Here is an 87,464-nt window from a genome sequence, read left to right as displayed (position 1 = left end):
GCGAAAAGCTACGCCGCCATGGTTTCACTGGCGTGTTCCATGCGGTGTTTGCGACATCTCTTTTCGTACAGAGCCTAGAAGTCGCACATCTTCACGGTGAGTTTGTCATCGGACCTGCTACTGAGGCCTCAACTCTTCCATTAGTTGCAATAGCTAGGAATTATCCGCTGCATACCACCGGTCCTTGATTGAGCCTTTTGCAATACCAAAAAGCGGGTTTAGCACTAGTGAAGACTGATTGATTTGGGTTTTATAGATACCCTCTAAACTCACAGCGTACAGTTCTAAAGCCCTGCCGGTGACTGAATTGCCACTGTTTCGAAGAAAAGCGGAATGACCGCATTTGGCCGAAAGCCGCCCCTTGAGCATGCGGCTTCTGACCGAAAGCAGCAGACCTAGCTCAATCAAGCCGATTTTCATCCAACACTCAAAAAAATAACTGAATTCACGAGCGCAAACCTCACCCCCTCTTCCTAAACACCTTACTAACGTAATACCCCAAACTCCACCGATCCTTCGGCCGCGGCTTATAGTGCGTTTTATTCCTCTGCCTCGGCTCCGCACTCACCCCACTCGCCGTGTAGTAATAAAGCGCAATCGACCGCCGCGTGATGCCTTCCGGCGTAGTCAACGGCTCCGGATGCCCGTGGTTACTGTCCTTGTCCGTATTAAAAATCACACACCGGTTGTAAACCGGCAGCACCTTCTTCAGGCATTTCTTCATCCCCACATCCCAAAGCTCTAGGTTGCCGCCGTACGCCTCCTGCCAGTCCTCGGTCAGGTAAATAATCACGTTCAGCCGTCGCTCAACGTTGAGCTTTTTGTTCAGCCGAAAATCCGAGTGCACGCCCAGGAAGCCGCCGGTTTTGGTTTCGTGTAAGCCGCCGCCGGCGAAATAAGGGTCTGGAATCAGCCCTTGAATGCCGGTGAGTTTTTCGAGGAATTCCAGCATGGGTGCGGAGTTGAAGGTGTTGAACACGTTCTTCAGGTACGGGCTGCAGGCGTTGGGGCTGATCTGGCGTTTGAGTTGGCCTTTGTAGCCGCGCTCGTAGATTTGTTCGTTGCTGGTCGGTTCGACCGGGAAGTGTTCGCGGATGCTGGCGATGACGTCGGCGTGCAGGAAGTTGTCGATGACGATGTGCGGGAATGGCGTGGCTTGGGTGTATTCGGTGGTCAGCGATTCGCCGAAAGCGCTGGCGGCGGTTTGGTCGAAGTCGAGTTCCGGGGTCAGGGTGATGGGGAGTGTTTGCGTGTTGGCTTGCATTGCCGCTCCAATGTTTTTTGGGCTTTCAGGGCGGGTCAAACAGGGCCTGGGGCTTGGCGCGGGGCCCTTGTTTGTTCGCTGAGTACAGTGGCGAGCAGGTTGCCATGTCGGCAATGGCCTGCCGAGTGTCCTTTGCTTAAACGTGGCGCGGCGGTGTTACGGCATGTTTCAGGCTGTCACAAACTCGTCATATTTCCTCTGCTAGTCTTCTCGGCGCCCTGCCCCACACCCCTGTCCTAGAGCCCCCAACCGAAGGTGCCGCCAAGGTGTTTCCGTCTCCCGTTCGCCAGCAAATCATCCTGCGCTCCGACAACCTCCGTTCGGACGACTTCGGTGCACTTTTTTCGAAGTTGTTTGGTAATCGCTATGCGGACAATCCGCCGCTGCCGGCGAACATCATCATTGGTGGGGTTTATGGGCGGCATGAGGGGGTGAGTTTTCGGCGGATGCATTATCGTGGGGATTTCACCGTTGCCTTCCCCGACCCACAGGATGAGATCACGTTCGTCATCCCCACGGCCGGCCAGATTGTGTTCAACCACGCGACCGAGTCCATTGGCGTTTGCCAGGTTGGTTTGGCGATCGATAAGGCTGACATCCGCTCGATGCGCTTTTTTGATGGTCACGCGCATCACGGGATGTCGATCAATCGGCATCAGCTCACTGAGCGGTTGGCGGCGCTGTTGGGTAAACCGATTCTGGAGAGGATTGTGTTTGAGCCGAGTGTGAATCTGGATTCAGCGGCGTTTCAGGGAATCAAGGCGTTGATTGATCTGGCGACGGGGACGGAGTTTGATTTGTTGATCAACAGCGGGACGTTGATGCCGTCGCGGTTGCGGGAGATGTTGATTGATGCGGTGCTGGAGGCGTGGCCGCATAACTTTTCCGAGGCGTTGAGGAGGCCGACGGCGATGGTTGCGCCGCGACATGTGAAGTTGGCGGTGGAGTTTATTCAGGCGCATCCGGAGCAATTGATCAGTGGCGTGGATCTGGCGCGCTTGAGCAATGTCAGTCAGCGGGCGTTGCAGGAGGGGTTTCGGCGGTTTGTCGGGATGTCGATTGTGGGGTATCAGCGGCAGGTGCGGCTGGAGCGGGCTTATGAGGTGTTGAAGCAGCGGGATGCGGGGTCGGTGACCGAGGTGGCGTTGCGGTTTGGGTTTAGTAATGTGGGGCGGTTTTGTCAGTATTTTCAGGGGGCTTATGGGGTGAGTCCGGCGGAGTTTCGGGCTCGGGGGTGAGCTTGTTGGATGTTTGGAATGCAGTTTTTGGTGAGGGGATTTATCCGATAGCCATCACCATTCACTGAAAACGTCCATCTTGGTGAGCAGCCAGAAACAGCCAGTCCTGCGTGGCTGAACATTCCTTAATCTGAGGCGGCTAGCGCGGCTGTAGAGTTTGTTAATATCCGTCGCTTTCTGATAATCGAGCACACCGAAATGCTAGCCAGGCTTGCTGGGCAGGAAGAAGCCAGAGCCGTTTCACTTCCTCGTCGATCGCGTTTGCAGGCATCTAAATATCAGCTTCCTTCCTAACGCCGAGACGGCAGCATCGCACTTCGATCGCATTAATGAAGATCACTCTGCTGGCAGCGCGAGACTTGCACAGGAAATTTGTCGTTCAAGGAGAGACCTTATGAAGAGTGCAGTTCTAGCTCTGACTTTCACGAGTTGCATGACGCTGTTGGTTGGCTGCACGACCACGGCGCCCGACAAGTCGAACACCTTCACTTTCACCGCAGATCTGCCGAAGAATTTCGCATACGTCGCGACGGTATGGTACGTGCCTGCTAAAGGCCAAAAGTGCGACTTGGCTAAGCGCGACAATCTGAATCCGCAATTCAACCGTGAGTGGCGAAAGGCATATAAACCGGATTCGCAGATTGAAATACGCCGAGTCAGTAAAGGCTGTGAGTTGGTGATCTATCAGATAGACCTCGAAATCAACGCTACCTATGGTGATGATTTCGGAGACATGGGGAGAGACTCGGCGGGAATTTCCGTGCGCGAGGATCTCTTGAGCATGGACAAAGGCGTCTTCAACACTAACGGCGAGAGCGAGTTTGCTGGCCAATGCCAGTGGATGTTCCGTACGGTGGGTGGTTTGCGTCGACTGACAAAAATTCTCGACTGTAAAACATACGATCAGGCTGGAAAGCCAATACCCGGTAAGCCTTCTGCCGCGTTTACTCTGGATCAACTGTCAGGTAAGACCGTACGGTTGAAAATCAATCTCGCCGAAGAAGAGCGACCTTACATGAAGGACACTTGGGTCAAAGTGCCTAATGGCTGGAAACGCTGTATGGGTAAAGGGTGCAAGGATCCGTACGCATTTTGCTATGGCAACGACAAGGACTTCAGCAGCTTCATCATGCCGGATGGGAAGAGCTGCACCATTTATCCTGGTTGTACTGAAAACAAAGAAAGCACTCGTTGACGGTATAGCCTATAGAAGCGTGGGAAAAGGCAGTATTCGACTCTATCGCTGAGATCTTAGTTGGCCTTCAGGAAGCTTATGGGGTAAGTCCGGCGGGGTTCTGGGCTTGGAGTGATCTCGTTGGTTGCCAGGAACACCGTTGTGGCGAGGGGATTCATCCCCGATGGACTGCGTAGCAGGCCTGATTTGTTGGGGCCGCTGCGCGGCCCATCGGGGATGAATCCCCTCGCCACAGGGTTGGTGTCGGGTTGATGGATTTTGCGGTGAGTCTGGCGGAGTTTGGGGTTCAAGTGACTGCTCAGTTGCTTGGAACGCCGTTGTGGCGAGGGGATTCATCCCCGATGGACTGCGTAGCAGGCCTGAATCTTTTGGGGCCGCTGCGCGGCCCATCGGGGCGGTGCGACGTTTCGCTAAATCCCCTCGCCACAGGGTTGGGGTCAGGTTGATGTATTTGCGGTGAGTCTGGCGGAGTTTGGGATTCGGGTGACCGGTCAGTTGCTTGGAACGCCGTTGTGGCGAGGGGATTCATCCCCGATGGACTGCGTAGCAGGCCTGAATCCTTTGGGGCCGCTGCGCGGCCCATCGGGGATGAATCCCCTCGCCACAGGGTTAGTGTCGGGTTGATGGATTTTGCGGTGCGTCTGGCGGAGTTTGGGGTTCAAGTGACTGGTCAGTTGCTTGGAACACCGTTGTGGCGAGGGGATTCATCCCCGATGGACTGCGTAGCAGGCCTGATTTGTTGGGGCTGCTGCGCAGCCCATCGGGGCGGTGCGACGTTTCGCTGAATCCCCTCGCCACAGGGGTTTGCGGTGTTTTTTCGATTTGGGTTGTCCTTGACCTGTTGTGTTATCCCTTCTTTCAGAACGCGTAGCTGGCCTTCAGCCCGCCGCTGAAACCGTGGCTGTCGCCGCCGCCATTGGCGCCCACTTCTGCGCCCAGGCTGAGGGCGCCGAGGCTGGCCATGAGGTTTACCCCGCCGCTGAATTGGTCGCGATTGTCGAAAGCGGCGCGTTGTTCGATGTCGAGCCCCAGCAGGTGGCTTTGGCTGTCGACTTCGTTATCGCCCAGTGTGCGCTCGTAGCCCACTTGTACGCCCGGCACCAGTTGCCAGCTGCCCATCGCCACGGGCGCGAAACCTACGTTTAGGTTAGCGACGGCGCTGCGGCGGGTGGCGGTGTTGTCGTCGACGTCGAGCGAGAGTTCGCTGCCCTTCTCTTTGAAGCCGTTGAGGTCGAGGTGGCTGACGCGCAAGCCCAAGCTTGGTTCGAAGGTCATGCCGTTGACCGGGGCGCGGTAGCCGAGGGCCAACGTGGCGCCGGTGAGGTTGCCGTGGGTGTTGCCCTTCGCGGTGCCGAGGCCGCCGCCGAGGTCGCGTTTGCTGTCGTAGTCGATGTAGCCGGCGCTGGCGTTGGCGTCGAGGAACAGGCCTTGTTCCAGGCTGGTGAAGCCGTAGCGGGCGCCGACGTTGAGGAAGGTGAAGTCGGTGTCGGCTTCGCCACCTGCACCGCCGACGGTGCCTTTGCTGTAGCCGAAACCGCCGCGTGCGCTGAGTTGTTCGCTGAAGCGTTGGGTGATGCCGACCATCAGGCCTTGGCTGTGTTCGTTGCTGCTTTCGGCATGGGCCGAGCCGTCGGTGCCGAGGTAGCCGGCGAGCGCGGTGGTCCAGAGGCGATATTGGCCGACTTTGAGGTCGCTGCCGCTGGCGAACGGTGCGGCGGCTTGTTCGATCATCGCGTTTTGGCGCAGCAGGTAGCTGGCGGCGTCGGCGTGTACCTGGCCGCCGACCTGGGATTCGACTCCGCCGAGGGTGCCGGCGTCGATCGCCGATTGCAGGTAGTAGTTGTAGGCGCTGTAGGTGCCGGACAGCTCGGTGTTCTGCAATTGGCGGAGCAGTTCGGCACCGGCAGCGGCGTTGCCGATCAGCCCGGCCTGACCCGGCAGGCTGTTGTATTCGACGAGTTTGCCGCGCAGGACGTAAATGGTTTCCTGCGACAAACCGAGGCCTTGTTTGAGGTAGTTGTCCATCGTGCCGTATTGCGCGGTGACTTCGTCGAGGCCGGCTTGCAGGTAGCTGGCCTGCACGCCGAGCAGTGGGCCGTAGACGGCAGCCATGCTCGGCGGCATTGCCTTCAACGTGGCGGCGACGCGGGCGGCCGTGTAGTCGTTGGTCGCCAGGTAGTTGGCCATGATGGTCGCGTTATCGACGCCGGCGATGCTTTGCAACACGGCGGCGGTCCAGCCGGTGCGGTCTTTGCCGGCGGTGCAGTGGAACAGTTGCGCGGCGTCGACGCTGGCGAGTGCGTTGAACAGGTTGCCGAACTGGCTGCGCATGCCGGCGTCGCTGACGAAGGCGCGGTTGGTCTGCTCCATCTTGGCGATGGCGTCGGCGGCGCTTTTGAAGGAAATGTTGGTGATGTTCGAGCCAGAGGTGGTGCTGCCGATGATGTCGATGTTCTGGTAGGTGGCGCCGCTGATCAGGGTGTCGGGGGTGGCGGCGATTTCGCTGGGGGTGCGCAGGTCGTAGATGGCTTTGATGCCGAGGCTGTTGAGGGTCGCCAAGTCGGATGCCGTCGGGGTCAGCGCGTTGGAGCGGTAGAACACGCCGCTGCGCATCGTGCCGTCGTGGGCCGTGGTGTACGCGGTGCTGATGCCGGCGATGTCACGGAAGTTGTCGATGCCTTGCAAGCGCGGCGTGTCGAGCGGCACGGACTCGGCAGCATGGGCGGCGGCGATGGACAGGCTCAGTACGGACAGCGAACACAGAAGACGTTGAAACACAGTGCAGCCTCATTGAATAAGCGTTGGGCTGGTCACTATGGGTAAGCAAGTGATACTGAATATGACAGTTTTGCTTTGAAGCGAAATGGCTGCGCGATTGGGCCGTGGGGTGCGTGATTTGTCCATGTTGGAGGTGGGATGGCTGTGCGCCAGGGATGGCGGAGCCATGGGCACACGCTATTTGTAGGAGCAAGGCTTGCCCGCGAAGGCGGTGAATCAGGCAATGGCGATGCTGGCTGATTAAACGCCTTCGCGGGCAAGCCTTGCTCCTACCGGATGAGGTGTTTGGGATTGTTCTCGTCCATAATCGCGCCTCAATTTTGATAACACAGGGAGTGCAGAATGAACACCACCCAATGGCTCGACTTATTCGGACGAGCCTTTCACGACATGGAAAAAAGCCTTGAGCAGGTCCTGCAACTCAGCAGCTGTCGGGAACACTGGATTCAAGCCCAGATCAGCCTTCATGCCTGGTTCAACCATGAGTTGGAAATCTGGACGGACCTGCCAATCGGCGATCGGCGCAAAGCGGATCTCTATGCATTGGGTGAAGACGGCAAGCCGTCGATGGTCGCGGAAGTCAAATGCCTGGGTGACATTTCATACGCCAAGTGCCTGGACGGCGACTGGTCGGTGCGGGCGGATGTTGAACGGCTGAATGCGTTTGAGTGCCCTACCCGGCTGTTTATTCTGGTGATCGCCAAAGGTGAGCGCGAGACCAATACCGGCCGGCGCCTTCGCGAGGACGAATGGGTCGCTGGCCGCGAGTGCATCACTGTCGACTTGGAGTTTGCGCTGGTGCGAATGTGGGCGCTGTGAGTGCCTGAAGGGCTCAAGCAAAAAACCGCGTCTAGCGAGTAGGCGCGGTTTTTTTATGCCTCGGCTGGCAGTCTTGGCGATTGCAGCTCGCCTGACGGTTTACTTGCGCAGGCGCTTTATGATTTCATCTCGCGAAGGCACAAGTAGCCTCCCTGCTGCGATGGGAAATACGAAAAATCCAAGTGAACTTACCCACTTGTTTAGCCACTGCAAGCAGCATGCTGGTCGAGGCACGTCTTCGATTTGGCTAAAGGAGTGATGCTATGAACCGTTCGAATGCCGCGCAGTGCCTGGATGATTTGAAGTTGCTTGCCAAAGTTTCTGTGATCGGCGAGTACACGTATTGCCAGCGACTGACCCATCTCAGCAAAGAATTCGGCTTTAACAATCTCCATCATTTTCAGAAGGTGGTTAACCACCTTTCTGATGACATGATCGCCAATATTTCTACGACGCTGATGCGCCGTTATTGCGAAATCGCCCAACCCAAGCCGGGCATTGCCTACTACGAATTTCTCTCGGTCAACAACGACACGCGCTTGCGCTTCTACAGCCAGTGGGCCGGGTGGGACGTGTTTGGCCAAGAGGTTCGTGTGCCAAGGTCGCTCAAAGGCGACTCGGCCCCTCGCCTGCGCAAGTCACTGAGCAAAACGGTGTACATCGTTGAAAATGATGCGCAGTTGCTGGCCTGGCGTCATCGTTGGCATGGCCTGTGTTATGTGCCGAAAGACCTTTGCCAAAAGCACATGAGCGAAGCCTTCGAGCGCAAGAACGCCGTCGTAGAGGGTGATCGCAACGAAGCATTCCCCTTGCTGAACGCCTTCAATGACAACTACGCAACGTGGTATCCCGTCATTGAATAAACGCCCCCGAGGCGGTGCCGGGGCACGTTGATCCTGAACAGAAAAGGCGCGTGCCAAACCCAAAACCCTGTAGGAGCTGTCGAGTGCAACGAGGCTGCGATCTTTTGATTTTTCACATCAAGATCAAAAGATCGCAGCGTGCCGCAGCTCCTACAGGTCGGGGTTTTGGTTAGTCCACGATGAATAATGTTGCCCCGGTGGCGGTGGACGAACGATGGCCTTCGGCATCATTGCCTACTTGGTAGCTCATGCCCGCCGTCAGAGTGAACTGTCGGCCGTCTTCCAGTTCTGTCAGCAACTGCCCTTCAAGACACAACAGAATGTGCCCTCGCCAACACCAGTGATCGGCCAGGTAACCGGGGCTGTATTCGACCATCCGCACTCGCGTCGAGCCGAACTGACAGGTGCGCCAATAGGCTGTGCCGGTCTCGCCGGCGTGCGCCACGGGCTCGATGGTTGACCAATCGGTGGTACCAAAAGGGATGGCGGTGAGATCCATGGTTGCCTCATCGAAATTCAGGGAATGCGACCGTAGCAACCTGGAAAAAGCACCGATAGACACAGATCACCCGCATTTACGCGATACAGGGCAGCGCTTTGCGCATCAATACCGGGCAAAACCATCCTCGGTGATGCGATGGTTTTCTGATACCCGAGCTTTTGTAGAGGGCGATGCTCTCGACCCTCAACTCATGCGTGTACAAACGCCCGCCTCGCACCGTTCGTGCGTGACGCCGCAAACCAACGACGGCTTGCGGCAAGGCCTCACACCGTTTGCTTGACCACCCGAACCTGCGTGATCCCGACGACCTCCGCCTGCTGCACAATCTGCTCCGGCGTGGCGTCCGCCGGGGGCATGATCAGGCCGTTTTCGGCGTCGCCGACGTGCAGTTCCAGCAGGTGCAGCGCGGCCTCGTGTTCGGCGAGGTGCGTCTGTTTGACTTCGAGCACGTGGCGGCGCGGCTCGCCGTTGAACAGGTATTCGAGCAGAAAATTGTGCATGGGGTCACCCGTGTGTGATGGCGTTAATATCCTGACGAGCCAGTCAGCTTTTAGTTCAACTGCAACGCCCGGCGTAAAAACAGTCGTCGCTCACGGCAAAACTTTTTGCGTCACGGGGCGTCATCTGTTTAACGGCCGACACGGCTTGGCTTCCCCCAACAGCTGACTTCAGCTAAGGACTGGCGATGACCTTTTTCATTTTCCTTCTGGCCTGCGCCGCCGCGGCGACCACCGGTGTCATGTTCAAACCGGGCGCCTGGTACGAGGGCCTCGTCAAACCGCGCTTCACCCCGCCGAACTGGGCGTTTCCCGTGGCCTGGACGCTGATTTACCTGCTGCTGGCCTGGGCCGGTTACCGCTTGACCCTGATCCCGGGGAGCCAGGTGGTGCTGGCGTTATGGGCCGCGCAGATTGCGCTGAACACCTTGTGGACGCCGGTGTTTTTTGGCGCCCACCAAGTCTTGGCCGCGATGGTCATTCTGGCGTTGTTGTGGCTGGTGGTGGCGGCCATGGTGGTCATGGCGTTGCAACTTGACGTGATTACAGGCTTGATCCTGTTTCCCTATCTGGCGTGGTTGTGTGTGGCCGCCGCGTTGAATTTTTCCATTTTGCTCAAGAACCGCTGATGACCGACTTTACAGGGAGCAACCCGGCACCTTGGCCGCAGGGCGAACGGGAGTTGGCACAGGTGCGCGAGTTCAACAAGAAGCTCGCCTGGTTGCCGCGTTTTCGCATCCGCAATCGCACCACGCCACGGCTGATTCAGGCGCTGTTGCGCGCCAGTCAGTTGGTTAGCCCCAGCCCCCTGCCCAAGCATGGCCTGAGCGCTGAACGAAAGATGATCGAGGGCGGCGCCGTTCCCGTCGCCGTGCGGATCATCCGGCCCAAGGGCAAAGCCAAAGGCGTTGTGCTGGATTTTCATGGCGGCGGCTGGGTGATCGGCAACGCGCAGATGAACGACAACTTCAACCTTGCCATCGTCGACAGCTGCGAGGTCGTGGTGGTCTCGGTCGATTACCGGCTCGCCGTGTCGACACCGATTGAAGGCCTGCTGGAAGATTGCCTGCACGCCACGCGCGGGTTGCTGCGTGACCCTGCGTTTGCCGATTTGCCTGTGGTGGTGGTCGGCGAATCGGCCGGGGCGCATCTGGCGGCCGCGACGTTGTTGGCGCTGCAAACATCGCCCGAACTGCTGCAACGCATCAGCGGCGCGCTGCTCTATTACGGCCTCTACGATCTGACCGGCACGCCAAGCGTGCGCACGGCACCTCCCGAAACCTTGCTGCTCGATGGCCCAGGCATCGTGCCAGCGCTGCGCCTGCTGACGCCGGGGCTGAGTGACGAAGAGCGTCGCCAGCCGCCGCTGTCACCGTTGTATGGCGATTTCAGCGGTTTCCCGCCGGCGTTGTTGTTTGCCGGTGAACTGGATCCACTGCGGGACGACACCCTAGAGATCGCCAAACGCTGGGCAGTATCGGCACCCGTCGAGATGCACATGCTGCCGTCCTGCCCCCACGGTTTTATCCACTTCCCGACGGCCATCGCGCAGAGCGTGTTGGCCTACAGCCGTCAATGGATCTCCGCGCGCTGCTTGCCCTGAGGCAAGCAGTTTTTTCCCGCGGGCTCAGGTGCCGCTTTTGACTTTGCTCCAGACCCGCGTACGAATGCGCTCAATCTTCAGCGGCAATGGCTGCGCAGGAAACAGCGTCGCCAGGGTCGCAGCCGGCGGGTAGACGTCCGGGTTGTTGCGCAAACTTTCCTCGACGTAGGTCAGCGAACTTTTGTTGCCGTTGGGGTAGCCCAGGTAGTTCGAGCTTTTGGCGATGACCTCGGGGCGCATCATGTAGTTGATGAAGTTCAGGCCCTGCTGCGGGTGCGGCGCGTCCTTGAGCAGTACCAGCGTTTCCATCCACACCGAGGAGCCTTCACGCGGGATGCGATAGGCCAGGTTCCGACCGTTTTTGGCGCGCTCGGCGTTGGTCTTGGCGTCGAACACGCCGCCGGACCACGCCACCACTGCGCAGATATTGCCGTTGGCCAGATCGGTGATGAACCGCGACGAGTCGAAATAGGTGATGTAGGGGCGGATTTTCAGCAGCAGCGCTTCAGCTTTGGCGTAGTCATCGGGGTTGCTGCTGTCGGGCGGCAAGCCGAGGTAGTGCAAGGCGATCGGAATGATTTCGCCGGGCGAATCGAGCATGGCGACGCCGCACTGGCTGAGCTTCTTGATGTTTTCTTCCTTGAAGATCAAGTCCCAGGAGTCCGCTGGTGTCTCGTCGCCGAAGATTTTTTTCATCTGGTCAACGTCGTAGCCGATCCCCGTGGTGCCCCACAAATAAGGAATCGAATAGCGATTGCCGGGGTCGTTCTGCGCCACTTTGGCGAGGATGTCGGGGTCAAGATTTGAGCGGTTGCTCAACTGGCTGTTATCGAGTTCTGCCAGCACGCCAGCCTTGATCAGGTTGGGCAGCGCACTGTTGGTAACCACGACAACATCGTAGCCGCTGCGCCCGACCATCAATTTGCTTTGCATGACTTCAGCGCTGTCGAAGGTGTCGAGCAGCACCGGTGTGCTGGTTTCCTTCTCGTAGTCTTTGGGGGCTTCGGGGGCGATGAAGTCGTACCAGTTGTAGAAGTTGACCGTGGGGCCCTGGGCCCAACTGACTGCTGCGCCCAACCCGCAGACAGTGAACAAGCCAAGGTGCAGCAAACGCTTGAGTTTCATGGGGAGCTCCTGGCGAATCGGCCATCGATTGGCAGTCCGCCGCGATGTTGTTTTTATTTGGAAAGCGAGACCGGTTTCAGCGCTCAGGGAATCAACAGCTCGCGGCGACCGTCCGGGTGTTCAGTGACCGCAGCGGCCAGCTTCAAGCGCTTTTCTGCGCGGTAGTCATAGAGCGCGCGCGACGGTGCGATCTGTGTCAGGTCCAGGTCCACAACGTGCCGGGATTCTTGCGCGCCAGCTTCAAACAGGCGTCTGCCGAACGGGTCGACGACGCTGCTACCGCCCGCGAACACTTCGCCAACGCCTTCGCCCACGCGGTTGACCATGGCGGCAAACACCTGGTTTTCCTGGGCGCGGGCGGCGACGGCGGTGTGGTGCAGGTGGCCGTAAGGGTCCATGTTGCCGTCGGTGATCAGGATCAACTGCGCGCCGAGCGCCGCCAGCGCGCAAGCGCTTTCCGGGAACTCAATGTCGTAGCAGATCAACAGACCGATGCGCACTCCGCGCCACTGCACCGTGGTAAAACGATCGCCGGGGTACACCAGCCCGGGCTCGCCGACCCACAGGTGGGTCTTGCGGTAAGTCAGCGCCACGCCCTCGGGGGTGATCAGCAACGTGGTGTTGTAGAAGCGCTCGCCCTCGCGCTCGATCAACCCGACAACCACCGCGACATCGTGCTGCCGCGCGGCGGCGCAAATCGTCTGGACACTCGCGCCGTCCACCGGCTCGGCGAGTCGGGCAATGTTGTCGTGGTCGAGAAAACCGGTGATGGACGACTCGGGGAACATCACGATATCGCAGCCCGGCGCGCTGTCGGCGACCGCTCGCAGAATGCGCTCCAGGTTGTAAGCGGTATCGCCATCGCGCGCCGCCATTTGTACAAGTTCTAATCGCATCGTCAGACCTTCAGGTGAATAACGCCGTGTCTGACCAGTATGCGGATCGTGGCAAAACTTCCTATCACTCAGAGTGAGTACCCCCAAAGGGGTAGTCCCCATCCCACCGCTCCCCTGTAGGAGCTGACGAGTGCAACGAGGCTGCGATCTTTTGCCCCCAACATCAAAAGATCGCAGCGTTCCGCAGCTCCTACAGGGTGGGAGCTTTTGGGCTCCCCCCCTTTGCCTGTCGATCCGGAACCTGCACAATTGCCGACTTTTTGCGACAGGATGTCTTCATGCAACGGATTGTCAGTGCCCGCCATCTGCGTCGGGAAAAATCCATCCTCGCGGCGTTGCTGTTCTGCGTCACCTCGTGGGGTGCGTTGTGGATGGCGTCGCAATGGTGGGAAAAAGCCCTTGCCGAGCCGTCCCATGAACCGCAGTTCAGCCCCAACGGTTGCTATTGGCTCCAGCAATTCAGGCCGTACTGGGTATTGCCCGGCTTTTTTCATTCCAACACCCACCCCGACGATACGGTGTCTGAGACTTGGCCTGGCTCTTGGGAATTCCCGGCGTTCTTCCGCTTGTATGATCGCCGCACTTACAAAGTGTTGGGCGAAAGCAACATCTACGATCTGGTGAGTGTGGGGGGTCCGGTGAGTTGGGATTACGACGGAGGCCCTTCCGCTTCTGTCGGCATGATCCAAATTGAATCCGATTCGCCAGGCTGCGTCGCTAAAAAAACCGACTCACACTGAACACATCCTCAACATTGTCGCGCCAACACCACAAAGGACTGTATCGAATGAGCGAAAACCACACCCCCGACTACACCAAAATCCCCGAAGGCCTGCTGCCGTTCCCCAACGCCGAAGACGTGTTTGTCGCGGATCAATCGGAGCTGGCGCACCACTTGCACGCCCTGTTCAGCATTGACCTGAGCAAGGTCAATCCACAGTGGTCGGGGGTGGCGCACATGCTCAGCCCGCTGGAACCCTACGAGTGCTTTGTCGGCGAACTGACCGAGTGGAATGGCTATCACGGCGACCTGCTGAAAACCAACTGGATCGGCTTTCAGATCGAACAAGGGCGCTATCGTCTGTGTGGCGATCCGCGCTACTTTTTCCTGCACGAAGGCAACGCCGAGCTGGCCGATCCGCATCCCGGTGCCAGGGCGGATCTGCAGCAACATTACGCCGAACAGCACAGCGCTTTCGCCGCCGCTGCTGAGGGTTTCAAACGCAGCGGCAGATTGGCGCGCATGGACTGGGACAGCACTCACCCGATCGAGTTTGTGCAGCAGTTGGGCGGCGACGTGGATGGTCGGGCGAACTGGGTGGAATCGGTGGAATTCCCCATGGACATCGTCGACACCAACGTCGATGAGGGCGACTCGAACGTCTATCCGCTGAGCCCGGCCGGCCATCGTTTCTATCACGTGGCCAGTGTGCCGGGCTGGCACTACCGTTCGGCCGGTGCCGACTTGATCGTGATGTTCTATGAACCGGTCGAAGGGTTGGTGTTGTTCACATTCGACTACAGTTGAAGACGGTCGGTTATGATCGCGAATAACCCGTCTCATCTGGACCCACACTGATGCCAGCCTCGCAAACCCGCCCTGCCCCTGCGCCACTGCTCAAACCGGGCGAGACGGTCGTGCTGTTCGATGGCGTGTGCAAGCTGTGCAATGGCTGGGCGCGGTTTCTGATCCGGCATGACCGCCAGCGCCGCGTGCGCCTCGCGACCGTGCAGTCGCCCGAGGGTCAGGCGCTGCTGGCGTGGGCCGGTTTGCCGGTGGATCAGTTCGACACCATGGCGGTGATCCGCGACCGGCATTACTGGGAGCGTTCGGATGCGTTTTTCGAAGTCATCGGCCAATTGCCTGGCCGCTGGCGACCCATCCGGTGGCTGCGCATCGTGCCGCGCACGCTGCGCGATTGGGCGTACGACCGGATTGCGCGCAATCGCTATCGGTTGTTCGGCCGGAACGACACCTGCCTCTTGCCGAGTCCTGATCATGAGCAGCGCTTCTTGAAAATGGCCGCGCCACCCAGCGCTACCCCAGCAGACTGAGCCACTGCGCCGGCGACAGTTTCGTCACCATCATCAGCACAATCACAAACATCCCGGCAAACCCGACAACGCCCATCCAGAACCATTTCTGGTACACGGCGCGGAAGTCGTCATTCAGCCCCTCGCCAGCCGCGTCAGCAGTCAACGCCATCCCGCACAGCCTCTTTTGCAGCACCAGGACCGGCAGCCACAGCGAGCCCACGCTGAAGAAGATGATCAGCGAGGTGAGCACCCATTCCGTGCTCATCGGCAGCCCCGACACCCTCAGCAATAGGTAACCCGTGATGATCTGGGCAAACCCTGCCGGCGTGGTAATCCAGGTATCGAAACGCACGACCATTCTCGCGACGTGCGCGATGACTGCCGGGTTGGCTGTGCGACTGGCGGCGATCAGGTAGAGGAACGAGCCCATGCCGAAGCCGAACAAAAATATCGCGGCGATCACGTGCAGGTACTTCAAGCACAGATACAGCATGCTCAGCGCTGCCCGTCAGAGAACTGCACGGACAGGCTCAGGTTGTCCGGATCGTTGATGGCGGCCATGTATTCGTCGACGGTGATTTCGCCCACGCACGGTCGTGCGCCAGCCTGTGGCTCATATCCCAGAGCCATTTTCGCGGCCAGGGCGACAGCGGCGCAGCTGGGGATCTCCGGGCCCTTGTCATTCAGGGCGGTCAGTTGCACGGTCATCGACAACGGTTGTGCCTCAAGACCGACGCCGTGCACATCGATGTACATCGCGCTTTTGCCATCGCCGAACCGTTCGAAGCGCGTGCCCAGACGGTGCAACCGCGCCGCCCACAGGGCATGGTCACGCACCAGCCCCAGCCGCAAGGCCTGCGCCAGCAGATAGCTGGCGAGGCTGCCCATTTTCAGCCCGGCGCCAGCCTTGAAGCACAGGGTTTGCGCGCCATAGCGGCCGGCGAAAATGTCCATGTCCGGGACATCGACGTTGGCTAACAGACGCGTGCCCATCTGCGGCATCTTGCGCAAAGTCAGGTCCTGCCAGCCCAACACCTCATGCACTTGACCGTTTTTAAGTTGCTTGATCGGTTTGCCGGCGTAGGCGAACACCCCTTCAATCGTCGACAGGCCGGGCATTTTCGCCGACGACGAAATGCCGTGTTCGATCACGTCGATGCGCGAGAAACGCGAGCGCTGCTGATCAATGATCGCCGACGACAGCGTCGGCACCGAACTGCAGCCGCTGAGAATCGCCACGCCCGCCTGTTTCGCCTGGGCATCGAGCACGCCAATGCCATTGACGAATGTGCGGCAGTCAGACAGATCGCAGTAGCTCACGCCCGCCGCAATGCAGCTCTCGGCAACCGCATAGGATTGCCCCTGAAACGGCCCGCCGGTGTGGATGACCAACTGAATGTTCATCGCGCGCAACGCCGCTCTGAACTCGTCGCCCATGGCATCGCCACACCAGCCTTCGGCGACCGTGCTGGCGTGGCTGTTGAGTTCATCGACCTTGCGCTGCAACTTCAGCCGGTCACGGCCCGAGAGCAGCAATTGCACACCCGGCATCTGCGCCAAATGCCTGCAGACGATGCTGCCGAAATTTCCATATCCACCGACAACCATGACCCTGAACGGCATGCAATGCTTCCCTAAACAATTCGATTACACGCCGGAAGAATATAGGGCCGCGCGCCAGCAAGCCATTCCGATCACGCCGACCGCGCGGTCAGTGTTTTACCGTGTTGCCCAGTTTTGTCTACACCCGAGAAACCTGTAGGAGTGAGCCTGCTCGCGATAGCGGATTACCTGTACCGACGATATTGGCTGACCCACCGCATCGCGAGCAGGCTCACTCCTACAGGGTTTTGCTGTGCTGCGCTGGGTTATGCGCACCAGAGATCCCTGTGGGAGCCGGGCTTGCCCGCGATAGCGGGTTACCTGTGCCGACGATACCGGCTGACCCACCGCACCGCGAGCAGGCTCACTCCTACAGGATTTTGCAGTGCTGCGCAGGGTTGTGCGCACCAGAGATCCCTGTGGGAGCCGGGCTTGCCCGCGATAGCGGATTACCTGTGCCGACGATACCGGCTGACCCACCGCATCGCGAGCAGGCTCACTCCTACAGGGTTTTGCAGTGCTGCGCTGGTCTATGCGCACCCGAGAATCCTGTGGGAGCCGGGCTTGCCCGCGATAGCGGATTACCTGTGCCAATGCTCCCGACTGACCCACCGCATCGCAAACAGGCCCATCCTCGCAGTGTTTTGCAGTGCTGCGCGGAGTTGTCGGGGGTACCTAAAAATTGATCTTGAACCCCAGCATCGCGTCATACCCGTGGCTGTCGCCATCAAAGCCCTGGCGATATCCCGCCGACGCGGTAAACGTGGTGCGTCGATTGGCCTGGTAATCCACGCCCACGTTGACCTCGCCCCACGTGCCCTGAATGTCCGACTCGAACGGGATGTAACCCGACTCGGAGGAAAACTCAGTCTTCGGCTGGCCCTTGAATTCGTGCCAGACACTCGGCCGTATCCACGCGTTGGTGCGCCGTGCGCTTTTGTCGACGCCTTCGGTGTCCCAGTCCTTGGCGATGCGCACGCCGGCCCGGCCGATCAGTGAGTCGACGTCGCGAAAACGGATTTTCGCGCCGACGTCATCGCTGCTGTCGAGGTCGACGTAGCTGTAGATCGCCTGCAATTGCGGTTCGACGTACCAGTCCTTGTCGACCTCGAACGGGTAGCCGTTTTCCAGCGACGCGGTGTAGCCCCAGCCACGGGTTTTCAGTTTGCCGAGGTCGTTGGGTTTGGCCTCGATGTCGAAACGGTTGACCTGCAGCACACCGTCCAGGTACCAGCCGGACGGGCCGAAGTGCGTCCAGTAGGCGCCCACGCCGTAAGCCCGCAAGGTGTCTTCGCCGGCGGCGCGACGGGTGTAGTGGCTGACGCCGGCGTCGATCGTGCCGGCCGACAGGGAAATCCCGGCCTGCTCGTGACTGCCATCGGTTCTGACCTTGCGATAAAGGTCAGTGCCGACCTGAAAAGCCGTCAGGTCGTAGTTGTATTCGGGCGTGTTGCCCAAGGCGTTTTTAGTGTCGCCATCCTGTTTGCCACTGCGATAGATAACCCGGCCCCAGCCCATGGACGGCGCCAGCGTGGATTCATCGTCCTTGGGCAACGGATCGCCGGCATTCAGGCGTTCTTCGCCGACGCGCTCGTGCAGGGTGTCGACCATCGTCCGGCCGTAGACCAGCGCCAGCGCCGGAACCGCGCCGTACAACGACACTTCCGGCCGGTAATTGGGCACGTGCGCAGGCGTTGGCTCGGGATCAGGACCTGGCGGATCATCCGGGATCGGCGCATCCGAGCGCAGGTACCAGGTGTCCTTGGCGCTACCGTCCTCGGCACCTTGTTGCAGGCGATACTCATACGGCCCGGCGACCACCCGGCGGGCCAGGCGGAACGCGTTGGGGTCACTGGCCGCCTCGGTTTTATTGAGCAGTTCGACGACAGCGATACCGTTGCCCTGGGTCAATTCACCCTGCCCACCGACATTGCTCACTGCCAATCCGGTGGCGCCGCCGCTGCCGGTGGCGGTCGAGTCGACGACCAGCATGTCGGAGCGACTGTTCACCCCGCCGCCGTTCAATGTGGTGTTGAGCAACAGGCTGCCGCCGTTGGACACGAAGACCCCGCCACCGTCGGTGCCGGCCGTGTTCGCACCGCTGATCAGCAAGACATTGCCGACCGTGTTCCCGCCAGCGGCCAGGTCGAGTGTGCCGCTGTGGGTGAAACGGCTCACCCCGAGCAATTGCCCCTGCACCGCACCGCCCGGTGTCGGCGTGTTGGCCGCCTGGCCCAAGGGCAAATAGGCACCGCTGGCACTGAAGCTGGCGATGCCCGGCGCCGGTTGCGCCGCCAAGCGAATGACCCCGCTGTTATCAATGCTGTTGTTGCCGGCCGAACCGAGATCACTGGTGGCGACACCCCAGGTATCACGCGTGCCGCTACCGCTACTGTCGACAAAGTTGCGCAGCGTCCAGGTGCCGCTGTTGCTGACGTTACTGCTGGCGCTCACCGCATTCACCGAACCGGTCATCTGCCCGGTGTTGTTCAGCGAAAACGCCGTGCCCGGCGTGGTCGCATCGGCGCGCACCGCGACATCGCTGAGCGCGCCGATCGTGCCGGCGTTGTTCAACGTTTGCGTCGCACCGCCGAGGGCCACGCCGCTGCTGTCTGCGCGCCCACCTTGCAGGGTCGCGGTGTTGCTGACACTGACCGTGCCGCCCTCGGTCAGCGCGTCGATGGCTGACGAGCCGCTGCCCTTGCTGGTAATCGCCCCGCTGTTGGTCAGCGAAAGGCTCGCCGCGCCTGAAGCCTGCGCAAGAATCCCCTGACTGTTGCTGACGCCAAGCGTCTGGATTGCCCCGCTGTTGACGATGGTTTGGCTGCCGCTGACCGACAAGGTGCGAATGCCACGCTGCTGATCGCCACGCGCGATCAGCTCACCGCTGTTATTGACGTTCAGCGTGCCGACGCCGCTGCCGGCGTTGAACGCATTGCCCGCCAGGATCGCCGCGCCAGCGCCGTTGACATCGATCAGTGGCCCGGTAAACGTGACGCCGACATTGCCCCCCAAAGTCAGCGCCTGTATGCCAAACGAACCGATGCCGGTGCCGTCGCCTGAGCCGGCATCGGAATGGGTAATAATCGTACCGCCAGCGTTGACGTCGACCGTGCCTGTCGGCGCCTGGGTCGAGACATAAATACCGTTGGCATTGCTGTGCAGTGTTTCGATGCGGTCGCCGGAATAGTTGACCCGCACGTTGCCACCGGTCGAGTCGACCCGAATGCCGCCCGCACCAAAACCACTGGCAAAAATGTCGCCGGAATAATCGATCAGCACGTTGTTGTTTTCAGCGCTGACGATGATGCCGTAAGCCCGCGTGGTGTTGGGGCTGCCCAGTACGGTGAGATTGCCGCTGCCGGTGACCGTCGCATCGCCGGTACCGCGTTTGATGATGTAGATCGCCCTTGAACCGGCGGCATTCGCGGTGCTGCCCACCGTGATCGGCGCGTTGTTGTCGATACTGATCGACCCGCTGCCACCGACGTTGTCGTTGGCGTAGATACCGTGGGCGGCACCGCCGGTGGTGGTGATTGCACCGTTGTTGACGATGGCGATACTGCCGACTGTGGAAAAGGAACGAATGCCGAAACCGTTGAGGCCATTGGTGCTGAGGGTGCCGTTATTGGTCAGGCGGGTATTGCCGGCGCCGCCTTCGGTGAAGAGGCCGAAGGCGTTCATGCCGATAGCCTGGACGCTGGCGGCGCTCACCACGGTGGTGTTGCCGTTGACCGCTCGGGTGTGAACCCCGGCGTGGTTGCCGATGCCGGCAGTCGGCAAGGTATCGTCGATGATCGGCAGCCCGGCAGACAGCGCATCGTCGTTGTTCACCAGAATACTCACCCCGGCACCCACATTGACGTTGCTCTCGCCACTGCCGGTGGCCTTGGTCCAGATGCCGTTACCGCCAAGCAAGGTGATTTGACCGCTGCCTTGATGGCTGAGATTGATCGCACCGCCGCCGCTGGCGTTGATGTCGATGCCATCGTGCTCGTTGCCGACCACGCTGTTGAGAATATTCAGCGTGGTGCCTGAACTGACCGAAAACGTCGACGCCCCGCTGCCGGCGTTGGTGATTGCCAGGGCGTCGAGCCCACTCCCGCCGACGTTGACCGTGTTGGTACCGCCATTGACGGACAGGTCAGCGTTGCCGGTGCTGCCAATCACGTTGGCAAACACCGCGTTCGCGGCCGTGGGCGGAGTGCTGTCGATGGTCGTGCCGCTGAGGGTCAGCGTGGTGTTGGCGTTGTTGCCGCGGCTGAGCAGTGACGACCCCGCCGTGGTGGTAATGCTCGTCCCCGCTTGAGTGCTGATCGCCGCATCGACAGTCACAGCGGGCATACAGGTTTGCGAGACGTTATAGGCACCCGCCGCCAGCGGTCCGCAGGCGGCCTGCGCGTCTGTCAGCATCAGCGCATTGGCCATGGCGACCACCACGGCACTGCGCAGCAAATGCGGGGCAAACCCGCCGATGGAGTGCTCGCAAACACGTTGCATGAAAACCTCCTTGTCCGGTGTTATCCACGGCGAACGGGCCACGCTCGGCGCCACTTGAATGTTGCCTGCTGATCACAGCTATAGACCTTAGTAGTTATTTCCAAAGAAGGAGCAAAACCGCGCCGAGGCTCAGTCCATTCATCACCGACATTGATCTGCAGCAATATCGGTAAACCGCTGCCGCCGTACTCTGTCTTTGCTGGATACAGCCGTGCTGTGCGCACGTCACAGGCCTGTGGCCAAGGTGGCGACAAATGAACAAAAAACGCATCGTCTGGGGGAGCATTCTCCTGGGGTTTCCGTGTGTCTTGCTGCCAGTAATTCTGATGGGTTACCTCGCCTGGATGCTCAATCTGGCGTCTGCTCAGCAGCGTCTGGAAACCCTCGCCGCCGTGGCCTCCAGCCGCGCCAATGGCACGTTCAACGAAGCCGCCGGGGCGCTGAAAGCCATCGCCGGTTCCCACCTGGTACCGTGCACGCCCGAGAGCATCGATGAGATGCGCCTGCTGACCATCAACACGTTCTCGGTGAAGTCAGTCGGCTATGTCGAAGAAGAGATTTACGCCTGCGGTTCCTGGGGGCCGGTCGGTCATCACGCCGTCCCTTGGCGCGAAGACTTCACCAGCGCCGATGGCGTGCGCGTGTCGCTCGGTGTGCAGTCACGCATCGTCCCGGCCAAACCGATGATGGCCCTGCAATATGCAGCGTTCAATGTGCTGGTCGACCCTGAGCAATTCCTCCAGGTGATGCTCGAAGACGATCTGCATCTGGCGGTCGCGACCGCGACCGGCCAACTGGTCAGCGCCTCGCGCCCGGGAGCCGAGCATTTTCTGAGTCGAGTGCACTCCGGCCCGCACGCAGGCCTTGAAGACGGTTACCTGTACACCCTCGTGCACAACGGCGACTGGGTGGCCATTGCCACGCTGTCGCGCCATGAATTGATGCAGGGGCTGGTCCGCCGGGAAATGCTGCTGTTGCCGATTGGCGGCTTGCTCGCCGGCGTGTTGGTGCTGCTGATCATCCGCCGCACCCGGCAGCGCTTGTCGCCGCTGGCCGAGCTGAAACTGGCGGTGCGCAATCGGGAGTTCATCGTGCACTACCAACCGATCGTCAACCTCAGCGATGGCGCCTGTGTCGGCGCCGAAGCACTGGTGCGCTGGCGACATCCGGACGGCACGCTGGTGCGCCCCGATGCGTTCATTCCGCTGGCCGAGGACAGTGGCCTGATTTTGCCGATCACCGATCAGGTGATCGATGCGGTGATGCGCGACCTCGGTCCGCTGCTGGTCAAGGAACGGCAACTGCACGTGGCCATCAATCTGGCGGCCAGGGATGTCAGCAGCGGTCGCTTCCTGCCCGGTCTGGAAGCGGCTGCCCGCAACGCCGGCGTGCAGCAGAAGCAGATCTGGCTGGAAGCCACTGAACGCGGTTTTGTCGATATCGACGCCGCCCGCGCCACCGTCAATCAGGCGCGCTCGCTCGGTTATCTGGCGGCCATCGACGACTTCGGCACCGGGTTTTCCAGCCTTCAGCATGTGCAGCAGTTGCCGCTGGACGTGCTGAAGATCGACAAGTCGTTCGTCGACAACATCGATCAGGATGCGGCGACCGGTTCCGTGACCGGGCACATCATCGAAATGGCCAAGAGTTTGCGCCTGAAGATCGTCGCAGAAGGCATCGAAACCGAGGCGCAACGCGATTACCTGCGCGACCACGGCGTGCATTACGGCCAGGGCTGGCTGTTCGGCAAACCGATGCCGGCCGAGGAGTTTCTGCGCTTTTATCGAACGCGCGCCAACGTGGTCATCGACCACGCGGCGCTGGAGGGTGTGGCCTGAGGTTAGAAGCTGGCCTTGACCGAGACCATGAAGTTGCGTGGATCACCGTAGTAGTTGCCGAAGGTGCGCAGAAGTTGACGAACGGTCTTTCGAATGTTCAGATGCCGCCCTGTTTCAGGTGTCCCATGCCGCCGTGCATGGGGTGAAACGGGAAACCGGTACGTTCGAATCGAACAAGTCCGGTGCTGCCCCCGCAACGGTAGGCGCGTGATGCTTTCAACAAACCACTGTGGCCAGACGGCCATGGGAAGGTGAAAGCCTCGATACGCGCGAGCCCGGAGACCGGCCCGAAATGTCTGTTTGGCAAAATCCTGCGGTGGGCGGGCATGGGCCGGTATTGGCTGTGCGCGATGCCTTCTCCTGCATGCTCTTCTGCGAAGATCCTTTTCGAGAAGACAATGATTCGACCTTTCAACACCTCTGCTCCAACCCTTCTGTTTGGCTGCCTGTTCAGCCCTCTGTTGCTGGCCGACGACACGGCGCTGGAACTCAATCAGCAAATCGTTTCCGCCCCGTCGGTGGAGTCCACCACCGTCGCCGACATGGCGCATTACGGCAGCAAAGTCGAAATCGTCAGCCGCGAACAGATCGAACGCGCCGGGCCGAGTGCCGACGTCAGCCGGGTCATGCAGATGTTCATTCCCGGCCTCTACGTCGCGCCGAAAAACGGCCCGTTCGACTACGGCACTTATTCGCTGCTGGGCGGGCGCAATGACGACACGCTGATCCTGCTCGACGGCGTGCGCCTGAACAATCGCCTGTACGGCGGCCTCTATCTCGACACCCTGCCGGCCAACGCGATCGAGCGCATCGAAGTGCTCAAGGGTGGGCAGAGCCTGTTGTTCGGCACACAAGCGGTGTCGGGGGTGATCAACATCGTCACCCGCAGCCCGCAGTCGCGCCAAGCCATGGGCGAAGTGAACCTGGGCGTCGATACCTTCGGCGGCACCACCGAAGACGCGCGAGTGGAGAACATTTTCACCAACGGTTTTGGCGATCTGGGTTTGCTGGCGTACGTCAGCCACAACGTCTCCGACGGTTATCAACCGTATCGCAACCGCGACCTGAAAAACGTCACCGAGAAAAACCGTGCCTACGAAGTCACCACGTTCGGTGGCAAGGCGATCCAGTCGTTCGGCGACGATTCGCGGCTGGAGCTGTTTTATCAATACGCCAACGCCAACCTCGATTTCGCCCGCCCGGTCGGAAATCACAACACCACCAACGACCGTGTGCAGCAGATCGCTACCGCGACGTTCGAACAGAGCCTCAACGAGCGCTTCAGCTACTTCGTCAAAGGCCACATCAACGATTGGGATACGCGTTACACCCGCGTCAACAATGTCGCGGGCGGCGCCACCAAAGTCATCAATCACAACGACTACTGGGGTTTCACTGACTGGGGCGTGCAGGCCGAAGGCAAGGCTGAACTGCCCGGCGGCCATGTGCTGGTGTTCGGCAGCGACAACCAATGGTTCAAGGGTCAGGACGATGTGCTGATCATTGACAACGACAAGGCCGAAGCCCACGCGATCTATACGCAATTGCGCCCGCAGATCGACGCCCTGCCCGACTGGCATCCCAGCATCGGCGTCCGTCACGAAGCCATGGGCGGCGGCGACAGCGCCACGGTCGGCATGCTCACTTCGCTGTATGACCTCAGCGACAACTGGTCGCTGCGCGGTCAATACGGCAGCGCCTACAAGCTGCCGAATGCCGAGCAACTGTTCGTCAACGAACCGGGCGACGAGCTTGGCAACCGCAATCTCAAACCGGAAAAAAGCCGCAACGCCGAGCTGGGCCTCGACTACAAAGGTTTTTTGCTCGACCGCGAATTCAGCGCCAGCGTGACCCTGTTCAAACGCAAGATCGACGACCTGATTACCCTCGACGACATTCAGTGGGTCAACGGTGAAGGGCAGATCCGCATGCGCGGTTTCGAGGCCGACGCCAAACTGGCGCTCAATGACCAATGGAGTGTGCAGGCGGACATGACCCGCAACCTCACCGAGTCGCGCACGGGCGTGACCATCAATGACATTCCGAGCTTCTTCGCCCGCTCGCGCGTGGGTTATGAGTCGGAAAATCGCCTGTGGGGCGCTGGCGGGGCGATCCGTTATATCCGCGACATCACCAGTTCGAAGCAGGTCGAGTACGGTCATTATTCGGTGGTGGATGCCGACGCCTATCGCTACCTCGACAGCGCCCACCAGCACCGCGTCAGCCTGTTGGTGGAAAACCTGTTCGACCGCGATTACGTCACCAGCCGTTCGAGCAACGTCGACAACCTCGGGCGGCCGTTCACCTCCGAAGTGCGCTACACGTACCGCTTCTGATGAGTGAGATCAAAACCATCGACGGCGTCGACACCCACCCGGACTGGTCGCACGTGCCGCCGCATGCCCGCCACGTGTTCATCTGCACCGGCCCGCGCTGCACCCAGCGCGGTGCCCAGCAGTTATGGAAAACCCTGCGCCGGCACTTGCTGGAACATGACCGCATCGAGACGCCGGGCGGCGTGTTGCTGACCCGCACGCATTGTCAGTTTCCGTGCAATTTGGGGCCGGTGCTGACGGTGTACCCGGAGACGTGCTGGTATGGCGTGCACAGCAAGGCTGACGTGCAGCGGTTGGTCGAGGTGCATCTGGTCGGCGGTGAGGTGGTCGAGGATTTGCTGATCAGGGCGCAGCCATGAAAACGCTTGGGTTATGCCTGGCAGCCCTGCTCGGCACAGCACCGGTATTGGCCGACAGTTACCGCAACTGCGGCGAAACCTGGAACGCCGCGCCGCCGTCACGGATCGTCGCGCTCAATCAGCACGCGGCGGACATCGTTCTGGCGCTGGGGGCCGGCCCTGCGCTGGTTGGCGTGGCGTATCTGGACGACACCGATGCCGGCCAGCGTCCGGCTGAGTACTTCGGCGTGCCGGTGATCGCCCGTCAGTACCCGGCCAGCGAGGTGCTGTACGCGCAGCGGCCGGACCTGGTGATCGGCGGCTTCGCCAGCGCGTTTGGTGACGGCGTGACATCGCGCTCGGGGCTGGCGCGCAACGGCGTCGGCTCGTACTTGCTGGAGTCGGCCTGCGCCGGGCATTCACTGGATTACTTCGGGCATGTGCGCAACGACCTGCTGACCTTGGGCCAGTTACTCGACAAACAGCAGCAGGCTCGGCAACTGATCGACGCCATGGACGCGGACCTCGTCAGCGTGCGCGCGCTGGTCGGCACGGAAAAACCGCTGTCGGTGTTCTATCTCGACAGCGAAGTCAAAGGCCTCGACAGCGAAGGCCAGCGCGGTTTCGTCACCCCGCTGTTGGCCGCTGCCGGCGCCCGCAATGTCTTCGCCGAGATTAATTTGTACCGGGTGACGGTGAGCCGCGAAACCCTCCTCGCCAGCGACCCGGACGTGATCCTGCTGGCCGACGCCGAATGGTCACCGGCCCGCCGCAAACGCTATCTGCTGAGCCACGATCCGGTACTGTCGCAACTGCGTGCCGTGCGCGAGAACCGCCTGATCGACATCCCCTTCACCCACTTGCTGCCCACGCTGAACAGCGGGCGGGTTGCGCTCGATCTGGCGCGCAAACTCGCGGCGCTCGATAAAAATAAATGAACCCGCCCCGCCACACGCCACCTAACGCATAGACCATCAGGAGGTAGCCAATGCATATCGAAACCGTGTGGATCGTACTGGCGGCAGTTCTTCTGCTTATCGAGCTTTGGGCCATCAATCGGGTGCGCAAGAGCGAGGGAAAATCGAGTAACAAGGGCGTGTGGATCGTATTGATCGTGTTTGTACCGCTGTTCGGCTTGATTGCGTGGGCATTGGCCGGGCCCAAGCATGTCAGCCACACTTCTGCCTGATATTGCCAACCACCCTGAACTCCGGTTGTAGTACCGTCATCGGTCGACAACACGGAGGTGGCGGGCATGGGCAAGGGAGCAAACAAGCGCATCGTGGTGATTGGCGCCGGCATCGTCGGCGCCTCGCTGGCGTATCAACTGGCGGCGAAAGGCGCGCAGGTTACGGTGATCGAGGCCGGTGAGATCGCGAGCGGTGTCACCGGGCGTTCATTTGCATGGATCAACACCACCCACCTCGGGCACGACCCGATCGCATTGCTGCGTGGCACGGCGATCGACGCGTACCACCGTCTCGAAACACAGCTGCCAGCGCTGAACATTCGCTGGACCGGTGCGCTGTCTTATTCTGCAGACGTGATAAAGGCTTGCGGCGCCTCGGCGTCAGTATCGCTATTGTCGCGCGCCGAGATTCAGCGGCTTGAGCCCAACCTCAAATATCCTCCGCAGCAGGCTTTGTACAAAGCTGAAGAAGGTGCGCTGGACGCGGTACAGGCGACCCACGTGCTGATCGCCGCCGCTCAGGCGCTTGGCGCGAAATTACTGACGCAGACCCCGGTGTCGGGTTTCACAACGCACAATGCCACCGTGACCGGCGTCGAGACCGCAACGGGCAGCATCGCTGCCGATACGGTGATTCTCGCAGCGGGCACCGGCACCCTCCCCCTGGCAGCCATGCTCAACATCAGCCTGCCACTGGCAGCCTCCCCGGCGCTGTTCATCCGCTACAAGGCTCAGGCGGATCGGGTCAACGGCATCATCTCCAACCCTGCCATGGAAGTGCGTCAGGGCGCCGATGGAACATTGCTCGCCGCAGAAGATTACGTGAGCGATGCGCCCGAGCATCAACCCATGGCCATCGCGCTGCAAACCGCCAAAGCCATTCAGCACGAACTTGGCGCGATCACCGCCATCGAGCCGGACATCGCGTGCATCGGACTCAGGCCCATGCCTGAAGATGGCGTGCCCATTGTCGGTTATCTGCCCGGCATCGACGGCGCCTACGTCTGCGTCATGCATCCCGGCGTTACTTTGGCGGCGACGGTGGGTCGTCTGGTCAGCGAAGAGATCGTCGATGGAGTGCTCGCAGCGGCGCTGGTACCGTGCCGTCCGCAACGATTCCTGGAAAAATCGACAAGTGTTTGATTTACACTTGCGCACTTTTAAAGAGAATGCACATGGACGTCATCAAGCCAATCCCCCCCGCCGACTGCGCCAACATGCAGGACATTCGCCGAGAAATCGATCGACTGGATCACCAGGTCATCGAGTTGCTGGGCCAGCGGTTTCAGTACGTGCTGGCGGCCTCGAAATTCAAGACTTCTGCATCGTCGGTGCGTGCGCCGGAGCGCTTCAACGCCATGCTGGCGACCCGTCGTGAATGGGCTGAGGCCGAGGGCTTGAACCCGGATGCCATCGAGAAAATGTACAGCGATCTGGTCAACCATTTCATTGCTGAAGAGATGAAGCATTGGGCGGCGCTTCAATCGGACTCCCCGCAGTAACCCGAGTGTTCGACGATGAAAATCTACTGCCCGATGTTCTGGTCTCTCGACCAAGGCATTGACTACAGCGCGCCGATTATCCACCTCGCGGACATTGTGCCGCGCGCGGGTCAAACAACCTTCGCGTATTTCGACCACCACGACACGCTGCACATCGGTGAAACCCTGCAGCTCATCTGGTGCCCGCCCGTTTCGGACTTGAATGGCTGGAGTGAACAACCCTCGGAAATCGCCCATAGCTACTTGTTGCAAGCCCGCGTCGTCAGGCCGGTGCCATCTTCAGCGTCCTCGATGCATCTGAGCATGGGCAAACATCGCTTTGAACTCAGTGTTCTGTCCTGCGAGAACCTGCTCTCGGCGCTGCGCGCACTGCCGGAGGACTCAGGCGCATGGCATTTGCAGCACAATGCGCTGGCGTGGGAGGAGCTGACCGCGTGTGGCAGTGCTGTCGTCGACGGCTTGACCTACCTGAACGCGAGCGCCAGGCACGAAGCGTTTATGGAGTTGATTCTTGAGGTCACCGAGGAGCAGATTGTCGGTTTTTTCTCCTTGCACAGCGACCCCGGCGGCATGTATCAGCAAATCGGCAGAAAACGCTTCACGGGCGAAGAACTGCGCATCGTCCGCCACGCACTCGACACGGCACGCGTACTGCATGACACCCAGGACGCGTACCTCGCGACGGGCGATTAACATTGAAACGGAAGTCTATTCATGCTCGAACGCAACACACTGGTTCCGGAACTGATGGTCAGCGACCTGCAAGCCAGCCTGGCATTCTGGGTGGCTTGCCTGGGATTCAACATCGCCTACCAACGCGCCGAAGACGGCTTTGCCTACCTCGACCTGAATGGCGCGCAAGTGATGCTTGAACAGGTTGATCCGAGCGCCGGGCAGTGGTTGACTGCAGCGCTGAGCAAGCCGTTTGGGCGAGGCATCAACCTGCAGATCGACGTGGTGGCAGTTGCTCCCATCCTCAAAATCTGGAGCAGGCAGGGTTCGGCCTTTTCCGTGCCTGCAAGGACACCTGGTATCGGGCTGACAGTGTCGAGGTCGGCCAGCGCGAATTCATCGTCCAGGACCCGGATGGCTATCTCGTCCGATTGGTTGAACGCCTGGGCGAACGAACCATTTGTCCTGGCTGAGACACCGCTCGACGATCACCCCAACTTCAAGGAGCGTTATCCGCCATGGAAGCCACCATCTTTTACCGAATCGCCACGGCGCAAGATGCACTGACGATGTGTGAGTTGGGCCAACTGCTCAATTCGGTGCACCACGACGCCCGCCCCGACATCTACGCAGCCGCCACCGAAGACTATTCGCGTGACTTGCCGCACTGGTCCGGTATTTTCGAGAAACCCGGTCAAGTGGTGTTTCTCGCCACTGTCGACGGTCAGGCCGCCGCGTTCATTACCGCCAACCTGTCGGCCAGCGCCGGGCCGCTGATGCAGCCGCAGAATGTCGTGCGCATTGGCTCGGTGTGTGTCGCCGAGCCGTTCTGGGGCAAAGGCATCGGTCGCGGGCTGATGCAACGCGTCAAGGACTGGGCCATCGAACATGACGCCCAGGATTTGCGGCTGACAGTCTGGCCGTTCAACGAACGCGCCATACGGATTTACGCGGAGTTCGGCTTCGAGCAGCGCGCCATCGAGATGGGCCTGCGCTTGTCATGACCCGCAGAAGCCGAATCGTGTGGGTCATCCTCGGACTGCTGGTCTTCTACGCCGGACTCTGGGGCATGTCCCAATGGTGGGATGATCGAGATTGGCACCATGACAGCTGACTGCTCGTTCAATCGGCAAGGCGTGCAGGTGGCACAATCACTGATTGGCAGCTCGGCGCTGGCCTCCCGTGCAGCCCTTCCCTACCGGACATTGAAACAATGGATCGACGCGAATCTTCCCCCGCCACCGACTGGGTCATCCGCAATGCCCAGCCCGGTCAGGTAGAGCGAATCGAGGCCTGGTTCGGTGGGCATGGCTATGACCCGCACCGGCACGACACCTACTCCATCGGCCGCACGCTGGCGGGGGTGCAAAGCTTTCATTACAAGGGCTCGCTGCGTCACGGCGTACCCGGCAACACGCTGATCCTGCACCCCGATGAACTGCACGACGGCAGCGCCGGCACAGCGGCAGGCTTTCGCTATCGCATGGCCTACATCGATCCGGCCCTGATTCAACAGGTACTCGGCGGCGAGCCACTGCCCTACATTGCCGGCGGTTTGTCGAGCGATCCGCGCCTGTACCGGGCCAGCGCAACGTTTGTCCAGGCCATGGACCATCCGCTCGACGCGCTGGAAGAACAGGACGCGCTGTTTGATCTGGCCACCGCCATGAGAGCCGTCGCCGGCAAACCGCGCGGGCGCAAACTGCTGGATTACCGCGCGGCCGAGCGGGCCCGGGAATTCATCCTGGCGCACCTCGACCTGGGGATTACCCTGGAGATGCTTGAACACGCCAGCGGCCGCGAGCGCTGGAGTCTGTCGCGCGACTTCCGGGTACTGTTTGGCACCAGCCCCTATCGATTCGTGACCTTGCGCCGTCTGGATCAAGTCCGCGCCCTGGCGCTCGACGGCTTCAGCCTGGTCGACGCCGCGCTGGCCGCAGGCTTCCATGATCAAAGCCACATGACCCGCCACTTCACCCGTTGTTACGGCGTATCGCCGTCGCGCTGGCTGGAGCGCATGCGCGCGCACCGTCCACTTGCAGGATCGTACAAGCCACGCAACCCACCCCTTCGCTAGGCTGACGACTCCCGACTCTTAGAGGATTCGTCATGCACTTCACTAGCGCCAAACCCAACCTGCAACCCGTCAACCTGGCGCACAAGGCCGCGCTGATCGATCGACAGTGGAGCCCGCGCGTCGTCGCCGAAATGAACGACTACCAGTTCAAGGTCGTGCGCATCGAAGGTGAATTCATCTGGCACACCCACGCCGACACCGACGAGGCGTTTCTGGTGATCGAGGGCACGCTGCGCATTGACCTGCGCGAAGGCTGTGTCTACGTAAAACCGGGTGAGTTGTATGTCGTGCCGCGAGGCGTTGAGCACCGGACGGCCGCCGAAGGTGAGGCCCGCGTGATGATGATCGAGCCTCGGGGCGTGTTGAACACGGGCGATGAGGGGGGCGAACGCACCGCCGATAATGACGTGTGGATCTGACAGCCCTGTCGGAATTCGCGCAGGCGTCTACGCTCATTCCACCGCCCCCCGCCCTGGAACCATCGACATGACGCGCCCACTGCTTGCCGCTCTCACCTTGCTCGCCCTGAGCCTGCCGGCCCACGCCGACGTGACGCCGTTCCCCGCGACCTTCCACACCCAGGAAATCAAGGCCGAAGGCGCGACGATGCATGTGCGTGTCGGCGGCAAAGGCCCGGCCGTGGTGCTGTTGCATGGTTTTGGCGATACCGGTGATATGTGGGCGCCGCTCGCGGCGGATCTGGCGCGTGATCACACGGTGGTGGTGCCCGACCTGCGGGGCATGGGGTTGTCGTCGATCCCGCAAGACGGTTACGACAAAAAGACTCAGGCGGCGGACATTCGCGCCGTTTTGGCCGCGCTGAAGATCGAACATTCGGTGGTCATCGGCCATGACATCGGCACCATGGTCGCCTTCGCCTATGCAGCGCGCTATCCGCAGCTCACCGATCGGCTGGTGGTGATGGATGCGCCCGTTCCCGGCATCACGCCGTGGAACGACATTGTTCGCTCGCCGATGCTCTGGCATTTCGATTTCGGCGGTGCGGACATGGAGCGTCTGGTGGCCGGACGCGAGCGGATCTACCTCGACCGTTTCTGGAACGAGTTCGCCGGCACCCCCGCTAAAATCGACGAGGGCACCCGCCAACACTACGCCAGACTCTATGCCCGGCCCGGTGCCATGCATGCAGCGTTTGCGCAGTTCCGCAGCATCCGCCAGGACGCAATCGACAATGCACCTGTGCTGCAGCAAAAATTGCCCATGCCGGTGCTGGCCATCGGCGGTGAAAAGTCCTTCGGCAATAACGAAGCGATCGTGATGCGTAACGCTGCGGACAACGTCACGGAGGTGGTGATTCCGGCAGCGGGACACTGGCTGATGGAGGAAGCGCCGGCGCCGACGATCAAGGCCGTTCGAGACTTTATCGAGATGTGAGGATTTGCCGTTGCCGCGCCCCGCGCCATGCGTCAGGATTCCACTCTTTTGATCGCAAGGAACTAACGTGGAGCGTCTATTCGTTTATGGAACCCTGGGCCCGGGGCGGCCGAATGAGCATGTCATGCAGAACATCGGTGGCACCTGGCAGCCGGCCTCGCTCAGAGGTCGACTGACGCAGGCGGGCTGGGGCGCCGAGATGGGCTTTCCGGGGCTGGTGATTGCGGATGATGGCGACGTAATCGAGGGTTTCGTATTTTCATCGCAGAACTTCCCTGCCCATTGGGCCGACCTCGATGCGTTTGAAGGCGCCGAGTACCAGCGGGTTGTGACCGCCGTGACGCTGGCCGACGGCACGCTGATCGAAGCCAACGTGTACGCCTTGCGCTGATCAATATTCGCCATCGCCGCCTAGCCACTGCACCGATTCACGCTTACCATAGCCACAACTCGTATTACCGCGGCTGCTGAACCCGGTATTCACGAGGAAATGACCATGAACAGAACCCGCGCCTGGCGACGTCAGCAGGCCCGTAAACACGGCAATGGCAAAGCGGCCGATCCGCTGAAGTTCAAGCCGCCCAAGAACTGGAAGCTGATGTACACCCGTGGCGACAAGTTGATCAGGGCACGCCAACTCGGCATGAGCTATCCCATTCGCTCCACTCGCCAATTGTTGGATCAAGCGTGACCAATCTTCTGTTTGTCTGCAGCCGCAACCAGTGGCGCAGCCCCACGGCAGAGGCCATCTGGCGCCGCCGTGAGGGCTTCAATGCCCGCTCCGCCGGCACAAGCCCGAACGCACGCAAAACGATCGGCCCGGCGGATATTCGCTGGGCCGATTTCATCTTCGTCATGGAACGCAAACACCTCAATCGCCTGCAGGCCGAATACGCCCGTCTGCTTGAGCACAAGCGCATCTACTCGCTGGACATCCCCGACGATTACCCGTTCATGGACCCGGCGCTGGTGGACCTGCTCGAAGACACCGTCAAGCCCTACCTCAACCCGTAGGCTTCATGCGCAAATCGCAGCCTTAATTCAACAATTTCAAACCGAGCAGAACCCATGAATCGTCAAAAAAAGCTGAAGCAGTTGTTCAAGGAAAAGGCCAAAAAGGCCAGCGCCAAACTGGCACCGAAAAAACCTAAATACATCAGCAAGGCTGACCGGGCGAAACTGGCGACTGAAGAAACGCCCGAGTCGCAGGATTCTGCGCAGAGCTGATCACCCCTGCTGCGTCATACCGGGCGGACTTCAGCCATCCGCTCAGCCCGCTGATAAGGACTTTCCGGCGCCTGCCAGCCCCGCATAATTTTTATGCCCGCAAAGCATTGCACGCGCAGGCTTTGCCCCACCGCTTATATTCCGCAATCGAATAAAGCGCATATTTTTAAGTATTTTATTTCTCCAACCACACGCCGCTATATCTGCGCCTTCGATCCGGCACCTCGCTGGAATTTGCAGGAGCATCCGCGTGATTCGAACGACGTCGTCAAGCACAATCTCCCTCACCACAGCGGCGCTTTCCCTCGCTGCCGTCCTGGTCAGCGGTGCCGTCATGGCCGATGCGGTCAAGGAAATCCGTATCGCCGTGCCGGACATCAGCGCGGGGCCGACGCCCAGCGGCGCCGGGATTGTCGATGTGCTGCGCGATCGCCAGGCACTGGAAAAGGAGTTTGAGAAAGACGGCATCAAGGTCCGCTGGGACTTCTTCAAAGGCGCGGGGCCGGCGATCAACGAAGCACTGGCCAACAATCAGGAAGACTTCGCGTACCTCGGCGATTTGCCGGCGATCATCGGCAAGGCCGGCGGCCTCGACACGCGCCTGCTCAGTGCAACCGCGCGTGACGTCAAACTCTACCTCGCGGTGCAGCCGGGCTCGGGCATCACCACACTCGAAGCATTGAAAGGCAAACGCGTGGCGATCTTTCGCGGGACTGCCACGCAGCTTTCGTTTGCCTCGGCACTGGCGCATCAGGGCTTGAAAGAAAGCGACTACAAAGTGGTCAACCTCGATTACAACGCCGCCAACGCGGCACTGGCCGCCAAGCAGATTGACGCCACCTGGTCCGGCGCCGGGGTGATTGCGCTGAAGGCGCGCGGCCTCGCCGAACTGCCGCTGACCACCGTCGACCTTGATGGCGCCGGTAGCATGCAAGCCGTGCTGTTGGGGCGTGGGGCTTTCGTCGATGCGCACCCGGAACTGGTCGCGCGCCTGATCAAGGCGCAACAACCCGCCATCACCTGGTTGCGCAACGACGAGCATAAACAGGACTACATCAACCTCGTTTCCAAGCTCGCCAGCTTCCCGGCAGACATCCTCACCACCGATGCCAAAGATCAATCGCTGGTGAAAATTTTCGCCCCGCAACTCGACGCACCCTTCCTCGACAACTTGCAGCGCAGCGTCGATCTGGCGCTCAACGCGAAGCTGATCCGCAAAGGGTTCGACGTGAAGAGCTGGGCCGAACCGCGCTTCATCGAGGCCGCATTGCAACAGACCGACACCGCTTCGCAAACCCCACAAGCCAGCCGCTAAAACAAGGAATGCCCATGACCACCCTGTTCATTTTTCCCGGTGCCTGCTCGTTCGCCGCCCATGTCGTGATTCACGAACTGCAACTGCCGATCAGCGTCGAGCGCGTGACCTTCGGCGACCCGAACTCGCCGTATCGCCAGATCAACCCGACCGGCCGCGTGCCGGCGCTGTTGCTGGATAACCAGACGCTCCTCACCGAGAACACCGCAATCCTGCCGTACCTCGCCGATCTCAAACCCGGCACAGAATTGTTCGCCCCGGCAGGTTCGGTCGAGCGCGCGCAGATTCAGGGCTGGCTCGGTTACGTCGCGACCGAAGTACACGTCGCCGCGTTTCGTCCGATCAATCGGCCCGAGCGTTACAGCGCCGATGAAACAGCATTCCCCGGCATTCGCCAGCGAGCACTGGAGCAACTGACCAACGCCCTGAAACCAATCGAAGCGCGACTGGCGCAAACCGAGTATCTGGTCGGCGATCGTTTCACCGTGGCGGACGCCTACCTCGGCGTGTTCCTCGGCTGGAGCGCCCGCGTCGGTGTGCTCAACGATTTCCCTGCGCTGCAAGCTGCGCTCGGTCGCTTCCGCGCCCGTGAATCGGTGGTGCACACACTGAGCGCCGAAGGCCTCGCCTGAGTCACCCCGAGGACGGATAACCGAGCACGCCGGAGAATCACCATGCCAAGCACCGATACCATTGCCACCTGGGCCCAAGTCATCGCCCGCACGCTGGAAGCACAGGGCATCGACGCCGCCCCGCTGCTGCACGAGGCCGGTATCAGTCGCTGTCATCTGCATGACCCTGATCAGCGCATTGCCCTCCCCGCCATGAGTGCGTTCTGGCGGGCGGCGCGGCGTATCAGTGCTGACGAATGCTTCGGCCTGCAAGTGGCGCAGTACAGTTATCCGACCGACTTTCACGGGTTGTTTTTCGCCGCGCAAAGCAGCTCGACGGTGATTGAAGCGTTGCAACGGGGCGTGCGTTACGCCCCGGTGATCACCACGTCGGCGGCAATGAGCCTGGTGCGCGGGCCGCACACCACGCGCATGGTTTACGGCGTGGCCGACGGCGCGGAAGTGGAGCAAATCGCCACCGAAGCGTCGATTGCCTGCGCGGTGCGCTTCACCCGGCAAACCTGGGTGGATCTGCCCATCGTGGACGGTGTGCGATTGGCGCGCCCTGCTCCAGAAGATCCGCAGCGCTGGACGCGTTTGCTCGGTTGCCCGATCCGCTTCGACGCCGGCGAAAACGCCATTGAGTACAGCAACCGCTGGCTGGATGCACCGCTGAACACAGCCAATCACGCCGTGGCTCAGGGACTCGACGGCGTGCTCAACGACTATCTCGAACGGCAACGACGCCTGAATCTGCCAGAACGGGTTCGCGCGGCGATTATCCGTTCCCTGCCGTTAGGCGAGGTTCAGCAAAGTCGGGTTGCCGATGAACTCGGCATGAGCGTACGCAATCTGCATCGGCACTTGCTCAAGCACGACAGCAGCTTCAAGGCGTTGCTCGACGATTGCCGGCGGCAACTGGCGTTCAGCTACCTGCGCCAGACCGACTGTTCGATCAACGAAATCTGTTATCGACTGGGCTTCAATGAGCCGAGCAGTTTCAATCGCGCGTTCCGTCGCTGGACCGGCGAAAGTCCCGGTAAATGGCGCCGTGATGATCTGCCGTTGCAGCCTGAACGCTACGTGCCTCGGCCCGCTGCTTTCGCGGCTGAGCGAGCACTGTCGATCGCGGTTTGATTCACTTGTCTGCGGCGGACCACAGGTTGTCCGCGCAGGCCCCTTTTTCCTTCATCACACGCTCTAGCATGGCACGCCTACCGAGCCCGACCGATAGCGTCGCGCGGCAATAAAAGGAGCTCTGCGTCCATGCTTTTACGTTATTCGGCCACCACGGCCCATCGCCTCAAGCCCCTGAGCTTTTCCTTATGGCTGGCGCTGCCCGGTGTCCTCTGTTCGACCCAGAGCTTCGCCGCTGAAGAAAGTGAATCGTCAGCAGCGACGTCAGCCCAGGCCGACAAATCGGCACCCAGACTTGGACAGGTCACCGTGACCGCGTGCCGTCGCGAAGAACAGTCGCAAGACGTGCCGACGCCGATCACCACCCTCAGCGGCGCCAACCTGGAAAGCCAGCGCATCTACAAGATTCAGGATCTGCAACAGGCCTTGCCCAGCGTCAACGTCGCCTATGTTCATGCCCGCGTTTCCAGCCTTGCGGTACGCGGCATTGGTAACAACCCGGCCAGCGATGGCCTCGAAGGCAGTGCCGGGATTTATCTGGACAACGTCTATCTCGGTCGCCCCGGCATGGCCGCGTTTGACATGCTCGATGTCGAGCAACTGGAACTGCTGCGCGGGCCGCAAGGCACGTTGTTCGGCAAGAACACCACGGCCGGCGTGCTCAACATCACCACCCGTGGCCCGACGTTCACCCCCGAGCGCAGCCTCGAAGTGTCCGGCGGGCAGGACGGCTACTTTCAGGGCAAAGGCACGGTCTCCGGGCCGCTGACCGATACCCTCGCCGGGCGCTTGTCGTTCTATCGCACACGCGATGACGGCTATCTGAACAATCACCATGACGACCGCACACTGCTCGGCGGTGAGCGCGAAGGCTTGCGCGGGCAATTGCTGTTCAAACCCAACGACGATTTCAGCCTGCGCTGGATCAACGAATACAACACGGAAAACTCCAGCAGCGGCAGCAGCGTGATCTATGGCGCCGGGCCCGTGTTCTGGCGCCGCGCGGCACTGGTCGGGGCCAATCCACAGGTAGGCGAAAGCAACATCGACGGCCGGCAGAACGTCAGCGTGCACCAGAATGCGAGCTCCGTTGAAGCCAACTGGAACCTTGCCGGCGGCTACACGCTGACCTCGATCAGTGCTTATCGCAGCTGGCACTTCAACCCGGCCAACGACGCCGACCAATTGGAAGTCCCGGTGATCAACGACTTCGGCTACGAAGTCCACGACCGGCAGTTCTCCCAAGAGGTGCGACTGGCCTCACCCAAGGGCGAATTCTTCGACTATGTGGTCGGTGCCTATGCGTTCAAGCAAGACCTCGGCAACCGCATCTTCACCGACCTCGGGCCGCTGGCGGATCTCAACCTGATCGGCACCAATCTCAATGCGCTGAACAACGTCAACAGCAAGGTCAACGGCAAGATCGACACCGAGAGCTACGCGCTGTTTGCCCAAGGTACCTGGCACCTGACCCAGCGCCTGGATTTCAGCGCCGGCATACGCGGCACCTATGAAGAAAAAGAAGCCAACGTGAAGCGCTTCGCCCCCGTCGGCGGTGGTACGCCGGTCGTCATTCCGGGGGTGGTCGATGGCAACGCCGTGCGCGCCAGCCAGGTCGGCGCCTACGACACCGGTGACCTGCACCTGTACAACGCGGCGCCGTCGTTTCTCGCCAGTTTGAGTTATCACTTCAGCGATGACGTGCTCGGTTACACGTCGCTGTCACACGGTGAAAAATCCGGCGGCGTCAACCTTGCGGTCGGCTCGGCGCCAAGCGCTGGCGCCGAGTCATTATTGGTCGGCCCGGAGCGGGCGAACGATGCAGAACTGGGCATCAAAAGTCAGCTGTTCGACCAGCGCTTGCAGCTCAACGCGAACGTGTTCTGGACCGGCGTGAACGGCTATCAAGCCACCACTTACTACCAGCCGCCAGGTTCATTGACCGGTTACCAGTTGCTGACCAACGCCGGCACCGTGCGCTCACGCGGACTCGAATTTGAGGCCACCACCGTACCGGTGCGCGGCCTGACGTTGAACGTCAACGGCTCGTTCAACGACGTCACCTATCTGTCGTTCAAAGACGCGCCCTGCCCCTCGGAAAACCCGGGCCAGACCAATTGCGACCTCAGCGGCCAGCGTGTGGCCGGCGCCTCGCGCTGGATCGGCAACGTCAACGGTGAATACAAATGGCCGCGCATCGATGGCATCGAACCCTACGCCACCGGCAGCTATGCCTATCGCTCGGCCAGCGAAGGCACCCTCGACAATTCCGATCTGGCGAAGATCGACGGTTACGGCCTCGCCAACTTCTCGGTCGGCGCGCGCATGGACTACGGCGACGGTTTGCTGGACGCCTCGCTGTGGGTGAAAAACGCCTTCGATCGTGAGTATTACCTGGCCGTTGGCAGTGGTTCCAACGGTCTTTACACCGCCTCGCCAGGCCAGCCGCGCACTGCCGGCGTGACCTTGCGCTATGACTTCTGAGGACACTATGACAACAGCAAAAATGAGCCTGGGCGCGTTTCTCATGAGCAGCGGCCATCACCTCGCCGCCTGGCGCCACCCGCGTGCCTGGGCTGGCGGCGGACTGGATTTCCAGCACTTCAAAAAACTCGCCACCACCGCCGAACGCGGCAAGTTCGATGCGATATTCTTCGCCGACAACCTGGCCTTGATGGGCTCGCCGGAACTGGGCCAGTTCACCACCGCTGGCGATGTCTTCGATCCACTGGTGCTGCTCTCGGGTCTGGCAGCGGTGACCGAGCGCATCGGTCTAGTGTCGACGGTTTCTACCAGCTACAACGAACCCTATTTACTGGCGCGCAAGTTCGCCTCCCTCGATCACTTGAGCGGCGGGCGCAGTGGCTGGAATCTGGTGACCTCGGCGACCGATCTGGAGGCGCTGAATTTTGGCCGCGAAAAACATTTCGAACACGGTGACCGTTATCAGCGCGCCGAAGAGTTCATCGATGTGGTCACCGGTCTGTGGGACAGTTTTGAAGACGATGCCTTCGTCCGTGACAAAACCAGCGGCGTGTTTTTCCAGCCGGACAAACTGCATGTGCTCAATCACCACGGCGAAAACTACCGGGTACGCGGGCCACTGAACATTCCGCGTACGCCGCAGGGTTACCCGGTGATGATTCAGGCGGGCTCCTCGGAACCCGGCAAGGCACTCGCCGCGCGCACCGCCGAAGTGGTCTTCACCGCGCAACAAACACTCAGCAATGCCCAGGCCTTTTACGCCGACGTCAAAGGTCGTCTGGCCGGCTATGGGCGCCGCCCTGATCAGTTGAAAGTCATGCCGGGGATTTCGCCGGTAATCGGCCGCACTCAAAGCGAGGCGGAAGATAAATACCAACAGCTACAGGATCTGGTCGAGCCGCGTGTCGGGCTGGCGATGCTCGCGGGCATGGCCGGTGGTTTCGACCTGTCCGAATATGATCTGGACGGCCCGTTGCCGGAGCTGCCGCCGAGCAATTCGATGCAGAGCCGTCAGGCGTTGTTCATCGATCTGGCGCGCCGGGAAAACCTGACGATTCGCCAGTTGTACCTGAAAGTCGCCGGTGCGCGCGGCCATCACACTGTGATCGGCACGCCGAAAACCATCGCCGACACCCTTGAAGAATGGTTCGTCGGCCAGGCTGCCGACGGCTTCAACATCATGCCGCCGTTCCTGCCGGAAGGTCTGGATGACTTCGTCGACGGCGTGGTGCCTTTACTGCAGCAGCGCGGGCTGTTCCGCGAGGAATACAGCGGCAGCACCTTGCGCGATCATTTGGGCCTGGAACGGCCGGGTAATCGCTACCGGCGCTGACCCGAAACCCGCCGCCGTCACAACGGCAACGGACGATCCTGCACCACCCGTTTCATCACCAGCGTCGAGGTCAGGCGCTGGACATTCGGCAGCGTCGAGAGACTGTCGTCGTACAGGCGCTGGAACGCCGGCAAATCCTCAGTGATGACGTGCAGCAAGTAATCCGGCTCACCGAACAATCGTTGCGCATCGACCACTTGGGGGATGTCGACCAGCGCCGTCTCAAACGCCTCGACCGCTTGCCGGTCGCCTTCGCGCAGGGTGACAAAAACCATGGCGGAGAAGTTGAGGCCGAGCGCTGCCGGGGCCAGTTGCGCACGATAACCCAGCAACACCCCCGACTCTTCCAGCGCCCGCACACGGCGATGGCACGGCGAGAGACTCAAGCCCACTCGGTCAGCCAGTTCGGTGACCGACAGGCGTCCATCCTTTTGCAGCTCAGCAAGAATCTTCCGATCAATTCTATCCACGCAGTAAAACCTTCCAATCAGCAGCGTCTTTACGACCATCTTTGAGAGAAGATTCTAGCGGACTTTCATTATTCTTCCTGCATCCAAAAATCTGTTTCAGGACGCAATGATGAAAAAAACAACCTGCTATCCACCGTCTAGGGTGACGTCATGAGCCTCAGTGTGTTCGCCGCGTTCTGGGCGGTGTCGATCCTGTTCGTCATCACGCCGGGCGCCGATTGGGCTTACGCGATCTCCGCCGGCCTGAAGCAGCGCGTGGTCTTGCCCGCCGTCGCCGGGCTGTTATCCGGCCACTTGCTCGCAACCCTGATCGTCGCCGCTGGCGTCGGCACCTTGGTCGCCAGGCATCCGCTGGCCTTGTCCGCGCTCACCGTGGCCGGCGCCGGCTACCTGCTCTGGCTGGGCGCCAACCTGCTTGCCCGCCCTGCCGCGCCACACGCCGACGAGGGTCAGGCAAGCGATTCGTGGGCCCGTTGGGCCTTCAAGGGCTTGTGCGTCAGCGGACTCAATCCGAAAGTCTTTCTGCTGTTTCTCGCGCTGTTGCCACTGTTCACCGATACCGCTGCGCCGTGGCCCGTGCCGCTGCAAATGATTGCCCTCGGCCTGGTGCACACCATCAGTTGTGGCGTGGTGTATTTGCTGGTCGGTTTCGGTTCGCAAGTCGTTCTTCGGGCACGTCCTGCCGCTGCGCGTTGGGTCTGTCGGTTGTCTGGCTTGATCATGATTGTCATTGCGCTGGTGCTGCTGATCGAACAGTGGCGTGCCTGATCTATTCTCTGTCCACTGCCCACTGGAATCTTCCATGAAAAGCCCAAGAGAACGCGCCGCCGAAGGCCTCAACGTCGGGGACCGCTTCACCGTGGTTCGCTGCTTTTGCGCAGACGATATCCTGCAATTTTCGCAGATCTCCCGGGACTACAACCCGGTTCACTGCGACGCGGATTACGCACAACTGCGCGGATTCAAATCGCCCATCGCCCACGGGCGTTTGACGGCCAGTCTGATCACGCAAATCGGTGGGCAGATCGGATGGCTGGCAACCGGCATGAGTTTCGAATTCAAGCGCCCGGTGTACCCCGGCGAGCAGATAACCTGCGATTGGCTCATTACTCACATTGATGAGCGCGGTCATGCGAAAGCCGAAGTCAGCGTTATCAACGCAGACGGCATCCTCGTGCTGCAAGCAACGACAACTGGCGTGCTACCCGGTGAACGGGAGCGTGAACGTTTGAAGCGCATGCTCGCTGAGGGAGATCTTTCCAACGGGGCGCGGTAAGGCAAGGAGTGAGCACCTACATCTGCGCCTGGCAAGGGAATCGAACTACCGGCTATCTAAACAGCACGCCTGCGGCCTCTCTCATGAAAATCTCGACAGTCTTGGGGCCAATCCCGTCGAACTCGGACAAGCGTTTTTCGAACGCCTGACGATCGGCGCTGGCCGCCACGATATTCGTTACCTTGGCGGCGTATTCATCGTTCAGTTTGTTGGCCAGCGCCACTAAGCGCGATGCCGTTGACTCGTCGTAACGCACGTAGTGAGCCTGACCGAGCATGGCGACCAGTTGTCGATGCGTGCAACGCGCGAGTTTTTGCGGGGTGTCTCGCTGATGGTCTTCGACGATCACCTGATACGCCCTCGCAGCAATCTCACCCTGGATTCTTTTGCCCATCAGAAAACTGGCGACCAGCCATTTGAACAGGCCTGCTTCGTTCGCACCGTCGAGGTCGATCTGCAAGTCCTGGGCGCTGATGATTTTGGCCATTGAGCCGTCCACGAGAAATGTAAAAAAGAATTTCAAAGACTCAGTGTGGTCTATCCAATCCCCACATCAAGAGTCAGCCACCATGAATTTTGCACGTTTCTGCCAGGCGCTTTCCAACTGGGCCGGCAGCTCGAAAACTTTTCTCCTGGCAATTGCCTTGATTGCAGTCTGGGGTTTTACCGGTCCCTACTTTCATTACAACGATACCTGGCAACTCATCATCAACACCTCGACGACCATCATTACCTTCCTGATGGTGTTCCTGATCCAGAACACGCAAAACCGCGACAATGACATCCTGCACCTGAAGATCGACGAGCTGATACGTGCCACCACTGATGCGCAAAATGCGACGTTGTGCCTGGATAAAATGGGCTCCCGAGACCTTCGCAAGCTTCGCGACCGATACAGCTCGTTGGGTGAGAATGATCAGGTCAATCTGCAACCGGAAACGGCCCCGACTGGCGAATGACAGCGGAGCCCGACACTTCTGCGGTTTGGCTCTGTCGATTACATACGCATTGGATCTTTCCATAAGCCTCTGCGGCCCTAGACTGGGTTCAGTCTCTCGGCTCATTTGCAAAGGAAGCTCCAGATCGTGCGCGACTTTGATTGCCAACCCGTTTTGTCCGGCCCCACGTTAAGACTCAGGCCACTGAACGCGAGTGATCTTGAGGGCATGTTTTCGGCGGCCAGCGATCCAGAGATATGGATCGGCCATCCTGCCCGGGATCGCTATCAACGACCGGTGTTCGAAAGCTATTTCGCCGCTCGATTGGCCACGCGCCAGGCACTGACAATCTTCGATATCGACACTGGGCAAATTGTGGGGATGTCGAGCTACTACACGCCGCCGGATCTGCCCGGCAGCATCGCCATCGGCTACACCTTTCTGGTGCGGGAAAAATGGGGTGGTGAAGCCAATCGCGAACTGAAGCAGCTGATGCTGGAACATGCCTTCAGCGCCTACGACACCGTTTACCTGCACATCGCGCCCACGAACATTCGCTCGCAAAAAGCGGCGTTGAAGATAGGCGCGGTGCATTTGTATGACGCTGAGTTGAACCTGTCCGGGGCGGCTGCTTTGTGCAGGTGTTATGGCGTTACGCAGGCGCAGTGGGCGGCGGCAGAACATGGGAATTGGTCGTCTGAGTGAATATCTACCCGATCTGAGTAGCGGAAAAAGAGCAAAGCAGCCCCTCACCGAGGCCGTGCTTTCAGTTTCTGATTTCGCTCAAAAACGCTTTGATTTTTTCATGCTCTTCAAAGGTCAAATCATAAGTAAGCTTTATTTTCTGAGCGGGCAACGGTTTAACCGCAAGAAGTTTATGTAAAAACTGCCATGCTGCCACCATCAGAATCAAAGCCGCCAGATAGGCAAGGAGATAAAAACTGAAGACAAATATAAGTTGCGGGGCATCCTTAAAATCCAGCAACGTCGAAAGGTATATCAAGGTGTCGGTGACAACGATAAATAGAAGGATAAAAACCCATAACAAAAGACTTCGCACTCCAGTTGCAACCTTCATACTTTTTACTCTCTTTTTCCCGAATAACTAACGCGGCGACTCAACAGCCTTTATAGCTCATCACCCTCTTTGCCGTGCAACGATCAGATACCTGTATCTACATAGTACCAACCCCCACTCATATCCGTGACACTGGCTTTTTCCGCCTTATCGGGCTGATATGCAGCCTGCGGCGAATAGATATACGAGGCATAACAGTAGAAGCACGAAAGATCGATTTGCGCGAACGAAACAGTACCTTTCTCAGATAGGACACTTATTCTGATTGGGGTTATTCCAGCCTTTTTTGCAGCCGCTCTGACCTTGGCAAAGATCTCGTTCCCGTGACCATCGAAGGGTTTGGCATTGTCGCCATCACCGCAGGTAGAGGCAGGCGAGTTGGCATAGTTACCCGTATCGACAAGTAACGCTTCACACCAGTCCTGATCCTGAAAATAACCAACCTTATGATCGTTGGCGGTGGCGACCAGCGCATTTAGCCGAGGCACCCTATCGGAGCTCGTCGAATCAGCCGTCGCGTAGAGAACAACCAAGAGAACGATCACAATCGCAGCGACACCCAGGAGGAGGTTAATCAAAACTCCAACCAGGTAGGTAAAAGTCCCCCACAGCGCACGACCCAACGATCTCATGGAGCGCGTCATGACGACTTTGATGCGCCTGCCGGCAGAGTCGTCGCGGTCCAAATTATCCGGGGTGCGTTTGGGTATCTCAGGGTTGGGGGCGCTTGCCTTTTCGCTCATGAATCATCCTTGCTCTTCCTTGAAAATCCCGTCCTGAAACTTTACCGAACTGCAGGACAAAAAAACTCCGCGCCGACGAGTCGGATCCTTGTCACGCGCAGTGGCGGAAGGATAACACCAACAGCTTCCGTTCAAACCGTTCTACAGGTTAGCCACGGCCTGCAAATGTTGCGGCAAGGCTTCCAGTATTGGCTCTCGATGAGCAACTTCGCTGAAGCACTCACCCGGTGTTTAACCGTTTCTGGACTGGTGTTTAAACATCACGTCGTCTCATGCCATCTAAGCCACAACACCTTGCGACTTTGCCTACAACTCCGCCAGAATCCGCCGGCTTGTGCACTTGGTGGTCCGTCGATAACGTGGCGGGTGTCGCTGATCGACACATTTCAGCAGGATCGGTGTTTCACATTCAGTGCGTTTTTAACCAAGGAATGACCCAGGAAATCAAGGATTCAGATTAATGTCATTTTCCGTCGCGAGCTTCTTCCACCCTTATTCAAAATTCCTCCATGGCGCCGCCTACAATTTGCACCAGAACCTGGAAGGCTTGGGCGTCGTGTCATCGAGCTTCACCGAGCGTGATGAAGCGGGAAAGGTCATCGCAAGCTACTGGTCGCCCGATCAAGCCATGGTGATCACGCTGGGCTTTCTGGTGATGCTGGCACTGCTGCTGATTCCCTTACTGTCGGCAGCGGCCTATACGGTGGGCAAGAAACGTGGCCTGTTCTGCTTCTTCGCACTCCTGATCCTGCCGGGTGTATTGAACTGCCTGGGCCTATTTCCAATCATCAATTACCTGCCCACTCGTTACGCAATCAATGGTGTGGGTAAGCTGGGCAGCGAGGTCGGGCTAATTCCCCTCTTGATGTTGTGCGCTATCACTGGATGGGGCGTCATGGTTCTCCTGTACGACAACCTCAACCTCACTGAACGCTTCCGCCAGATCTACGATCACTTCTGGTTTCCTCTGGCTTTGGTTGCAGCAGTATTTTTCGTGGCGGACAACGGCGCCAACGAAGACACCGCATTGCTGAAGGGGGCAACCGTGAACGTCCAGGACGCCAGCGGTTACTTGTTGAGCCAAATCAGGCGCTACGACGATTACTGTAAGGCCAATGGCCTGGATGACCTGAGGTCGTGCCAGTGGAGCCGCGATTCGCAGTGGACCTTCACACACATCAAGGAAGGCGAAGCCGGCTACTTCATTGAATTCGCGCCAGATGACTCCAGAGGTTTTTACGCCGCGAATCGTAGGACCGTGAGCGATGATGATGTGAACGCCATTCGCAAAGAGATCGCCGAATACAATCAACGATTGTGTCCTGTGAAGTACTTTTCCAGTGATATCTCACGGTCATCGCCGCTGTCGAGCACGTGTGAGTACGTGCCTTACCACTATTGCTCGGCCAGACCTGATGGTCCGCCGGGTATTGTGGACGAGGGTATCGGCAGCCACACAGTGGCCTTGGCCAGCGAGTGCATCATCCCCCGGCTCGCAGCTGCCAAACCCTACTTGAAGCAGTTGTCGGCGCTGGTAAGCCAACATGAAAAAGCCAAGAATCATCGTTGGCTGTATTTCCTCGCTGTTGCTTTAGCGATCGGCGCAAAAGTCTCCCTATCCACCACCAAGCTATGCCTGATTGATGCGCGCCCTGTAGCTGACAGACGTATCATTCTACGGGCTGTACGCTACCGACTCGGCCAGTGCGTCCGTTTTATGAAGCGTCTGCTGATTGATTGCGGCCAATGGGCTGGGTTGGTTGCAATTCGCGTATTCAAGCGTTTCAAACGTGGCTAGCCCGAGCCTACTGACATTTTTTGCCAGTAGGCGTAAGACCGCCTCGCCCTAAATCCGTCACGGCTGCAGTTATCGTGTTATCTGCGCTAACGCATGAATGACATCCGCAGCGATCTTTTCAGCAGCGCCCGCCCCGTCAATCCGCAAGAGCGCAGCCCGTTGCTGCGCAATCCACGCCTCATGCCACGCTCGGTTGCGCCCTGAAAAGTCTGGATCGTCGTACTGCGAAGCCCATTCGCGGAATGCCACATGGATCTCATGCATGTCACCGCCGGGCGCTATCCGATCACCGAAGCGCGCCTTTTCACGGGCAGCCAGGCGTTCAAGGCGTACGGGCGTGGGTGTCACTACGAACACAATCAGATCGACAGCAGTGATCAGCGCTTCTCCCCAGCCCATACAAGAACCGGTCAGCAGCCAATCGTTGTCACCAAGCTGTTCCTGGATCATCGACACGCGCTCACCGACAGGCCGTTTGGTGGTGAACGGAGGATTGGTGGGCATCCAGAAGAAATCGTCGACGTCGACGTGTCGTACGTCGAGCAGACGGGCGAGGTTTTGACCCAATGTGGTCACCCCCGCACACGAAGCACCTGTGATAAAAATTCGCACCGTTTCCTCCATGAATACACATCCGTTTCGAGGTCGGCAGGATATCCGATATTCCCCCTGACAAATCGATCCGCCGATGATGATCAGGCGATTCGCGCTCGACGACGGGCCAACACGCCTTGCAAATATCCTGAACCCAATACGATCGCCACCAGCACCAACAGGATCAATCCCCAATTCGCAGGGCTCGGATGTTGGCCAAGGATAACCATCGAACTGAAGATGCCAAACACCGGTATCAGCAGCGACAGCGGCGCCACGCGGGAGATCGGGTATTCGCGCAAGAGCAGGTTCCAGCCCCAGTAACTGAAGTGCGTGGCGGCATACACCTGGAACGCGAGTGAAAACAGGGTCATCGCATTGAGTTGCACAGGCAGCGCAATGAAGGGCGCCGAGCCGTGCAGTGACCACGTCAGCAACATCAGCGGGATGGGCGGAAACAGACTGGCCCACACCACGAACGCGAAGATCTCGCGCACTTTCGACATTTTGATGATGACGTTGCCCACGCTCCAGGCCATTGCGCTGCCAATCACCAACGCCAGCCCTGCCCTCGACGCATCACCCGGGCTGCACAATACGATGCCCAGCAACCCGGCGGCAGCCAACAGCGCGCCGAGCAGTTGCGGCCGCCCGAGGCGCTCGCCGAAAAAAATCACGCCCCAGCCCAAGGTGAAAAATGCGCTGCACTGGATCAACAGCGATGCGGTGCCAGGCGGCACTCCCCACGCGATGCCCTGATTGATCAACGCCCACATTGCAACGCCGAAGATCATCCCGTAAGCAGCCAGCCATCGAAACGCAACCCGTGGGCGCTCCACGAAAAACACCCAGGGCAACGCAGCCAGCGCGAAACGCAACGCGGTCAGCAACAAAGGATCGATGTCGGCCAGGCCCAGCTTGGTCACGGGGAAATTCAGTCCCCACACCGCAGTGACCAGAATAGCCAGTAGGAGGTGTTTCTTTTGCATGATCAATCGTTCCCGACGCCGAGCGAAAGTGCTCGTATCGGGTAAATATGCAAGTAATCGAGATGGCCCGCTTTCAGTCACAGGCCATCTTTCATTAGAATCGGGCCATGCGAACAATCACCGACCATCCTTACCAGAACACACCACGCGATGCGGTCGTGACCGCCGTTGAATATGCGGACGGCACGTTGTTCCCGCTGCACGATCATCAGCGTGGGCAGTTCGCCTATGCTGCCAGCGGTGTCATCACCGTATTCACCGATGACGGCAACTGGGTCGTTCCACCTCAGCGCGGTATTTGGGTGCCCGCGCAACTCCCCCACTCCATGCAGATGCGTGGGCCGGTCACCCTGCACAACACCTATATCCGTAAGCAAGCGGCGAAAAAACTTGGGCTGTCGGAGCAATGTCAGGTCTTGGAAGTTTCACCGTTGCTGCAGCATCTGCTGATGAAAGCCATCGACGTTCCCGCGCGGTATTCCACTCAAGGGCGCGACGGTCATTTGATGAGTTTGCTGCTGCACGAAATCGCCGCGATGCCCGCGCTGTCGCTCAATGCGCCGCTGCCGGCGGAGCCGCGTCTGGCGTTGGTGTGTCGCGAGTTTTTGAATCAGCCTTCGCTGGAAGTGGGCATCGATGAGATGGCTGAACGTGCGGGGATGAGCCGACGCACCTTTACCCGGCATTTTCGACTGCACACCGGGATCAGTTTTATCGAATGGCGGCAACAGGCTTGTCTGCTTGCAGCGGTGGTGATGCTGGGCAAAGGTCAGTCGGTCACTCAGGTTGCGATGGCGTTGGGGTATAGCAGTTCGAGCGCGTTTGCTACGGTGTTCAAGCAATTACTGGGGGAAGTGCCGAGTCGGTATGTTCTCGAACAGCGTGTTTAAGGATCAAAAGATCGCAGCCTTCGGCAGCTCCTACATAATGTAGAAGCTGCCGAAGGCTGCGATCTTTTGATCTTCAAACGCGCAAATGCCCGCTGTCCGCCGCTCTCCTGCGCAGCAGATTGATCACCAACAGAACGCAGGCCACGATCCCCTGCGAACCGCACAAAAACCCGAACAGCCCCGTGCGAAAAATCACCCAGGCTGCGATGCCCAATAGCAACGTCAACACCAATCCGAATACCACCCATGGCAGATGAGGCACCGCAGGAATGTCCTCCAGCCCGTCAGCAAAAATGCTCCAGCACGCCCATTGTGAATACAGCGACGCAACCAGCAGCAGTAAGCCCCACTCCGCACCCGCCAGCGTTTGCGAAGTCAGCAGTCCCGTCAGCAAGCCGAGTCCGTACCAGAGGATAAAGCCGATCGTCGCGCTGGCGGGCACGGTGTAGGCTGGCAACGCGAGGCTGATCTGGATCAGTTTGAGAACTTGCAGTCGAGTGATCACGTCGCGCACTCCTGGCGAGTCGCAATGGCCGAATCCGCTGGCCGACTGAGTGACTATAGATCAGCCGTAGAACGCTGTGAGACCTCCGCTCAGACGTTTTTACACGTCAGCCAGGCACCCCAGAAAAGACTGCTGAAAAATCGCGTCGCCTGACCAAACCCGGCGTCATGCAGCAACTGCTGAACCGCTGCCTCGGAGTGCGGAGGATCGGCGCCCTGCAGAATCTTCCCCAGCTTGGCCTGCACCTCTTGCGCACTCGCACCCTGCTGCCGCCAGCGCTGGCCCCAGGCCTGAAGCAACAACGGTTGGCTGGCGTAGGCGTAATGATTGCCCGCCACGATCAATGGCGCGCCCGGCTTGAGCCGAGCCTGAACCGCGCGCAGGATTTGCTGCTTGGCCGCATCGCCCGGCAGATGATGGAGCACGCCGATCAAGGTCGCTGCATCAAAGGACGCGTCCGCCGACAAATCCTCGACCTGCCCCAGATGCACCTGCGTTCTGTGCAACAGATCGTTTGCCTGTAGCTGCTGCGTCGCGGCCTCCAGCATCGGCGCAGAAGGATCGACAGCGGTGAACGTCCAACCCGGCTCCAGCGCGCCCATCGCAATGATCTCCTGCGCCGTACCACCCGCGCCAACCACCAGCACCTTGGCCGATCGAGACTGGCCGAGACTGGCGGTCAACATGCACGCGGCGAGATCGTGACAGGCGTCATAACCGGCCAGGGCGATACGACTTTGCTGGGCGTATTCGCTGGCGCGGGCGGTGTCGAATTTTTTTGCAGAGGTCGATTGCATGGCGTTGCTCCTTGTTGTGCGAGCAACTTACGCCATGGGCAGAGACAAGAAAAATTCATTAATTTTATGCGCTGCATTCCCCTGAGGAATGCCCTGCCCGGCTAAACTCCGCAGCTTGCTCGTCCTGCCTCAAGAGGTATCGTTCAGTGTTGAACCGCTATATCGCCTCTCGCGAGAGGATGGCCTCGGATTTAGGCCATGCACGCTTACTGGTCGGCCAGACACTACGCGCGCTGCTGCACGACCAGTACTACTTCAACGGTGAACCGTTCTCGCAAGATGTTGGTTCACTGCTATGGCGCTTTGGCGAAGATCAAACCCTTGCGATGTACCTGCTCAGCGATGGTGAAAGTGTCGGCGCCGATCAAGCGGAGCTGCAAACGCCGGCCTCTTTTCGCATTGAGGAGGATGGCGAGTGTTCGTGGCAGCGGGAAGATTTGCTGGCCGAATTACCCCGCCTCGCGGTGGCAGGCAAGCTCATCACACAGGTTCAAGGCGTTATCGACAAGTGGCCGGATCAGCACGGCCGGCTGGTCGCTTTCAAAATCACGTTCGAGACCGGCGACTACTTGATCTATCTGAACCGTGGGGATGACGCCGTTGTGTTGATCAACGAAATGCCCCCGGAGGTGGTGGGTGTCGACACCCGGGTATTGGACGCGTTTTAAATAACGTCGTAATGACAAACCAGTGGCGAATGAAATGCCGCTCGCCACTGGCCAGCGTCGTACATTACTCAATCAGCAATGCCTGAAGCCCCTTGTGTCCCTCGACGATCAGGCTGCGGATCAACGCCTGATACTGCTCGGCCGTATTCGGCTGTTGCAGGTCGAAACTTGCTGACCAGGTAACGAGCGTCTGGCTGCAGTCCGTCAACGCCACCAACCGAACCGTCGCCACGTAATTATCCAGCGGCAAAGGTGCTTCTTCGAAACGATAAGACAGCGTCAACCCACGATCATCAACCGACAACAACCGCTCCCTGACCCCAGCGCCATCGGCGAGGACGAGTCTGCGAATACAACCGGTCCGGCCATCCGGCATGCCACCTTCGATTTCGCTGCTCACGATCGAAGGATGCCATTTATCGATCTCGCCAAATTTCTTCAACACGCTCCAGACCTGTTCTGCGTCGCCCTCCAGAACAGCGGAATACTCAACCATCGTCATCGTATAAGCCCTTTCAATAAATCGTTCGCCGATCCCGGCATCAGGCACGCCGGGATCGGTGGATGCTTACGCGTTGAACTGGTGATACACCTTGGCAATCACCTTCCAGACGCCGTCCATTTTGATCAGCGTCAGGTAGTCGTTGTAGTCGGCGCCAATCGCATCGTTTTCCATGTCGACGCGCACCACGGCAGTGGTCGGCGTGATTGCCAGGACGTCCAGGCGCGTGGTGATTTGAGGGGCGCCGCCGTTCTTCTCGACAAAGTCGAACAGGTTGGTGATCGGCCCACCCAGCAGTTCGCCATTGGTGAAGCCGTACATCACTGCCTCTTTATGGAAGGCTTGTGCAACGCCGGCAGCGCTGCCGATCCGCAGTCCTTCGACGTACTGATTGGCGGTGGCGATGACAGCGTTGTACTCAGCGGTCGGTACTGCCTTGATGTTTTTTGACATGGTTGTTTCCTCTTGATGAAGTCGAGCGATCAGAGTCGCTTGCGGGTAAAGCAGATGGGGTACAACAGCCGCTATAAGCGTCACCAATCCTGACGCGTCGGCGAGATGATCAAGTCATTGACCGTGACGTTTTCCGGCTGATTGAGTGCGTAGATCACCGCCCGAGCGATATCGTCCGGTGCGATGGCGATCCGGTTAAGCGCCTGGGCCGCCTTGCGTCCCTCGGGATCACTGACCTTGTCCGCCCAGCCGGTATTGATCACGCCGGGGCTGACCGTGTTGACGCGGATGCCATGCAGCACACCGAGTTCCTTGCGCATGGACTCGGTCATGGCCTGGACGAAGAATTTGGTAGCGCTGTAAACGCCTGCGGCCGGGCCGACCTGATGGCCCGCCACCGAGTCCATGTTGAGGATCTGCCCGGACTTCTGCTCGAGCATCACAGGCAGCACCGCCGCGATGGCGTTGAGATAGCCTTTGATGTTCACGTCGATCATCTTTTCCCAATCCTGTACGGCCAGATCGACCCAGTTGGAAAACAGCATCAGCCCGGCGTTGTTCACCAGAATGTCGACGGTGCCGTAGGTTTCCCGGGCGAATCTGGCCAGTGCCTGAGTCTGCTCCGCTTGAGTGACGTCAGTGGTGAACGCGACCACTTCATGGCCGGCTTCGCGCAATTGGCCGACGAAGGCTTCCAGGCCCTCTTTATCCAGTGCCGCAGCCACCACACGGACACCCTCTGCGGCCAGCGCGCGGGTGGTTGCCGCGCCGATACCAGACGATGCGCCCGTGACGATGGCGACCTTGTTTTGCAGATAATTCATGCTCACACCTCTTGGCGATAATGCGTTGGCGACCCTGCGTCGCACCGGGCGCAGGTCGTGGTTTTTCAGGCGTTGGAGGTTGGCCAGTCGATGTAACCCTTGGCGCCACCGCCGTAGTAACTCTCGCGTGGCGCGATGGTCAGTTCGAGCCCACGACGCAGACGCGTCACGAGGTCGGGGTTGGAAATGAACAGACGACCAAACGCCACCGCATCAATCCGGCCCTGCGCCCGACGCTCCAGTGCCATCGCCAGGTCGTAGTTGTTATTGCCGATGAATGCCCCTGTGAACTGCGCACTCAATGCATCCAGATCCACACCTTCAGGCACGGTGCGCGAGGTGGCCGTGGCGCCTTCGACGAAATGCAGGTAGGCCAGATCGAGGGGGTTGAGTTGCTGGATCAGGTAGCCGTAAGTCGCCATGACATTGCTGTCGGGCGGCGTATTCCCGGCATCCGGCGTGACCGGTGAAAGACGAATCCCGACGCGCTCGCTGCCCCAGATCGAGACCACGGCTTCGGTGACTTCCAAGGTCAGTCGAGCGCGGTTTTCAATGGAGCCGCCGTATCGGTCCGTGCGCTGGTTGGTGGAATCGCGCAGGAACTGGTCGAGCAGATAGCTGTTGGCGGAGTGCACTTCCACGCCATCGAAACCGGCGCGCTTGGCATTTTCGGCGGCCAGCCTGTACTGCTCGATGATCCCTGGAATTTCCCAGGTCTCCAGTGCGCGCGGCATCGACACCTCGACAAACCCTTTCTCGGTGTACGTGCTGCCTTCGGCCTTGATCGCCGAAGGCGCCACCGGCGCAGCGCCGCCGGGCTGTAACTCGACGCTGGAAAAACGCCCCACGTGCCACAATTGGCTGACGATTTTGCCGCCCGCTGCGTGTACGGCGTCGGTGACTTTTTTCCAGCCGGCGACCTGCTCTTCCGACCAGATCCCCGGCGTCATCGCATAGCCTCGGCCCTGCGCGGAAATATTCGTCGCCTCGGCAATGATCAGGCCGGCACTGGCGCGTTGGGCGTAGTACGTCGCGTGCATTTCATTCGGTACGCCGTCTTCGGCCATTCGGCTACGGGTCACCGGAGCCATGACAATCCGGTTGGCCAGTTGCAGTGCGCCCATGCTTACGGGTGAAAAAAGGTCGGTGTCTGAAGCGTAATCCGTCATAAATCCTCACAATCAATAGACCGGTCGTCTAGTAAACAAACCCAAAAAAAACGTCCCTGTGTCAGCAGACGTGCACGTGTGATCGGTGCAACCGCAAAGCTGCGTTGTCCCGGTTAGACCCTTGCCGCTGGGTGAGCGGGTAGCGGTTGCAGTTCGACCTTCTCCCACTTGGCGATCACCAGCGGTGCAATGGCATTACCCAATACATTCAACGTGGTGGTGCCGCTGTCGATGATCCTGAAGATGCCGGCAATCAGCGCCACACCTTCCAACGGCAGCCCGGCTGAAGCCAATGTGGCCGACAGAATGATGATGGCAAAACCCGGCACCCCTGCCGCCCCTTTGGAGGTCAGCACCATCGTCACCACCAGCAGAATCTGCTGAGACAACGACAGGTCGATGCCATAAAGCTGCGCGACAAAGATTGTCGCCACGCCGAGAAAAATCGACGCGCCATCGAGATTGAATGCATAGCCCACCGGCACCACGAAACTGACGATCCGACGCGGTACACCGTAGCTCTCCAGCTTGGTCATCAATTGCGGCATGACCGCCGCTGAGGCTGCACTGGAAAACGCCAGAATCAACTCGTTGCGGAAGTAGCGGATCAACTTGAAGATGTTTTCGCCAATCAAGTAACAAATGCCACCCAGCACCACCAAAGCGAAAAACATCAGTGCCAGATACACCACGCCAATCAACTTGAGCAGCGGCAACAATGAGGCGAAACCAAACGTCGCTACCGTCGCGCCGATCATGCCAAACACCCCGATTGGCGCGTAGGCCATGACGATTGAGACAACTTTGAACATTGCATCGGAGAGGCTCTGAACCACGGCGATGAAAGGCGCACTTTTGTCTTTCGGCAATGCGTTCAATGCCAGGCCCAACAGCACGGCGAAGAACAATACCGACAGCAACTTCGCCTCCGACATCGCCACGATCACGTTGTCTGGAACGATGTTCTGCAAAATCACCAAGGCGCCTTTCGAAGGCTCCAGGTTAATGGCCGCCGAACTGTGCGAGACGCCTGAAATATCGGTCCCGGTGCCGGGCTCGAAGAGGTTGGCGAAACACAAGCCAATGACGATCGCCAGCGCGGTAATTGCAAAGAAATAGCCGAGCGACTTCGCCCCCATCCGGCCAAACGACTTGCTGTCGCCACCGCCTGCAATCCCCAGGATCATGCAACAGAACACAATCGGTACAACCACCATCTTCATCATCTTGATAAAGATGTCACCGAGCGGTTTTAAGATCTCGGCGCTGACCCATGTTTGATACTGCGGATGCGTATTGAAGTACCAACCGACGAGCACGCCAAGCAACAGCCCGGCAACGATTTGCCACACCAAGGGAATACGTTTCATGTCTAGCCTTCTTGTTGGAATGAAAGGTCTGCGGGTAATCGCAGTTGCTAGAGTCATGAGCTTCCAGCTCACTAGAGATCAAATGGCACAACGCGGTTGTGCCATGCCTGTTGTTACTTGGCGAACAGTTGGCTCATATCCTTGAAGGCCTTGAACTCGAGGGCGTTGCCGCACGGGTCGAACAGAAACATGGTGGCTTGCTCGCCCACCTGACCTTTGAAACGAACGTACGGTTCGATCACAAACTCGGTCCCAAACGACTTCAGACGCTCGGCCAACGCTTCCCATTGCGCCCAACCCAGGATGATGCCGAAGTGCGGTACCGGCACATCGTGACCATCGACCGGGTTGCTGTGAACGCTCTCTTGCGAGGCGGTTTTCGGGTGTTCGTGAATGACCAGTTGGTGACCATAAAAATCGAAGTCGACCCACTGCGTGCTGGAGCGCCCTTCTTCAAGACCAAATACCTCACCGTAAAAGGTCCGCGCTGAAGCCAGGTCGTAAACAGGGATTGCCAGGTGGAAAGGTGAAAGGCTCATCAGAACTCCAGATATTTTTGTTGGTTGGCGAATTCCCACCGTCATTGGCGCTCTCGGTTCAGCCGTTGCCGGGGATGGGAAACATCCTAGGACGGAAAACAAAACAGAAAAATCAATATATATTTCTTAGAAACACAATTAATATTTGTGAATGATCAAAGAACTCAAGACACTCATCGCTGTGGCGCGCGAAGGCACATTCGCTGCGGCCGGCAACAAGATCGGCCTCACACAGGCCGCCGTCAGCGCACAAATCCAGCGGCTGGAAGCGGAACTCGGCTTCGAGATATTCGACAGGAAAGGCCGCTCGGCGCACCTCAACAAAATGGGCCACCAGATCCTGCTGCAAGCGCAGGAGTTGCTCAGGCTTTACGAAAATCTGGGCTCGACGACGATGGGACAACCGCCCAGTGTGCTGGTAAACATCGGCGCCATTGCGTCGGTGCAACGTTCCTATTTGCCGGATGCGCTGGCGAAGTTTCACCAACATTGTCCGCAGTGCCGCACGCGTGTGGTCCCGGGGCTGTCGATGGAGATGGTGAACCTCGTCGACGCTGGCGAGATCGACATGGCCGTCATCATTCGCCCGCCTTTCTCGCTGCAGAGCGATCTGCGCTGGACGACTCTGACGCTGGAGCCCTACCGCCTGATCGTGCCGCGCGACGTGCCGGGAGAAGACTGGTCTGAACTGCTCTCCAGCCAACCCTTCATTCGCTATGACCGATCATCCTTCGGCGGCAGACAGGTCGACCGCTTTCTGCGGCAAATGCATTTCACCTTGCATGAGGTGTGCGAACTGGATGAGCTGGAGGCGATCGTCAAACTGGTGGAAAACGGCGTCGGCGTTGCGCTGGTGCCACAAACAACGCCCGAACCGCAATGGCCGGCAGGCGTGCGGGCACTCGACCTCGGGGCGCACACTTTTCACCGGGATATCGGCCTGGTCCATCGCTCTCGCCGCAGCATGACTGAACCGGTGCGGAAGATGGCTGACCTGATCAGTGAGCAGGTCAAGGGCGGCTTCCTCTAGCAACACAGCGATCGTTGCCAATGATCAAATCAGGATTGGCGAACCTTGAATCCGCTTACGTAAATTGGCGCATGTCCCTCATCACGCCGTGACGACGGTCAACTCCGGCCAGATTTATGGCTGTGCAGCGTCAATGGCTGACGCCACACGCTGTCATTCGCAGCGTTGCCAAACAAGCTTTGCTACTCTGCCGCATCCACTCCATCAGGACAAACGGCGATGGAAATTGCCCCACAGTTCATTGTTCATGAAACCGACCATTGGATTATCAACCACCACCTGGCGAGCGCCCTCCCCGGCTATCTGATGCTGGGTTCCAGGCTCAACACCTCATCATTGGCTGATTTATCGCCTGACGCACTGACGGAAATGGGTGGCCTGCTGGCCAAGACCCAGCAGATCATGGAGCGGCAATTGAGCCCCAGGCATGTGTACATTGGCCGCTTTGGTCATCAACCGGGCTGGCCCATTCACTTCCATTTCATTCCGGTTTATCACTGGGTCGAAGACTTGTTCTGGAAGGATGAGCGCTATCGGCAACTGGCAAATTTTGCCTACGCTGAAAACGCCCTCGCGGCGACTGACGGTGCCGAGCTGACGCTGTTTATCTGGAGAGAGTTTGGGGAAAACCCGACACCTCCAGAGACGCCGGGGCTATCGGTCGAAGAAGTGATCACCCAACTGCGTAATGCGTTCCGGTGATCAAAAACTGCAGTTCGATGTGCTGTCGTTGCGGAGATGAAATGGCATCTCCCGCTAATTTCAAAGTGTTCGAGAGCGCCGCACGCTTGGGCAGTCCGGCGGCTGCGCTTGAGTTGCATGTCAGCGTCGGCGCGGTTGCATCGCTGATGGCCGTCATTGTTTAACGTTTTTGGGGATGTGTTTAAGGACACCTGACGTTACGTCCGAAAGGCTACAACGCCTTGCGCCGTTGCCTACGACTACGCCAGAATCCGCCGGCTTGTGCGCCTGGCATGCCATCGGTAACTTGATTCGCGTCACTGATTCTCAGTGATCGGGTTTAGTAGCCCGTGGTAAATGAAAGTGCACAAGCGTCTGTCAAAAAGGTATTCACGTACCTGCACTTGATGGCGGCTGTGCGTAGGGCGCCCCCGGGCGCGCCGGCTTTCTTCTTTTCCCCGGTCTACTAACCTGCGCACCGCTGCCACCCCCTGTTTAGTAGCTCGGCGCGGCGGCCACATAACAGGAAAAAGAAGAACATGTTCAAGATAACGCCGAACCCTCCGGACATTGATCCGGCTTCACCGTACGAATCACTCGATTGCAGAAAAATGCACGACGCGGCTGAACGCGCACTCGATCACTATCTCAATCCCGCTGCCGCGATCATGGCTGCGCCGTATCAGGCGAGCACGATGTTTCTGGTTAATCCGGAAACGGATACCGAGTCATTGCTGGTCAACGCCTGCGAATCGCTGGCCTCGGCCTCCATCATGCTGGGGGATGTCGCGGGGTTGGTGGATGGGCCGATTCGCAAGACGTTGCTGGGCATTGCGCAGGTGGTGATGCTTGGGGAGTTGGCGGTGAATCGAGCTTTGGACAGGGTTGAGATTACAGACTAGGTCCATACCGTTCAGTGACGATTTGGCCGTCGCCACTGAACGCATCAGATTTTGAGTGCTTGTGCATGGCTGCTTTCGGACATTTCCGGCTTCTCGCGGAGATAGAATAGCGGCCGCTGGTTCTTTCTGTGATGAGCTGACACTTCGTCCGGTATATTTCAGGCATAACCCGTAGTCGATGCCGCATGAAGTTCAACCCTTACAAATTCTAAAACTCAGCGATGGAATGAGAATGTCCAAAAAAATCATCTATGCCAAAGAGTTCGACATCTGCGTATCGATGTCAGATTTAGTAACCTGGGAAGGTGACCAGAAAACTCCCAGCGCCGACCTGCAGGCGGTATTTACAATCCTTGAAATTCCCGTCGACATTCTCGAACTCCACGAGTTGTATTTTGCCCACCCTTACAGCGGCTACGGCGACGTGCATGTGTATCATGCTGAAAATAACGGAGGCAGTATTTTCGCCATCGACTTGTATCGAGAGCTCACGGATCAGCAAGATTTGACAGGTCTGTTTCTGCGTATTGAAGGTCCTGTATTTGATCAGGCTCTCGCTCATCTCCGGTCTTTCTTTGACAGCGCCAGCAGCCAAGTAGCTTTTGAGCAGGCAAGTTACTCCAGGAGACTTCGCGAAAGGCTTGACGCAAGCAGGTACCCTCGACTGGTCGAAGAAGATCACGACTTCCTGCAGCAGCATTTCATTCATCGGTGACGCTAGCCAATCAGACACTGCACAAGTCCGATTCAGCATTGGCTTCTCGCCATTGCTCCTCGGTACCGAGTTTTTGTCACCGGCAAGGAGATATTCGTGGCCCGAAAAGCCCACGGCATAGTGCCGCGACACGACGTTGATGTTTAAACAGGAAGCATTGCAACAGTGCGATTTGAGGTGGTCTGAGTCGAATGCATGGATGCTGGTGTACCCGATTCGAGACGCCAGGACTTTGTGCTTTGATTTCATGTACAACCAACAAGAGCCGCCTCAGAAAGCGTTGTCTGTACTGCTAGGGAAGTACCCGGAATGTACGGTTATCGATTGGTCGGCGGGACGTTTGGCCTGTATTGAGGCCGAGAGTGTTGACGTTGAGACGCTAGCGGAAATCATCCAGGACGTTGCCGCGGCTGTTTGGGGTGACCACAGCTCGGTCATCGATGCTTCTTATGAGGAAATGAGTAGAGCCTGATCCGAAGCGTTCATGCCTGGAGCCGTTCCTGAGCAACAATTGACCACGAACATGGGCTCCCTAGTCCACCGTAATCGAAGGAGATGTTTTCAATGCTCCCCCCTAACAACGACTTGAGGACCGACTTCATAGTAGTGCTCAAGGAAATCACCGCGCTGATGTCCATTGCATACGAACAAACCGGCCCAGTACCGGACGGCCATCCGTTAGCTCAGGCAGGTTTGGAGAGTGGTGGTGAAATCGTTCTGGATTATGTCGATCACAATGAGGCTGGATTAGCGTTCGAACACCTTGCTGCCCTCAACGAATGTGCCGCCGACATGCAACTGCTCAAGGATTTTGAGAGCCAAGAGGCCGTAGACTACTTCAGGCTTGGTGTCATTTCGGACGTACCGGATGTGGGTAACGACATGTGAGGTGCCAAAGCGTCGATTCGCCTCCGATGTTCCTTCGAGTACGCTTGCAACGATATCAGCCTCAACTAATGGTTCGTGATTACATGCCCCCTGCGGCGGGAGACACTCACAGATCGGCTCATGCTGCTCACCAACTCCAAGGCGCAGTTGTAGGAGATTATGCCGAGGCCCAGTAATACGTGAAGCGGCAAGGTACTCTCCGTGGCGGACGAAATGCATGTGATGTGGCTCTACTGTTTGGTTAAAGGGGGCACTCTAGCCCATCTTAGAGGCTCAATCATGCCCGTCGAGTGGAGCAGCTTGTTGGCATTAGAGGCAACCACTCTGATGGAATTCCCGTCGTTCTTTCACAGTACTGAATCGGTCCTTCTTCCGTAGACGCTTTCAAAGGACCGCTTCTGGCCTTTTTTTGCCTGTCGCGATCGATTGAATCCACAACCCAAAGCAGCCACTCGCTGAAGCTTAGGGTGCGGAGCAGCAGAGAGTCCCGGAGAGCGAAACGAATCACTTGGACGACTTATTATAGGAAGTCACTTCGCACGAAAATGCCGAATAAGTTCACTTGCCTTTGTTGATGCATAAAAAATTAAAATTGAAAAAGCTATAGCACTTACCGTCGGGCCGATGGAATTTATGCCTACTGCGATTTGTATATATATAGATATAAATAAGATAAGGATTGTGTAGCTTATGGCGACCTTGTTAAATGCGGCCAGCAATAGCGGAACTATTGAAATTATAGTTGAATGAGCTGCAATGGTTAAAATTATCTCCATGATCAGCCGAAGAGGAACACCGTCAAATTGTGCTTGCGCAATTGCAATCAAGGGTTCGTACAAAAACATCTGCCCCCCCCAACGACAGTCGCACTGATTCCAATAAAGGGCAAGGTTGTTTTTTTCGTAATGTTCATCGTACTTCCACTGACTCCTATAATCCTTGTTAAGGACATCGTCGTTTCATAACATTCCTTGCTATACGCTAAGACGTTACTTTTCTTAGATCCTAACATGGCAAATGCGGAACCAAGCAGAGAAAAAAGTGATATGAAGTCGGCCAAATTACCGAGCGTTAGCAGTCAATGAGTGGCGGGCTATGGACTCGCTGACACGCTGTTGAGTGGCTACTTTTGGTCGGAAGCATTCACTCATTGATGACCGTTTCCAACATGGTGGTCGTTTAAATAGGTGCGAACTGACATTAACCCAGCGCCTTGAGATGACTAAAGCTTCGATGCCTGAATGGCTGCGTCAAGCAATGGCCCTGTGATTTTTCTGTCGTTGTAATCACCGACGAAGTAATTGATTCGATTAGCCAGGTGCTGAATGGATAGCCAGCCCAGGCCGTGGTAGTCACGCAACTCCTCGGCGTTCAGCTTGATCAGGCATTCGTAACTCACGAAAGACGCTTCACATTCGACGAGAATATAAACAGCGCCATCCTCTGCCCTGAGAAGATGCCAGTAGTCGTCCGTAATGTGGTATGCCGCAGGTGCGATCTGAACCAAATCCATGTCTTATTTCCGTGCGGCCCACTGTCTTTTAGAACACCAAATGGCGAAACACGCCTGATCGCGCCTCACACGCTTATCTATACGGGGATGCGCTGGCATGTGAGGAGAACTACGCCGCCATACTCTCGCCGGCGGTCGTCATCTGCGACCGTGGCCGTTGTCACCTTCTCGTAACCGGGCAACGTTCTTGTCGATGCAGCCTTTAATCATACGCAGGGTATCGCGCGTAATAACCTTCGGGTACATCTCATCGGCGATAGCTGCAAACTGGCTGGCCACATCACAAATGCCGTCAATCATCTTGCCGGCAAGTTCCTGGGGCACCTCGGCTTCCTCTGCAAGCCGAAGCATGTCCGCGCGGAAAACTTCCTCTGCATGCCCCATCACGTCCATCTGGTGATATCCGCCAGGCCCTTCGCAAAAGGTCACATCGTATGCCGGCGCCAGTCTCCACTGACCTTCTTTCGACATGATGTAAGAGAAGTTTTTCGGATGGTCGTCTCTGTTGTTGAACGCAACATTGAAGACGGCACGCTCGAAGGCCAGCGCCATCTCTCGCACGTCGTTGGTACAAATCTGCGTCGCGCGCATGAAATTGACGTAGTCCAAAACGCCTGGAGACCTGTAATTGGCGCCAGTGAAGGCCGCGAGACTCTGCATGGGCACGCGCATGCCGTCCTGACGATCAAAGCGCTTGCTTGCAAACGCCGCTAACCCATTTGGCAGACTAAAGTACGCCGTTTCAGGAGTCTCGATACCGCACAGACGCAGGCATTGGGCGTAGACCATTTCAATAGCACACACCTCGGCATGCTCTTCCTTGGCTGGGAACTTAACCAGCCAGGCTTCAAAGCCCGGTGTAACAGCCGTAGTAAAAGCGTCGGTTTCGGGGTTGCGATAAACCAGCGCCTTTGGCCTTGCACCTTGAGGTGAACCACCCACTAACATCAGTGTCTGCAGGAACTCGCCACCTTCTCCGTGGAGCACGCTCTTCACTTCGGCGGCAAGCTGCTCCAACGGAATGTGGACTTCTGACTTCTGACCTTCTGGCGCCACGGGTTCAAACGTCATGGCGCCCATCGCATTGCTACCAATGTAGGCCAGCCGCTGCAGTGCGCCGATGCGTGCCGTTGAGAGATCACGTCTGCGGAACATACGGTCCATCAGCAGCATGCCCCACCCGTCCGGCAACGAGTCATAAACAGGCCCTGGCAAGTCCAATTGATAGTCGGGAAAATGTTGACGCAACTGGGGGCCTTTCAACGGCAGCCTGTAGGACGATAACTCCAATCCACTTTGCTTGGCTTCGTTGCTGTACTCGAACACGATCTTTGGGCGACCGGTCAGAGTTGTAGACACCAGCGTGCCCCAACGCCATCGCTCTCCCCAGCCCTCGTAAAAGACATTCACTTGTTCAAGCAAGACCAGGACTCCTCTTCACACGCATACGCTTGGCACTGGTCTCATAGCGCTTGATGTCCTCGATGCTCTCCAGCTTCGGCAAGAACAGGCTTTCAAGCTCTTTGGTTCGACCAAGGGCGATGGCGATCCGGACAACGTTCTCAAACCCGACATTGCGCCCGGCTTCCAGGTTGGACACGGTGTTGGCTGCAATGCCGGCACGCCCGGCTAAGTCGGCTTGAGTCATGTCCAGCGCCAGGCGCTCTGTGCGCAAGCGATCGCAGAGGCGCTTCACGACCTCGCTCGGCTTACTAAAGCTTAAATCCAACATAGTGTGCATCCAACCCAATAAATGGCAGTCAGTAACCGAATCATAGGTTTTATGCGCAATCCAATCAATCAGCCTAATACCAATATAATAGGGCTTATGGCGAATTAATCCAGCCAAAACCACAAGATAATGGAGTTATGTTGGGCTTCTCGTTCCAGTCGCCGGCTCGACTGAATGCGGTTCAGATAACCGTAGATGTAGATCTTCAGGAGGACAGCGCGATGGTAAGCCGGCCTGCCAGTATCTGCCGGCATGGCGCCTTCAAAACCCAGTTTTATCAGGTCAAGTTCGTCGACAAAAACGTCGAGTACGCGCACCGGATTGGTATCCGTGACGTAATCGTCGAGGCTCTCTGGATGGACGTTGCTTTGGCCTCGATGCTCACCTTGGATAAAGCGCTTTATGGGCGATCCTTGCGATGAAATCCTCAGAAATCATAGCAAGGTTTGCGAAGCCGTTTTTACACACTCTTGGCCGCCAAGGGTCAAGCCTTTTTGCAAAACAAACCTTGAGGCGAGCCATTCTCGAACGTTACATCGCACGCTTCAACGTATCCCTCTACAGGCGCAAGAGGAGTAACTTCGAAGGTCAATACAAGCCTACCTTCCTTAAACTCCCCTTTTTTTAATTCAACCTCAGAATACCCATCAATTAAATTTTTTCCATCTATAGAGCAAAACTCTTTTTCTTTAAATATTTTTCCGTCACCACCAGGAATAAACGTTTGCACCGTGACACACGGAGTAGCAAAAGATGTCAAATACCTGACTATATATTTATCTACCTTGCCGGTATCTGCTCGATACACTTGCTCATAGTCAAACTCAGCAGCAATTGCGCCACTCAAACAAGACGGAAGGAACGATATAAAAATCACTAAGAAAACAGACTTCATCACTGACCCTCCAAGTAACGAACCCTTTCGGAGAATCTCTCCGACGGCACGCTTTCCCAATTACTTTTTCTGGAAATCTCTTGCTTGATCTTCTCCAGATCATTTTCAACAAATGGCTTCTGAATAAACTTTCGGGACGGCTTGTGATAGTCGCCGCGATATCGTAAATCGATGATGATATCTTGTATTTTTTTACTAACCGAATCCCAAGACAAAATACCGTAATCCTTCTGATTGACTCCTCCTCGGGATATACTCAGAACGCTTTGCTTCATAACCTCGTAGACACTAATAAAAAGTTTATATTGCTGTTTTCGAGTAATAGTATGAAGCCTGATTTCTTTGCTGGCATTGTTCAGATAGGCCTTTGCAGCTTGCCCCTGCTTTCCTTTAGCCCCAACCAGCCACGACAGCAACGGTTCCCTTACGCCGGCATTGGCAAGATCGGTCTTTGGATCAGGTTGTTGACCCAGATCGTATCCACGACCGATTGTCACTCCAGAAACGCCCCCTGGCCAGTGAACTATTCGACTGAAGTATCGATGTGAAGGATGGCTAGCGTCCTCAAAGTCGTTCCCTTCCACGTCAAACGTCAACTGACCATAAGGCACATTCAGCCACTTCAAATCGTTCTCATCGGCTGGGTATGTGAAATTGCCAAGCAATCCCATCAGGTGAAAGTGCCAAGCTTTCCCATCGCTTGGTAAGCCGGACTCTTTCCACCACGATAATTTTTCAATCCTTTTTTTCTCATTAGCCCAGTCCAAATTAGGCTCCAAGGGCGTGTGATTCAGTAGCAGATCGAGTTCATTCCACTTTTCAGCATCCCAAAACCATTCACTTTCATAGCGCGTTATCAGTTGCGATATCGATTGTGCGTGCCAGAGTTTACCCAACGCAGAGTGAATCTCCTTGAGGCTGAATTTCTTGTCTTTGTCGGTATCTATGATGTCGTAGAGTCTTTGCTTGAGCGGGCCTGTATCCGCCTGGCTAATTTTGACGCGATAATTTTCACGCTCTTCATCATTGAGCAGACGGCGTGCATCAAGAAGATGGGCTAGGTGATCGACAGGCTTACCATTCTCTTCAATAAAGTCGAAGCCCTCCCAATCCCACGGGCTGTGACGGGTGGTGATCAGATCTTGCTCTGCTAGCCAACCATTTATGGGGTTACCCTTTTCGTCCTCCAGCAAGTTATCCAGCCGCCACCATTGAGTGGCTTGCGCTGCCGAGCCTGAGGCAAAGGTCTTGGTGTCAGTTAACTGATGAGAAGCTGGCAGATCTTCCAAGACTCGTTGAGGAACGATAAGGTCAACACCGACGATAGAACCTTTCTTGCAAATGTCAGGTGGTTTTTTGGCACTGATGTCGTCCTTGTGCTCAATCAGACGACTCGCACCTTTATGGATCTTCAGCAACGGCTTCTGCTTTTCTTCCATGCCCTTCGCATGGCTTCGACTTTTACCTATGAAGGCTGGCACGTCATCGCAGCTAAAGATCTCCAGATGCAACAGCGATCTGACGTCACTATCTTTGGCATTTTGATAAGGCCCCAGATGCCCGACGACTTCTCCTGCCTTGATGTCATATGGCTTAGGCAATAAGTAAAAGGTATCGGTTACAGGCTTGCTGGGTTGGGCCTGTAACGCGCTAAAAGCCACATATCCATGGATATTTTTCGCAATTTCAGCAGTCAACGGCGGCGTATTCGTGCCCTCGCTCAACGTACTGATTTTTCGATATTCACCGCTGCCTTCATCCAACGTCAGCTTCACACCTTGGGGAAGAACAGCCGTGACTGAGTGTTTTTGCTTGCCCTTCGCAGTTTTGTATACGTTCAAACCTTTACCGGGCAACAGTTCGGCATTGGAGTCATCGGCTTGTACGGAAACTACATAAGTATCCGGACCAACAGACTCCAGCTCTCCGGTATTCACCCATGCATCACCGATCGTTTGAGGAAAGGAACGGCCATCGAGAATGGTGCTCAACCTCTTCCACTTGTTGGATGTCGGAGCGGATTCAGCTGTTTGGATTTTGGTACCTTTGGGTAGCAAGCCATTCTTTACCCGATGCGCCGGTGTTCCCGGAGCTCCCGCTCTGGTGCTCAATCCGAGGAAATCATCGACCGCTTTCTGTGCCTTGAGGCCATAGGACTTTGGACCGAAGAATGCGGGAGTCTCTAAGGCATCGTTTTTGAGGTAGCCAGCCCAATCAAGCAAATGCATGTAAAGACTGTAAAACGTCAGCTCACCTACCGGAGGCTTATCTTTGGCTTGACCGCTATCGTTGCCAGGTATTTCAAGTCGATGCCTGACCAATACAAGCCCTGTGGAATAAGGGGCATGCACTACACGCATATGCTCACCAAAGCATTCTGTAGTGGGGGCATGCTCATCTACCCGGTACGCAATGACCTGCCCATCGGCAATACAGCGTACGGAGGACTGATCTAGAAACTTACCCGTCTCGTTATCGAAATGAACGCCCCCATGCCAAGAGCCATTAGTACCCACTGGATAGAAACCACCAAGGGCCTTCGCTAATGCTTCGTGATATTGCCGGGGATCCTGAGCCTCGGAGGCTTGTGAACTCCCACTCTTCAGTTTGAAAGGGTATGCCCAATGCTCAACTTTTTTTTGCTTTTCCATGACCCAAACCTGCTATCCGTGTCCTTTTGCCTGCCTGCTGAATTATCCAGTCGCGTTGGCCCTTGCTTGCGAGAAGCGCGCAGATAGTAGAGTCCATGGAAGCTCCAATCAAGTAATCGCACCCATCGGTAGCAGGCGATCTGCCAGTATGATGAGTCCACGTACTGAAGGATCAGGGCATTAGGTTTTTCCTGAGGCTTATTGAACGACCGCTATTGGTGCAGATTATGTAAAAACGCCTTTGCGGATACGAGCTAAGTCAGCTAATACCAGATATTACGAGGAGAATGCTGACAATTTAGTTGAGAGAACTGGAGACTGACGGGGTCACTCACTCGCGCCATTGGTGGGTGCAATGCGAGAATGGGGAGCAGTGCATGAGCGCACGATCCTGGAGCTCAGACGTTCTGCCGAATGTGACGAAAGGTCAGAGTCTCTAGCTTGAGTTTTAACGCAGGGCGACGCTGGGTTGGCTCACAACCCAAGGTTCGCGCGGGGATGTTGTAGTTCAACGCAACCCTCACTCGAAGAATCGGAGAATCCAGGAAACACACACGCACACTTTCTTCAAACGTATTGCGATAACCAGGCTGACTGAACGAGTACCGCCTTAAGTAGCCAGGGCGCAACGCCCTGGCAGACAGCAGAGACTACTTTTTCTTCTTCGCCGGTTTTTCGGCCTTCTCTGATTTCTCAGATTTCTTGGCCTTTTCGGGCTTGCTATCAGCTTTCTTGGCAGACTTTTTCGGTTCGGCGTCTTTTTTCTTGTCTTTCTTATCCTTGTCGGAGGATTTCGAAAGAGCCGAAGCGGCCGCAGCCTTCTTCGTCGGTGATGACTTCTTGTCTTTCAGTTCCTTACTGGCTTTGGAAGCTTCACCTTTGCTTTTCTTATCGTCTTTAGCCACGTTGACCACCTCTCGGAGCATGCCGGTATTGGCAGATCGCCTGTGGAATTATCCATGGGCTAATCATTAGGTGAGCGTGCCCGGGAGCGGTTCAAATTGTTTTGCGGCGTTTTGACGTGAGTGCGTCGTTCGGAGATGAGTGACTGACTGACTCCGACTATTTTGCTGCCGAATGCCAGCACCTAGTCTTTGGCCAGCCGCTTCTGCCAATCGCCGCCCTGGATGTTCTGACACTCTTGCTCCGAGTCGAAGCGGACATTGCGATCGGTAAGCTTCAGCTCGATATCAGCCTCATTCAACGCGATAGCCGTCAGCTCAAAGATCCGCTCTTTCGCCTCAATTTGGGCGAGCTGTCTGTCGGCCAGCGTTTCAAACACCCAGATCACTTTCAGGGTGTGAGCCACTGCATTCAGGTCACCCGTGTGGGTCAGCCAGGTAAAGCCTTTGATTTCACCTTTTGCTGTTTCGCACGCCTCGGTCAGCGTGGTGATCAGCAGGCGCTCCAACCGCGCCAGTTCACGTTTGCCTGCAGGCATTGCAAGTTCCTTCCAAAGATCAACAGGGGAAGCGGCATCCCAGGTTTTCTGATCGAGGAGTATACCGACGATATCCCTCATCAACGTTGATGCCCGCGGGCTGAATACTGCCCTCCAGACCAACCTGCTAATCTCTCTCCATGAAAACCGCCATCATCTCCGACACCCACGGCCTGCTCCGTCCCGAGGCGCTGACCGCGATCCAGGGCGTTGAACTCATCCTCCACGCCGGCGACATTGGCAGCGCGCAGATCCTCAGCCAATTGACGCAAATCGCCCCAGTCCACGCCGTGCGCGGCAATAACGATCTGGATCTGCCTTGGGCAAATGACCTCCCCGACCACCTCACGCTCGACCTCAACGGCTGGCAAACCCTACTCATCCACGACATCGCCGACGTCCCCGCCTTCCTCGACAACCATACCCGACTGATCATTACCGGCCATTCCCACAAGCCCTTGATCGAATGGCGCGGCGAGCGGCTTTACCTGAACCCGGGCGGCGCCGGTCGCCGTCGTTTCAAATTGCCGGTGACGCTCGCCCTGCTCGACGTGGGCGCTGATGCTCTGCAACCACAACTGATTCACCTGCTGCCCTGACCCGCCAGTTCGGTTGTGCCTTGGCGCGCTCGCACATCATCGTTTTCCGAGCCAAAATTGCCCACTTCCCAATCAACCCCAGGAAAGCCACGACCGAACATGAGCGAACTCCCCCGATCCAACGCTCGGCATGACGCGGCGAAACGAAAGAAAATCCACGCAGCGGTCACGGCGAGAAACCTGGCAAGTGCGGCGAACACAACCAAGTGGGATGAACTGATCGACCATTTCCGCAGGCTTGAGGGCTGGCGTCCGTCCTATCGATCCAAGTACGTCAACGGATATATCTCGGAATGGGATGTCGAGTGGTTCTACCATTTGCCGTTTCCCTTTGCGGGCGTCGAATGGTCGACATCGGCTTATGGGAACTGGCCCCCTCGGAAGGACGACTGCTGGCACGCAAGATCATCGATCACACCGACGAGATATCGAAGGCCGTGGCACACATTGGATTCGAGTTTGAAGTACGCGCAGACATCCTGAGAATCTGGGGATATTTGCCAAAATCCTATGACGACTTTCCTAGTGCTCCAGCGCCTTCGCCATGATGATCGTGCGCTCCGCCTGATGGTACTCATCCCGGACTTTCGTGAAGCCCAGCGCCGCGTAGAAGCCTTCGGCAGTAATCGACGAGGGCACACGCAGTAGGTCGATACCTGCGCTCAGGGCGGCTGTTTGAAGCTGCTCCATGAGGTGTCTGCCGACCGCCAGCCCTTGATGGCGTGGATCGACAAACACGCTGCGAACAACGTCGTGATCAAGGCTCGCGGTGGCCACGACATGACCGTCGAGCGTGGTCACGAAGACCTGACGCCGGGCCAACAAGTCCAGGACTGCTCGCGGCGAGAAACTTTGCTCCACCTGATCAATGATGTCAGATGAGTAGTCCAGCGCGTTGGACTCGCGAAGCGTATGGATAATGACCCGGCTGATCGCCGAGGCATCTGCCGGTGTCGCGGTGCGAATCAGGTAATCCATTCTGATAAGTCCTCCCAATCATTGGCGAGACGAGTGCCGCGCAGACAAATGACAGCCATTACAGCGGTTTAGTCTGTAATCACAAAACCAGCGTTGAGCCCGTGCTACGGCTGATATAGAACATTTTGGCAGCATTTTGCGCCATTGCTCATTTCTTACCTGCCGTGAAACTTTTCCGCCCCATCCGGCCTGATCACCTAACCTCTTAGGTTGTGTGTTAATCGAGAGTCGGCCTGCCCCATGCGCCACACCCTGAAGTCGTTGTTTCTTATCGTTTTCATGCTGCTCGCCGCCGGCAGTCCATCGCTGTGGGCCGCCGATCTGCCGGCGCCTGCCGCGACCGCTGCCGCCCCGCTTCCGGTGATCTCGCAAAGTGACTTGCAGGCCCTGCAACAACGCCTCGATGGCCTCAAACAACAAATTTCCGCCGCGAACAATTACAACCAACTCGAAGGCCCGCAGGATCGGGTGCAGGCGTTTATTCTGGACGTCGACAAATTGTCGGCGGCGTTGTTGCCGCAGCAGGCGCAGTTGGCGGTGCAATTGGGCGTGCTGGGCGCGGCGCCGGATACGGAAATCGCCGCCGAGCAAGCGGACATCGTCGCGCAGCGTGCGGCGTTGACGGAGCAGAAGAACAAGGTTGATGGGACGCTGAAAAGTCTGGCGGCGCTGAAGCAGAGTGCGGCGGATCTGATTACGCAAATCGCCGGGATTCGGCGCACGTTGCTGGAGAGCGAGCTGACGCTGGGCACGCAGAGTGTGCTGAACCCGGACTTCTGGACGCCACTGGTCAAGCCTTCGCTGGACGATCGTCAGCGCTTCGGCTTTTTCGTCGATCAAGTGGCCCAAACCTGGGCCACGGTGTGGGCACCGGGGCGCTATTTTTTTACCGTGGTGCTGGTGTTGCTGGCGCTGGTGGTGTGGACGTTCGGCCGGCGTCTGGCCGAGCGCGGGCTGACCTGGCTTTGCATTCATCGCGTGCCCGAGGGGCGCTTGCGCCGCAGTGCACTGGCGTTTGCTTCGGCGCTGGCGACGATTGCGACCACCGCCCTCGCCCTGCATTTGCTGTTTTACGCGCTGACTCGCCACGCGCCGCTGCCGCCCGTGCTGTCGACGTTTTCCGAAGAGTTCGAAAAGGCTGTGTATGCCTGCGTGCTGATCACCGGGCTGAGTCGTGCGTTGTTGTCGATCGATCATCCTTCATGGCGGCTGCCGGCGATTCATGATCAGGTGGCGCAAGCGCTGAAACGCTTCCCGCGTATTCTCTCCGGCACGTTGCTGGTGCTGGTGACGCTGGTGCAGGTATGCAACGCCACCGGCATGAGCAGTCAGATCGTGCTCGCCGGGCGCGGTGTGACGTCGATGGTGGTGATGGTCATCGTCGTGACGCTGCTGTTGCGCGTCGGCAAAGTGCGCAAGGCGTTGGTGGCCGGCAATGACCCGCAAGCGAACAGTACGTTTGCCGGGGTGATGTACACCATTGCCAGTATCGCGATGTTTGTCTCGGCGATTGCACTGCTCACCGGCTACGTGTCGCTGGCGCGTTTCATCACCTATGAAGTGGTCTGGGCCTACATTGTGCTGTCGGGGTTTTACCTGCTGATCCAGGTGATCAAGGACGGCTGCGAGTACGCTTTTTCGCCCAAACACGCGAGCGGCAAGGCGCTCAAGCAGTTACTTGGCATCGGCGATCGGCGTCTCGATCAGATCTCGATTCTGTTGTCCGGATTCAGCCGCGCCGCCCTGTTGCTGCTGGCGGTGATTGCGTTGTTCGTCGGAGGCATCGGCACCACGCTCGGGCAGTTGGCGAGCAACATCATGGCCATCCTCGGTGGCGCCGGGTTGCGCAAATTCAACATCGTCCCGGCGCATCTGCTCAACGCGGTGCTGGCGCTGATGATCGGCATCTGGCTGATCCGCGCCTTGCGCCGTTGGCTCGACAATGAATTCCTGCCCAAGACCGACATGGACCCGGGCATGTGCGCGTCGTTGAGCACGCTGTTTTCCAACATCGGCTATGCCTTTGTGATCCTGCTGACGCTGTCGTCGCTGGGCGTGCAGTGGACCAACCTGGCGTGGATCGTCAGCGCGCTGTCGGTGGGCATTGGTTTCGGTTTGCAGGAAATCGTGAAGAACTTCGTCTCGGGTTTGATTCTGCTGACTGAGCGGCCGGTGAAGGTCGGTGATTTGATCAGCATCAGTGGTGTCGAAGGCGATATCCGGCGGATCAACGTGCGCGCCACGGAGATCCAGCTCAGCGACCGCTCGATCGTGATCGTGCCGAACTCGCAACTGATCTCGCAGAACCTGCGCAACGTTACGCTGGGTGGCAGTGCTCAGGGCGTGGCGTCGCTGGAGTTGATGTTTCCGCTGGATATCGACCCTGAAGAGGTGAAGGAACTGCTGTTGGGCACCTACCGCGAGAACGAAACCATCCTCGATAAACCGGCGCCGTTTGTACGGTTCAGCAAATTGTCGCCGGACGGGATCACGTTGACGGTGACCGGGTACGTGGGCAGCCCGAGGATTGTCGGTGTGACCAAAAGTGATCTGCTGTTCGAGATTCTCAAGCGTTTGGGCACGGCGGGGATTGCGCTGGCCAAACCGCCGAGTGCGTAGCAGACACAAATCCCTGTGGAGCGGGCTTGCCCGCGAAGGGGCCAACCCATTCAAAATCTCCAGCGACAGACACACCGCTATCGCTGGCAAGCCAGACTCCCACAGGTCATGCGCCGTGAATGCAATCTTCGCCACACCACAACCCACCTGTAGGAGTGAGCCTGCTCGCGATGGCGCCCTGTCAGCCAATAATGAGTTGGCTGACACACCGATATTGCTGGCAAGCCAGACTCCCACAGGTTACGCGGCGTGAATGCAATCTGTGCCACGCCACAAATCCCCTGTAGGAGTGAGCCTGCTCGCGATGGCGGTGTGTCAGCTAATAATGAGTTGGCTGACACACCGCTATCGCGAGCAGGCTCACTCCTAAAGGCAGGGGGTGAATCAGTTATTCCCGAAGCGCCTATCAGGCTGCTTTTTAGGTCTTTATTGACGCTCAATGGGCAACCTTATACTCGCCATGTTCACCCACCGTTCAATAAGGATGTTCCATGCCTCAACGTCTTTTGCTGGCGGCACTGTTCCTCGCAGTCGCCGGTTGCGCCAGCCCTCCTCCTGTGTCCGTTCACACCCATGATCCCGCCAGTTCAACCCTGCAAGGCGACGCCGCACGACCGGCGCAGGCGCAATGGTTGCGCACCGAATTGTACTTCTCGGTGGGGTCGATTGATGGCAAGGACGGTGCAGTCAACCCGGCGCGCTGGCGTGAGTTTCTCGACAAGGAAGTGACGCCGCGCTTTCCCGACGGTTTCACGGTGCTCGATGCTTACGGGCAGTGGAGCGATCACGGGGCGAAGGAGCCAGAGCGCTTGAGCACCAAAGTCATTGTGATCTTGCATGAGAACAGTGCGAAAAACGGTAACAACATCGAAGCGATACGCCTGGCGTACAAACGCATCACCGGCGACCTTTCGGTCCTGCGGCTGTCGCAACCGGCGCAGGTTTCGTTCTAGTCCGAAAGCGGTTCAGGAGCTTGCCGAGGCGTCAACGCCACGCGACTCAACCCCGCCAGAATCAACGCGCCCACCAGCAACACGCCAATCCCCAGAAAAGCCCCATACCCGACCACAGTCACGCTGGAATATAGCATGTACAGGCACAACCCAAAAAACAGCAACGGCAACAGCGGATACAACGGCACCCTCACCGGCCTCGGCACCAGCGGAAAGCGCCGGCGCAAAATGATCAACGCGACACTGCTCAAACTCAAAAACAACCAATACACCGGGGTCAGGTACTCGACCATGGTGTTGAAGCCGCTCTGGGTAAAACTGCCAAACAACACCAGCAACAACGCCACCGCGCCTTCGGCCAGCAACGCCTTGCGCGGCACGCCATGACGATCATCCCAATCCCCAAAACTGCGCAACTGCGGCACATCGCGAGCAGCAGCGTAGGTGGTGCGAGCACCCACCAGCAGCGTCGAGTTGATGGTGGCGATGGCGGCAACGCCCACCATCAGCAAAATCAGCATAACCCCTGGCGCGCCAAAAGCGCGGTTCAACAGCTCCACTGCCGGCGCATTGCTCGCCGCCAGCCCGGCGAATCCCAGGCCTTGGACGAACGCCCAATTGAGCGCCAGGTAGATGATCATCAACACGCTCAGCGCCCCCAGCATGGCGATGAAAATCCCCCGCCGACCGTCACGCACTTCCGCCGATAACGTTGCCGCATCGCTCCAGCCACCAAATGCCAGAAACACGAAAATCATCGCCGCCGAAAACCCGGCCATACCGCTGTTTTCAGGCAGCACCGACACGTTGGGCACCGGCGGTTCAATACCTTGCCAGGCCAGAAACACACCGGCGCTGGCGATGCTCAAGAAACCCAGTGCAAGCAATCCCACCAGCAGCGTCTGCGTGATGAACCCGATGTGTTTCCCCGTCAGATTCAGCAGCACCAACGCTGTTATCACCGCACCAGCAAACAGTCCCGAGCCATACTGTCCCAACGGCACAACCGCATTGAAGTAATCGGCAAACATGAACGCCGACAGCGCAATCCAGCCCGTGTGCATCACCGAAAACCGCGACCAGGCAAACAGAAACCCCATGCGTTCGCCATACGCCGTGCGCAGAAAATGGTAGTCGCCACCCGGATGCGGAAACGCCGTGGCCATTTCGGCAAAACACAGCGCGCCAATCATCGACGCCACACCGCCGAGCACCCACACCAGGTAGAAATGCTCCGGCCCGACGTTGAGCGCCACGGTCGGCGCGGTTTTCAGGATGTCGGTGGTGATCACCATGCCCAGCGTGATCAGCAGCGCCTGAAAAACCGGCAGATGCCGCCCCGGCCCCGCGTTAGAAACCATAGGTGGCGCGGGCGTAGTAGTAAGCGCCGTTGGTGCCGATCGGTGAGAGCATGTCGTATGGCAGGTTGCCGCCGTAGTTGATCGCCGAGCCGGACCGTTCCGGGTAGTTGTCGGTGAGGTTGTTGCCGCCCACGGCGATGTTGAATTTCGGCGTGAATTTGTAGGCCACCTCGGCATCCAGCTGCCACACCGCGCCGTAGGTTTGCTCCGGTTGCGAATCGCCGAAATCAAACACCCGAGTGGTCTCGCCCTGACGCGTCAGGCGCCCGAGCAAACCCCAATGCTCGCTGGCCCAGTTAGCGGAAAAGATGAAGCGGTCCTTCGGCGCGGCGTCGGTCAGGGTGTTGGTTTCTTCGACGCCAACCAGTGCGTCATTGCCAATACCCAACGCGTTCAGTTGCGAGGGAGTGCCTTTGGTGCTGGTGACTTTGGTGTGGTTGTAGGTGTACGCCGTGGTCAGGCCCAGTTGCCCGTCGTACAACGGTTGGTGGTAATTAAGCACCAGTTCGGCGCCGTGGGTGCTGGTGTCGGCGGCATTGGTGAAGAAGTTGACGTCGTGCACGCCGGCCACGCCGAAGTTGTCGTTGATGTAGTTTTCCAGCGCGTCACTGCCGATGCGCTGTGACAAGGTGATGCGGTCTTTGACGTCGATGCGGAACACGTCCAGCGACGCATCAAAGCGCTCGTTCAACTGGAAGGTCAGGCCCAGGCTGAAGTTTTTCGAGGTTTCCGGATCGAGCTTTTCCGCGCCCAGTGCGCGGGCGATCGGGTCGTTGACCGAGAGCACGCGAATGTCGGTCAACGTGCCGCCGTCGCCAAAGTTGCTGGTGGTGTTCTGGAAGCCACTCTGCGCCAAGGACGGCGCGCGGAAGTTGTTCGAGACCGCACCGCGCAGGGCCCATTGCTCGGTCAGTTTGTAGCGACCGCTGAGTTTACCGGTGAGTTTGCTGCCGGCGTCGTCGTAATGCTCCCAACGCGTGGCGGCGTCGACAAAGAAGCGGTCGGTGAGATCGCCGGACAATTCGGCGTAAGTGCCGAACACATTGCGATCCAGATCCGACTCTTCGCTCGGGCGCAGGCCGTTGGCACCGTCGGCGCCGGAGCCGATGTAAGAAGCTTCGTCGCCGGCGTAGGTCAGGTAATTCTCGTAGCGATATTCACCGCCGACCGCGAGCACAAATGAACGCTCGCCGAGGCGCAATTCGCGGCTGAAATCGAGGTTGGAAGTGGTCTGGCGCAGCTCGTAATCGCCGGTATCGAACTTGGTCGGCGAGTCTTCGCCGAGGCTGACGTTGAGGGTGCGTCGGGTCGATCCATCAAAGCGGTTGCGACCATGGGTGACGCTGCTGTCGAAGTCCCAGTCGTCGCCGATCATGCCTTTGAAACCGGCGGTGGCCGAGACGTCCTTGTTGTCGCCGAGCGATTGCGGCAGGTAGCCGTTGGGGTAGAACTGCGGCTGCTCATACGGATAGCGATAGAATTCGGCGCCGGTGGTGTGGCGCTGGTTGTAGGTGCCGAAGCTGTAGGCCTTGCCGCCGGCCAGCGGCAGCTCGCTGTTGAACCAAAGGTTGACGTCCCGCGCGAGGCCGTCGCCCATCACGTAGTTGCGCTGGTTCGGGGTGTCGTCGAAGCCATCGAAACCGGCGCGGTTGGTCGGGTTGCGATCCTTGTACTCGGTGCCGCCACGAATGAAGCCGCCCTCTTCGCCCAGGCGCGTACCGATCTTGGCGGTGGTCACGCTGTTCTGGCCGTCGGTGGTGGTTTTGCCGATGGCGTCCTGATGGGTGTGAAAGGCGCCGTAACTGGTGGTCACTTCGCCGCCTTCAGGGGCGTCGTCGAGGATGATGTTGATCACCCCGGCAATTGCATCGGAGCCGTATTGCGCGCCGGCACCGTCACGCAGCACTTCGATGCGTTTGATCGCGCTGATGGGGATTGAGTTGAAGTCGACCGGCGCGGTGCCCCGACCGATTTTCGAGGAGTCGTTGACCACCGCCGAGGTGTGGCGGCGTTTACCGTTGACCAGCACCAGCACCTGATCCGGGCTCATGCCACGCAGTTGTGCGGCGCGCACGTGATCGGCGCCGCCGGAGTTGGACTGGCGCGGCAGGCTGAAGGACGGCAGCAGTGTCTGCAAGGCCGCGCCCAGTTCACCGTCGGCAGCGCCGGCGGATTTGAGGTCTTCGGCGGTCAGCACATCGACTGGTACCGGCGAATCGAGCACGGTGCGCGCGGTGCCTCGGCTGCCGGTGACCAACACCGTGTCCAGGCGCGCGCCCTCTTCGGAACGCGCAGCGGATTCTTCGGCTTTGGCGGGCAGTTGCCAGATGGCGGTCACGACAGCGGCCGCCAGTAATGAACGGGAACGGTAATGCATGTAACAGCTCCTTGAATCGCAGCTAATACCCGGCCCCGCCTACCATAAGTTGGTCGGCAATCAGTGCACGGCAATGTCTGCTGTAGTTTTAGAAATGCGATAGGCAGTGCAACGGGTTAGTTGCCAGACAAGCAAGCAAGTCTATGAACCCCAAAGTCAAAAAACGCCCCATGAGCCCATGCTAGAGGAGCCGCGCGCCCGCTCAAAAGAACCAATAACGCTTAGGTTATATCGCCCTTGCCGACTGTATAGGGCGCAACACAAGTGTTGCTGGAGGAACACTAAAAGCAACTAAGCAGCAACTTTCAGAGAAACTGCCGGCCATAAAAAACCGGAGCCAGGCTCCGGTTTTTTTATTATCAGTGGGTTCTCATTCCCGCCGCGTACATCGCCAGTTTCAGCAGGCTTGCGACAAGCGCCAGCGACACCACGCTGCCAAACCAGATCAACAACAGCCAGCCCAGACGCTTGTACCAGCGGCTGGTTTTCACTTCACGCGAATCAATGGTAGCCATCGCCAATCCTCACTTTGCCGCGGAATACGTAGTAGCTCCAGAAGGTGTACATCAGGATCACCGGCAGGATGAACAGCGCGCCGATCAACGCGAACAACTGGCTCGATGGCGGTGACGCTGCGGCCCAGATGCTCACCGACGGAGGGATGATATTCGGCCAGATGCTCAGCGCCAGACCGATGTAACCGAGGAACATCAGCACCAGGGTGAACACGAACGGCCAGTGCGTATGACGCTGCCGCAACGAGCGCAGTAAGCCGAACACCGCCAGCAGCGCCAACACCACCAACCCGGCAAACACTTGCAGATGGCCGTGGGTCGACCAGCGCGTCGCAAGCTCCGGATGCAGTTGCAGCGTCCACACGCCAATCACCCCTACCATCGCCATCAGCAACCAGGCCAGCGGACGTGTGTAATGACGCATCCGCGATTCGAGCATGCCTTCAGTCTTGACCAGCAACCAGGTGCTGCCGAGCAACGCATACGCCACCACCAGGCCAACGCCACACACCAGCGGGAACGGCGCCAGCCAATCGAGACCGCCACCGGCAAACTGCCGATTGAGCACCGGAATCCCGGCCACGTACGCGCCGATCGCCACGCCCTGCGAGAACGTCGCCAGCAGCGAGCCGCCGATGAACGCCTTGTCCCACCAGTGGCGTTTCTGCGGCGAAGACTTGAAGCGGAACTCGAACGCCACACCGCGAAAAATCAGCCCGCAGAGCATGAAGATCAGCGGCAGGTACAGCGCCTCCAGAATCACCCCGTACGCCAGCGGAAACGCGCCGTACAATGCCGCGCCACCGAGCACCAGCCACGTTTCGTTACCGTCCCAGACCGGCGCGACGGTGTTCATCATCACATCGCGTTCCTGCTCGTCCGGGATCAGCGGAAACAGGATCCCGAGGCCCAGATCGAAACCGTCCATGATCACGTACATCATCACCCCGAAGGCGATGATGACGCCCCAGATCAACGAGAGATCGATACCTTGAATACCCATGACTCAATGCTCCTTTATCAGTGGACCGAGGTCGTGGATTCGAGGGGAGTGTTCGCGGCCGAAAGCGGTCGACGCGGTGTCTGTGTCTGGTCGCCTTCAGGCGGATGTTCGTGGTGCGGCTGCGGGCCTTTTTTCACCAGTTTCATCATGTAGCCGATGCCCACGGTGAACACCGTGAAATAGATCACCACGAACAGCGCCAGCGATGTGCTCATCTGCGCCACCGAGTGATGCGATGCCGCGTCGTGCGTGCGCAGCAAGCCATAAACCACCCACGGCTGACGCCCGACTTCTGTGGTAATCCAACCGGCCAGCAGCGCAATCAAGCCGCTCGGCCCCATCACCAACACCAGTCGCTGAAAGCCGCGATGACCATAAAGCTTGCCGCCACGGCGCAGCGCCAACCCCAGCAAACCAACGAGGATCATCAACACCCCCAGCCCGGCCATCACGCGAAAGCTCCAGAAGATCACGGTCGAGTTCGGGCGGTCTTCTTTCGGGAAACTCTTCAACGCCGGGATCTGCTTGTCGAGGCTGTGAGTGAGGATCAGGCTGCCCAGGTAGGGGATTTCCAGCGCGTATCTGGTTTTCTCCGCCGCCATGTCCGGGATACCAAACAGCACCAGCGGCGTCGGGCCGTTGTCGGCGTTTTCCCAGTGGCCTTCGATGGCCGCGATCTTCGCCGGTTGATGCTCCAGCGTGTTCAAACCGTGGGCGTCACCGACCACCGCTTGAATCGGCGCAACGATCAACGCCATCCACAACGCCATGGAAAACATCTTGCGCACCGGCGCGGTGTTGTTACCGCGCAGCAAATGCCAGGCAGCGGACGCACCGACAAAAAACGATGTCGCCACGAACGCGGCAATCGCCATGTGCGCCAGACGGAACGGGAATGACGGGTTGAAGACGATGGCCAGCCAATCCAGCGGCATCACCCGGCCATCGACGATTTCGAAGCCCTGCGGCGTTTGCATCCAGCTGTTGGACGCCAGAATCCAGAAGGTCGAAATCAGCGTACCGATCGCCACCATCACTGTGGCGAAGAAGTGCAAGCCACGGCCGACGCGGTTCCAGCCGAACAGCATCACCCCGAGGAAACCCGCCTCAAGGAAGAATGCGGTCAGCACTTCATAGGTCAGCAGCGGCCCGGTGATGCTCCCGGCGAAATCCGAGAAGCCGCTCCAGTTGGTGCCGAACTGGTACGCCATGACCAGCCCCGAGACCACACCCATGCCGAAATTGACCGCGAAAATCTTCGACCAGAAATGGTAAAGATCGCGGTACGTGTCGTTACGGGTTTTCAGCCACAGGCCTTCGAGTACCGCGAGGAAACTCGCCAGGCCAATGGTGATCGCCGGGAAAATAATGTGGAACGAAACCGTGAACGCGAATTGAATGCGCGCCAGGTCCAGTGCCTCCAGGTTAAACATGATGATGTCCTCATCCAGGCTGAAAAGCGGCAGCACGAACCCGGGCCACCGCCAGGCGCGAACGCCTGCAGCCAGTCAAATTGCCAGTGTTTTTATGGGTTGCGGGTTACGCCGCCGACGACGGGATCAGGTTGCTGACCTTCGCGGCTTCGAGGCGGATCGCCACGAACTTGGAAGTCGGCGTGTACGTCCGCTCGCCATAGCTTTCCAGCGGCACCAACGGGTTGGTCTCCGGGTAGTACGCAGCCGCCTGCCCTGCCGGAATGTCGTAGGCGATCAGGGTAAAACCGCTGACCCGACGCTCGCGTTCGTCATCCCACAGCGCCACCAGATCAACCTTCTGCCCCGGTTCGAAACCCAGGCGCTGAATGTCCTGCTCGTTGGCGAAGATCACGTCGCGCATGCCGTAAACCCCGCGATACCGATCATCGAGGCCGTACAGCGTGGTGTTGTACTGATCGTGGGAACGCATGGTCTGCAGGATCAGATGCGGCTTGACCGGCAGGTTGCGCACGCCTTCGCTGATCAGGTGTTCCGGCAGCACGCACGGAGTGAACTGGGCCTTGCCGCTGGCGGTGTTCCAGACTCGATCCGAGGCGTCGTTGCCGAGGTGGAAGCCACCCGGAATCAACAGTTTTTCATTGAAGTTTTCGAAGCCCGGAATCACATCGGCAATCAGGTTGCGGATGCGCCCGTAGTCGCCCACCACCCATTCCCAGTCGATCGGATGCTTGCCCAGCGTCGCGGCGGCGATCCCGGCAATGATCGCCGGCTCGGACTTCAAGTGCGCCGACTTCGGTTTCAACTGACCGAACGACAAGTGCACCATGCTGAACGTGTCTTCGACGGTCACCCCTTGCGGACCTTCGGCCTGGATATCGATGTCGGTACGCCCCAGGCACGGCAGGATCAGCGCGTCGCGACCGGTCACCAAGTGGCTGCGGTTGAGCTTGGTGGCGATGTGCACCGTCAGGTCGAGTTTGCGCATGGCGGCGTGGGTGCGCGGGGTGTCCGGCGTGGCTTGGGCAAAGTTGCCGCCCAGACCGATGAACACCTTGGCTTCGCCACGTTCCATGGCGCCGATCGCCATCACCGTGTTGTGCCCGTGCATACGTGGCACGTCGAAGTTGAAGCGTTTTTCCAGCGCGTCCATCAAGTCTGCCGGCGCCAGTTCGTTGATGCCCATGGTGCGGTCGCCCTGCACGTTGCTGTGCCCGCGCACCGGGGAAAGCCCGGCGCCCGGACGGCCGACGTTGCCGCGCAGCAGTTGCAGGTTGATGACTTCCTGCAAGGTCGCCACCGAATGCACGTGTTGGGTCAGGCCCATGGCCCAGCACATGATCACGCTTTTGGCGCGGCCATACATGCGCGCGGCCAGTTCGATGTCATGCAACGGCACGCCGGATTGTTCGAGAATATGCTCCCAACTGGTCGCCTCGACTTCCGCCAGATAGCTGTCCAGCCCCGTGGTGTGCTCGGCAATGAACGTGTGATCGAACACCGGTTCGCCGCCAGTCACTTGCGCTTCACGCTCCCACTGCAGAAGGAATTTGACCATGCCGCGAATCATCGCCATGTCGCCACCCAGCGCCGGGCGGAAGTACGCGGTGTTGGTCGCTTCCCAGCCGTTGCTGAGCATTTCGAGCGGGTTTTGCGGGTTCTGGAAACGCTCCAGGCCACGCTCTTTCAGCGGGTTGATGCACACCACCTGAGCGCCGCGCTTCACCGCTTCACGCAGCGGTTCGAGCATGCGCGGGTGGTTGGTGCCGGGGTTCTGACCGATGACGAAGATTGCATCGGCGTGGTGCAGATCCTCGTAGACCACGGTGCCTTTGCCGACGCCCAAGGTCTCGTTCATGCTCACCGCACTGGCCTCGTGGCACATGTTCGAGCAGTCGGGGAAGTTGTTGGTGCCAAACGCACGGACGAACAATTGATAGAGAAACGCCGCTTCGTTGCTGGCACGGCCCGAGGTGTAGAACTCAGCCTCATGAGGCGATTTCAGATTTTTCAGGTGGTCGGCGATCAGTGCGAAAGCGTCCTCCCAGCTGATTTCCACATAGCGGTCGACCCGCGCGTCGTAGCGCATCGGGTGGGTCAGGCGGCCCTGATATTCCAGCCAGTAGTCGCTCTGCTCGGCCAGGCTCGACACCGTGTACTTGTTGAAGAATGCCGGGTCGACCAAACGCCCGGTCGCTTCCCAGTTCACCGCTTTGGCGCCGTTCTCGCAGAACTTCAACATGCTCGCCCCCGGCGCCTCACCCCAGGCGCAGCCCGGGCAGTCGAAGCCGCCGTTCTGGTTGGTCTTGAGCATGGCGCGGATGTTTTTCAGGGCGTTTTCGCTGCCCAGCCAGGATTTGGTCAGGCTGATGACAGCGCCCCAACCGGCAGCGGCGCCTTTGTAGGGTTTGTAACGGTCGACTTGTGACATGGGACTCTCCATGACGATGCACACAGGCATAAACCTGATTCGGTTAAACAACGACGGCCGACTTTCAAGGGTAAAAAAGTCGTCGTTTGATTTGCCGGGGCAAGGATATGAACCGATACAAATTATTGTCTAATCGCTATTAATGACTGCACTATCGAAAACATCTATCACGCAGAAAAACCCTTTATTTACGGTACCTTGCGAAACTAAATCAGCAACTTTTCGCGAAAATAATTTCATCATCGACGGCATCAATCAGCCAGTCATTAACAGTGATTGGACGCCTTGAGAAGTTACTCATAACCTGCGCTGACTCACCCTTTTCATCCGCTGTTTTGATACTTGCGAGGCTGTCATGTCAGAGCGTGTCTTGATCGATGGTTACAACCGCCGCGTCGACTATCTGCGCATGTCGGTGACCGACCGCTGCGACTTTCGCTGCGTTTATTGCATGGCGGAAGACATGCAGTTTCTGCCACGCCAGCAAGTGCTGACGTTGGAGGAGATCTATCAACTGGCGCAGAGTTTTGTTGCCCTGGGCACCCGCAAGATTCGCCTCACCGGCGGCGAGCCGCTGATCCGTCCGGGCGTGGTCAAGCTGTGCGAGCAAATCGCCGCCCTGCCCGGCCTGCGTGAACTGTGCATGACCACCAACGGTTCGCAACTGGGCAAACTCGCGGTGCCGCTGTTCGATGCCGGAGTCAAGCGTCTGAACATCAGTCTCGACAGCCTCGACCCGCAGCGCTTCCAGCAGATGACCCGCACCGGCGATCTAGCGCAGGTGATCAACGGCATCGATGCCGCACGCAAGGCCGGTTTTACCCGCACTAAACTCAATGTCGTGGTGATGCAGGGGCGCAACGATCAGGAGATCAACGACCTGGTCAGCTTCGCGATCGACCGCCAGCTGGACGTCTCCTTCATCGAGGAAATGCCCCTGGGGATCATCAGCGAACACAGCCGTGCGGAGTCGTTTTTCTCCAGTGCGCAGGTGCGCGAAAAGATCGCAGAGCGCTACACCCTGATCGACTCTGCCGAGTCGACTCAAGGCCCGTCACGCTACTGGCGGCTGGCCGAGGCGCCGGATATTCGTCTGGGTTTCATCTCGCCGCACAGCCACAATTTTTGCGGCACCTGCAACCGCGTGCGGCTGACGGTTGAGGGTCGCCTGCTACTGTGTCTGGGTAACGAGCACTCGGTGGACTTGAAGGCCGTGTTGCGCGCGCATCCGGGGCAGCCGCAGCGGTTGGAGAAAGCCATCATCGAGGCGATGAAACTCAAGCCCTATCGGCACAATTTCGAAGTCAACGACGACGTCCAGGTCGTACGTTTCATGAACATGACCGGCGGCTGAACCGCCATTTTCCATGGGTTATCGGAACCGCACAGCATGATCATCAGACCCAAGGTCAACCAATTCGCCATTCTCTTCACCCTCAAAGGCTCGATTGCCAAGCGCATCGCCCTGCGCACCTTGATGGTCACCCTGCTGGCCTCGGCCATTGTGCTGATCGAAATCCTGCACCCGAGCAACTTCACCAAGGTCAACGCCACGCCGTTCACCTTGCTGGGGTTGTCGCTGTCGATCTTCATGAATTTTCGCAACAACGCCTGTTATGACCGCTGGTACGAAGCGCGCAAGGCCTGGGGCGAGGTGATCGTGCACATTCGCTCGGTGATCCGCGAAACCCACGTCATCCGTGAGTCTGCCGAACGCCAGCCGTTGCTGCTCAACCTGTGCGGTTTCGCCCATGCGCTCAACGCACGCCTGCGCAAAGAGAGCGAAGCCGACGCCAGCAACGCGTGGATCACGCCGAAACCGGATGCGCAGACGCCCGATTACAGCGGGCGAATCCTGCAGACGGTCGGCCAGCAATGTTCCGATTTGCATCAAAACGGTGAACTGAGCGAGTGGCGCTACATGCTGCTGGCCAACCATCTGACCAGCCTCACCCAGGCGCAGGCGACCTGCGAACGAATCAAGAATACGCCGCTGCCCTTCCCCTACACCTTGCTGCTGCACCGGACGATTTATCTGTTCTGCATCCTGCTGCCGTTCGCCATGGCCGAACCGCTGGGCTGGCTGACGCCGCTGTTCACGGCGATTGTCAGCTACACGTTTTTTGGTCTGGATGCGATTGCCGATGAGCTGGAAGACCCGTTTGGCCGCGATGAAAACGATCTGCCGACCGATGCGCTGGTGCGCAGTATCGAGCGCGATGTCCTTGCGGAACTGGGGGCAGAGGTGCCGCCGGCGCTGAAACCGGTCGATTACGTTCTGAGTTGAGGATGTAAAAAAAGATCGCAGCCTGCGGCAGCTCCTACCTTTATCTCTGTAGGGGCTGCCGCAGGCTGCGATCTTTAGATCTGGCTATTTAAGCCGTCAGCGAATAAATCAGCGCCGAAATCGCCACCAAGCCTACCGCGGTGACAAACACGTTGGACGCCTGACCCCGATAGCGTGCCATTGCCGGCACTTTACGGATGGCGTACATCGGCATCAGGAACAGAATCGCCGCGATCACCGGGCCACCGATGGTCTCGATCATGCCCAGAATGCTCGGGTTCCACGTTGCCACGATCCAGCACACCACCAGCATGAACGCTGCCACGATGCGGTCCAGCGCCTTGGCGCTCGGGCGGTTGCCGCTCTTGATGATCAGGCCTTTGAGGCCTTCGCTGGCACCGATGTAGTGACCGAGGAAGGATTTGGAGATCGCCACAAACGCAATCAACGGCGCCGCGAAGGCGATGGTCGGGTTGCTGAAGTGGTTGGCCAGGTACGACAGGATCGACAGGTTCTGCGCCTTCGCTTCCGCCAGTTGCTCAGGCGACAGGGTCAACACGCAGCTGAATACGAAGAACAGCACCATCAGCACCATCAATGCGTGGGCACGGGACAGGATCTGCGAGCTGCGCTCTTCGGCATGCACGCCATAACGACGCTTCTGATCGACCGCGAACGCCGAGATGATCGGCGAGTGGTTGAACGAGAACACCATCACCGGAATCGCCAGCCACAGCGTGTGCAGCAACGCCGACGGTGCGGGCACGTGCGAAGCGGTGGCGAGAATGCCGCCGTTCCAGTGCGGAATCAGGTACACCGCAAGGAACAGCAGCGCGACGATAAACGGATAAACCATCAGGCTCATGGCCTTGACGATCGCCTGCTCGCCGCAACGCACCACGGCCAGCAGGCCGAGGATCAGCACCAACGACAGCCAGACGCGCGGCGGCGGTGTGATGTGCAGTTGGTGTTCGAGGAAACTGGCGACCGTGTTGGTCAGGCCGACGCTGTAGATCAGCAGGATCGGGAAGATCGCGAAGAAATACAGCAGCGTGATCAGCGCACCGGCCTTGATGCCGAAATGCTCTTCAACCACATCAGTGATATCGGCGCCTTCGCGGCCGGACAGCACAAAACGGGTCAGGCCACGGTGAGCGTAGAACGTCATCGGGAACGCCAGCAGCGCGAGGATCACCAGCGGCCAGAAGCCGCCCAGACCCGCATTGATCGGCAAAAACAGGGTGCCGGCGCCGATGGCCGTCCCAAACAGTCCCAACATCCAGGTGGTGTCCTGGCGATTCCAGCTCGACAGCTCGGCTGGTGCTGCTGCTTCAAAGCGCTGGTCGACGCTTTTGGCCTGATCATTCATCCGGTCGGATCTCCGCATTCCGGTCACTTGCCACTCGGTCAGGACGCGTCGGAAAAAACCGACAGACATGCTCCGGCCGAAACAGGGGCGCGATTCTCCGCGATAAATCAGCAGAAGCAAAGACTTAGCTGAGGAATGGTTGTACGGATCAGATCGGCGGGATGTCGTTTTTGGGAAAATGGCTGTCGGCAATGAGCACGTCAAATGTCGTTTTCAGACCCGTTTCTGTTCCCGGTCTGCTCAGGACACGTTTCAAAGCGAACGGAGCACTATCGTCCCGAGGGTGAGCACCACCAAGGCAAATAATGCGCCCATGCTGAACCTGAACAGCTCGGAACGAATTTCCGCTGGGGAAAGGTCTTGCGCTCGTTCGGCAAGTTCAACGTCCTCTCGATACAGGCGTTCAATTCTGGCAACGCGTTCTTCCAGGGTCATGATCTTTCTCCTCTGTGAGTTTGGTTAGAGCTTTGCCAAAAGGCTGAATACTGCGGCAATCGCGGTTAACACCCCCGTACCGACGGCAACGGGATACCAGAATTTTTCTCGCTTGAACTTGCTTTCCTCCGTTATGAGCTTGAGTCTCTCGACAACGAGTTTGCGTATTTCATTTTGCAGCCGTTCGAGTTCAAGATTTTCCCGATCATTCTGAAGCATGCGCCTTCCTTGGCTGTTGGCACTGACTGCCTTTTGCTTTGTGCCCCTCAATAGTTTCGTATTCATCACCTGCCAGATAGCGGATGAATCCGGCGGTTTTGTAGGCAATGTCCTAGAGTCAGGTAGGCCGTCTCATACGACGTCGCCATAGCCAACAATCAGCGAATCGTCTGACGTATTGCACGAAAAGAACGGTGCTGAAGGCAGCCGGCCCCATCGCTGGCAAGCCAGCTCCCACAGGATTCGGGGGTACATCCATAATCCTAGGCGACACAAAAAACCTGTGGGAGCTTGCCAGCGATGGCGGTGGGTCAGATGGCATCGATTCAAGCTATGCCGACGCCTTTCCCACAATGATCAGCACTGTTGCCACTGTCTCTGCTCAAACAAATCCCTGTAGGAGTGAGCCTGCTCGCGATGAGGCCAGGCCAGTCGACATCCTCATTGGCTGGACCAACGCC

Annotated in this window: 91 protein-coding genes, 4 pseudogenes and 1 riboswitch; of the genes and pseudogenes, 53 read left to right on the top strand and 42 right to left on the bottom strand. The window is 58.5% G+C overall.

Annotation, left to right across the window (positions count from 1 at the left end; translation table 11 throughout):
- The coding region (locus tag ACQ4MY_RS28115) for a hypothetical protein (RefSeq protein WP_440097170.1) at positions 1-188 on the top strand (188 nt) is incomplete at its 5' end.
- Positions 189-460: 272 nt separating this feature from the next.
- On the opposite strand, the gene ACQ4MY_RS28110 is transcribed toward ACQ4MY_RS28115, so the two are convergent.
- On the bottom strand, positions 461-1,264 hold the full coding sequence (locus ACQ4MY_RS28110) for a 2OG-Fe(II) oxygenase (RefSeq protein WP_440097169.1): 804 nt from the start codon (positions 1,262-1,264) through the stop codon (positions 461-463).
- Positions 1,265-1,530: 266 nt separating this feature from the next.
- Between ACQ4MY_RS28110 and ACQ4MY_RS28105 the strand changes: the two genes are divergently transcribed.
- Both ACQ4MY_RS28105 and ACQ4MY_RS28100 read left to right on the top strand, forming a co-directional pair.
- Complete coding sequence (locus tag ACQ4MY_RS28105) at positions 1,531-2,502, top strand: AraC family transcriptional regulator (protein WP_440097168.1); 972 nt, start codon at positions 1,531-1,533, stop codon at positions 2,500-2,502.
- A 394-nt stretch (positions 2,503-2,896) separates the two neighbouring features.
- Positions 2,897-3,697: a hypothetical protein gene (locus ACQ4MY_RS28100; RefSeq protein ID WP_440097167.1), complete on the top strand. Its 801-nt coding sequence runs from the start codon at positions 2,897-2,899 to the stop codon at positions 3,695-3,697.
- A gap of 858 nt (positions 3,698-4,555) precedes the next feature.
- Here the strand turns inward: ACQ4MY_RS28100 and ACQ4MY_RS28095 are convergent.
- Complete coding sequence (locus ACQ4MY_RS28095) at positions 4,556-6,475, bottom strand: tyrosine-protein phosphatase (RefSeq protein WP_440097166.1); 1,920 nt, start codon at positions 6,473-6,475, stop codon at positions 4,556-4,558.
- Between the two features lie 342 nt (positions 6,476-6,817).
- On the opposite strand from ACQ4MY_RS28095, the gene ACQ4MY_RS28090 reads away from it, so the two are divergent.
- Both ACQ4MY_RS28090 and ACQ4MY_RS28085 read left to right on the top strand, forming a co-directional pair.
- On the top strand, positions 6,818-7,294 hold the full coding sequence (locus tag ACQ4MY_RS28090) for a hypothetical protein (RefSeq protein WP_158835681.1): 477 nt from the start codon (positions 6,818-6,820) through the stop codon (positions 7,292-7,294).
- Positions 7,295-7,557: 263 nt separating this feature from the next.
- Complete coding sequence (locus ACQ4MY_RS28085; protein WP_440097165.1) at positions 7,558-8,157, top strand: hypothetical protein; 600 nt, start codon at positions 7,558-7,560, stop codon at positions 8,155-8,157.
- Positions 8,158-8,326: 169 nt separating this feature from the next.
- Here ACQ4MY_RS28085 and ACQ4MY_RS28080 read toward each other — a convergent pair whose 3' ends face one another.
- Both ACQ4MY_RS28080 and ACQ4MY_RS28075 read right to left on the bottom strand, forming a co-directional pair.
- Positions 8,327-8,656, bottom strand: coding sequence for a DHCW motif cupin fold protein (locus tag ACQ4MY_RS28080; protein WP_440097164.1), 330 nt, complete (start codon positions 8,654-8,656; stop codon positions 8,327-8,329).
- Between the two features lie 266 nt (positions 8,657-8,922).
- Positions 8,923-9,159 (bottom strand): hypothetical protein, encoded by a 237-nt coding sequence (locus tag ACQ4MY_RS28075; RefSeq protein ID WP_440097163.1) that lies wholly within the window; start codon positions 9,157-9,159, stop codon positions 8,923-8,925.
- A gap of 185 nt (positions 9,160-9,344) precedes the next feature.
- On the opposite strand from ACQ4MY_RS28075, the gene tspO reads away from it, so the two are divergent.
- On the top strand, positions 9,345-9,785 hold the full coding sequence (gene tspO, locus ACQ4MY_RS28070; RefSeq protein ID WP_158835670.1) for a tryptophan-rich sensory protein TspO: 441 nt from the start codon (positions 9,345-9,347) through the stop codon (positions 9,783-9,785).
- The gene (locus ACQ4MY_RS28065) at positions 9,785-10,759 is read left to right on the top strand and encodes an alpha/beta hydrolase fold domain-containing protein (protein WP_440097162.1); all 975 of its coding nucleotides are present in this window, start codon (positions 9,785-9,787) and stop codon (positions 10,757-10,759) included. Before tspO ends, ACQ4MY_RS28065 begins: the two co-directional genes overlap by 1 nt.
- 24 nt (positions 10,760-10,783) lie before the next feature.
- Here ACQ4MY_RS28065 and ACQ4MY_RS28060 read toward each other — a convergent pair whose 3' ends face one another.
- Both ACQ4MY_RS28060 and ACQ4MY_RS28055 read right to left on the bottom strand, forming a co-directional pair.
- On the bottom strand, positions 10,784-11,884 hold the full coding sequence (locus ACQ4MY_RS28060) for a polyamine ABC transporter substrate-binding protein (RefSeq protein WP_158835664.1): 1,101 nt from the start codon (positions 11,882-11,884) through the stop codon (positions 10,784-10,786).
- Between the two features lie 83 nt (positions 11,885-11,967).
- The gene (locus tag ACQ4MY_RS28055; protein ID WP_440097161.1) at positions 11,968-12,780 is read right to left on the bottom strand and encodes a carbon-nitrogen hydrolase family protein; all 813 of its coding nucleotides are present in this window, start codon (positions 12,778-12,780) and stop codon (positions 11,968-11,970) included.
- Between the two features lie 278 nt (positions 12,781-13,058).
- Here ACQ4MY_RS28055 and ACQ4MY_RS28050 point away from each other — a divergent pair, with 278 nt between their 5' ends.
- From ACQ4MY_RS28050 to ACQ4MY_RS28040, 3 genes are read left to right on the top strand one after another with little or no spacing between them, the layout of a single operon-like run.
- Positions 13,059-13,520 (top strand): hypothetical protein, encoded by a 462-nt coding sequence (locus tag ACQ4MY_RS28050; protein ID WP_008085578.1) that lies wholly within the window; start codon positions 13,059-13,061, stop codon positions 13,518-13,520.
- A 47-nt stretch (positions 13,521-13,567) separates the two neighbouring features.
- A complete protein-coding gene (locus ACQ4MY_RS28045; RefSeq protein WP_440097160.1) occupies positions 13,568-14,308 on the top strand; it encodes a hypothetical protein in 741 nt (246 codons plus the stop codon).
- 50 nt (positions 14,309-14,358) lie between these two features.
- Positions 14,359-14,835 carry a thiol-disulfide oxidoreductase DCC family protein gene (locus ACQ4MY_RS28040; RefSeq protein ID WP_440097159.1) on the top strand — a complete coding sequence of 159 codons (477 nt, stop codon included), beginning with the start codon at positions 14,359-14,361 and terminating at the stop codon, positions 14,833-14,835.
- Here the strand turns inward: ACQ4MY_RS28040 and ACQ4MY_RS28035 are convergent.
- From ACQ4MY_RS28035 to ACQ4MY_RS28025, 3 genes are all read right to left on the bottom strand, one after another.
- Positions 14,819-15,310 (bottom strand): DUF2269 family protein, encoded by a 492-nt coding sequence (locus ACQ4MY_RS28035; protein WP_008085582.1) that lies wholly within the window; start codon positions 15,308-15,310, stop codon positions 14,819-14,821. The genes ACQ4MY_RS28040 and ACQ4MY_RS28035 overlap by 17 nt on opposite strands.
- A gap of 2 nt (positions 15,311-15,312) precedes the next feature.
- Positions 15,313-16,440 carry a saccharopine dehydrogenase NADP-binding domain-containing protein gene (locus ACQ4MY_RS28030; protein ID WP_440097158.1) on the bottom strand — a complete coding sequence of 376 codons (1,128 nt, stop codon included), beginning with the start codon at positions 16,438-16,440 and terminating at the stop codon, positions 15,313-15,315.
- Between the two features lie 654 nt (positions 16,441-17,094).
- Positions 17,095-20,919, bottom strand: a complete 3,825-nt coding sequence (locus tag ACQ4MY_RS28025; RefSeq protein ID WP_440097157.1) for an autotransporter outer membrane beta-barrel domain-containing protein — start codon at positions 20,917-20,919, stop codon at positions 17,095-17,097.
- Positions 20,920-21,173: 254 nt separating this feature from the next.
- On the opposite strand from ACQ4MY_RS28025, the gene ACQ4MY_RS28020 reads away from it, so the two are divergent.
- The 22 genes and pseudogenes from ACQ4MY_RS28020 to ACQ4MY_RS27915 all read left to right on the top strand — a co-directional run bounded on the left by ACQ4MY_RS28020 (position 21,174) and on the right by ACQ4MY_RS27915 (position 40,373).
- Entirely contained in the window at positions 21,174-22,757 is a 1,584-nt protein-coding gene (locus tag ACQ4MY_RS28020) for an EAL domain-containing protein (protein ID WP_440097156.1), read from the top strand.
- A 99-nt stretch (positions 22,758-22,856) separates the two neighbouring features.
- A riboswitch (cobalamin riboswitch) is annotated at positions 22,857-23,062 on the top strand.
- Positions 23,063-23,155: 93 nt separating this feature from the next.
- Positions 23,156-25,093: a TonB-dependent receptor plug domain-containing protein gene (locus tag ACQ4MY_RS28015; protein ID WP_440097155.1), complete on the top strand. Its 1,938-nt coding sequence runs from the start codon at positions 23,156-23,158 to the stop codon at positions 25,091-25,093.
- Positions 25,093-25,452: a (2Fe-2S) ferredoxin domain-containing protein gene (locus ACQ4MY_RS28010; RefSeq protein ID WP_158832773.1), complete on the top strand. Its 360-nt coding sequence runs from the start codon at positions 25,093-25,095 to the stop codon at positions 25,450-25,452. Before ACQ4MY_RS28015 ends, ACQ4MY_RS28010 begins: the two co-directional genes overlap by 1 nt.
- Positions 25,449-26,369, top strand: coding sequence for an ABC transporter substrate-binding protein (locus ACQ4MY_RS28005; protein ID WP_440097154.1), 921 nt, complete (start codon positions 25,449-25,451; stop codon positions 26,367-26,369). Before ACQ4MY_RS28010 ends, ACQ4MY_RS28005 begins: the two co-directional genes overlap by 4 nt.
- Positions 26,370-26,419: 50 nt before the next feature.
- Positions 26,420-26,620, top strand: a complete 201-nt coding sequence (locus ACQ4MY_RS28000; RefSeq protein WP_008085597.1) for a PLD nuclease N-terminal domain-containing protein — start codon at positions 26,420-26,422, stop codon at positions 26,618-26,620.
- A 66-nt stretch (positions 26,621-26,686) separates the two neighbouring features.
- Positions 26,687-27,763: an NAD(P)/FAD-dependent oxidoreductase gene (locus ACQ4MY_RS27995; protein WP_440097152.1), complete on the top strand. Its 1,077-nt coding sequence runs from the start codon at positions 26,687-26,689 to the stop codon at positions 27,761-27,763.
- Between the two features lie 32 nt (positions 27,764-27,795).
- Positions 27,796-28,122, top strand: a complete 327-nt coding sequence (locus tag ACQ4MY_RS27990) for an isochorismate lyase (RefSeq protein ID WP_440097151.1) — start codon at positions 27,796-27,798, stop codon at positions 28,120-28,122.
- Positions 28,123-28,137: 15 nt separating this feature from the next.
- The gene (locus ACQ4MY_RS27985) at positions 28,138-28,815 is read left to right on the top strand and encodes a hypothetical protein (protein ID WP_440097150.1); all 678 of its coding nucleotides are present in this window, start codon (positions 28,138-28,140) and stop codon (positions 28,813-28,815) included.
- Between the two features lie 21 nt (positions 28,816-28,836).
- A pseudogene (locus ACQ4MY_RS27980) lies at positions 28,837-29,267 on the top strand (bleomycin resistance protein).
- Between the two features lie 45 nt (positions 29,268-29,312).
- A complete protein-coding gene (locus ACQ4MY_RS27975; RefSeq protein WP_440097149.1) occupies positions 29,313-29,798 on the top strand; it encodes a GNAT family N-acetyltransferase in 486 nt (161 codons plus the stop codon).
- Positions 29,799-30,007: 209 nt separating this feature from the next.
- Positions 30,008-30,871 carry an AraC family transcriptional regulator gene (locus tag ACQ4MY_RS27970; protein ID WP_008085608.1) on the top strand — a complete coding sequence of 288 codons (864 nt, stop codon included), beginning with the start codon at positions 30,008-30,010 and terminating at the stop codon, positions 30,869-30,871.
- A 32-nt stretch (positions 30,872-30,903) separates the two neighbouring features.
- A complete protein-coding gene (locus ACQ4MY_RS27965) occupies positions 30,904-31,290 on the top strand; it encodes a cupin domain-containing protein (protein WP_440097148.1) in 387 nt (128 codons plus the stop codon).
- 67 nt (positions 31,291-31,357) lie between these two features.
- The gene (locus tag ACQ4MY_RS27960; RefSeq protein WP_440097147.1) at positions 31,358-32,266 is read left to right on the top strand and encodes an alpha/beta fold hydrolase; all 909 of its coding nucleotides are present in this window, start codon (positions 31,358-31,360) and stop codon (positions 32,264-32,266) included.
- 67 nt (positions 32,267-32,333) lie between these two features.
- Positions 32,334-32,657: a gamma-glutamylcyclotransferase family protein gene (locus ACQ4MY_RS27955; RefSeq protein WP_440097145.1), complete on the top strand. Its 324-nt coding sequence runs from the start codon at positions 32,334-32,336 to the stop codon at positions 32,655-32,657.
- A 105-nt stretch (positions 32,658-32,762) separates the two neighbouring features.
- The gene (locus ACQ4MY_RS27950; RefSeq protein ID WP_008085616.1) at positions 32,763-32,957 is read left to right on the top strand and encodes a hypothetical protein; all 195 of its coding nucleotides are present in this window, start codon (positions 32,763-32,765) and stop codon (positions 32,955-32,957) included.
- Positions 32,954-33,280 carry a low molecular weight protein tyrosine phosphatase family protein gene (locus ACQ4MY_RS27945; RefSeq protein WP_008085617.1) on the top strand — a complete coding sequence of 109 codons (327 nt, stop codon included), beginning with the start codon at positions 32,954-32,956 and terminating at the stop codon, positions 33,278-33,280. Before ACQ4MY_RS27950 ends, ACQ4MY_RS27945 begins: the two co-directional genes overlap by 4 nt.
- A 54-nt stretch (positions 33,281-33,334) precedes the next feature.
- The gene (locus ACQ4MY_RS27940; RefSeq protein ID WP_440097144.1) at positions 33,335-33,493 is read left to right on the top strand and encodes a DUF2986 domain-containing protein; all 159 of its coding nucleotides are present in this window, start codon (positions 33,335-33,337) and stop codon (positions 33,491-33,493) included.
- A gap of 334 nt (positions 33,494-33,827) precedes the next feature.
- Positions 33,828-34,808, top strand: a complete 981-nt coding sequence (locus tag ACQ4MY_RS27935; RefSeq protein WP_157173112.1) for an ABC transporter substrate-binding protein — start codon at positions 33,828-33,830, stop codon at positions 34,806-34,808.
- Between the two features lie 14 nt (positions 34,809-34,822).
- Positions 34,823-35,440, top strand: coding sequence for a glutathione S-transferase C-terminal domain-containing protein (locus tag ACQ4MY_RS27930; protein ID WP_158832751.1), 618 nt, complete (start codon positions 34,823-34,825; stop codon positions 35,438-35,440).
- Positions 35,441-35,482: 42 nt separating this feature from the next.
- Complete coding sequence (locus ACQ4MY_RS27925; protein WP_440097143.1) at positions 35,483-36,556, top strand: AraC family transcriptional regulator; 1,074 nt, start codon at positions 35,483-35,485, stop codon at positions 36,554-36,556.
- Between the two features lie 129 nt (positions 36,557-36,685).
- Positions 36,686-39,040, top strand: a complete 2,355-nt coding sequence (locus ACQ4MY_RS27920; RefSeq protein WP_440097142.1) for a TonB-dependent receptor — start codon at positions 36,686-36,688, stop codon at positions 39,038-39,040.
- Between the two features lie 7 nt (positions 39,041-39,047).
- Positions 39,048-40,373, top strand: coding sequence for an LLM class flavin-dependent oxidoreductase (locus tag ACQ4MY_RS27915; protein WP_440097141.1), 1,326 nt, complete (start codon positions 39,048-39,050; stop codon positions 40,371-40,373).
- Positions 40,374-40,390: 17 nt separating this feature from the next.
- Here the strand turns inward: ACQ4MY_RS27915 and ACQ4MY_RS27910 are convergent, their stop codons facing one another.
- Positions 40,391-40,843: an Lrp/AsnC family transcriptional regulator gene (locus ACQ4MY_RS27910; RefSeq protein ID WP_440097140.1), complete on the bottom strand. Its 453-nt coding sequence runs from the start codon at positions 40,841-40,843 to the stop codon at positions 40,391-40,393.
- A gap of 150 nt (positions 40,844-40,993) precedes the next feature.
- Between ACQ4MY_RS27910 and ACQ4MY_RS27905 the strand changes: the two genes are divergently transcribed.
- Positions 40,994-41,611, top strand: a complete 618-nt coding sequence (locus ACQ4MY_RS27905) for a LysE family translocator (RefSeq protein ID WP_440097139.1) — start codon at positions 40,994-40,996, stop codon at positions 41,609-41,611.
- 34 nt (positions 41,612-41,645) lie between these two features.
- Positions 41,646-42,119 (top strand): MaoC family dehydratase, encoded by a 474-nt coding sequence (locus tag ACQ4MY_RS27900; RefSeq protein WP_440097138.1) that lies wholly within the window; start codon positions 41,646-41,648, stop codon positions 42,117-42,119.
- A gap of 52 nt (positions 42,120-42,171) precedes the next feature.
- Here the strand turns inward: ACQ4MY_RS27900 and ACQ4MY_RS27895 are convergent, their stop codons facing one another.
- A complete protein-coding gene (locus tag ACQ4MY_RS27895; protein ID WP_440097137.1) occupies positions 42,172-42,606 on the bottom strand; it encodes a DNA methylase in 435 nt (144 codons plus the stop codon).
- Between the two features lie 82 nt (positions 42,607-42,688).
- Here ACQ4MY_RS27895 and ACQ4MY_RS27890 point away from each other — a divergent pair, with 82 nt between their 5' ends.
- Positions 42,689-43,078: a low affinity iron permease family protein gene (locus ACQ4MY_RS27890; protein WP_008085640.1), complete on the top strand. Its 390-nt coding sequence runs from the start codon at positions 42,689-42,691 to the stop codon at positions 43,076-43,078.
- Positions 43,079-43,204: 126 nt separating this feature from the next.
- Positions 43,205-43,762, top strand: coding sequence for a GNAT family N-acetyltransferase (locus ACQ4MY_RS27885; protein ID WP_440097136.1), 558 nt, complete (start codon positions 43,205-43,207; stop codon positions 43,760-43,762).
- A 61-nt stretch (positions 43,763-43,823) separates the two neighbouring features.
- Here ACQ4MY_RS27885 and ACQ4MY_RS27880 read toward each other — a convergent pair whose 3' ends face one another.
- Complete coding sequence (locus tag ACQ4MY_RS27880; RefSeq protein WP_158832731.1) at positions 43,824-44,135, bottom strand: hypothetical protein; 312 nt, start codon at positions 44,133-44,135, stop codon at positions 43,824-43,826.
- An 83-nt stretch (positions 44,136-44,218) separates the two neighbouring features.
- Positions 44,219-44,878, bottom strand: a complete 660-nt coding sequence (locus tag ACQ4MY_RS27875) for a hypothetical protein (RefSeq protein WP_440097135.1) — start codon at positions 44,876-44,878, stop codon at positions 44,219-44,221.
- Between the two features lie 460 nt (positions 44,879-45,338).
- Between ACQ4MY_RS27875 and ACQ4MY_RS27870 the strand changes: the two genes are divergently transcribed.
- Positions 45,339-46,676, top strand: coding sequence for a hypothetical protein (locus ACQ4MY_RS27870; RefSeq protein ID WP_440097134.1), 1,338 nt, complete (start codon positions 45,339-45,341; stop codon positions 46,674-46,676).
- 69 nt (positions 46,677-46,745) lie between these two features.
- Here the strand turns inward: ACQ4MY_RS27870 and ACQ4MY_RS27865 are convergent, their stop codons facing one another.
- Entirely contained in the window at positions 46,746-47,300 is a 555-nt protein-coding gene (locus ACQ4MY_RS27865; RefSeq protein ID WP_008085660.1) for an adenylate kinase, read from the bottom strand.
- Positions 47,301-47,371: 71 nt separating this feature from the next.
- On the bottom strand, positions 47,372-48,259 hold the full coding sequence (locus ACQ4MY_RS27860) for an EamA family transporter (protein ID WP_440097133.1): 888 nt from the start codon (positions 48,257-48,259) through the stop codon (positions 47,372-47,374).
- A gap of 107 nt (positions 48,260-48,366) precedes the next feature.
- Between ACQ4MY_RS27860 and ACQ4MY_RS27855 the strand changes: the two genes are divergently transcribed.
- On the top strand, positions 48,367-49,149 hold the full coding sequence (locus ACQ4MY_RS27855; protein ID WP_440097132.1) for an AraC family transcriptional regulator: 783 nt from the start codon (positions 48,367-48,369) through the stop codon (positions 49,147-49,149).
- A 73-nt stretch (positions 49,150-49,222) separates the two neighbouring features.
- On the opposite strand, the gene ACQ4MY_RS27850 is transcribed toward ACQ4MY_RS27855, so the two are convergent.
- Positions 49,223-49,654 (bottom strand): hypothetical protein, encoded by a 432-nt coding sequence (locus ACQ4MY_RS27850; protein ID WP_008085666.1) that lies wholly within the window; start codon positions 49,652-49,654, stop codon positions 49,223-49,225.
- An 89-nt stretch (positions 49,655-49,743) separates the two neighbouring features.
- The gene (locus ACQ4MY_RS27845; protein ID WP_440097131.1) at positions 49,744-50,451 is read right to left on the bottom strand and encodes a class I SAM-dependent methyltransferase; all 708 of its coding nucleotides are present in this window, start codon (positions 50,449-50,451) and stop codon (positions 49,744-49,746) included.
- Positions 50,452-50,597: 146 nt separating this feature from the next.
- On the opposite strand from ACQ4MY_RS27845, the gene ACQ4MY_RS27840 reads away from it, so the two are divergent.
- On the top strand, positions 50,598-51,119 hold the full coding sequence (locus ACQ4MY_RS27840) for a hypothetical protein (RefSeq protein WP_440097130.1): 522 nt from the start codon (positions 50,598-50,600) through the stop codon (positions 51,117-51,119).
- A 64-nt stretch (positions 51,120-51,183) separates the two neighbouring features.
- Here the strand turns inward: ACQ4MY_RS27840 and ACQ4MY_RS27835 are convergent, their stop codons facing one another.
- From ACQ4MY_RS27835 to ACQ4MY_RS27810, 6 genes are all read right to left on the bottom strand, one after another.
- The gene (locus ACQ4MY_RS27835) at positions 51,184-51,669 is read right to left on the bottom strand and encodes an SRPBCC family protein (protein WP_440097129.1); all 486 of its coding nucleotides are present in this window, start codon (positions 51,667-51,669) and stop codon (positions 51,184-51,186) included.
- Positions 51,670-51,687: 18 nt separating this feature from the next.
- Positions 51,688-52,074 (bottom strand): nuclear transport factor 2 family protein, encoded by a 387-nt coding sequence (locus ACQ4MY_RS27830; RefSeq protein WP_440097128.1) that lies wholly within the window; start codon positions 52,072-52,074, stop codon positions 51,688-51,690.
- Between the two features lie 80 nt (positions 52,075-52,154).
- Positions 52,155-52,898, bottom strand: a complete 744-nt coding sequence (locus tag ACQ4MY_RS27825) for an SDR family oxidoreductase (protein WP_440097127.1) — start codon at positions 52,896-52,898, stop codon at positions 52,155-52,157.
- 65 nt (positions 52,899-52,963) lie between these two features.
- Positions 52,964-54,067: an alkene reductase gene (locus ACQ4MY_RS27820; RefSeq protein WP_440097126.1), complete on the bottom strand. Its 1,104-nt coding sequence runs from the start codon at positions 54,065-54,067 to the stop codon at positions 52,964-52,966.
- A 113-nt stretch (positions 54,068-54,180) separates the two neighbouring features.
- Entirely contained in the window at positions 54,181-55,437 is a 1,257-nt protein-coding gene (locus tag ACQ4MY_RS27815; protein WP_440097172.1) for a cation:dicarboxylate symporter family transporter, read from the bottom strand.
- A gap of 113 nt (positions 55,438-55,550) precedes the next feature.
- Positions 55,551-55,976: a VOC family protein gene (locus ACQ4MY_RS27810; protein ID WP_008085681.1), complete on the bottom strand. Its 426-nt coding sequence runs from the start codon at positions 55,974-55,976 to the stop codon at positions 55,551-55,553.
- A 151-nt stretch (positions 55,977-56,127) separates the two neighbouring features.
- Here ACQ4MY_RS27810 and ACQ4MY_RS27805 point away from each other — a divergent pair, with 151 nt between their 5' ends.
- From ACQ4MY_RS27805 to ACQ4MY_RS27780, 6 genes are all read left to right on the top strand, one after another.
- Positions 56,128-57,006 (top strand): LysR substrate-binding domain-containing protein, encoded by an 879-nt coding sequence (locus tag ACQ4MY_RS27805; RefSeq protein WP_440097125.1) that lies wholly within the window; start codon positions 56,128-56,130, stop codon positions 57,004-57,006.
- A gap of 219 nt (positions 57,007-57,225) precedes the next feature.
- On the top strand, positions 57,226-57,708 hold the full coding sequence (locus tag ACQ4MY_RS27800) for an HIT family protein (protein ID WP_440097123.1): 483 nt from the start codon (positions 57,226-57,228) through the stop codon (positions 57,706-57,708).
- A gap of 41 nt (positions 57,709-57,749) precedes the next feature.
- Positions 57,750-57,872, top strand: a complete 123-nt coding sequence (locus tag ACQ4MY_RS27795; protein ID WP_440097122.1) for a hypothetical protein — start codon at positions 57,750-57,752, stop codon at positions 57,870-57,872.
- Positions 57,873-58,226: 354 nt separating this feature from the next.
- On the top strand, positions 58,227-58,589 hold the full coding sequence (locus ACQ4MY_RS27790; RefSeq protein WP_440097121.1) for a DUF6124 family protein: 363 nt from the start codon (positions 58,227-58,229) through the stop codon (positions 58,587-58,589).
- A 232-nt stretch (positions 58,590-58,821) separates the two neighbouring features.
- Positions 58,822-59,304, top strand: a complete 483-nt coding sequence (locus ACQ4MY_RS27785) for a hypothetical protein (RefSeq protein WP_440097120.1) — start codon at positions 58,822-58,824, stop codon at positions 59,302-59,304.
- A 564-nt stretch (positions 59,305-59,868) separates the two neighbouring features.
- Positions 59,869-60,192: a hypothetical protein gene (locus ACQ4MY_RS27780; protein WP_440097119.1), complete on the top strand. Its 324-nt coding sequence runs from the start codon at positions 59,869-59,871 to the stop codon at positions 60,190-60,192.
- Between the two features lie 530 nt (positions 60,193-60,722).
- Here the strand turns inward: ACQ4MY_RS27780 and ACQ4MY_RS27775 are convergent.
- Together ACQ4MY_RS27775 and ACQ4MY_RS27770 are read right to left on the bottom strand one after the other, a co-directional pair.
- On the bottom strand, positions 60,723-61,037 hold the full coding sequence (locus ACQ4MY_RS27775) for a hypothetical protein (protein WP_440097118.1): 315 nt from the start codon (positions 61,035-61,037) through the stop codon (positions 60,723-60,725).
- A 377-nt stretch (positions 61,038-61,414) separates the two neighbouring features.
- On the bottom strand, positions 61,415-61,705 hold the full coding sequence (locus tag ACQ4MY_RS27770; protein WP_440097174.1) for a hypothetical protein: 291 nt from the start codon (positions 61,703-61,705) through the stop codon (positions 61,415-61,417).
- Between the two features lie 21 nt (positions 61,706-61,726).
- Here ACQ4MY_RS27770 and ACQ4MY_RS27765 point away from each other — a divergent pair.
- A pseudogene (locus ACQ4MY_RS27765) lies at positions 61,727-61,810 on the top strand (WYL domain-containing protein); the annotation flags it as partial.
- A 33-nt stretch (positions 61,811-61,843) separates the two neighbouring features.
- On the opposite strand, the gene ACQ4MY_RS27760 reads toward ACQ4MY_RS27765, so the two are convergent.
- The 7 genes and pseudogenes from ACQ4MY_RS27760 to ACQ4MY_RS27730 all read right to left on the bottom strand — a co-directional run bounded on the left by ACQ4MY_RS27760 (position 61,844) and on the right by ACQ4MY_RS27730 (position 68,424).
- Positions 61,844-63,127, bottom strand: coding sequence for a type II toxin-antitoxin system HipA family toxin (locus ACQ4MY_RS27760; protein WP_440097117.1), 1,284 nt, complete (start codon positions 63,125-63,127; stop codon positions 61,844-61,846).
- Positions 63,120-63,437, bottom strand: coding sequence for a helix-turn-helix domain-containing protein (locus ACQ4MY_RS27755; protein ID WP_008085698.1), 318 nt, complete (start codon positions 63,435-63,437; stop codon positions 63,120-63,122). The genes ACQ4MY_RS27760 and ACQ4MY_RS27755 overlap by 8 nt, the downstream gene beginning before the upstream one ends.
- Positions 63,438-63,556: 119 nt before the next feature.
- Positions 63,557-63,841: pseudogene (locus tag ACQ4MY_RS27750) on the bottom strand (transposase); the annotation flags it as partial.
- A gap of 80 nt (positions 63,842-63,921) precedes the next feature.
- A complete protein-coding gene (locus tag ACQ4MY_RS27745; RefSeq protein WP_440097116.1) occupies positions 63,922-64,332 on the bottom strand; it encodes a hypothetical protein in 411 nt (136 codons plus the stop codon).
- Positions 64,332-66,983 carry a hypothetical protein gene (locus tag ACQ4MY_RS27740; RefSeq protein WP_440097115.1) on the bottom strand — a complete coding sequence of 884 codons (2,652 nt, stop codon included), beginning with the start codon at positions 66,981-66,983 and terminating at the stop codon, positions 64,332-64,334. The genes ACQ4MY_RS27745 and ACQ4MY_RS27740 overlap by 1 nt, the downstream gene beginning before the upstream one ends.
- Before the next feature lie 650 nt (positions 66,984-67,633).
- Positions 67,634-67,897 (bottom strand): hypothetical protein, encoded by a 264-nt coding sequence (locus ACQ4MY_RS27735; protein WP_178117018.1) that lies wholly within the window; start codon positions 67,895-67,897, stop codon positions 67,634-67,636.
- Positions 67,898-68,070: 173 nt separating this feature from the next.
- On the bottom strand, positions 68,071-68,424 hold the full coding sequence (locus ACQ4MY_RS27730) for a hypothetical protein (protein WP_440097171.1): 354 nt from the start codon (positions 68,422-68,424) through the stop codon (positions 68,071-68,073).
- Between the two features lie 140 nt (positions 68,425-68,564).
- On the opposite strand from ACQ4MY_RS27730, the gene ACQ4MY_RS27725 reads away from it, so the two are divergent.
- The 3 genes and pseudogenes from ACQ4MY_RS27725 to ACQ4MY_RS27715 all read left to right on the top strand — a co-directional run bounded on the left by ACQ4MY_RS27725 (position 68,565) and on the right by ACQ4MY_RS27715 (position 69,571).
- Positions 68,565-69,023 (top strand): metallophosphoesterase family protein, encoded by a 459-nt coding sequence (locus ACQ4MY_RS27725; protein ID WP_440097114.1) that lies wholly within the window; start codon positions 68,565-68,567, stop codon positions 69,021-69,023.
- Positions 69,024-69,122: 99 nt separating this feature from the next.
- Positions 69,123-69,311, top strand: a pseudogene (locus tag ACQ4MY_RS27720) (DUF6678 family protein); the annotation flags it as partial.
- A gap of 5 nt (positions 69,312-69,316) precedes the next feature.
- Positions 69,317-69,571, top strand: coding sequence for a DUF6678 family protein (locus tag ACQ4MY_RS27715; protein ID WP_440097113.1), 255 nt, complete (start codon positions 69,317-69,319; stop codon positions 69,569-69,571).
- Here the strand turns inward: ACQ4MY_RS27715 and ACQ4MY_RS27710 are convergent.
- Positions 69,546-70,001 carry a GNAT family N-acetyltransferase gene (locus ACQ4MY_RS27710; protein WP_158835541.1) on the bottom strand — a complete coding sequence of 152 codons (456 nt, stop codon included), beginning with the start codon at positions 69,999-70,001 and terminating at the stop codon, positions 69,546-69,548. The two genes, ACQ4MY_RS27715 and ACQ4MY_RS27710, sit on opposite strands and share 26 nt — an antisense overlap.
- A gap of 240 nt (positions 70,002-70,241) precedes the next feature.
- On the opposite strand from ACQ4MY_RS27710, the gene ACQ4MY_RS27705 reads away from it, so the two are divergent.
- Both ACQ4MY_RS27705 and ACQ4MY_RS27700 read left to right on the top strand, forming a co-directional pair.
- Positions 70,242-72,620 (top strand): DUF3772 domain-containing protein, encoded by a 2,379-nt coding sequence (locus ACQ4MY_RS27705; RefSeq protein ID WP_440097112.1) that lies wholly within the window; start codon positions 70,242-70,244, stop codon positions 72,618-72,620.
- Between the two features lie 491 nt (positions 72,621-73,111).
- Complete coding sequence (locus ACQ4MY_RS27700; RefSeq protein WP_008085717.1) at positions 73,112-73,573, top strand: DUF3574 domain-containing protein; 462 nt, start codon at positions 73,112-73,114, stop codon at positions 73,571-73,573.
- Here ACQ4MY_RS27700 and ACQ4MY_RS27695 read toward each other — a convergent pair.
- The 6 genes from ACQ4MY_RS27695 to ACQ4MY_RS27670 all read right to left on the bottom strand — a co-directional run bounded on the left by ACQ4MY_RS27695 (position 73,570) and on the right by ACQ4MY_RS27670 (position 82,693).
- A complete protein-coding gene (locus tag ACQ4MY_RS27695; RefSeq protein WP_440097111.1) occupies positions 73,570-74,934 on the bottom strand; it encodes an APC family permease in 1,365 nt (454 codons plus the stop codon). The two genes, ACQ4MY_RS27700 and ACQ4MY_RS27695, sit on opposite strands and share 4 nt — an antisense overlap.
- Positions 74,924-77,311 carry a TonB-dependent receptor plug domain-containing protein gene (locus tag ACQ4MY_RS27690; RefSeq protein WP_440097110.1) on the bottom strand — a complete coding sequence of 796 codons (2,388 nt, stop codon included), beginning with the start codon at positions 77,309-77,311 and terminating at the stop codon, positions 74,924-74,926. Before ACQ4MY_RS27690 ends, ACQ4MY_RS27695 begins: the two co-directional genes overlap by 11 nt.
- Before the next feature lie 359 nt (positions 77,312-77,670).
- A complete protein-coding gene (locus tag ACQ4MY_RS27685; RefSeq protein WP_440097109.1) occupies positions 77,671-77,826 on the bottom strand; it encodes a DUF2474 domain-containing protein in 156 nt (51 codons plus the stop codon).
- On the bottom strand, positions 77,813-78,829 hold the full coding sequence (cydB, locus tag ACQ4MY_RS27680; protein WP_008085726.1) for a cytochrome d ubiquinol oxidase subunit II: 1,017 nt from the start codon (positions 78,827-78,829) through the stop codon (positions 77,813-77,815). The genes ACQ4MY_RS27685 and cydB overlap by 14 nt, the downstream gene beginning before the upstream one ends.
- A 17-nt stretch (positions 78,830-78,846) precedes the next feature.
- The gene (locus ACQ4MY_RS27675) at positions 78,847-80,262 is read right to left on the bottom strand and encodes a cytochrome ubiquinol oxidase subunit I (RefSeq protein WP_440097108.1); all 1,416 of its coding nucleotides are present in this window, start codon (positions 80,260-80,262) and stop codon (positions 78,847-78,849) included.
- A 106-nt stretch (positions 80,263-80,368) separates the two neighbouring features.
- Entirely contained in the window at positions 80,369-82,693 is a 2,325-nt protein-coding gene (locus tag ACQ4MY_RS27670; RefSeq protein ID WP_440097107.1) for an FdhF/YdeP family oxidoreductase, read from the bottom strand.
- A gap of 355 nt (positions 82,694-83,048) precedes the next feature.
- Between ACQ4MY_RS27670 and moaA the strand changes: the two genes are divergently transcribed.
- Positions 83,049-84,047 carry a GTP 3',8-cyclase MoaA gene (moaA, locus tag ACQ4MY_RS27665; protein ID WP_008085731.1) on the top strand — a complete coding sequence of 333 codons (999 nt, stop codon included), beginning with the start codon at positions 83,049-83,051 and terminating at the stop codon, positions 84,045-84,047.
- A gap of 36 nt (positions 84,048-84,083) precedes the next feature.
- Positions 84,084-84,980, top strand: coding sequence for a bestrophin family protein (locus tag ACQ4MY_RS27660; protein WP_008085733.1), 897 nt, complete (start codon positions 84,084-84,086; stop codon positions 84,978-84,980).
- A gap of 88 nt (positions 84,981-85,068) precedes the next feature.
- Here ACQ4MY_RS27660 and ACQ4MY_RS27655 read toward each other — a convergent pair whose 3' ends face one another.
- The 3 genes from ACQ4MY_RS27655 to ACQ4MY_RS27645 all read right to left on the bottom strand — a co-directional run bounded on the left by ACQ4MY_RS27655 (position 85,069) and on the right by ACQ4MY_RS27645 (position 87,003).
- The gene (locus ACQ4MY_RS27655; RefSeq protein WP_008085734.1) at positions 85,069-86,349 is read right to left on the bottom strand and encodes a serine/threonine transporter; all 1,281 of its coding nucleotides are present in this window, start codon (positions 86,347-86,349) and stop codon (positions 85,069-85,071) included.
- Between the two features lie 252 nt (positions 86,350-86,601).
- On the bottom strand, positions 86,602-86,784 hold the full coding sequence (locus ACQ4MY_RS27650) for a hypothetical protein (RefSeq protein WP_008085737.1): 183 nt from the start codon (positions 86,782-86,784) through the stop codon (positions 86,602-86,604).
- Positions 86,785-86,808: 24 nt separating this feature from the next.
- Entirely contained in the window at positions 86,809-87,003 is a 195-nt protein-coding gene (locus ACQ4MY_RS27645; protein WP_440097106.1) for a hypothetical protein, read from the bottom strand.
- Positions 87,004-87,464: the final 461 nt, after the last annotated feature.

The sequence above is a fragment of the Pseudomonas sp. SM4 genome (assembly GCF_051913165.1).
Lineage (GTDB): Bacteria > Pseudomonadota > Gammaproteobacteria > Pseudomonadales > Pseudomonadaceae > Aquipseudomonas.
This window is presented reverse-complemented; position numbering and strand designations above follow the sequence as displayed.

Coding starts and splice junctions, on each gene's coding strand:
- ACQ4MY_RS28110 (WP_440097169.1), bottom strand. CDS start 1,264: ATGCAAGCCAACACGCAAACACTCCCCATCACCCTGACCCCGGAACTC.
- ACQ4MY_RS28100 (WP_440097167.1), top strand. CDS start 2,897: ATGAAGAGTGCAGTTCTAGCTCTGACTTTCACGAGTTGCATGACGCTG.
- ACQ4MY_RS28090 (WP_158835681.1), top strand. CDS start 6,818: ATGAACACCACCCAATGGCTCGACTTATTCGGACGAGCCTTTCACGAC.
- ACQ4MY_RS28085 (WP_440097165.1), top strand. CDS start 7,558: ATGAACCGTTCGAATGCCGCGCAGTGCCTGGATGATTTGAAGTTGCTT.
- ACQ4MY_RS28080 (WP_440097164.1), bottom strand. CDS start 8,656: ATGGATCTCACCGCCATCCCTTTTGGTACCACCGATTGGTCAACCATC.
- ACQ4MY_RS28075 (WP_440097163.1), bottom strand. CDS start 9,159: ATGCACAATTTTCTGCTCGAATACCTGTTCAACGGCGAGCCGCGCCGC.
- tspO (WP_158835670.1), top strand. CDS start 9,345: ATGACCTTTTTCATTTTCCTTCTGGCCTGCGCCGCCGCGGCGACCACC.
- ACQ4MY_RS28065 (WP_440097162.1), top strand. CDS start 9,785: ATGACCGACTTTACAGGGAGCAACCCGGCACCTTGGCCGCAGGGCGAA.
- ACQ4MY_RS28060 (WP_158835664.1), bottom strand. CDS start 11,884: ATGAAACTCAAGCGTTTGCTGCACCTTGGCTTGTTCACTGTCTGCGGG.
- ACQ4MY_RS28055 (WP_440097161.1), bottom strand. CDS start 12,780: ATGCGATTAGAACTTGTACAAATGGCGGCGCGCGATGGCGATACCGCT.
- ACQ4MY_RS28050 (WP_008085578.1), top strand. CDS start 13,059: ATGCAACGGATTGTCAGTGCCCGCCATCTGCGTCGGGAAAAATCCATC.
- ACQ4MY_RS28045 (WP_440097160.1), top strand. CDS start 13,568: ATGAGCGAAAACCACACCCCCGACTACACCAAAATCCCCGAAGGCCTG.
- ACQ4MY_RS28040 (WP_440097159.1), top strand. CDS start 14,359: ATGCCAGCCTCGCAAACCCGCCCTGCCCCTGCGCCACTGCTCAAACCG.
- ACQ4MY_RS28035 (WP_008085582.1), bottom strand. CDS start 15,310: ATGCTGTATCTGTGCTTGAAGTACCTGCACGTGATCGCCGCGATATTT.
- ACQ4MY_RS28030 (WP_440097158.1), bottom strand. CDS start 16,440: ATGCCGTTCAGGGTCATGGTTGTCGGTGGATATGGAAATTTCGGCAGC.
- ACQ4MY_RS28025 (WP_440097157.1), bottom strand. CDS start 20,919: ATGCAACGTGTTTGCGAGCACTCCATCGGCGGGTTTGCCCCGCATTTG.
- ACQ4MY_RS28020 (WP_440097156.1), top strand. CDS start 21,174: ATGAACAAAAAACGCATCGTCTGGGGGAGCATTCTCCTGGGGTTTCCG.
- ACQ4MY_RS28015 (WP_440097155.1), top strand. CDS start 23,156: ATGATTCGACCTTTCAACACCTCTGCTCCAACCCTTCTGTTTGGCTGC.
- ACQ4MY_RS28010 (WP_158832773.1), top strand. CDS start 25,093: ATGAGTGAGATCAAAACCATCGACGGCGTCGACACCCACCCGGACTGG.
- ACQ4MY_RS28005 (WP_440097154.1), top strand. CDS start 25,449: ATGAAAACGCTTGGGTTATGCCTGGCAGCCCTGCTCGGCACAGCACCG.
- ACQ4MY_RS28000 (WP_008085597.1), top strand. CDS start 26,420: ATGCATATCGAAACCGTGTGGATCGTACTGGCGGCAGTTCTTCTGCTT.
- ACQ4MY_RS27995 (WP_440097152.1), top strand. CDS start 26,687: ATGGGCAAGGGAGCAAACAAGCGCATCGTGGTGATTGGCGCCGGCATC.
- ACQ4MY_RS27990 (WP_440097151.1), top strand. CDS start 27,796: ATGGACGTCATCAAGCCAATCCCCCCCGCCGACTGCGCCAACATGCAG.
- ACQ4MY_RS27985 (WP_440097150.1), top strand. CDS start 28,138: ATGAAAATCTACTGCCCGATGTTCTGGTCTCTCGACCAAGGCATTGAC.
- ACQ4MY_RS27975 (WP_440097149.1), top strand. CDS start 29,313: ATGGAAGCCACCATCTTTTACCGAATCGCCACGGCGCAAGATGCACTG.
- ACQ4MY_RS27970 (WP_008085608.1), top strand. CDS start 30,008: ATGGATCGACGCGAATCTTCCCCCGCCACCGACTGGGTCATCCGCAAT.
- ACQ4MY_RS27965 (WP_440097148.1), top strand. CDS start 30,904: ATGCACTTCACTAGCGCCAAACCCAACCTGCAACCCGTCAACCTGGCG.
- ACQ4MY_RS27960 (WP_440097147.1), top strand. CDS start 31,358: ATGACGCGCCCACTGCTTGCCGCTCTCACCTTGCTCGCCCTGAGCCTG.
- ACQ4MY_RS27950 (WP_008085616.1), top strand. CDS start 32,763: ATGAACAGAACCCGCGCCTGGCGACGTCAGCAGGCCCGTAAACACGGC.
- ACQ4MY_RS27940 (WP_440097144.1), top strand. CDS start 33,335: ATGAATCGTCAAAAAAAGCTGAAGCAGTTGTTCAAGGAAAAGGCCAAA.
- ACQ4MY_RS27935 (WP_157173112.1), top strand. CDS start 33,828: ATGGCCGATGCGGTCAAGGAAATCCGTATCGCCGTGCCGGACATCAGC.
- ACQ4MY_RS27930 (WP_158832751.1), top strand. CDS start 34,823: ATGACCACCCTGTTCATTTTTCCCGGTGCCTGCTCGTTCGCCGCCCAT.
- ACQ4MY_RS27925 (WP_440097143.1), top strand. CDS start 35,483: ATGCCAAGCACCGATACCATTGCCACCTGGGCCCAAGTCATCGCCCGC.
- ACQ4MY_RS27920 (WP_440097142.1), top strand. CDS start 36,686: ATGCTTTTACGTTATTCGGCCACCACGGCCCATCGCCTCAAGCCCCTG.
- ACQ4MY_RS27915 (WP_440097141.1), top strand. CDS start 39,048: ATGACAACAGCAAAAATGAGCCTGGGCGCGTTTCTCATGAGCAGCGGC.
- ACQ4MY_RS27905 (WP_440097139.1), top strand. CDS start 40,994: ATGAGCCTCAGTGTGTTCGCCGCGTTCTGGGCGGTGTCGATCCTGTTC.
- ACQ4MY_RS27900 (WP_440097138.1), top strand. CDS start 41,646: ATGAAAAGCCCAAGAGAACGCGCCGCCGAAGGCCTCAACGTCGGGGAC.
- ACQ4MY_RS27895 (WP_440097137.1), bottom strand. CDS start 42,606: ATGGCCAAAATCATCAGCGCCCAGGACTTGCAGATCGACCTCGACGGT.
- ACQ4MY_RS27890 (WP_008085640.1), top strand. CDS start 42,689: ATGAATTTTGCACGTTTCTGCCAGGCGCTTTCCAACTGGGCCGGCAGC.
- ACQ4MY_RS27880 (WP_158832731.1), bottom strand. CDS start 44,135: ATGAAGGTTGCAACTGGAGTGCGAAGTCTTTTGTTATGGGTTTTTATC.
- ACQ4MY_RS27875 (WP_440097135.1), bottom strand. CDS start 44,878: ATGAGCGAAAAGGCAAGCGCCCCCAACCCTGAGATACCCAAACGCACC.
- ACQ4MY_RS27870 (WP_440097134.1), top strand. CDS start 45,339: ATGTCATTTTCCGTCGCGAGCTTCTTCCACCCTTATTCAAAATTCCTC.
- ACQ4MY_RS27865 (WP_008085660.1), bottom strand. CDS start 47,300: ATGGAGGAAACGGTGCGAATTTTTATCACAGGTGCTTCGTGTGCGGGG.
- ACQ4MY_RS27860 (WP_440097133.1), bottom strand. CDS start 48,259: ATGCAAAAGAAACACCTCCTACTGGCTATTCTGGTCACTGCGGTGTGG.
- ACQ4MY_RS27855 (WP_440097132.1), top strand. CDS start 48,367: ATGCGAACAATCACCGACCATCCTTACCAGAACACACCACGCGATGCG.
- ACQ4MY_RS27845 (WP_440097131.1), bottom strand. CDS start 50,451: ATGCAATCGACCTCTGCAAAAAAATTCGACACCGCCCGCGCCAGCGAA.
- ACQ4MY_RS27830 (WP_440097128.1), bottom strand. CDS start 52,074: ATGTCAAAAAACATCAAGGCAGTACCGACCGCTGAGTACAACGCTGTC.
- ACQ4MY_RS27825 (WP_440097127.1), bottom strand. CDS start 52,898: ATGAATTATCTGCAAAACAAGGTCGCCATCGTCACGGGCGCATCGTCT.
- ACQ4MY_RS27820 (WP_440097126.1), bottom strand. CDS start 54,067: ATGACGGATTACGCTTCAGACACCGACCTTTTTTCACCCGTAAGCATG.
- ACQ4MY_RS27815 (WP_440097172.1), bottom strand. CDS start 55,437: ATGAAACGTATTCCCTTGGTGTGGCAAATCGTTGCCGGGCTGTTGCTT.
- ACQ4MY_RS27810 (WP_008085681.1), bottom strand. CDS start 55,976: ATGAGCCTTTCACCTTTCCACCTGGCAATCCCTGTTTACGACCTGGCT.
- ACQ4MY_RS27805 (WP_440097125.1), top strand. CDS start 56,128: ATGATCAAAGAACTCAAGACACTCATCGCTGTGGCGCGCGAAGGCACA.
- ACQ4MY_RS27800 (WP_440097123.1), top strand. CDS start 57,226: ATGGAAATTGCCCCACAGTTCATTGTTCATGAAACCGACCATTGGATT.
- ACQ4MY_RS27795 (WP_440097122.1), top strand. CDS start 57,750: ATGGCATCTCCCGCTAATTTCAAAGTGTTCGAGAGCGCCGCACGCTTG.
- ACQ4MY_RS27790 (WP_440097121.1), top strand. CDS start 58,227: ATGTTCAAGATAACGCCGAACCCTCCGGACATTGATCCGGCTTCACCG.
- ACQ4MY_RS27785 (WP_440097120.1), top strand. CDS start 58,822: ATGTCCAAAAAAATCATCTATGCCAAAGAGTTCGACATCTGCGTATCG.
- ACQ4MY_RS27780 (WP_440097119.1), top strand. CDS start 59,869: ATGCTCCCCCCTAACAACGACTTGAGGACCGACTTCATAGTAGTGCTC.
- ACQ4MY_RS27775 (WP_440097118.1), bottom strand. CDS start 61,037: ATGTTTTTGTACGAACCCTTGATTGCAATTGCGCAAGCACAATTTGAC.
- ACQ4MY_RS27770 (WP_440097174.1), bottom strand. CDS start 61,705: ATGGATTTGGTTCAGATCGCACCTGCGGCATACCACATTACGGACGAC.
- ACQ4MY_RS27755 (WP_008085698.1), bottom strand. CDS start 63,437: ATGTTGGATTTAAGCTTTAGTAAGCCGAGCGAGGTCGTGAAGCGCCTC.
- ACQ4MY_RS27745 (WP_440097116.1), bottom strand. CDS start 64,332: ATGAAGTCTGTTTTCTTAGTGATTTTTATATCGTTCCTTCCGTCTTGT.
- ACQ4MY_RS27740 (WP_440097115.1), bottom strand. CDS start 66,983: ATGGAAAAGCAAAAAAAAGTTGAGCATTGGGCATACCCTTTCAAACTG.
- ACQ4MY_RS27730 (WP_440097171.1), bottom strand. CDS start 68,424: ATGCCTGCAGGCAAACGTGAACTGGCGCGGTTGGAGCGCCTGCTGATC.
- ACQ4MY_RS27725 (WP_440097114.1), top strand. CDS start 68,565: ATGAAAACCGCCATCATCTCCGACACCCACGGCCTGCTCCGTCCCGAG.
- ACQ4MY_RS27715 (WP_440097113.1), top strand. CDS start 69,317: ATGGGATGTCGAGTGGTTCTACCATTTGCCGTTTCCCTTTGCGGGCGT.
- ACQ4MY_RS27710 (WP_158835541.1), bottom strand. CDS start 70,001: ATGGATTACCTGATTCGCACCGCGACACCGGCAGATGCCTCGGCGATC.
- ACQ4MY_RS27705 (WP_440097112.1), top strand. CDS start 70,242: ATGCGCCACACCCTGAAGTCGTTGTTTCTTATCGTTTTCATGCTGCTC.
- ACQ4MY_RS27700 (WP_008085717.1), top strand. CDS start 73,112: ATGCCTCAACGTCTTTTGCTGGCGGCACTGTTCCTCGCAGTCGCCGGT.
- ACQ4MY_RS27695 (WP_440097111.1), bottom strand. CDS start 74,934: ATGGTTTCTAACGCGGGGCCGGGGCGGCATCTGCCGGTTTTTCAGGCG.
- ACQ4MY_RS27690 (WP_440097110.1), bottom strand. CDS start 77,311: ATGCATTACCGTTCCCGTTCATTACTGGCGGCCGCTGTCGTGACCGCC.
- ACQ4MY_RS27685 (WP_440097109.1), bottom strand. CDS start 77,826: ATGGCTACCATTGATTCGCGTGAAGTGAAAACCAGCCGCTGGTACAAG.
- cydB (WP_008085726.1), bottom strand. CDS start 78,829: ATGGGTATTCAAGGTATCGATCTCTCGTTGATCTGGGGCGTCATCATC.
- ACQ4MY_RS27675 (WP_440097108.1), bottom strand. CDS start 80,262: ATGTTTAACCTGGAGGCACTGGACCTGGCGCGCATTCAATTCGCGTTC.
- ACQ4MY_RS27670 (WP_440097107.1), bottom strand. CDS start 82,693: ATGTCACAAGTCGACCGTTACAAACCCTACAAAGGCGCCGCTGCCGGT.
- moaA (WP_008085731.1), top strand. CDS start 83,049: ATGTCAGAGCGTGTCTTGATCGATGGTTACAACCGCCGCGTCGACTAT.
- ACQ4MY_RS27660 (WP_008085733.1), top strand. CDS start 84,084: ATGATCATCAGACCCAAGGTCAACCAATTCGCCATTCTCTTCACCCTC.
- ACQ4MY_RS27655 (WP_008085734.1), bottom strand. CDS start 86,349: ATGAATGATCAGGCCAAAAGCGTCGACCAGCGCTTTGAAGCAGCAGCA.
- ACQ4MY_RS27650 (WP_008085737.1), bottom strand. CDS start 86,784: ATGACCCTGGAAGAACGCGTTGCCAGAATTGAACGCCTGTATCGAGAG.
- ACQ4MY_RS27645 (WP_440097106.1), bottom strand. CDS start 87,003: ATGCTTCAGAATGATCGGGAAAATCTTGAACTCGAACGGCTGCAAAAT.